General features: G+C 35.2%; 112 protein-coding genes, 1 tRNA gene, 1 pseudogene and 1 riboswitch (1 of these 115 cut by a window edge). Of the genes and pseudogenes, 45 read left to right on the top strand and 69 right to left on the bottom strand.

Annotated elements, in window-relative coordinates:
• The first annotated feature begins 133 nt into the window (after positions 1 to 133).
• Positions 134 to 886: an isoprenylcysteine carboxylmethyltransferase family protein gene (locus AAC601_RS10965; protein WP_340153282.1), complete on the top strand. Its 753-nt coding sequence runs from the start codon at positions 134 to 136 to the stop codon at positions 884 to 886.
• Between the two features lie 53 nt (positions 887 to 939).
• Here AAC601_RS10965 and AAC601_RS10960 read toward each other — a convergent pair whose 3' ends face one another.
• A complete protein-coding gene (locus AAC601_RS10960) occupies positions 940 to 1,605 on the bottom strand; it encodes a hypothetical protein (protein WP_340153281.1) in 666 nt (221 codons plus the stop codon).
• 2 nt (positions 1,606 to 1,607) lie between these two features.
• Positions 1,608 to 2,231 (bottom strand): SGNH/GDSL hydrolase family protein, encoded by a 624-nt coding sequence (locus AAC601_RS10955; RefSeq protein ID WP_340153280.1) that lies wholly within the window; start codon positions 2,229 to 2,231, stop codon positions 1,608 to 1,610.
• A 414-nt stretch (positions 2,232 to 2,645) separates the two neighbouring features.
• Here AAC601_RS10955 and AAC601_RS10950 point away from each other — a divergent pair, with 414 nt between their 5' ends.
• Positions 2,646 to 4,211, top strand: coding sequence for an OmpA family protein (locus tag AAC601_RS10950; protein WP_340153279.1), 1,566 nt, complete (start codon positions 2,646 to 2,648; stop codon positions 4,209 to 4,211).
• Here AAC601_RS10950 and AAC601_RS10945 read toward each other — a convergent pair.
• From AAC601_RS10945 to ispG, 3 genes are read right to left on the bottom strand one after another with little or no spacing between them, the layout of a single operon-like run.
• Positions 4,199 to 4,555, bottom strand: coding sequence for an MmcQ/YjbR family DNA-binding protein (locus AAC601_RS10945; RefSeq protein ID WP_340153278.1), 357 nt, complete (start codon positions 4,553 to 4,555; stop codon positions 4,199 to 4,201). The genes AAC601_RS10950 and AAC601_RS10945 overlap by 13 nt on opposite strands.
• Before the next feature lie 42 nt (positions 4,556 to 4,597).
• Positions 4,598 to 4,831 carry a DUF6728 family protein gene (locus AAC601_RS10940; protein ID WP_303269942.1) on the bottom strand — a complete coding sequence of 78 codons (234 nt, stop codon included), beginning with the start codon at positions 4,829 to 4,831 and terminating at the stop codon, positions 4,598 to 4,600.
• 33 nt (positions 4,832 to 4,864) lie between these two features.
• Complete coding sequence (gene ispG / locus AAC601_RS10935) at positions 4,865 to 6,820, bottom strand: (E)-4-hydroxy-3-methylbut-2-enyl-diphosphate synthase (protein WP_340153277.1); 1,956 nt, start codon at positions 6,818 to 6,820, stop codon at positions 4,865 to 4,867.
• Positions 6,821 to 7,145: 325 nt separating this feature from the next.
• Between ispG and AAC601_RS10930 the strand changes: the two genes are divergently transcribed.
• Positions 7,146 to 7,976, top strand: coding sequence for a hypothetical protein (locus AAC601_RS10930; RefSeq protein ID WP_340153276.1), 831 nt, complete (start codon positions 7,146 to 7,148; stop codon positions 7,974 to 7,976).
• Between the two features lie 52 nt (positions 7,977 to 8,028).
• On the opposite strand, the gene AAC601_RS10925 is transcribed toward AAC601_RS10930, so the two are convergent.
• The 4 genes from AAC601_RS10925 to AAC601_RS10910 all read right to left on the bottom strand — a co-directional run bounded on the left by AAC601_RS10925 (position 8,029) and on the right by AAC601_RS10910 (position 12,190).
• Positions 8,029 to 8,769, bottom strand: coding sequence for a metallophosphoesterase family protein (locus AAC601_RS10925; RefSeq protein WP_340153275.1), 741 nt, complete (start codon positions 8,767 to 8,769; stop codon positions 8,029 to 8,031).
• A 211-nt stretch (positions 8,770 to 8,980) separates the two neighbouring features.
• Positions 8,981 to 9,565 (bottom strand): 3'-5' exonuclease, encoded by a 585-nt coding sequence (locus tag AAC601_RS10920; RefSeq protein WP_303269952.1) that lies wholly within the window; start codon positions 9,563 to 9,565, stop codon positions 8,981 to 8,983.
• Entirely contained in the window at positions 9,562 to 11,004 is a 1,443-nt protein-coding gene (gene nhaC, locus AAC601_RS10915) for a Na+/H+ antiporter NhaC (protein ID WP_303269953.1), read from the bottom strand. Before nhaC ends, AAC601_RS10920 begins: the two co-directional genes overlap by 4 nt.
• Before the next feature lie 58 nt (positions 11,005 to 11,062).
• Positions 11,063 to 12,190 (bottom strand): FAD-dependent oxidoreductase, encoded by a 1,128-nt coding sequence (locus tag AAC601_RS10910; RefSeq protein ID WP_340153274.1) that lies wholly within the window; start codon positions 12,188 to 12,190, stop codon positions 11,063 to 11,065.
• Between the two features lie 124 nt (positions 12,191 to 12,314).
• On the opposite strand from AAC601_RS10910, the gene AAC601_RS10905 reads away from it, so the two are divergent.
• A complete protein-coding gene (locus tag AAC601_RS10905; RefSeq protein WP_340153273.1) occupies positions 12,315 to 12,821 on the top strand; it encodes a DUF4442 domain-containing protein in 507 nt (168 codons plus the stop codon).
• A 65-nt stretch (positions 12,822 to 12,886) separates the two neighbouring features.
• Here AAC601_RS10905 and AAC601_RS10900 read toward each other — a convergent pair whose 3' ends face one another.
• The 3 genes from AAC601_RS10900 to rpoN form a co-directional block, all read right to left on the bottom strand.
• On the bottom strand, positions 12,887 to 13,666 hold the full coding sequence (locus AAC601_RS10900) for an enoyl-CoA hydratase-related protein (protein ID WP_340153272.1): 780 nt from the start codon (positions 13,664 to 13,666) through the stop codon (positions 12,887 to 12,889).
• A 455-nt stretch (positions 13,667 to 14,121) separates the two neighbouring features.
• Complete coding sequence (locus AAC601_RS10895; RefSeq protein ID WP_340153271.1) at positions 14,122 to 14,739, bottom strand: PA-phosphatase; 618 nt, start codon at positions 14,737 to 14,739, stop codon at positions 14,122 to 14,124.
• Entirely contained in the window at positions 14,739 to 16,169 is a 1,431-nt protein-coding gene (gene rpoN / locus AAC601_RS10890) for an RNA polymerase factor sigma-54 (protein ID WP_303269958.1), read from the bottom strand. The genes AAC601_RS10895 and rpoN overlap by 1 nt, the downstream gene beginning before the upstream one ends.
• Before the next feature lie 168 nt (positions 16,170 to 16,337).
• Between rpoN and asnS the strand changes: the two genes are divergently transcribed.
• The 4 genes from asnS (at position 16,338) to AAC601_RS10870 (ending at position 20,613) form a co-directional block, all read left to right on the top strand.
• Positions 16,338 to 17,789, top strand: coding sequence for an asparagine--tRNA ligase (asnS, locus tag AAC601_RS10885; protein WP_303269959.1), 1,452 nt, complete (start codon positions 16,338 to 16,340; stop codon positions 17,787 to 17,789).
• A 157-nt stretch (positions 17,790 to 17,946) separates the two neighbouring features.
• On the top strand, positions 17,947 to 18,300 hold the full coding sequence (locus tag AAC601_RS10880) for a four helix bundle protein (protein WP_303269960.1): 354 nt from the start codon (positions 17,947 to 17,949) through the stop codon (positions 18,298 to 18,300).
• Positions 18,301 to 18,337: 37 nt separating this feature from the next.
• On the top strand, positions 18,338 to 19,630 hold the full coding sequence (gene hutI / locus AAC601_RS10875; protein ID WP_340153270.1) for an imidazolonepropionase: 1,293 nt from the start codon (positions 18,338 to 18,340) through the stop codon (positions 19,628 to 19,630).
• A complete protein-coding gene (locus tag AAC601_RS10870) occupies positions 19,621 to 20,613 on the top strand; it encodes a formimidoylglutamase (protein WP_303269962.1) in 993 nt (330 codons plus the stop codon). Before hutI ends, AAC601_RS10870 begins: the two co-directional genes overlap by 10 nt.
• A 9-nt stretch (positions 20,614 to 20,622) precedes the next feature.
• On the opposite strand, the gene AAC601_RS10865 is transcribed toward AAC601_RS10870, so the two are convergent.
• From AAC601_RS10865 to AAC601_RS10850, 4 genes are all read right to left on the bottom strand, one after another.
• On the bottom strand, positions 20,623 to 20,955 hold the full coding sequence (locus tag AAC601_RS10865; RefSeq protein ID WP_340153269.1) for a type II toxin-antitoxin system PemK/MazF family toxin: 333 nt from the start codon (positions 20,953 to 20,955) through the stop codon (positions 20,623 to 20,625).
• Positions 20,952 to 21,194 carry a CopG family transcriptional regulator gene (locus tag AAC601_RS10860; protein WP_303269964.1) on the bottom strand — a complete coding sequence of 81 codons (243 nt, stop codon included), beginning with the start codon at positions 21,192 to 21,194 and terminating at the stop codon, positions 20,952 to 20,954. The genes AAC601_RS10865 and AAC601_RS10860 overlap by 4 nt, the downstream gene beginning before the upstream one ends.
• Before the next feature lie 75 nt (positions 21,195 to 21,269).
• Entirely contained in the window at positions 21,270 to 23,063 is a 1,794-nt protein-coding gene (locus AAC601_RS10855) for a 4Fe-4S dicluster domain-containing protein (RefSeq protein WP_340153268.1), read from the bottom strand.
• Between the two features lie 8 nt (positions 23,064 to 23,071).
• The gene (locus tag AAC601_RS10850) at positions 23,072 to 24,403 is read right to left on the bottom strand and encodes an FAD-dependent oxidoreductase (RefSeq protein ID WP_340153267.1); all 1,332 of its coding nucleotides are present in this window, start codon (positions 24,401 to 24,403) and stop codon (positions 23,072 to 23,074) included.
• A gap of 135 nt (positions 24,404 to 24,538) precedes the next feature.
• Between AAC601_RS10850 and AAC601_RS10845 the strand changes: the two genes are divergently transcribed.
• Positions 24,539 to 25,264: a DUF547 domain-containing protein gene (locus AAC601_RS10845; RefSeq protein ID WP_340153266.1), complete on the top strand. Its 726-nt coding sequence runs from the start codon at positions 24,539 to 24,541 to the stop codon at positions 25,262 to 25,264.
• Positions 25,265 to 25,313: 49 nt separating this feature from the next.
• Here the strand turns inward: AAC601_RS10845 and AAC601_RS10840 are convergent, their stop codons facing one another.
• Positions 25,314 to 25,796: a DUF4494 domain-containing protein gene (locus tag AAC601_RS10840; protein ID WP_303269968.1), complete on the bottom strand. Its 483-nt coding sequence runs from the start codon at positions 25,794 to 25,796 to the stop codon at positions 25,314 to 25,316.
• 86 nt (positions 25,797 to 25,882) lie between these two features.
• Between AAC601_RS10840 and AAC601_RS10835 the strand changes: the two genes are divergently transcribed.
• Both AAC601_RS10835 and AAC601_RS10830 read left to right on the top strand, forming a co-directional pair.
• Entirely contained in the window at positions 25,883 to 27,034 is a 1,152-nt protein-coding gene (locus AAC601_RS10835) for a class I SAM-dependent RNA methyltransferase (RefSeq protein ID WP_303269969.1), read from the top strand.
• A gap of 42 nt (positions 27,035 to 27,076) precedes the next feature.
• A complete protein-coding gene (locus tag AAC601_RS10830) occupies positions 27,077 to 28,105 on the top strand; it encodes a hypothetical protein (RefSeq protein WP_303269970.1) in 1,029 nt (342 codons plus the stop codon).
• A gap of 5 nt (positions 28,106 to 28,110) precedes the next feature.
• On the opposite strand, the gene AAC601_RS10825 is transcribed toward AAC601_RS10830, so the two are convergent.
• The 6 genes from AAC601_RS10825 to AAC601_RS10800 all read right to left on the bottom strand — a co-directional run bounded on the left by AAC601_RS10825 (position 28,111) and on the right by AAC601_RS10800 (position 36,865).
• Positions 28,111 to 31,521 (bottom strand): two-component regulator propeller domain-containing protein, encoded by a 3,411-nt coding sequence (locus AAC601_RS10825; RefSeq protein ID WP_340153265.1) that lies wholly within the window; start codon positions 31,519 to 31,521, stop codon positions 28,111 to 28,113.
• A gap of 108 nt (positions 31,522 to 31,629) precedes the next feature.
• Positions 31,630 to 32,499 (bottom strand): nucleoside phosphorylase, encoded by an 870-nt coding sequence (locus AAC601_RS10820; protein ID WP_303269972.1) that lies wholly within the window; start codon positions 32,497 to 32,499, stop codon positions 31,630 to 31,632.
• A gap of 121 nt (positions 32,500 to 32,620) precedes the next feature.
• Positions 32,621 to 33,592 carry a rhodanese-related sulfurtransferase gene (locus tag AAC601_RS10815; RefSeq protein ID WP_340153264.1) on the bottom strand — a complete coding sequence of 324 codons (972 nt, stop codon included), beginning with the start codon at positions 33,590 to 33,592 and terminating at the stop codon, positions 32,621 to 32,623.
• A 46-nt stretch (positions 33,593 to 33,638) separates the two neighbouring features.
• Entirely contained in the window at positions 33,639 to 34,280 is a 642-nt protein-coding gene (locus tag AAC601_RS10810; protein WP_340153263.1) for an acetyltransferase, read from the bottom strand.
• Positions 34,281 to 34,340: 60 nt separating this feature from the next.
• Positions 34,341 to 35,630, bottom strand: a complete 1,290-nt coding sequence (locus AAC601_RS10805) for a hypothetical protein (protein ID WP_340153262.1) — start codon at positions 35,628 to 35,630, stop codon at positions 34,341 to 34,343.
• Positions 35,588 to 36,865 carry a DUF2851 family protein gene (locus AAC601_RS10800; RefSeq protein ID WP_340153261.1) on the bottom strand — a complete coding sequence of 426 codons (1,278 nt, stop codon included), beginning with the start codon at positions 36,863 to 36,865 and terminating at the stop codon, positions 35,588 to 35,590. The genes AAC601_RS10805 and AAC601_RS10800 overlap by 43 nt, the downstream gene beginning before the upstream one ends.
• Before the next feature lie 342 nt (positions 36,866 to 37,207).
• On the opposite strand from AAC601_RS10800, the gene AAC601_RS10795 reads away from it, so the two are divergent.
• Together AAC601_RS10795 and AAC601_RS10790 are read left to right on the top strand one after the other, a co-directional pair.
• A complete protein-coding gene (locus tag AAC601_RS10795; protein ID WP_303269977.1) occupies positions 37,208 to 38,440 on the top strand; it encodes a spore maturation protein in 1,233 nt (410 codons plus the stop codon).
• A 113-nt stretch (positions 38,441 to 38,553) separates the two neighbouring features.
• On the top strand, positions 38,554 to 38,832 hold the full coding sequence (locus AAC601_RS10790; protein WP_303269978.1) for a TIGR03643 family protein: 279 nt from the start codon (positions 38,554 to 38,556) through the stop codon (positions 38,830 to 38,832).
• Positions 38,833 to 38,870: 38 nt separating this feature from the next.
• On the opposite strand, the gene AAC601_RS10785 is transcribed toward AAC601_RS10790, so the two are convergent.
• The 3 genes from AAC601_RS10785 to lpxK are packed head-to-tail and all read right to left on the bottom strand — an operon-like array spanning position 38,871 to position 42,375.
• The gene (locus AAC601_RS10785; protein ID WP_303269979.1) at positions 38,871 to 39,470 is read right to left on the bottom strand and encodes a tRNA-(ms[2]io[6]A)-hydroxylase; all 600 of its coding nucleotides are present in this window, start codon (positions 39,468 to 39,470) and stop codon (positions 38,871 to 38,873) included.
• Between the two features lie 9 nt (positions 39,471 to 39,479).
• Complete coding sequence (locus AAC601_RS10780) at positions 39,480 to 41,321, bottom strand: putative porin (RefSeq protein ID WP_340153260.1); 1,842 nt, start codon at positions 41,319 to 41,321, stop codon at positions 39,480 to 39,482.
• 31 nt (positions 41,322 to 41,352) lie between these two features.
• Entirely contained in the window at positions 41,353 to 42,375 is a 1,023-nt protein-coding gene (gene lpxK / locus AAC601_RS10775) for a tetraacyldisaccharide 4'-kinase (protein ID WP_303269981.1), read from the bottom strand.
• An 83-nt stretch (positions 42,376 to 42,458) separates the two neighbouring features.
• Here lpxK and AAC601_RS10770 point away from each other — a divergent pair, with 83 nt between their 5' ends.
• From AAC601_RS10770 to AAC601_RS10745, 6 genes are all read left to right on the top strand, one after another.
• Entirely contained in the window at positions 42,459 to 43,556 is a 1,098-nt protein-coding gene (locus AAC601_RS10770; protein WP_340153259.1) for a Nif3-like dinuclear metal center hexameric protein, read from the top strand.
• A 4-nt stretch (positions 43,557 to 43,560) separates the two neighbouring features.
• On the top strand, positions 43,561 to 44,355 hold the full coding sequence (locus AAC601_RS10765; protein WP_303269983.1) for a C4-type zinc ribbon domain-containing protein: 795 nt from the start codon (positions 43,561 to 43,563) through the stop codon (positions 44,353 to 44,355).
• Positions 44,356 to 44,553: 198 nt separating this feature from the next.
• Positions 44,554 to 44,808, top strand: a complete 255-nt coding sequence (locus AAC601_RS10760) for a (2Fe-2S) ferredoxin domain-containing protein (RefSeq protein WP_340153258.1) — start codon at positions 44,554 to 44,556, stop codon at positions 44,806 to 44,808.
• Between the two features lie 111 nt (positions 44,809 to 44,919).
• Positions 44,920 to 46,107 carry an MFS transporter gene (locus AAC601_RS10755; protein ID WP_340153257.1) on the top strand — a complete coding sequence of 396 codons (1,188 nt, stop codon included), beginning with the start codon at positions 44,920 to 44,922 and terminating at the stop codon, positions 46,105 to 46,107.
• Positions 46,100 to 47,182 carry an aminotransferase class V-fold PLP-dependent enzyme gene (locus AAC601_RS10750; RefSeq protein WP_340153256.1) on the top strand — a complete coding sequence of 361 codons (1,083 nt, stop codon included), beginning with the start codon at positions 46,100 to 46,102 and terminating at the stop codon, positions 47,180 to 47,182. The genes AAC601_RS10755 and AAC601_RS10750 overlap by 8 nt, the downstream gene beginning before the upstream one ends.
• 33 nt (positions 47,183 to 47,215) lie before the next feature.
• Positions 47,216 to 47,689 carry a hypothetical protein gene (locus AAC601_RS10745; RefSeq protein WP_340153255.1) on the top strand — a complete coding sequence of 158 codons (474 nt, stop codon included), beginning with the start codon at positions 47,216 to 47,218 and terminating at the stop codon, positions 47,687 to 47,689.
• A 25-nt stretch (positions 47,690 to 47,714) separates the two neighbouring features.
• Here AAC601_RS10745 and AAC601_RS10740 read toward each other — a convergent pair whose 3' ends face one another.
• Both AAC601_RS10740 and folK read right to left on the bottom strand, forming a co-directional pair.
• Complete coding sequence (locus AAC601_RS10740) at positions 47,715 to 48,314, bottom strand: MCP four helix bundle domain-containing protein (RefSeq protein ID WP_340153254.1); 600 nt, start codon at positions 48,312 to 48,314, stop codon at positions 47,715 to 47,717.
• A gap of 236 nt (positions 48,315 to 48,550) precedes the next feature.
• On the bottom strand, positions 48,551 to 49,039 hold the full coding sequence (gene folK, locus AAC601_RS10735) for a 2-amino-4-hydroxy-6-hydroxymethyldihydropteridine diphosphokinase (protein WP_340153253.1): 489 nt from the start codon (positions 49,037 to 49,039) through the stop codon (positions 48,551 to 48,553).
• A 132-nt stretch (positions 49,040 to 49,171) separates the two neighbouring features.
• Between folK and sppA the strand changes: the two genes are divergently transcribed.
• The 3 genes from sppA to AAC601_RS10720 all read left to right on the top strand — a co-directional run bounded on the left by sppA (position 49,172) and on the right by AAC601_RS10720 (position 53,905).
• On the top strand, positions 49,172 to 50,923 hold the full coding sequence (gene sppA / locus AAC601_RS10730; protein ID WP_340153252.1) for a signal peptide peptidase SppA: 1,752 nt from the start codon (positions 49,172 to 49,174) through the stop codon (positions 50,921 to 50,923).
• Between the two features lie 64 nt (positions 50,924 to 50,987).
• Entirely contained in the window at positions 50,988 to 51,992 is a 1,005-nt protein-coding gene (gene bioB, locus AAC601_RS10725) for a biotin synthase BioB (protein WP_340153251.1), read from the top strand.
• Between the two features lie 248 nt (positions 51,993 to 52,240).
• On the top strand, positions 52,241 to 53,905 hold the full coding sequence (locus tag AAC601_RS10720; RefSeq protein ID WP_340153250.1) for an alpha-amylase family glycosyl hydrolase: 1,665 nt from the start codon (positions 52,241 to 52,243) through the stop codon (positions 53,903 to 53,905).
• A 63-nt stretch (positions 53,906 to 53,968) separates the two neighbouring features.
• Here AAC601_RS10720 and AAC601_RS10715 read toward each other — a convergent pair whose 3' ends face one another.
• Positions 53,969 to 54,319 (bottom strand): 4Fe-4S binding protein, encoded by a 351-nt coding sequence (locus tag AAC601_RS10715; RefSeq protein ID WP_303269993.1) that lies wholly within the window; start codon positions 54,317 to 54,319, stop codon positions 53,969 to 53,971.
• Positions 54,320 to 54,604: 285 nt separating this feature from the next.
• On the opposite strand from AAC601_RS10715, the gene AAC601_RS10710 reads away from it, so the two are divergent.
• The gene (locus AAC601_RS10710) at positions 54,605 to 56,863 is read left to right on the top strand and encodes an FUSC family membrane protein (RefSeq protein ID WP_340153249.1); all 2,259 of its coding nucleotides are present in this window, start codon (positions 54,605 to 54,607) and stop codon (positions 56,861 to 56,863) included.
• 28 nt (positions 56,864 to 56,891) lie between these two features.
• On the opposite strand, the gene AAC601_RS10705 is transcribed toward AAC601_RS10710, so the two are convergent.
• Positions 56,892 to 57,455, bottom strand: coding sequence for a DUF1801 domain-containing protein (locus AAC601_RS10705; RefSeq protein WP_340153248.1), 564 nt, complete (start codon positions 57,453 to 57,455; stop codon positions 56,892 to 56,894).
• Between the two features lie 113 nt (positions 57,456 to 57,568).
• Between AAC601_RS10705 and AAC601_RS10700 the strand changes: the two genes are divergently transcribed.
• Complete coding sequence (locus AAC601_RS10700; RefSeq protein ID WP_340153247.1) at positions 57,569 to 58,039, top strand: OsmC family protein; 471 nt, start codon at positions 57,569 to 57,571, stop codon at positions 58,037 to 58,039.
• A gap of 13 nt (positions 58,040 to 58,052) precedes the next feature.
• On the opposite strand, the gene AAC601_RS10695 is transcribed toward AAC601_RS10700, so the two are convergent.
• Both AAC601_RS10695 and sucD read right to left on the bottom strand, forming a co-directional pair.
• Positions 58,053 to 58,517, bottom strand: coding sequence for a DUF1456 family protein (locus tag AAC601_RS10695; protein ID WP_340153246.1), 465 nt, complete (start codon positions 58,515 to 58,517; stop codon positions 58,053 to 58,055).
• A 133-nt stretch (positions 58,518 to 58,650) separates the two neighbouring features.
• Positions 58,651 to 59,523, bottom strand: a complete 873-nt coding sequence (gene sucD, locus AAC601_RS10690; protein ID WP_340153245.1) for a succinate--CoA ligase subunit alpha — start codon at positions 59,521 to 59,523, stop codon at positions 58,651 to 58,653.
• A gap of 149 nt (positions 59,524 to 59,672) precedes the next feature.
• On the opposite strand from sucD, the gene AAC601_RS10685 reads away from it, so the two are divergent.
• From AAC601_RS10685 to rimK, 8 genes are all read left to right on the top strand, one after another.
• Positions 59,673 to 59,816 carry a DUF2256 domain-containing protein gene (locus AAC601_RS10685; RefSeq protein WP_340153244.1) on the top strand — a complete coding sequence of 48 codons (144 nt, stop codon included), beginning with the start codon at positions 59,673 to 59,675 and terminating at the stop codon, positions 59,814 to 59,816.
• A 128-nt stretch (positions 59,817 to 59,944) separates the two neighbouring features.
• Positions 59,945 to 61,438: an NAD(P)H-hydrate dehydratase gene (locus AAC601_RS10680; RefSeq protein WP_340153243.1), complete on the top strand. Its 1,494-nt coding sequence runs from the start codon at positions 59,945 to 59,947 to the stop codon at positions 61,436 to 61,438.
• 44 nt (positions 61,439 to 61,482) lie between these two features.
• Positions 61,483 to 61,848, top strand: coding sequence for a T9SS type A sorting domain-containing protein (locus AAC601_RS10675; protein WP_340153242.1), 366 nt, complete (start codon positions 61,483 to 61,485; stop codon positions 61,846 to 61,848).
• Positions 61,849 to 61,948: 100 nt separating this feature from the next.
• Positions 61,949 to 62,638 carry a lysoplasmalogenase gene (locus AAC601_RS10670; protein WP_340153241.1) on the top strand — a complete coding sequence of 230 codons (690 nt, stop codon included), beginning with the start codon at positions 61,949 to 61,951 and terminating at the stop codon, positions 62,636 to 62,638.
• A gap of 128 nt (positions 62,639 to 62,766) precedes the next feature.
• Positions 62,767 to 62,859: riboswitch (SAM riboswitch) on the top strand.
• Between the two features lie 353 nt (positions 62,860 to 63,212).
• On the top strand, positions 63,213 to 64,541 hold the full coding sequence (locus tag AAC601_RS10665) for an O-acetylhomoserine aminocarboxypropyltransferase/cysteine synthase (RefSeq protein ID WP_340153240.1): 1,329 nt from the start codon (positions 63,213 to 63,215) through the stop codon (positions 64,539 to 64,541).
• Complete coding sequence (gene metX, locus AAC601_RS10660; protein WP_340153239.1) at positions 64,516 to 65,544, top strand: homoserine O-acetyltransferase; 1,029 nt, start codon at positions 64,516 to 64,518, stop codon at positions 65,542 to 65,544. The genes AAC601_RS10665 and metX overlap by 26 nt, the downstream gene beginning before the upstream one ends.
• On the top strand, positions 65,531 to 66,724 hold the full coding sequence (locus AAC601_RS10655) for a homoserine dehydrogenase (RefSeq protein ID WP_340153238.1): 1,194 nt from the start codon (positions 65,531 to 65,533) through the stop codon (positions 66,722 to 66,724). The genes metX and AAC601_RS10655 overlap by 14 nt, the downstream gene beginning before the upstream one ends.
• Before the next feature lie 50 nt (positions 66,725 to 66,774).
• A complete protein-coding gene (gene rimK, locus AAC601_RS10650; RefSeq protein WP_340153237.1) occupies positions 66,775 to 67,686 on the top strand; it encodes a 30S ribosomal protein S6--L-glutamate ligase in 912 nt (303 codons plus the stop codon).
• A gap of 137 nt (positions 67,687 to 67,823) precedes the next feature.
• Here the strand turns inward: rimK and clpX are convergent, their stop codons facing one another.
• The 4 genes from clpX to AAC601_RS10630 form a co-directional block, all read right to left on the bottom strand.
• Complete coding sequence (gene clpX, locus AAC601_RS10645) at positions 67,824 to 69,062, bottom strand: ATP-dependent Clp protease ATP-binding subunit ClpX (RefSeq protein WP_303270006.1); 1,239 nt, start codon at positions 69,060 to 69,062, stop codon at positions 67,824 to 67,826.
• A complete protein-coding gene (locus tag AAC601_RS10640) occupies positions 69,062 to 69,730 on the bottom strand; it encodes an ATP-dependent Clp protease proteolytic subunit (RefSeq protein ID WP_303270007.1) in 669 nt (222 codons plus the stop codon). Before AAC601_RS10640 ends, clpX begins: the two co-directional genes overlap by 1 nt.
• 81 nt (positions 69,731 to 69,811) lie before the next feature.
• A complete protein-coding gene (tig, locus tag AAC601_RS10635) occupies positions 69,812 to 71,155 on the bottom strand; it encodes a trigger factor (protein WP_340153236.1) in 1,344 nt (447 codons plus the stop codon).
• Between the two features lie 86 nt (positions 71,156 to 71,241).
• Positions 71,242 to 71,323, bottom strand: a tRNA-Leu gene (locus AAC601_RS10630).
• 102 nt (positions 71,324 to 71,425) lie between these two features.
• Between AAC601_RS10630 and AAC601_RS10625 the strand changes: the two genes are divergently transcribed.
• From AAC601_RS10625 to AAC601_RS10610, 4 genes are all read left to right on the top strand, one after another.
• Positions 71,426 to 73,639: a bifunctional (p)ppGpp synthetase/guanosine-3',5'-bis(diphosphate) 3'-pyrophosphohydrolase gene (locus AAC601_RS10625; RefSeq protein WP_340153235.1), complete on the top strand. Its 2,214-nt coding sequence runs from the start codon at positions 71,426 to 71,428 to the stop codon at positions 73,637 to 73,639.
• Positions 73,640 to 73,686: 47 nt separating this feature from the next.
• Complete coding sequence (locus AAC601_RS10620) at positions 73,687 to 74,160, top strand: transcriptional repressor (protein ID WP_303272125.1); 474 nt, start codon at positions 73,687 to 73,689, stop codon at positions 74,158 to 74,160.
• Positions 74,161 to 74,179: 19 nt separating this feature from the next.
• Complete coding sequence (locus AAC601_RS10615; protein ID WP_303270010.1) at positions 74,180 to 74,518, top strand: STAS domain-containing protein; 339 nt, start codon at positions 74,180 to 74,182, stop codon at positions 74,516 to 74,518.
• 83 nt (positions 74,519 to 74,601) lie between these two features.
• A complete protein-coding gene (locus tag AAC601_RS10610; RefSeq protein WP_303270011.1) occupies positions 74,602 to 75,873 on the top strand; it encodes an adenylosuccinate synthase in 1,272 nt (423 codons plus the stop codon).
• 403 nt (positions 75,874 to 76,276) lie between these two features.
• On the opposite strand, the gene AAC601_RS10605 is transcribed toward AAC601_RS10610, so the two are convergent.
• From AAC601_RS10605 to AAC601_RS10575, 7 genes are all read right to left on the bottom strand, one after another.
• Complete coding sequence (locus AAC601_RS10605; RefSeq protein WP_340153234.1) at positions 76,277 to 76,627, bottom strand: hypothetical protein; 351 nt, start codon at positions 76,625 to 76,627, stop codon at positions 76,277 to 76,279.
• A gap of 15 nt (positions 76,628 to 76,642) precedes the next feature.
• Positions 76,643 to 76,945, bottom strand: a complete 303-nt coding sequence (locus AAC601_RS10600) for a hypothetical protein (RefSeq protein ID WP_340153233.1) — start codon at positions 76,943 to 76,945, stop codon at positions 76,643 to 76,645.
• A 13-nt stretch (positions 76,946 to 76,958) separates the two neighbouring features.
• Complete coding sequence (locus AAC601_RS10595; protein WP_340153232.1) at positions 76,959 to 77,546, bottom strand: DUF6624 domain-containing protein; 588 nt, start codon at positions 77,544 to 77,546, stop codon at positions 76,959 to 76,961.
• 82 nt (positions 77,547 to 77,628) lie between these two features.
• Positions 77,629 to 78,636 (bottom strand): ligase-associated DNA damage response exonuclease, encoded by a 1,008-nt coding sequence (locus AAC601_RS10590; protein ID WP_340153231.1) that lies wholly within the window; start codon positions 78,634 to 78,636, stop codon positions 77,629 to 77,631.
• Positions 78,637 to 78,655: 19 nt separating this feature from the next.
• Positions 78,656 to 79,111 carry a MarR family transcriptional regulator gene (locus AAC601_RS10585; RefSeq protein WP_303270015.1) on the bottom strand — a complete coding sequence of 152 codons (456 nt, stop codon included), beginning with the start codon at positions 79,109 to 79,111 and terminating at the stop codon, positions 78,656 to 78,658.
• Positions 79,112 to 79,172: 61 nt separating this feature from the next.
• The gene (locus tag AAC601_RS10580; protein ID WP_340153230.1) at positions 79,173 to 80,390 is read right to left on the bottom strand and encodes a chorismate-binding protein; all 1,218 of its coding nucleotides are present in this window, start codon (positions 80,388 to 80,390) and stop codon (positions 79,173 to 79,175) included.
• 2 nt (positions 80,391 to 80,392) lie between these two features.
• Positions 80,393 to 80,908: a hotdog fold thioesterase gene (locus AAC601_RS10575; protein ID WP_303270017.1), complete on the bottom strand. Its 516-nt coding sequence runs from the start codon at positions 80,906 to 80,908 to the stop codon at positions 80,393 to 80,395.
• Positions 80,909 to 80,923: 15 nt separating this feature from the next.
• Here AAC601_RS10575 and AAC601_RS10570 point away from each other — a divergent pair, with 15 nt between their 5' ends.
• On the top strand, positions 80,924 to 81,544 hold the full coding sequence (locus AAC601_RS10570; RefSeq protein ID WP_340153229.1) for a histidine phosphatase family protein: 621 nt from the start codon (positions 80,924 to 80,926) through the stop codon (positions 81,542 to 81,544).
• A gap of 506 nt (positions 81,545 to 82,050) precedes the next feature.
• Here the strand turns inward: AAC601_RS10570 and AAC601_RS10565 are convergent.
• The gene (locus AAC601_RS10565; RefSeq protein WP_340153228.1) at positions 82,051 to 83,391 is read right to left on the bottom strand and encodes a TIGR00366 family protein; all 1,341 of its coding nucleotides are present in this window, start codon (positions 83,389 to 83,391) and stop codon (positions 82,051 to 82,053) included.
• Between the two features lie 60 nt (positions 83,392 to 83,451).
• Positions 83,452 to 84,456, bottom strand: a complete 1,005-nt coding sequence (locus tag AAC601_RS10560; protein ID WP_340153227.1) for an acyl-CoA reductase — start codon at positions 84,454 to 84,456, stop codon at positions 83,452 to 83,454.
• A 216-nt stretch (positions 84,457 to 84,672) separates the two neighbouring features.
• Here AAC601_RS10560 and AAC601_RS10555 point away from each other — a divergent pair, with 216 nt between their 5' ends.
• The gene (locus AAC601_RS10555) at positions 84,673 to 85,116 is read left to right on the top strand and encodes an OsmC family protein (RefSeq protein ID WP_303270021.1); all 444 of its coding nucleotides are present in this window, start codon (positions 84,673 to 84,675) and stop codon (positions 85,114 to 85,116) included.
• A 38-nt stretch (positions 85,117 to 85,154) separates the two neighbouring features.
• On the opposite strand, the gene AAC601_RS10550 is transcribed toward AAC601_RS10555, so the two are convergent.
• From AAC601_RS10550 to AAC601_RS10520, 7 genes are all read right to left on the bottom strand, one after another.
• Positions 85,155 to 85,826 (bottom strand): HAD-IIIA family hydrolase, encoded by a 672-nt coding sequence (locus AAC601_RS10550; RefSeq protein ID WP_340153226.1) that lies wholly within the window; start codon positions 85,824 to 85,826, stop codon positions 85,155 to 85,157.
• Between the two features lie 78 nt (positions 85,827 to 85,904).
• Positions 85,905 to 86,738, bottom strand: a complete 834-nt coding sequence (locus AAC601_RS10545) for a shikimate dehydrogenase (RefSeq protein ID WP_340153225.1) — start codon at positions 86,736 to 86,738, stop codon at positions 85,905 to 85,907.
• A 10-nt stretch (positions 86,739 to 86,748) separates the two neighbouring features.
• Positions 86,749 to 87,570 (bottom strand): hypothetical protein, encoded by an 822-nt coding sequence (locus AAC601_RS10540; RefSeq protein ID WP_340153224.1) that lies wholly within the window; start codon positions 87,568 to 87,570, stop codon positions 86,749 to 86,751.
• A gap of 64 nt (positions 87,571 to 87,634) precedes the next feature.
• The gene (locus AAC601_RS10535) at positions 87,635 to 90,142 is read right to left on the bottom strand and encodes a DUF5686 and carboxypeptidase regulatory-like domain-containing protein (RefSeq protein WP_340153223.1); all 2,508 of its coding nucleotides are present in this window, start codon (positions 90,140 to 90,142) and stop codon (positions 87,635 to 87,637) included.
• A gap of 138 nt (positions 90,143 to 90,280) precedes the next feature.
• Complete coding sequence (locus AAC601_RS10530) at positions 90,281 to 91,537, bottom strand: hypothetical protein (RefSeq protein WP_340153222.1); 1,257 nt, start codon at positions 91,535 to 91,537, stop codon at positions 90,281 to 90,283.
• Positions 91,538 to 91,607: 70 nt separating this feature from the next.
• Entirely contained in the window at positions 91,608 to 92,381 is a 774-nt protein-coding gene (locus AAC601_RS10525) for a hypothetical protein (RefSeq protein ID WP_340153221.1), read from the bottom strand.
• Positions 92,371 to 92,982 (bottom strand): RNA polymerase sigma factor, encoded by a 612-nt coding sequence (locus AAC601_RS10520; protein WP_340153382.1) that lies wholly within the window; start codon positions 92,980 to 92,982, stop codon positions 92,371 to 92,373. Before AAC601_RS10520 ends, AAC601_RS10525 begins: the two co-directional genes overlap by 11 nt.
• Positions 92,983 to 93,193: 211 nt before the next feature.
• Between AAC601_RS10520 and AAC601_RS10515 the strand changes: the two genes are divergently transcribed.
• On the top strand, positions 93,194 to 95,149 hold the full coding sequence (locus AAC601_RS10515; protein WP_340153220.1) for a fructose-1,6-bisphosphatase: 1,956 nt from the start codon (positions 93,194 to 93,196) through the stop codon (positions 95,147 to 95,149).
• Positions 95,150 to 95,296: 147 nt separating this feature from the next.
• Positions 95,297 to 95,581 (top strand): hypothetical protein, encoded by a 285-nt coding sequence (locus AAC601_RS10510; protein ID WP_303270030.1) that lies wholly within the window; start codon positions 95,297 to 95,299, stop codon positions 95,579 to 95,581.
• 6 nt (positions 95,582 to 95,587) lie between these two features.
• Here AAC601_RS10510 and AAC601_RS10505 read toward each other — a convergent pair whose 3' ends face one another.
• From AAC601_RS10505 to AAC601_RS10430, 16 genes and pseudogenes are all read right to left on the bottom strand, one after another.
• Positions 95,588 to 96,925: an MBL fold metallo-hydrolase gene (locus AAC601_RS10505; RefSeq protein ID WP_340153219.1), complete on the bottom strand. Its 1,338-nt coding sequence runs from the start codon at positions 96,923 to 96,925 to the stop codon at positions 95,588 to 95,590.
• A 204-nt stretch (positions 96,926 to 97,129) separates the two neighbouring features.
• Positions 97,130 to 97,945 (bottom strand): sulfite exporter TauE/SafE family protein, encoded by an 816-nt coding sequence (locus AAC601_RS10500; RefSeq protein WP_340153218.1) that lies wholly within the window; start codon positions 97,943 to 97,945, stop codon positions 97,130 to 97,132.
• A 137-nt stretch (positions 97,946 to 98,082) separates the two neighbouring features.
• A complete protein-coding gene (locus tag AAC601_RS10495) occupies positions 98,083 to 99,036 on the bottom strand; it encodes a TlpA disulfide reductase family protein (RefSeq protein WP_340153217.1) in 954 nt (317 codons plus the stop codon).
• A gap of 77 nt (positions 99,037 to 99,113) precedes the next feature.
• The gene (yjjX, locus tag AAC601_RS10490; RefSeq protein ID WP_303270034.1) at positions 99,114 to 99,641 is read right to left on the bottom strand and encodes an inosine/xanthosine triphosphatase; all 528 of its coding nucleotides are present in this window, start codon (positions 99,639 to 99,641) and stop codon (positions 99,114 to 99,116) included.
• A 198-nt stretch (positions 99,642 to 99,839) separates the two neighbouring features.
• Positions 99,840 to 100,334, bottom strand: coding sequence for a hypothetical protein (locus tag AAC601_RS10485; protein ID WP_340153216.1), 495 nt, complete (start codon positions 100,332 to 100,334; stop codon positions 99,840 to 99,842).
• Between the two features lie 183 nt (positions 100,335 to 100,517).
• A pseudogene (gene katG, locus AAC601_RS10480) lies at positions 100,518 to 102,658 on the bottom strand (catalase/peroxidase HPI).
• A gap of 423 nt (positions 102,659 to 103,081) precedes the next feature.
• Entirely contained in the window at positions 103,082 to 104,119 is a 1,038-nt protein-coding gene (cydB, locus tag AAC601_RS10475; RefSeq protein WP_340153215.1) for a cytochrome d ubiquinol oxidase subunit II, read from the bottom strand.
• A 48-nt stretch (positions 104,120 to 104,167) separates the two neighbouring features.
• On the bottom strand, positions 104,168 to 105,541 hold the full coding sequence (locus tag AAC601_RS10470) for a cytochrome ubiquinol oxidase subunit I (RefSeq protein ID WP_303270039.1): 1,374 nt from the start codon (positions 105,539 to 105,541) through the stop codon (positions 104,168 to 104,170).
• A gap of 19 nt (positions 105,542 to 105,560) precedes the next feature.
• The gene (locus AAC601_RS10465; RefSeq protein ID WP_303270040.1) at positions 105,561 to 106,154 is read right to left on the bottom strand and encodes a class I SAM-dependent methyltransferase; all 594 of its coding nucleotides are present in this window, start codon (positions 106,152 to 106,154) and stop codon (positions 105,561 to 105,563) included.
• Between the two features lie 51 nt (positions 106,155 to 106,205).
• Positions 106,206 to 106,412 (bottom strand): hypothetical protein, encoded by a 207-nt coding sequence (locus tag AAC601_RS10460; RefSeq protein ID WP_303270041.1) that lies wholly within the window; start codon positions 106,410 to 106,412, stop codon positions 106,206 to 106,208.
• Positions 106,409 to 106,723, bottom strand: a complete 315-nt coding sequence (locus tag AAC601_RS10455; RefSeq protein WP_303270042.1) for a rhodanese-like domain-containing protein — start codon at positions 106,721 to 106,723, stop codon at positions 106,409 to 106,411. The genes AAC601_RS10460 and AAC601_RS10455 overlap by 4 nt, the downstream gene beginning before the upstream one ends.
• A complete protein-coding gene (locus AAC601_RS10450; protein ID WP_303270043.1) occupies positions 106,720 to 106,983 on the bottom strand; it encodes a rhodanese-like domain-containing protein in 264 nt (87 codons plus the stop codon). The genes AAC601_RS10455 and AAC601_RS10450 overlap by 4 nt, the downstream gene beginning before the upstream one ends.
• Before the next feature lie 390 nt (positions 106,984 to 107,373).
• Positions 107,374 to 108,018 carry an FMN-binding negative transcriptional regulator gene (locus AAC601_RS10445; RefSeq protein ID WP_303270044.1) on the bottom strand — a complete coding sequence of 215 codons (645 nt, stop codon included), beginning with the start codon at positions 108,016 to 108,018 and terminating at the stop codon, positions 107,374 to 107,376.
• A 14-nt stretch (positions 108,019 to 108,032) separates the two neighbouring features.
• A complete protein-coding gene (locus tag AAC601_RS10440; RefSeq protein WP_340153214.1) occupies positions 108,033 to 108,509 on the bottom strand; it encodes a GNAT family N-acetyltransferase in 477 nt (158 codons plus the stop codon).
• Positions 108,510 to 108,642: 133 nt separating this feature from the next.
• The gene (locus AAC601_RS10435; protein ID WP_303270046.1) at positions 108,643 to 108,849 is read right to left on the bottom strand and encodes a helix-turn-helix transcriptional regulator; all 207 of its coding nucleotides are present in this window, start codon (positions 108,847 to 108,849) and stop codon (positions 108,643 to 108,645) included.
• 3 nt (positions 108,850 to 108,852) lie between these two features.
• The gene (locus AAC601_RS10430) at positions 108,853 to 109,392 is read right to left on the bottom strand and encodes a DUF2975 domain-containing protein (protein WP_340153213.1); all 540 of its coding nucleotides are present in this window, start codon (positions 109,390 to 109,392) and stop codon (positions 108,853 to 108,855) included.
• Between the two features lie 228 nt (positions 109,393 to 109,620).
• On the opposite strand from AAC601_RS10430, the gene AAC601_RS10425 reads away from it, so the two are divergent.
• The 4 genes from AAC601_RS10425 (at position 109,621) to AAC601_RS10410 (ending at position 113,937) form a co-directional block, all read left to right on the top strand.
• Positions 109,621 to 110,103: a DUF4293 domain-containing protein gene (locus AAC601_RS10425; protein ID WP_303270048.1), complete on the top strand. Its 483-nt coding sequence runs from the start codon at positions 109,621 to 109,623 to the stop codon at positions 110,101 to 110,103.
• A 182-nt stretch (positions 110,104 to 110,285) separates the two neighbouring features.
• On the top strand, positions 110,286 to 112,259 hold the full coding sequence (locus AAC601_RS10420; protein ID WP_340153212.1) for a hypothetical protein: 1,974 nt from the start codon (positions 110,286 to 110,288) through the stop codon (positions 112,257 to 112,259).
• A gap of 4 nt (positions 112,260 to 112,263) precedes the next feature.
• A complete protein-coding gene (locus AAC601_RS10415) occupies positions 112,264 to 113,061 on the top strand; it encodes a DUF2490 domain-containing protein (protein ID WP_340153211.1) in 798 nt (265 codons plus the stop codon).
• A 6-nt stretch (positions 113,062 to 113,067) separates the two neighbouring features.
• Entirely contained in the window at positions 113,068 to 113,937 is an 870-nt protein-coding gene (locus AAC601_RS10410; protein ID WP_340153210.1) for a hypothetical protein, read from the top strand.
• A 31-nt stretch (positions 113,938 to 113,968) separates the two neighbouring features.
• Here AAC601_RS10410 and AAC601_RS10405 read toward each other — a convergent pair whose 3' ends face one another.
• On the bottom strand, positions 113,969 to 114,607 hold the full coding sequence (locus tag AAC601_RS10405; RefSeq protein ID WP_340153209.1) for an outer membrane beta-barrel protein: 639 nt from the start codon (positions 114,605 to 114,607) through the stop codon (positions 113,969 to 113,971).
• A 256-nt stretch (positions 114,608 to 114,863) separates the two neighbouring features.
• Between AAC601_RS10405 and htpG the strand changes: the two genes are divergently transcribed.
• Positions 114,864 to 115,343, top strand: the 5' end (the start) of a protein-coding gene (gene htpG / locus AAC601_RS10400) for a molecular chaperone HtpG (RefSeq protein WP_340153208.1). Its footprint extends 1,407 nt past the window's final position; the window shows 480 of its 1,887 coding nt (coding positions 1-480); the start codon lies at positions 114,864 to 114,866; its stop codon lies beyond the right edge, outside the window.

Raw genomic sequence — 115,343 nt, 5'->3', positions numbered from 1 at the left:
AATGAATTTAAACTTTGTCATTTACAAATTAAGCATGAGATTTTATTCGAACTACATATTTTATAAGGATTAGCTTAATATATTGGTTATATAATGGTTAATTTGCAACTTTTTAAATTGAACATCAAAATTAATGGCATTACAGGAAGAATTTGAACAACAAGGTGTGTGGCTTTTCAAATACAGGGGGACTTTACCCGTATTAATTTTATTGATAGGCATGGGTATTTATGCTTACGCTGCTTTACATCCGGAGCTTTTCCTCATACAAGATCCGGAAATCAAAAATTACTTTCTCTTATTTTGTATCGCTATAAGTTTATTTGGACAATACATCCGAGCATATACAGTAGGTCACACTCCAAAAAACACTTCTGGTAGAAATACAGGAAAGCAGCTAGCAGATACGCTTAATACAACCGGAATCTATTCAACTGTTCGGCATCCTCTTTATGTTGGGAATTTTTTTATGTGGCTTGGGCCAGCCTTATTAACCGAAAATACATGGTTTATTGTCGCTTTTGTTCTATTCTACTGGGTATATTATGAAAGAATAATGTTTGCTGAGGAACAATTTCTGAGAAGAAAATTTGGTGATGTATATACAAGCTGGGCCGAAAAAACACCAGCATTTATTCCATCATTTAAGAATTTTGTTAAACCTAAATTATCTTTCAGTTGGAAAAAAGTTTTCAAAAAAGAGAAAAATGGTTTTGCCGCCATCTTTATCATTTTTTGTGCTTTTGACGTGATAGCAGAATTTTTAAAAGGAACTCGAGATTTTAATATTTACTTAATAGTTGCAGCTGCAATATCAATTGTTTTGTACTTAATACTCAAAGCTTTGAAGAAGTCTTCACTATTAAAGCTCAAAGAAGATAGATAAGATAAAAAATTCATCGAACAGAAACTTAGCCTTGTTAAATTAACGAGGCTTTTTTATTTCTGAGATTCTGGCTTTTGTTCTGCAACATCCTCGATGGGAGCTTCCTCATTTCTATTTTTACCACCAAATAAACTCTTAAAAAATCCTTTCTTTTCATTTGAGGTAGAATCGGAAACTTGCTCTGTCTCTTTTCTTTCTGCTCTAGCCTTTGTTGAATCTCTTTGAGCAGCTTGTTCTTTCAAGACATCATTACCAACTAATAACATATAGTTTACAAAATCTACGTTATATTTAAACCTTTTAGTATTATCCCATGCATCCGCTCCTTGAGCCATCTGCGCAGAATCTAATTCTGGTGTAAATGGCGACTTCACATTAATATCCCCTCCTTCTGCCATCTCTTGTACACCATTTTCCCTAACATTCAATATAGAATCTACTTCTTCGCTATACACATCTTTTTGCTTCACCTTCAACAAAGACTGTTCCCTCCAATAACCATATTTCTTCTCAGAGATCCCGTAAATATTCGTCTTATAATTACTTGTTGAAGCAGACGCAGTCAAAACTAAGGAGTCCCCTTCAAATAAGGAGAATCTCTTTTTTTGTTGCTCTTCATCCAATATATAACTACTTTGAAAGGCAGCACAGACCATTTTATCTTTGCATGCCGTAAAGAAAAGTAAAATAACGATATATATATGGAGATGCTTTAACATTCTTATTTCAGTAACTGATAAACGCCAGGTGCAATATATTCACTCCATCCAACATACATTTTTTCAGAAGGATGAAGTTTATCCTTTGCAATCAGGTCCTCATCCCAAATAGCACTTAAAGAAATAGGCGTAATATCAAAAAACTTAACGCCATACCTATCTGAGATATTTCTTGCTATACTGTTGTATTCATACAACTCTTTGGCTATTAAAGCCTCATTCTTATTATTTTCTTTTGCAAAAGTTGTGACTCCATAATCTGGGATACTTACAACAAATACTCTACTCACCTTTTTACCAGCCAAGGAAATAGCTCTTTGTAATAGCAATTCGAATTCTTCCTTATATTGTTCAATGCCATAACCTCTGTACTGATTATTAACACCTATTAAAAGACTTACCAAATCATACTTGGCCGTATCTAATCCTTCATCCTCATTTACAGCTATTAGTAATTCATCTGTCGTCCAACCCGTTTTTGCAACTATTTTTTCTAATTCAATATTGATGCCTTCTTTCTTAAGTGTACTCGTCAGAACATTTGGCCAGGTTTGGTCAATATCAACAGCTTCACCAATTGTATAGGAATCACCTAAAGCCAAATATGAAATTTTATCTTGAGCCATTAAATTAATATTTAATAAAAGGAAATATAAAAATAAAATGCTTTTGAAATTGTTCATTGAAATTTATAAATAAAATGCAATTTAAAATATATTAATTAGAATAAAAAAAATAGGTAAGAATGACTAGCAAATTCAACAAATATAATTATAATTCATTGCAATAAAACAGGCTATTGCAATGAAATAGTATGAAAATGGAGCTTCAAGAAAGTTCATTCAAAACCCAAAGCAAAAATATTTTGAATGTTACTCTCATATCAAAAATGTACAACAGTCTATGATACAAAAAATATTATTCATAAATTCATATAAAATAAAGGGGCATTAGTCGAAAAAACTTATAGATAACCGTATATTTTCGCTTTTTTTAACATTAAAATTAAATTTTATTTGAATTTAACTAAGATTTAAATATTGAGACTTCTTATAATCATTTTATATATTTCACTTCCATTATTTTCAATTGCGCAAGATGAAATCACCATTGAAGGTATACCAGGAAATGTAAATAGCCAATATCAAGACGTGCGACCTATTATATCCGATGATGGCAAAAAGCTTTACATAAACAGACGGTTTCATCCAGAGAATATCAGAGGTGATAAAGATTTCCAAGACGTTTGGGTTAGTACTTACGATTCTAGAGGTATTTGGACCAAGCCTAAAAACTTGGGAAAAGATTACAATGATAAGAAAGCTAATGACTTGGTTAGGGCTAGTAAAAATGATGATTCACTCATATTTGTAAATTCAAGATATAGAGGAGTAAACTCAGAACTAGCACTATTCACTAAGGGCAGTACCGAACCTAAGGAATTTCCTATAGATGGATATTATAATAACAGTTCTTATGTTGATTTTGATTATAACTTCAAACATAATGTAATTTTAATGGCTGTAGAGAGGAAAGATTCCGAAGGTGATCAAGACTTTTATTACAGCGTATATCAAGAAGGTTCGAAAAGATTTAGCACACCTATGACTATGGGTAGTGTTATCAATAGTGATAAAGCAGATTTTGCCCCCTTTCTAACTAATGACGGGAATACCTTGTTTTTTGCAAGTTATGGCCACAATGGGAATGGCGCTGCAGATCTATTTATGTCCCACAGAACGGGTAATGGCTGGGATGAATGGACTGAGCCCGAGAATTTAGGAAACGTTATTAACACTAAATTTGAAGAAACTTTTGTATCTATTGACCCGAATTTCGAGTACTTATACTATGATTCTTATCCTTCGGGGGCTCAAAATCGAAATATATGGCGAGCGACATTGTCAAACGATATTAAAGATAAAATTATTCAGGCCAGGGATCGTAACAAACAACAAGAGATTTTAGTCCAGCAAGAGCCAATTATTGTTGCGAGTGAACAGTCTCTGGATGTAATTACCGAAAATAATGATGCTGAGGAAGTGCAAACGACTAACGAGGAAGATATTCAAGCAGAAGAGGTAGTACCCAAAGCCAATGAACCTGAAGTTTTTGAGAACGCTCAACCACCTGCTGCAACTATAGATCAGGAAATGGATTATGAAAAAGAGCAAGAAAGGAATAACAGAGGGTTTTTATCTAGTTTAGGTAGTAAACTGGGTTTTGGGGAAGAAGAAAACATTGAGTTGATTGAAGCTGGTTCCAAGGGCATGAAAATCAATAAAAATATTTACTACAAATTTGACTCAGACAGACTTCAGGCAAAATTCAGCGGAGTTTTAGATCTAATAGCTCAAGAACTAGAAAAAAATCCTCAACTCAAATTACTTATTGAAGGACATACGGATGCTATAGGAGGTGAAGACATTAATATTGATTTGTCCTGTAAGCGAGCAAATGGAGTCAAAGATGCCTTATTATCGAAAGGGATTAGTAAATATCGCATTGAAATAAGCTGCGAGGGAAAAGAAAGACCCATTGCAACAAATGATGATGAATTTGAAGGGAGAGAACTTAATAGAAGAGTAGAATTTTATTTATTCTGATTAATTTCTTCACGATATTTTTTTGGTAGCTTAGCCACCACAAGTTCATAGCTATGATTCACCCAATGAAATATTTCCTGATCTGACAGGCTGCCGTCAAATTCAATAGTGTTCCAATGCTTCTTATTCATATGGAATCCTGCTGTTACGGCATCGTATTTTTCACGTAATTTGATTGCTTTCTCCGGGTCACATTTTAGATTTACGCTTTCAAACAAATCAACGTCAACCAAGGCAAACATTTTACCCATAACTTTAAATACCAAAGTATTTTCATCGAAGGGTAGTTCTTCAGTAACTCCATATTTCTGAATACAGAAATCTCTAAATTCTTCAATATTCATACCTATTGCACTAGCACGAAAACAAATAAAAGATAAGCAAATTTAGGACCTCATAATTGCTCTTGTCACCATAACAATTACTGCTATAAGGAATAATAAGATGGAAATTTTGTTGATTCCATGCATCATTTTCAAATTGAAATTGCTAGGTGCATTTGGATCCTTTTTACCGAACAGTCTTCCAAAGTAAGAAACAACATCACCTAACTGAAAATAGGTTTTCCAATTTGATGATGACTGTCTATTTAAATTTTCTAAATCTCTTTGCTCTTTCATATAACAGTTATAAAATTCTAGTACTTAACCAACTTAAACAGCTTCTGGTTCGAGCCAATTCCCATCTTTTCTAATAATCTCTATGAGTTCGTCAACTGCCTTTTCTGATGGAACCCCTCTTTTCATTACTTCCTGCCCTTTATACAATGTGATTTTGCCTTTTCCTGAGCCTACATAGCCATAATCTGCATCAGCCATTTCGCCCGGACCATTTACAATACAGCCCATAATTCCGATTTTAACCCCTTTCAAATGATTAGTCCTATTTCTGATCATAGCAGTTGTTTCTTGTAGGTCAAAAAGTGTTCGTCCACAAGAAGGGCACGAGATATATTCCGTCTTAGAGATTCTCGTTCTGCTAGCCTGTAAAATATTGAATGCTGTCTCATTAATCGCTTTATCACCTCCACAGTTTTCAGCAGCAATGAAAACACCATCTCCAAAACCATCAATCAACAAACCACCCATATCAGTAGCAGCATATAACTGCAATTTTTCTAAGGATAAATTTTGATAAGCCCTACCAATCACTACCGGCACATTACAGTCCTTCTGCATCAACTGCATGAACAACCTGCGTTGCTCTGCCACCCCATGCTTATTGTATGTATCAATTAATAAAACAGCAGAATTATCATTTTTAAGTTTATTGATAAATTCACCACTTAAATCTGATAATAAAGCATAAATGAAATTCAATTTTGGATGTTGCTCAACGCCCTTCAAATAATCTTTAGGATTAATAAAAGGATATCTTCTCTCCTTATCTTTTTCTTTCAACCATGTTTTATAGGAATGAACAATTCCTAAAGTGCCAGGGATTTCAAAATCAACCGTTTTATCATTGGTGAAAATATAATCACATGCAAAATCAGAGATCGACCATTTGTCTAAAGGAACAGAATAATTATAACCTACACCAAAAAACGAAGCTGGGGTAATATCCTTTTTCAGAGAAAAATCTGCCATCACAATGGGCACTTCCTTCCCTCCTATATTAGTGATTTGTCTACTGCTTCTCTTCTCATATTCATAAGGATTAAAAATGCAATTATCAATCAAAGGGATTTCCTCATGATCTGATCTATCATTGTATCGCTCAGCCAAAACCTTTGCAACAGGAATCTCCTCTTCTGGTTCTTCGGTCAAAGATACTCTAATAGTATCTCCAAGTCCGTCCTCTAATAATGTTCCGATTCCAACGGAGCTCTTAATTCGGCCATCTTCTGCCTCTCCCGCTTCAGTAACTCCCAAATGCAACGGATATGGCTTTAAACCTTCTTCATCTAGCTTTTGTACCAATAGTCGATAAGCTTGTACCATTACTTGAGGATTACTAGATTTCATGGAAACTACTATGTTATAGAATTCCATTTCTTCACAAATACGGATAAATTCCAAGGCTGATTCGACCATGCCAAATGGCGTATCACCATAGCGGCTCATAATTCTATCAGAAAGTGAACCATGATTTGTCCCTATTCTAATGGCAGTACCATGATCCTTGCAGATTTTAACCAAGGGCTTAAACCTCTTTTTAATCCGGTCTAGTTCAGCTTGATAACTTTCGTCTGTATATTCAATATTCTCAAATTTCTTCTTATCTGCATAATTACCGGGATTCACGCGTACTTTCTCTACAATCTTTGCCGCTAATTCTGCAGCATTAGGAGTAAAATGAATATCAGCAACCAGAGGAGTACTATAGCCTCTTTCTTTCAAACCAGCCTTAATAGCTCTTAGATTTTCCGCTTCTTTAATTGATGGCGCAGTAATTCTAACCAATTGACAACCAGCGTCAATCATTCGAATGGATTGCTCAATTGACCCCTCTGTGTCCATGGTATCGACAGTTGTCATGGATTGAAGAACAATAGGATTATCTCCTCCGATAACAACATCTCCAACCTTTACAGGGATAGTTTTCCTACGCTTATAAGCGACTAGACTGTTGCAATACTGTTGAAAATTTTTAGTTGAGATTTCCATATTTTATTTTCTTCCACCAATTTAACTACAAAGTAAACAAATTGTTAGTATAACAACTATTGTTAATTGCTTTAATTGTACTGCTTTTATTGAACTAGATTTTCAAACCATTACATATCAAACCTTGAATATTGGAAATATTGACTTTCATCCTCTGAAAGAATGATATTATTTTAAAGCTACCATTTCAATCCATTTTGAAGTCATTTTTGTGAAAAGGTAAAGCACCAGTTTACAAATAAAAGATCTGAGTACTTATTTTTGTCTTATGCCTGACAGTTTTACATGTAAAGATTTTTTATAATGCTTAATAAATTCATAAGCAGTGAAAAACAGGATAATTATTTGTATAGCTCTCATGGTTTTAGGTGAGCCTTTGCTCGGGCAATCTCCTTCCTTAAATACAAGAGATTCCATCAATGTCTTTACCCAAGGCTTATTTATGCAGAAAGGTGAGTGGGAAGTCAAACTTTACAACAACCTATACACCCAAATAGAGCCTCAATTTGATAATACAACAAGGAGAAGCAGTTTTAACAGCAGTTTTCTGCAGCTGACAATCGGAAGCAACAAAAACATTAACTATGGCATAATTTTAATTTATAAATCCAATGTCATTAACGATAGAGGTTCGAGTTCTCCATTTGTAGTCTTTGAACTGATGAATAAAAGTCTTCAAAATATTTATATGGGGAATGAGTTTAATACTAACTTCCAGCATGGCCTAACACATGTTGGAGGAAGAGTAAGAGTAAAACCCTTTAAAAATAAGCGCTTTACTTTTCAGCAGGCGATCTATGTTCCTACAGGAGAGTTAGATGAGGGCTATATTATCAATTCCGACCTTTTTTACGAGAGAATTATACAAAACCGATATATGCTATTTGGAAATATAGGTGCTTGGTATCCCCTTTCCGGCGACATTTTTCCTTATGCAAGGGTGTTTGCTGGTACGTTATTGGCCAAGCGTCTTGGCCCCTTTGTCATGATTAATCTACCGTATGAGGTTGGGGCTGGAACAAAAATATTTATCACCCGGAAGATTGAACTGGAATTTATGTACACCTATTGGCTACCGATTGAAGCTTTAGTCGAAAATCGAAGACCAACTTCCATCAATTTTGGGGTACGGATAACTAACTTTAATAATTTTTGAAAACTATTTCAAGTTCTTAGATGAAATATACCAAGTGGTTGAACCACTACTTTCATTTCGTATTTTGAACAAAAGTTTCTTGCTCCTCTATCCATGCGGTTAATCTCCCATTTATTTTACAACCTTGATCCAAGTTCAATACATTCCCCATTTTTACAGGTTCGGTGATACCAAATTTTACTGTTGGGGTATGGCCAATGTAAATCGTATCAAATTCAACATTTGCGAGATCAAACCTTTTATCAATTCTGCCCTTTCTTTGGGACCATTTGGCATAAGCACTTTCAAAAAGACTTCTATTCCATAAAAATTCCTGCTGGTTCTGATTTTTAGTTATTCTAAATCCTACATCAGGATCAAATCCAGCATGAACATATAACTTCTTACCAATAATGTGAAAATATTTTAACAGATCGTAAAATTTACTTTTGTGTTTGAGAATTTCATCGTCACTTAATTTAAGATATGACAAATAGGTTGACCAACCATCATTCCTAAGCCATGACGAATACTTGGATTCTATAAATTCATGATTTCTAAACTGTTCTAGTCCTTCATTTAGGGCTTCTATCATCCAAGAATCATGATTTCCCATTATAAAGATATTCTCAAAAGAAGAGTTTTCGTTTATATCAATTAAATGTTCCACTACTTCTACAGACTGCTCAAAGCCGTCAATGTAATCGCCTAAAAATATTAATCGGTCATTATCTATATCAAAATTTGCTTTAAGGAGGACCGCTTTAAGTGATTGATAATTCCCGTGTATATCTCCTATCACTAATGTTCTCATGGAATTGATCTTACGAAAACTCCGTATAAAACGATACAATCCAAAATAGTCGCAAGTCGTAATCTTCTACAATTATTCAATGAAACTCTCTATCCATTGGTTTACTATTACATAAATCATCAAAATTATGATTATAGAAATGGGAAGAATCGATCGGACCGAAGCATAAGAACTGAAATAAAGACCCTGAATAGCCTTTAAATGCGATTATTTAAACCCAGCCAATCCTTTCGTAAACCTCATAGACTTTCAAGCCCAAATAGGCATCAGTAGCCGCATAATCAATTTGAGCCTGGGTCAGTTCTGTTTTTTCCCAATTGGAGGTTTGCTGCGCTTTTGAAATTCTTTTCTCCAGAAAAATGGCGGTCAGGTTTTTAGCCCCGCTCTGTAACATCCCGTTTTCTCTCGCAATAGAGCCTATATCTTCAAAACTCTCTGGCCTAAACTTCCTTAATTTTTGAAGGTCTTTTAAATCATCGTGAATCGCTGCACCTGTTTTAATAATAGAAGGATCTTCAAATATTCTGACTAATTCTCCATGGAAACCACACATTAAGTTTCGAATTAGAAAAACCTCCTCTTCAGTAGCCAATTGAATCAGAGAAACAGGATTGTATTGTCCTTTTTTGAATACAGGTTTTGCTTCTGTATCGAAGCCCAAAACGTCAGCTCTCCATAATTTCGGAATCACTTCTTCCCAATCTTCGTCCTTTTCTACCAATGTGATTTCCCCTTCAAATTTCCAAAGTGGCAAATCATTGATTTCTTCTTTTGAAATCTCTTTTACAAAATTCATTTATCCGTAAATCTTCTAATTTTAATGTTAAGGTATGCGAATAGTATCGTCATAAAAGGACTTATAATATTGAAAAACGCATAAGGTGCATAAGTCCAGGTTGAAACGCCCAAAACTGATGATTGCGTAGCTCCACAAGTATTCCAAGGGATCAACACACTGGTAACAGTTCCTGAATCCTCTAAAGTTCTACTTAATACTTCCGGTTTTAAACCTCGCTCTTTATAAGTTTCTGCAAACATTCGTCCCGGCACCACTATCGCCAAATATTGATCGGAAGCTGTTACATTAAAGAAAACACAAGTTCCGGCAGTTGAGGCTACTAAAGAGCCTGTTGAATTCGCTAATTTAATAATAGAAGCAGTAATTACTTGTAACATTTTGGTCGATTCCATAACTCCGCCAAAAACCATAGCACAAACAATCAACCAAATAGTATTTAGCATTCCAGCCATACCCCCGGTCGACAACAATTCATTAACCATTTGATTATTGGTAGTGATGCTTATATCTCCATACATGGATAGCATTACCGCTTTATACGATTGCTCGAAGAAATTCGCCCCTCCCCCTGAGATGATTTCAATAATCTCGGGCTGAAAAATAATGGCAAACACTCCTCCTAGCAAAGAACCGATCAATAAAGCAGGAATTGCAGAAATTTTCTTCACAATCATAAAAATGACAACAGCTGGCACTAAAAATAACCACAGATTGATGTTAAATTTATCTAAAATGGCAGCTTGAACTAATCCTACCTGCTCTATATCTGCTTCAGAACTATTTAAAAAACCGAGAACTAAGAATATGATTAAAGCAATTACTATTGATGGAATTGTGGTATAAGCCATATATCGAATATGGGTAAATAAGTCAGTACCTGCCATAGCAGGCGCCAAGTTAGTTGTATCGCTTAATGGAGACATTTTATCTCCAAAATAAGCACCAGAAATAATGGCACCTGCAACAACGCCCTCGCTCAAACCTAAGGTTTGTCCAATCCCTAATAATGCCAATCCTAATGTCGCAATTGTACTCCAAGAACTTCCTGTAGCAACCGAAACTATTGCACTCACAATACATGCAGCAAAAAGGAAGATGGTTGGATTCAAAATATTCAATCCATAATAAATCATAGCGGGTACAATTCCGCTTAATAACCACGTTCCTGCCAATGATCCAATCAACAGTAGAATTAGTATGGAAGACATAGCTGAGCTTATACTGCTCACTATGCCGTCAAGCATTGTTGTCCATTTAAAACCCACTTTCAAGGCAATAATTGCAGCGACCCCAGCGGATAAGATTAAAGCAATTTGATTGGATCCGTCTAAAGTTCCATCGCCAAAAAAGTAAACATTTAAGCTTAACAGTGAAATTAAAAAAACTATCGGAATTAATGCTTGGAGTAATTTTGGCTTGGGCTGCTTGTCAGTCATGTAAGTTAAATCAAAATATTAATTTAAAATGAATTCGAAATATAATAAAAATAAGTTATCAGTCAGCAAGCAATTCGTGTAATTCCTGCCCAACTTGAGTACCAATGGCTACTCCCATTCCACCCAATCTAACTCCAATTGCTATTTTATCAGATACTTTTTTGATAATTGGTGATTTCGTTTTACCAAATGCCATTATTCCTGACCACTCCATATCAATCGAAAATTCCTGATCAGGCAAAATCAACTCCTTCATATCGGAAATAATTGCGGACCTAATTTTCGGATTGATACCAAAATCAGTGGTGTCTTCAACTGATTTGTCCAAATTTCTTCCTCCACCAATCAGCACTCTTTTTCCTACATTTCTGAAATAAAAGTAGCCTTCATCATAATGAAAGACACCTTTAAATTTTAAATCCTTTATGGGGTGAGTAATCATTACCATTCCTCTGCCTGGATTAATATCTTCCTTTCCAAACCATTTTTGTGCAAAGGCATTGGTACAAATTGCCATTTGATTAGCCTTAAGTTGCACTGATTGATTTCCTGACTTGGTATTGAGGATAATAAAATCATACTGCTCTTCAAAGTCTACGACTTCACAACCGGTAATAATTTTAATTCCCATTTCACTGCATAGATTCCACCAACTATTAATCATCTTACCCGTATCTATTTGACCTTCAAATGGATTCGATACTATAGTCTCTAACGAATTCTTATTGAAGCCATATTCCTGAATCAGTCTAGGCTCTAATCTGTAAACATCTTCTTCAAATATACTTTTTAACAATTGATTGTAATGATCCAAATACTCCAAAGCTGGCATTTCGGCTTTTCTAATCAATTCGAAACCACCATTAGCCTCATACCCTACGTTATGTTCTCCCAAAATATTTTTCAGTAAATCCAGTCCCTTCCATCTCTTTTCAACTAGTGCCAATTGCTGTTCCTCACTTAAACCATTTCTATCATCTACCAATTCAGTCAAACTTCCAAAACAAGCGAAGCCAGCATTTTTAGAACTGGCACCACTAGGAAACACACCTCGCTCAATAATAGCAATTTCAGCTCTTGGATATTTTTTTTTCAAATGATAGGCTGTAGAACAACCGACTATCCCTCCTCCTACTATAATGTAGTCATATCTCGACAAACTTTCTCTTTCCCAAAAACTCAGCATGCATAATAAATTTTTATCAACAGTTGAAAAGTAGGGCTAATTCTACGAGATTGCTTCATAAAGTGAAAAGTATTTTTAAAAAATCATTTTCAAATTCAATTCAATCTACTAAACACTCAATTTCATGAACTTGACTACCATCGTTAATAAAGCACAACATTCGAGATTTTATTTATGGTTATTAAATCAAGGATTAAATAGAATGATACCGTTTAACAAGCCTCATGGATTTATGATCATTAAAATTTCAAAAGATAAAATCCTCACCAAATTACCCTATAAAAAAAGGAATCTAAATCATATTAAAGGGATTCATGCTTGTGCCATGGCTACCATTTCAGAATACACTACAGGCTTAATGATTCTATATAAGTTGGATGTAAAAAAATATCGCATCATCATGCAAAAACTTGAAATGGAATATCATTTCCAAGCTAAAATGGATGCCTTTGCTGAATTTTCTATAGATGAAGATTGGGTAAAAAAAGAGGTGGAAAAACCCTTGGAAAATGATGATGCTGTGGTCATCCCATGTGAAATCAAACTATATGATAAAAATAATAATCACTTAAGCACCGGTAAAATATATTGGCAGATCAAAGACTGGGGAAAAGTAAAGACTAAACTATAAAAAACGAAAAGCCTGCAATTTTAAAAAATCTGCAGGCTTTTAATAATATCTTAATAAACTATATTCTAATTTCCTTTAAACTCAGGCTTTCTTTTATCCAAAAAGGCCTGCTTTCCTTCCTTATAATCGGCTGAACTACCAGCTATTTGTTGTGAATATTTTTCATATTCCAACATATCATCCAAAGAAGATGTGGCTGCCTTGTTCAACATTTTTTTAATCATTCCAATAGATTTGGTAGGTGCTTTAGCGAAATAATCTGTATAGGATTTAACTGCAGCGTCCAAATCCTCATCTTTTACAACTTTATTGACAATTCCTAACTCATGGGCTTCATGTGCAGTAATTTTGGTACCCATAGCACATAATTCGAATGCTTTTTGATAACCTACCAAATTGGGTAAGAAAAAAGACGAACCTGAATCAGGAACCAATCCAATATTGATAAAGACCTCAATCATCTTAGAAGATTCTGCTGCAATAATCATATCAGCAGCCAAAGCCAAAGAACAGCCAGCACCTGCTGCCACACCGTTCAATCGGGCAATAATAGGCTTTGGTAATTTTCGCATTGCTCTGATTATGGGGTTATATCTCTTCTCTAAAGAGTTATAAAACATTTTATCATCCTCATCTCTGGCAGATTTTAAATCTTGTCCAGAACTAAAAGCCTTACCCTCTCCTGTTATTACAACTACCCTCACGTCTGGGTCTTTGCCAGCGTCTTTTAGAGCTTTTTGAAACTCATAACTAATGCCATCATTAAAAGCATTATAGAAGTCTGGACGATTAAAAGTGATGGTACAGACCCCATCTTGAAGTTCATATTTTAAAAACTCGTACATTATTTACATTCTTTAAATTGATTCTAATAATTACAATATTAAATATTCATTATTACTTTACAATAATATTTAATTTCACTAGCAGACACTTAGGTAACCTCGATAAATATCCCCTAAAATCTCCTAGTATGCTATTACCATAAAAATATTTAACTACAAGTTTTTCGCTAAAGCGAAAAAACTAGTGCATTCTTTAGTCTCTTTTGTGGTAAAGAGTATTATTAGCTTTTTCTATTACTACCTGTAAATTTTCACCACAAAAGTAACAAAAGAACATAAAAGAAAATAACCAAGATTATTTTCCAAGATTTTATTAAAAGATGAGATTTTCAAGCTGAACTTTATAACATTGAAGTCCCTTTATGGGCAATCTCACAGATTTGCACCAGCAGAAAATAATAAAATTATAACTATTTCCCTATTTAGCAAAAAACCTGTCATCTAAAAGGCAATAATTAATTAAAAATCAAAATTGTAAGGAAATTTACAAAAAACCCAATTAAGAAACCAAACCATACTTGTTTACTATCATGAGCAGATAGTTTCAATCGAGCACTCCCCACCAAACCACAAAATAAAAAACATAAGACAACTGCATAATACAAATTCGAAGGCTCTGATTTAATCAATAAAGCCAAATAAATCCCTGTAGCACCTGCAATAGCTATTGCATGCGCACTAATTTTCCACCATATAGTAATAATGGTCAAAAGAACGATACTTATTGTTATCGAAAGTAAAATGATGGTAACTAAATTAGGAAATCTAAATTTCTCCCAAAAAAGATAAGTTGTGGCCCCATAGAAAATGGCATTAAACAAAAAGGGAAAGACACGCTCCTTTCGGTCTTCCATATTGAGATTAGTAATATTTCGAGTGAATTTTAAAAGCAACATTCCCATTAATGGGATTAGGAAAGTGGTCATAAAAACCATGGATAAGAACCTCCATGCTAAGTCGCCTGTCATATTCAAACTGAAAGGCAGAAAAAACAAAATCCCTACAAATATATAGCTTGGAATAAGCAAGGGTTGAAAAACAATTGATATGAAATGTGCCCAGAATCTTCCCACTACAACTCTTTTCTTAACCTAGCAACTGGAATATTCAATTGCTCTCTATACTTTGCTACTGTCCTTCGGGCAATTTTATAGCCTTTTTCTTTTAATAATTTTTCTAGTTTATCATCCGATAAAGGTTTGCTTTTATCTTCTTTATCGATAAAGCCTCTTAAAGTGTTTTTCACTTCTCTAGAGCTTACATCTTCTCCTGATTCCGTAGCGATTCCTTCTGAGAAGAAGTATTTCAGTGGATATATGCCAAATTCTGTTTGTACAGATTTACTATTGGCCACCCTGGAAACAGTAGATATATCCATATCAATTTTCTCAGCGATATCTTTCAAAATCATTGGGCGCAACTTACTTTCATCTCCCTCTTTGAAAAACTCGTATTGATATTCCAAAATGGCTTGCATGGTATTCAATAAAGTAAACTGTCTTTGTTTGATCGCATCAATAAACCATTTTGCAGCGTCCAGTTTCTGCTTGACAAATCCAACAGTTTCTTTTAGCTTTTTATCTTTTTTATCTCCTTTATCATAGGCCTTCAACATTTCTGAATAAGAAGGACTCACTCTTAAATCAGGTGCATTTCTGGAATTCAAAGTAATGACTAAATCTCCGTTCTGATGAGTGAGAATAAAGTCGGGCATTAAAAACTGTGTCCTAACTGCTCCTGAGCCGGAACCACCCGGTTTCGGGTTCAAACGTTTAATAGTATCTATTGCATCTTTAAATAAATTCTCATCTTCTATATCAAGCTTTTTAACGATTTTCTCGTAGTGCTTTTTTGAAAATTCTTCAAAGCATTCATCTATAATTCGGTAAGCTAGCTCAACTGCTTTTGATTGATCAATTTTCCTCTCCAATTGAAGTAATAAACATTCCTCTAAATTACGCGCAGCAATTCCAGCTGGGTCAAAATCTTGAATTTTAGACAAAATGCTTTCCACTTCATCCTCGTCCGTATTTACATTTTGAGAAAAAGCTAAGTCATTCACTATAGCACCTATATCCCTTCGAATGTAGCCATCACTTTCAATGCTACCTATCAATTGCTTCCCTATTTTATACTGATTCTTGTCAAGTCCTATAAAGCCTAATTGGGTCATCAATTGGTCATTCAATGTGGTACCCATAGCAATTGGCATTTCCTTTTCTTCCTCTTGTCCATTTCCGTCACCCTGCATTTTATATCCAGCTTCATCGTCATGAAGGTAATCTTCTATATCAAAATCATCTGTTGCCTCCTCCTCGTAATCCTCTTCATAATTATCCTCCTCTGGCTCTTCCTTCCCTTCCTCAAGAGCCGGGTTGATCTCCAACTCTTCTTCAATTCTCGTATCCAGCTCAGCAGTAGGTACTTGCAGCAGTTTAATAAACTGAATTTGCTGTGGAGACAAACGTTGTCCTAAAGATTGTGAGAGTACTAATTTTTGCATAAATCTATTTCACTAAAAACTGTGCCAGTTATCCTAACTCAAATTTATTTTAAATTATCGAATTAAGCATTAAAAAATTGATTATAACCTCATAAAATCTTTGATAAAAAGCCAATAATATCGAATTTTGACGAACTAAATTCTAATATAAATAAACGCAATAATTATATGACTGTTCCGGCAAGAGTTAAAATCAAAAAACTATTAGCTAGTGAAGCTACTGAACAACAGGCAAATGTGAAAGGATGGGTAAGGACAAAACGAGGTGGTAAACCTGTTTTTTTTATTGCGCTTAATGATGGTTCGACCATTAATAACATTCAAATTGTTGCTGATCCAGCAGCTATTTCTGAAAATATTATAAAAGATATCACAACTGGAGCTGCAATAAGCGTAATCGGAAAGGTTGTTGCTTCTCAAGGAGCAGGCCAGTCTGTGGAAATTGTTGCGGAACAGATAGAGGTTTTAGGAAAAGCAGATCCTGAAAAATATCCGTTGCAACCCAAAAAGCACTCTATGGAGTTCATGAGGGAAAAAGCACACCTCAGAATGCGAAGCAGCACATTTAGTGCTGTTTTCAGAATTCGACATGCGATGGCTTTTGCCATTCACCAATTTTTCCATGAAAAAGGATTTTATAATTTACATACTCCAATCATTACAGCCAACGATGCGGAAGGTGCTGGTGAAACTTTCCATGTCACTAACTTCGACTTAGATAAAATCCCGATGACGGATGATGGAAAAGTAGATTACAAACAAGATTTCTTCGGAAAAGAAACTAATCTTACGGTCTCTGGTCAACTGGAAGGCGAATTAAGTGCCATGGCCTTAGGAGAAATATATACTTTCGGCCCAACATTCCGTGCGGAGAACTCCAACACCACCCGTCACTTAGCTGAATTCTGGATGGTGGAGCCTGAAATGGCTTTCTATGATTTGAATGATAATATGAATCTTGCCGAGGAAATGTTAAAGTATGTGGTGAAATATGCTTTAAATAACTGCAAAGAAGATTTAGATTTTCTAGCTGCAAGAGCTGACGATGAGGATAAGCAAAAACCTCAAAATGAGCGTCAGGAAATGGGCTTATTGGAAAGATTACAATTCATCTTAGACAATGACTTTGAAAAAGTTAGTTATACGGATGCAATAGAAATATTGAGAAACAGCAAGCCAAACAAAAAGAAGAAATTTAATTACATCATTGAAGGTTGGGGAGCAGATTTACAATCGGAGCATGAGCGTTTTCTTGTAGAAAAGCATTTCAAAAAACCAGTTATTCTATTTGATTATCCTAAAGATATCAAAGCATTCTATATGCGTCAAAATGATGATGATAAAACCGTAGGTGCTATGGATATTTTATTTCCAGGCATTGGAGAAATTGTTGGCGGTTCTCAGAGAGAAGAAAGACTAGAAAAACTCACTGAAAGAATGAGAGAAATGGAGATCCCAGAGGACGAATTGTGGTGGTATTTAGATACTCGTAAGTTCGGTACAGCTCCTCACAGTGGCTTCGGTTTAGGTTTCGAACGATTGATGCTTTTTGTAACCGGAATGGGAAATATTAGGGATGTGATTCCGTTTCCACGGACACCGGATAACGCGGAGTTTTAAGTAGTGTTGGATGTGGGGTGATGGATGATGGGTGTAAAAGTGCAATTCGATAGTTTGGCAACCCAGATTGAAATGGTTTTGATGATTCATGGAAATTTTATTACTTCATAAAGTATTTAAAAATGTAGAATTATTTCGAAAACCAAAATCCTACAAAATGAGCTTTAAATTTGAAAATTTAAGAATTTGGCAGCTTTCAATGGATTATGCTGAAGGGATTTATAATATCTCAGAAAAATTTCCTAAATCTGAAATTTATAACCTAACTTCTCAAATCAGGCGAGCTGTTGACTCAATTGCCTTAAATATTGCAGAAGGTTCTATCCTTCAATCATCACTTGAAAACAAAAGGTTTTTAGGATATTCGATTCGGTCCTTGGCAGAAGTAGTAACATGTTTATATAAAGCCGATAGAAGAAAGTATATAGATAATGAATGCTTCAAAATCAATTATGACCAAGCTTATCTATTAATGAATATGATGATAAGCTATAGATCAAAAATTAAATAAAATTCAAAAACAATGGGTTCCGGTAGTGAAAATTAAAGTGAAGGAAATTCAACATCCTACACCCAACATCCATCACCCCACACCCATCATCCAACTTTTACCCATGCTCATAACAAACATAAAATCACTTTTTGGCAACAGAGAAAAATCAGAATTACTGAGAGGTAAAGCTTTAGGAGAAATGCCTTCTCTTCATAATGCCTTTATTGAAGTAAAAGACGGAATTATTCATGATTATGGCAAAATGGAGGATTTGAATGTCGAACCTCAGGGCGAAATATTCGATGCCAAAGGAAAATCTATTTTACCTGCTTTTTGTGATTCACATACTCATATTGTTTTTGCAGGTAGCCGTGAAGACGAATTTGTTCACAAAATAAAAGGCTTAAGCTACGCTGAAATTGCAGCTAAAGGAGGTGGAATTTTGAATTCAGCTAAAAGATTGGCTGATACTTCCGAAGATGAGCTATTTGAACAAGCCATGGTTCGAGTCAATGAAGTAATGCAGCTTGGAACAGGTGCTTTAGAAATCAAAAGTGGTTATGGATTAAGTCTGGAAGCTGAGCTCAAAATGCTTCGAGTAATCAGAAGAATAAAAGAAACAGTCCATATTCCTGTTAAATCTACATTTTTAGGTGCACACGCTTTTCCAGAGCCCTATAAAGAAAATAAAGAAGCTTATATAAAGCTGATTATCGATGAAATGTTGCCCGCAATAGCAGATGAAAAATTAGCAGATTATATCGATGTATTTCGTGAAACAGGCTTTTTTGATGAGACTTTAAGTGAGCAAGTTTTAAATGCGGGTGCAAAATACGGCTTGAAAGCAAAAATTCATGCCAATCAATTGAATAATAGTGGCGGTGTTCAGTTGGGAATAAAAACAAATGCTATTAGTGTTGACCATTTAGAGACTTTAGGAAAAGAAGAAATCAAATTGCTTGGTGAAAATGATATTATTTCCACTTTGCTTCCATCAGCTGCTTTCTTTTTAAGAATGGGATATCCGCCAGCTCGTGAATTAATTGATGCAGGAGCTGCTATTGCTTTAGCTACGGACTATAATCCAGGATCTTCACCAAGTGGAAATATTCCCTTATTGATTTCTCTTGCTTGTATTCAAATGAAAATAACACCTGAGGAAGCTTTTAATGCAGCTACTTTAAATGGAGCCTTTGCGATGGAAGTTGAAAATGAAGTCGGTTCCATTTCTAAAGGAAAAAGAGCTAACTTGATACTGACAAAGGATATTCCTTCTTTAGCCTACATGCCTTATGCTTTTGGCTCTCAGAACATTGAAAAGGTCATGATAAAAGGAGAATGGATATAAAGCACTTTCATTTTTTTGACGAACAAGATTTACATAGCTACCTAAAGCCAAGAGAAGGAGAAACTAAAATTGGTGAGAAAATCGCTTATGGAAATGATTTTAAAAATTCTACTGCGAAATTTGTCCTATTAGGAATTGAAGAATCGATTGGTGTAAAAGGAAATTTGGGAGTAAGTGGCACCCATACCGCTTGGAATTCTTTTTTGACAGCGTTCCTTAATAGTCAGCATACCTACAAATTGAATGGAGAAAGCATTCACCTTTTGGGAAATTTCAATTTTCAGCAAATGGCAGATAATGCTAAATTTGTTGATGATTTTAGAAAACTAGTTCCTATTGTTGATGTAGCAGTATACCCACTTATTCAAGAAATTTCCGCAGCTGGAAAAATTCCGATTGTTATAGGAGGCAGTCATGCCAATGCTTTCCCAATTATTAAAGCCGTTAGCTTAGCAAAGAATAAGGCCATAAATGTGATTAATTTAGACGCACATGCTGATTTCAGAGCTTTGGAAGGCAGACATAGCGGCAATCCATTTAGCAACGCAAAGGCTAAAGGATATATGGCAGACTATAGTATTTTAGGTCTTCATGAAAACTACAATAGCCAAAATATGCTGGATGAGATGGCTAAGCATAAAGGCATTCGCTACTTTTTTTGGGAGGATATTTATTTAAGAAAAAAAATCACTTTTGAAGAGGCATTACTTGATTTCATTCAGCTCAATCAAAATAAAACATGCGGTATTGAACTAGACACGGACAGCATTGAAGGAGTGTTAAGTTCGGCCATGACACCCTCTGGTTTTAGCACCACAAATGCAAGATATTATGTCTATCAAACTAGTCATAATTTACATCCATCCTATTTCCATATTTGTGAAGCAGCTACCGAATTAGAAACTGGATTAAAAGATAATAGCACTGGAAAACTACTATCTTATTTAGTAAGTGATTTTGTTAAAGGATTTCTAGAGAGCTAGAAAAAAGAATTAATACTTCAAAATATCTCCTAAAGTCTTCTTCATTTGTTCCATGTGGTCTGTCGAAACCTCCCCTAATTTATTAATAAATCGGTCTTTTGAAATGGAGCGAATATGAAAAACCAAAATCTCTGACTTTTCCTTCAATCCATTTCTAATATCAGGTTCTAAAACAGGATTACCTTTATAGCCTTTCACTTTTGTTGTGAGTGGACAAACTATTATGGTTCGTAAAAATTCATTAGCCAAATTTCCACTCAAAATGACAACAGGCCGGAAACCTGCTTGCTCACTTCCTTTCACAGGATTTAGGTTCACATTCCAAATTTCAGCCTGCTTCATTCTTCGTTCGTATCTTTGAGTTGCTTCCAGTAATCTTGCATACCTTCTTCTGCAACCATCATAACATCTAAGTCATCTCCTGCCATTTGGTAGGATTTGGCATATTCTGCCTTTTCTATATTTTCTAAATAGACAGTTAAGGCCTTTTCTATCAATTTATTCTTAGGCATATTGAGTTCATTAGCCTTTTTGGCCAATAAATCAACAAGGTGTTTGGGAAGCGTTGTTGTTATATTCATGGCTATTTTATATTTGTAAATCACAAATATAATACAAAAATATAGAATTAAAAGTTCTAGAGAACTCTTATTGTATTAACTCTGCACCCCAAAACTATCATTCCCAACTAAAGAAGGTTGATTAAATCTTCCGTTTTCATCTCTATTTTCAAGATTTAAAACACCTCTTGGACAAACGGAAGAGCAAACTCCACAACCAACGCAAGAAGAACGGATAATATTTTGACCTCTTTGAGCATACCATCTAACATCAATACCCATTTCACAATAAGTAGAGCAATTGCCACAAGAAATACATTGACCACCGTTTGTGGTAATTCTAAATCGAGACTTGAATCGCTGAACTAACCCTAAATAAGCTGCTAAAGGACAGCCAAATCTACACCATACTCTGTTTCCCATGAATGGATAAAAGCCAGTACCTATTACACCAGAAAATACAGATCCAATTCCGAAACCATAGACCGCTCTTATATTATAAGTATTCATCCCCAAAAGCTCCGAGCTACCTGTGAAATATGTATATAAAACAGCAGCTGTCATCACCACCGCAAAAACTAAGACACCATGGATTAGCCACCTTTCGATTTTCCAAGCTCCTAGTGATTTATCTGATAGTTGTCTGTATGGATCGCCCAAGGTTTCAGCTAATCCCCCACATCCGCAAACCCAACTGCAATACCATCTCTTCCCGTACAGATAAGTGAAAATTGGCACACCTAAAGTAAATAATGCTATTCCCCACCCTAACATAAAAAGTCCGATGGTTCCTGCTTCTACCATTTCGTTCAATCTATAATCAAAAAAGAAGCTGTAATCTAGCGGCCACATATTCTTTAAATCCATATAAGGCTGATTTAAGCGAACCAATATCTCAGGAATAACAAAAGCAAAAGCTAATTGAAAGAACATGACAGAGACGGTTCTAACCATTTGATAAGGACTATGTCTATACTTAATGATCATCCGAATTCCCATCACTAAAATAGCAAGAGTATAAAGGAAACCATACATAAACCATTGACTGGCGGGGTTACCACTTAGCATCTTACTTACAGGATCAACCATAACAATCCATGAGGTCATATACTCTGGAAACCAATAAAGAAATACATAAAAGCTAATGAGAAACGTCCCTAAAAGAATACCAATCCAACCTCTGTTTTTTAGGGCACTGTGAAATATTCCATCATTCTTGATTCCGGCATGCTGTATCTTTAATCGCGGCAATAAATACATAATGGCACCAATGATTGGAACTCCAATGGTTAAAAACAGCCACAGCCATGGATTTTGTGCTACTGGTCCTACTTCAGATTTTTTGGCGACCGTAAATGCTTTACTATTAATATTATCTTTACTAAAACCCTTCTGTGATATAATTGAATTATTGACATCCCCAATCACTTTTTGCAACTGTACAGCTAATTCTTCCGATGAATTATATTCCTTACCTTCCATCCAGCCGGTATAATCCCTTAATTGTTTGATTTGCCATTTTTCAACTTCACTTGAAGGCTCTCCTATTGCCTCCTCAATTGAAGATTTTTGAAAAGACTTGAGGTCGGCTGACTTAGAAATTTTTTCCGCCAAACTGACATTGATTTCAAATGTTGATTTGATTTCAGTATTTGCTGCCTTCAAAGTTGATTTCAAATCACCTACGAAAGCGAACTGATTATCATATTTCTTTCCGTAGACATCTTCTGCAAACTTATTGACAACTGCAAATGATTGCTCCCCTACTGCATCTTGCAAGTCTTTTTTATCCAGTTTATATTGCCCCAAAAAGAATAAGGACAAATAGGTTAAAAAACCTAAAGTGAAAACAACTAGTCCTAGTTTATGTATTAATTTCAAGCTTTTCATATATCTATTTAAAATATTCCTAACACCTTTTTTCTACCTACCTTAACCTGCTCATTGGGATATCTTTCATTGTACATCCCGACCAGCTCGTTTTCATACTTTTTGAAAAATTCCGGATCAAAATTGGCTTCTTTTAAATTTTGAAAGACCTTTTTCATTGGCCATTTATCTCTCATCATTTTATCACAAACCTCGTGTCGATATCTTACGCCCATCAAGTTTACTCCTTTTAGCGTATTATCGCTTTTGCTGAACACCAATCTTATAGATTTCTCTCCCTTTTCATGCTCCCAATAAAAATGCTCCTCTGTTTCATCATCAGGTTGATTGGATACTTGACCATAGGTTTGATATTCAATATCCAAAAACTTAGCCGAATTAAACCAAATCCCAGGTTGATAAGCAGTTTTAGTTCCACAAATAGTCTGAGCTAAGGTTTCTCCATGCATTCTTCCCGTGTACCAAACTTGTTCAATCGGTCTCCTGTCATCTGCAGGAGCTTTTTCAAACTCAGCGCAATCACCTATGGCATAAACATCTGGTTGATTGGTTTCGAAATACTCATTGACTTTAATGCCCTTTCCTGTTTCTAACTCAGAATTCTTCAGAAAATCAATATTAGGAGAAACTCCTACTGTTAGTCCAACAAACTGTGCATCCAATTCTCCACCTTCCTTCAATTGAACCCCTTTTGCTCTGCCACTTCCGTCATCAAGAATTTCATCTATCTCCGTACTCAACATTAACTTGAACCCATGCTTGCGAATGTGTCGATTTATCATTTCCGATTCTTCAGGCGGTAATACATTATTCCAAAAACTGCTCTCACGAACAACAAAAGTGACATCAATCCCGCGAGTATGGAACATCTCTCCCATTTCTATGCCGATTAATCCACCACCTACAATAACGGCATTTTGTGTGGTTGGAGAATACCTCTCCATACCTTCTAAATCCTGATAACTGTAAAGTCCTTGTACTGCTTCTAGATCTTGCCCTGGCCAACCGAACTTATTGGATTTAGAACCTACTGCTAATACTAGAACATCATATGATAAACTTTCAGATTTTCTTAATTGTAGAGACTTGCTCTTAAAATCAATCTTCTCTACGAAATCGTAGACTAATTCAATTCTATTTTTCTTCCAGAAAAAATCCTCATAAGGCTTAGTGCTTTCATATTTCATATGCCCCATGTAAATATACATCAAAGCTGTTCTGGAAAAGAAATGTTCAGTTTCTGCAGAAATAATAGTGATATGATCTTCACTATGTTTGCGGATATGTCTTGCAGTCGTTACTCCTGAAATGCCATTTCCAATGATTATGATGTTCCTCATAAGGTTTGTTTTCAAATCTTTTAGTTTCTTAATTCAATATTAATGCTAATAAATCTAAACAATTGTCAAGTCGGAGACAATAAAAAGCAATCCAAAATTGAATTGTCTTCGTTTCTTATTAAAAACTTAAACACAATGAAAACATTTAAATTTACAATTATCGCCATATTATACTTTGGAATAAGTGTGATGGCCTCCGGACAAGCGATTACAAAATTCAATGCTGAAGTCGATGCCTTCTTGAAAAATTACGTCCTAAATGGAAAAGTCGATTATAAGAGATTGAAAAATAACTTTCAAGATGTTGAAAAATTATATAATTCCATAGCAACACTTAAAATAAACGACTTAAGTAAAAACGAGACCAAGGCGCTTTATATAAATGCTTACAATATTATAGTAATTAGACAAATTACTGAGTATTTTCCTCTAAAATCAGCCATTGATAAAAACGGATTCTTTGATAAAGTGAAACACAATGTTGGTGGAGAAATGTTGACTTTAGATCAAATTGAAAAAGGAAAAGTGATCATTCCATTTCAGGACCCAAGAGTACATTTTGCTTTCTCATGCGCTGCAGCAAGTTGTCCTGAATTAGCCGACTTTGCATATACCGCTAATAATCTTGAAGCTCAACTGAATGAGCGAACCACCAATGCGGTAAACAATCCAGATTTTACTAAAGTCCAACCCAATAATAACTTAGTAGAAATTTCTAAAATATTTAAGTGGTATGAAAGAGATTTTAAAATGGAGTCCAATGATGCTTTGTCCTACATTAATAAATATAGGACAAATAAAATCCCTGAAAATTATAAAGTTGAATTCTACGAATATGACTGGAGTTTAAACATTCAATAGCTATAAAGCTTTTCCAAAGTTCTTAAACTTTGGAAAAGCAACTCATCATTTATTGGGCTTCTTCCTCTGAAACCTCCTCTTGCAATTCAGAAGACTCTGGAGATATGTCACCGGTATAATTGAATACTTCAATAATTGGGCTTTCAATTACTTCGGGCACCTGGAAAGAAACCAACATATTATTCAAACTCAAATATATTCTATCGTAAGCTTCCTTTACGTTTTTAGCAGTTACAATCATTTGATTGACAATCTTCTTCTCTTTCCCACTTTCCTCCGCTACATAGTAAACCACTTTACACTTATACCACACATCTGCATCTTCGTAATGAAAAACATCAACTATTTTGCTTTTGCTGATTCCGGTTATCATGAATTCACCTCTAACGCGTTCTCCCATCTCTTCATAAATGCGAGTTTCCGCTTCCGTAAATGAAACGGCATCCACCAAATACGGCTCTGTAACGGATTTTAATCTTCCGTTCTCATCTTCTTTTTGATACTTTACTTTGCACAAAAACCACTGCTTCATAATCTTTATTTTCAAATTGGATTGCGAATATACAGGAAATCAAAATTGAATGGAAATGGGTCACGAATTTGTTTTAACTTTGCTCAATGGAAAAAAGTAAAATCGTTCTCCCTTGCCCCCCTTTTATTGCACCTATCTTAAGACAGGAAATAGAATCTATAGGATACAAAATAACTCATGAAGGTCCTTTAGATGTTGCTTTGGAAGGTACCAGGAATGATTGTATGAAATTAAATCTACATTTAAGGACTGCTAATAAAGTACTTTTCTTGATCAAATCGTTCAAAGCCAACCATCCGGACAAATTATATCAACAACTCTATCAAATAAAATGGGAAGATTATTTAGATGAGAACGGTTATTTATGTATCACTTCTTATGTAAATAATGAAAAGATATTGAATACGCAATTTGCTAATGTGAGAGTTAAAGATGCCATAGTTGATCGCTTAAAAGATAAGACTGGAGTGAGACCAGATTCTGGACCTTTAAGAAATCAAATGGTAGTATTCTTACATTGGATGGAAGATCAAGTCTCGATCTATTTGGATACTTCTGGAGAAACTATTGCCAAGCATGGTTATAGAAAAATTCCAGGAAAAGCACCGATGATGGAATCTTTGGCAGCTGCTACGATTTTGGCATCCAATTGGACACCAAAACAAGCTTTTATTAATCCTATGTGTGGGTCAGGAACTTTAGCTATTGAGGCAGCTTGCATTGCCGCCAACAAAGCACCAGGACAAAGTCGTGAGAAATTTGGTTTTCATCATTTGAAAGGCTTTGACTTAGATTACTGGGAGAAGCTTAAAGAAGAGGCCGTTGCCAATGAAAAAACAATTTCTTGTGAAATTATTGCAGGTGACAACAGCAGAATGGCTATTCAAGCCGCCAAGCAAAATGCAGAAGAGGCTGGAGTAGCTGATGCTATCAATTTCGAGAAAAAAGATTTTAGGGACAGTACTATACCAGAAGGTGAGGGAGTAGTATTTCTCAATCCTGAATATGGAGAAAGACTAGGTGATGAACAGGACTTAGCAAATGTATATGCTCAAATCGGTGACTTTTTTAAGCGAGATTGCAAAGGTAAAACGGGCTATGTTTTTACAGGCAACCTGACTTTAGCCAAGAAAATCGGATTAAGAACAAAGAGAAGAATACCGTTTATGAATGCTAAAATCGAGTGTAGACTATTAGAGTATGAACTCTATGCGGGCACCAAAAAGGATAAAGGCTAAAAATATTTTTTCTAATCTAAATCCTAACTTCTATATTTAATAATGCAAATCAGCAAAAAGGAAAAAGATACCATCAATAAAGCAATTATTTATTGGAAGTCAAGCGGTTTGATAGACGAACCAAAGGCCCAAGAACTTGATAAAAGTATAAAAATAAAAGCTTTCAATTGGCAATCATTGGCTTACTATTCATTTCTTTTTGCTGTGGTCAGTTTGTTAATCGCTGTTGTTAGCGTCTTTGCTGATAAAGCTTTACTGGATTTAATCGACTCTTTAATTTCTACTTCTTACGTAACCAAATCGATTACTTTTCTGCTTTTAAGTGTTCTATGTTTTTGGTTTGATTACCGATACAACTTAAAGAAGGTACGAAAAAAATATAGTAAAGAGATTTTTGCATTTTTTGGGTGCATTTTTTTAGCCATAGCTACGGGATTGATAAGTTTCATATTTGGGATGGAGGAAAATCCTGGAATTTTTATTTTAGGCTTATCTTCCGTTTACTTTATTTTGGCGGTGATTAGAAGTAAAGAATTACTTTGGCTATTTGGAATTACAGCCCTTGTTCTTGCCTTTGGAGCCATCACTCATAATCTAGGAAAAGATAATTATTTGTTTATCGGAATGAATTTCCCCATGCGTTTTACAATTTTGGGTGCACTAATTTTAATTGTTACATACTTCATTAAACTTTCAGAAAAACTGAAACCATTTTTAGAACCTACTTACTGGAGTGGACTAATAATTTTCTTTTTGGCACTATGGTTTTTGACGATTTTCGGAAATTACAGCAGCTATGATAAATGGTTAGAAATTAGACAGTTTCATTTGTGGTGGTACAGCTTAGTTCTTTTATTAGCCAGTTTTGGAGCAATTATAATAGGAATCAAGAGAGAGGACAGCCTACTTAAAAATATAGGAATTTCGTTTATCTTCCTAAATCTATATACACGTTATTTCGAATACTTCTGGGATGAATTACATAAGGCATTATTCTTTGGAATAATAGCTATATCATTTTGGTTGATAGGGAAAAAGGCAGAAAAAATATGGGATAAGGAAGTTAAATAATTTATCTACTCTGTCAAGATTCTCTGATAATGGGGGATAGGTAATTCAATTCTGAAACTAGCTGGCTTGTCATCTTCTAGATGTATCTCCCCTCCTAATTTAGAAACCGCCAGCTTTACACTATACAGGCCAAGACCAATTCCTCGCTTGTGCTCAGTAGCCACAAAAAACATATTGAAAATTTGATCCTTCAGTTCTGGGTCAATACCTAAACCGGAATCTTTAAATACGATTTGATAAGCATTTTCTTTTGAGTTTTTAGTAAACTCAATTGATATTTTAGGCTTTTCTCCCCTCTTAGTAAACTTAATGGAGTTATTAATCAAGTTCGAAAAGACCACCTTTATATGCGTTGAGTCTGTTAAAATTTCATAATCATCAGTTTTCAACTCAATGTCAATGAATTGTTGCCATTCCTCATTGTCAGGTATATTCTCTTTAGATGCTTCAATAATTAAATCGCGGATATTGTAAACTTGCACTTCAACTTTTTGCAGCTTCAGTTTATTAATTTTTTGAAGGTTAAATAAAATATTATTCATCCTTTCTGCAGTTTCGTTTACTTTGTTAAAATAAAACTTGGAAGCTTCTTCATCAGTCTCTTTCATAGCCAAGTAGCAAAGTCCTAAAATTGTTGAAACTGGACCTTTTAGATCATGGGCTGCTCGATAGAAGAACGTATCAAACTCATGTTTAGCTATTTTCAAATCATTATTAGCTTCCCTGAGTTCCTTAGTTCTCTCGTCAACCATTTCTTCTAGTTGAAGATTACTTAATTTCAAATCATCATTTTGCTTTTGAATAATAGCATTTTTATATTCTATTTCTTTATTCTGTTCTGAAATTTCTTCTTTTTGGTGAATCACTAATGACTGATTCTCTATTAGACTTTTATTTGCATCCTCTAGTTCTAAAGTTCTTTCTTCTACTTTAGATTGTAACTTTCTCCTTTGGCTTTTCAAAAACCGAATTCGCAATTGTATATAAGTTAATAGAAGAATTAAGACTGCTATAATAGTAAGCACTCTAAACCAGGTAGTGGACCAGAATGGAGGGTCAACCTTGATATAAATTTCCTTTACTTTACTAGACCATTTACCATCTGCATTGGTCCCTCTAATCTTTAAATTGTACTCTCCATCTGGTAAATTTGTAAAGGAAAAATGTCTTCTGTTTTTATTATAGATCCAGTCCTTATCAAACCCCTCCAAAAAATAAGCATATTCATTTTTATCATCGGAACTTAGATCCGTTGTGGCAATTTCCATTGACAACAAATAATCTTGGTGATCTAATAATAAAGAATCAACTGTAAAGTCTGTGATAGTCTTTTTACCATTTTCACTTACTATATCAATTTCGACAATATTAATGCCAGGCTGAAAGTAACTACTTTTTATTTCACTTGGATCAAAAACATTCAGACCATTGAATCCGCCAGCAAAAATCCTTCCGTCCTTAAGAGTGGTTATAGATCTTCGGACAAATTCCTCTCCCTGCAACCCATCCGAAACATCGTAATTTTTAAATTCTTCTGTTCTTGGATTAAAAAAGGAAATACCCTTATAGGTCGTGATCCAAAGATTTCCCTGTAGGTCTTCGGTAATACCTGTTATATTGTTATTCACTAATCCATCTTCTTTCGTATAGGATTTAAAAATAATGCTTTCATTAGATTCTATCATCTTCGCAAAACCACCACCACCAGTACCAATCCAGATATCTTGATTACTGTCTTCTTCAATAGTTCTTATAACATTATAATTAATACTATTAGTATCATTTTTATTATATCTGAAATGTTGAAAATCATCAGTATTTGGTCTGTATAGATCTAATCCAAAATCAGTTGCAAGCCAAATTCGCTCTTTACTATCAACTAATATTTTATGAACTCTATTATTCGAGAGAGAATTTGATTGATTTGAATCATGAAGGTAATTTTTAAAGTTCTCAGTTTCTTTGTCAAAAACAGCTAGCCCACCATCTCCCAGTAAACCTATCCAAAGTTTACCATCAGGCGCCTCGGCAATACTTTCAATAAAATTTGTAGTGATTGAATTTGTATCTTCTTCGATATGCATATATGATTTCAATTCCCCTGTATCTCTGTTATACTTCGATAAGCCAAAATTCCATAATCCTACCCATAAAAGACTTTCAGAATCTTCGAAGACTACCCAACCCCTGTCATCAGGAAGTCCCGAATTACTACTGATGATTTGCTGGAATTTGAGTTGTCCCTCTTCTTCAATTACAACATCGATACCGGCATCGTTTGCTACATAAATATCTCCTTCACTATCCTCGAAAATATAATTTACTGCATCATCCGAAATACTATATGGATCTTTTTCATTCGGTTGATACAAGTCAAACTTCTTTTGATTCAAATTGAATGACGATATTCCCCCTCCATGAGTACCCAGCCAATAATTTGAAGAATTGTCCTGAAATATTTCAACGACATTGTTAGAGGGTAATGCTTTAAGATTGTACTTTTCTTCTTGAAAGTGATATTTTGTTTCGAAGTTTTGATCTACATAAAAAAGACCAGAACCGAAGGTACCTAACCACACTCCTCCTTCCTCATTGGGGTAAATTTTTCGTGCATAAACTGAATTTTCACCTTTGAATTTCAAGTCAATTGATTCGAATTGCTGGGAATTTTCAGTTCTATAAAATAATCCTCCAAATTTAGTAGCTACCCAAAGCGTGCCATTGGAATCAAAAAACAAATCCCTAATATCATCATCCGAAAGCCCATTATCTCCTTTCAAAAATTGCTGAACTTCAAAGGTCTTCACATTGACTTTGTGTAAGCCTTCCCGAGTACCCACCCAAATTTCTTCATCATTTTTAGCTCTTGAAATGCAGTAAACAACAGGATTATGAAGTTTAGGAAATGTTTTTGAAGTAGTTTTAAGATTCGTGAATTCCTCAGTAATGATGTTAAATTTATTCAAACCCTTTTTTGTACCTATCCAAAAGATGGAATCAGATAACTGACAAATAGTATAGATTACATTATCACTAATGGAGTTTCTAGAATTATCATAAGTAAAATGCTCAAATGAAGACTTTTTATCAAATTTATTTAATCCACCACCATAAGTAGCAATCCATAAATTTCCCTTATTGTCCTCTATTATATCCTTTACATAATTATTACTTAAGCTTGTGGAATCATCAATTTTATAGTTATACGATACAAAATTCTGTCCATCAAACCTATTAAGACCGTCTTGAGTTCCAAGCCATAAAAAACCACTATTCCCTTGATAAATGGCTTCAACAATATTTTGCGACAGTCCATCATTTACCGTTAAAGTTCTAAAATCTGTATTTTTTAGCTGATTCTGTGCAAATAGCTGGAAGGTTAAAAATTGTACTATTAACAGATATAAAAATTTCATAATTGGTTCATTCAGATATTAAAGTAGTATAATATCTGCATAAAATCAATCATTTTCGATTAACAGTTGCTTCAGCTCTACAAAGTTAGATTGTATTATTTCGGAATTCTACAATTCTGAGGCTTTATCCAAAACCTTCTTAATCAATTCGTCTATAGTTTTATCGGAATTTTTTGAAAACTGATGTGTCATTCTGTTTGCTACTATTGCATTGCAACTCAAAACCTCGTGGCCAAGCAATCTTCCCATGGCATAATATCCAGCAGTTTCCATTTCGAAATTAGTCAACCATAAATCTCCGTAATGAAACATTGATAACTTGTCTGCTATGTCAGGAAATCGTATCGGAGTACGCAATTGTCTACCTTGAGGAGCGTAGAAACCGGGACAAGTCACAGTATTTCCTATATTCATCTCTTCTGAAAAATGTTTGAGTAAACTGGATGACCCTTCTACGCAATAAGGTCGGAATGGTAAATTAATTTCCAATTGAAAAGCAGACTCAACATTGGATTCTGCCTCCGTCCTTTCCAATGGATAAAAGTGCATCAAAGTATCCAAACCTATTGCAAACTGTGAAGCTAATAATGAGTCAACTGGCAAGTCTTGCTGCAAACCTCCTGATGTCCCAATTCTAATAATTTTTAATGCCTTTTTCTTAGTTTTGTCCACCCTTTTTTTAAGATTGATGTTGGCAAGAGCATCCAATTCGGTCATCATTATTTCTACATTATCAGTGCCCATTCCCGTGGACATTACAGTAAGTTTCCTTCCCTTATAAGTACCTGTATGAGTGATAAACTCTCTTTTGTTCATCTCAAAAGTGATTTTATCAAAATACTGACTCACCTTGTGCACACGGGATGGATCACCAACTGTTAGAATCACATCTGAAATATCCTGAGGCTTTAAACTTAAATGATAAACGGAACCGTCTTTATTCAAAATTAATTCTGACTCAGGATATTTTTTCTCCATGTTAATTTTTATTAATGTGGTAATTCATTCAACTTCTGATTCAAGCATTCAGACTTTTTTTAAAATCTACTGAAGCTTAGATCTTTTAGGTCCAAGAGAAAGTAAGTGACCTTCTCTATAGTTATTTCGTTTTTTCCAATTTTCCTTGAAATCCCTTATATGGATCATATCCATTGGTATTCTTTTGATAATAACCAGTTCCGTTATATTCTCTCTTTTCTGGATGTTCTTTACACTCCTCTGAACAAGCTCCTTCCATTTCCCATCCACATTTCTCACAAATCGGCACATGTACATTACAATCAGGATTAGCACAATTGACCATCCTGTCTGAATGCGTCCCGCAAACAAAGCATTGCGAGACTACTTTTGGATTAATTTTGTTTACATCCACTGAAAGTCTATTATCAAAAACATAACATTTCCCTTCAAAGTCTTCACCATCGGCTTCTAAACCGTATTTTATAATTCCACCATGTAATTGATGAACGTTTTCAAATCCCTGCTCTAGTAAAAATGCACTTGCTTTTTCACATTTAATTCCACCAGTGCAATAAGTGACAATCTTCTTGTCTTTAAATTGCTCTAGTTCATTAATCTTATCAGGAAAGTCTCTAAAATTCTCTATATCTAAAGTTACAGCATTCTTAAATCGCCCTAATTCATGTTCATAATTAGATCGAACATCCAAAATCACCATATCTTCCTGATTTTTAATCATCTCTCTGAACTGTTCGGGCTCAACATAAGCTCCAGTTCTCTTTCGAGGATTGATGTGCGAAAGGCTTGAATGCACTATTTCAGGCTTATGCCTTACATTTAACTTTTTGAAGGTATGCTCAGGATGAAAATCCTCTTTGAAATCAGTATCCGCAAAACGAGAGTCCGCTTTTACCCTTTTCATATACTCGTCTACATTTTCAGTGCTTCCTGATACCGTACCGTTTAATCCTTCCTTTGAGACAATAATTCTCCCTCTTAAGTCCAGCTCCAAACACATCAAATGATGCTCATCTCTAAACAGATCAGGATTCTCAATCTCTGCGTAGCAGTAATAAAGTATTACTTTGTAATTGTTTTCTGTATTGTCCATAATCTCCTCCTTAGTGTAAATAAGGTGATTTTATATTTGTAATTAATTATTTTTCAATCGTTTGAGCAGGATTTCCAAAAACAGTCTCTCCGTCTTTGACATCTCTAATTACTACTGAGCCTGCCCCAATGTTTGCTTTCTTCCCTATTTTTACTCCTGATACAACAGTGACTCCGGAACCGATAAAAGTTTCATCTCCAACTACAACACCACTATTCAACTGTGAACCTGCACCAACTTGTACATAGTCTCCAAGCTCTACATTATACTCAATTAAAACACCTGAGTGTATCAAGCAATGATTTGGTACTTTCGAATACGCCCCCAAAACAGCTCTTGCGTTAACGAAATTTCCATATCCTAAATGCGCTGAATTCGAGACAATTGCCTGGGCATGAATTGCATTTGCGGGCATTGTTTTTCTACGGTCATTTAGCATTTTAGTGATCTTTTTTCGTGCCTTCATATTGTCTTCCGCCACAAAAGCATCACACTTTTTGCCAATGTATTTTAAATAACCATCATCATCTGTTTCTCCTAAAACAGATACGAAATCAATCTCAGTCCCATGCATCTCCTTGTCATCATCCAAAAAGCAATAAATTTCAACATTATTACTTCTAAATATTTCAGCAACAGATGGCCCTATTCCTTTAGCTCCTAAGATTATTACTGGTTTTTTATCCATATTTGATTTTTAGAATTGCAAAGTTAAGGCTAATTAATGCCTTGCGCAATAAAGCGCTTCCTATTTTAAGTTAAGTTTATATTTATTTAAGATCATCAAAACTAATAACCACAAAAACGGCATATATGCCACCTCATACCGAATTAAAGTCCCAAAATTGGGTGTTGCTAAAGATAGGACTGAAGATAAAATTGGCGAATAAATAAGAATAGCTATCCCCCACCATTTTTCAGTTTGATTAAATTTCATTTTAAAAGAAAGGAAACTTGCAATAAGAACTAGAACAGTAAAAACTCCCTTCTCTATAGCCCACAGCATGGAAAAGGCATTGAATGATTCCCAAACCAACGGCCTGAAAACACCAGTGAACCAAGCCAAAGGAAGGTTCTTTATAAAAAATAAAATGTTATTTTCTGTATTTTGAAAATGAATAATAGCGACAGACGAATTTCTAGCTATTACATCGTGACTAATTCGAACCAATTCAAAAAATCGACCGCTATTAAAAACGGGATGCATAAGAGCCATACCTAAACCTCCAATGATCAATAGAGCCAAAAAGAGCGCTATTTTCGTTCGAAATCTGAATTTGCTCAAAAAGTTAGATTGACTAAAAAAAAGTGCTAAACATAATATAGGAATCAATACAATTGGGACATAATATTTTACTTGCCAAAGAACTAAAAGACATACCAAGATTGGCATCGAATAAATCCAGTTCTTGTAATTATTTTTCCACATTAGAACAGCATATCCTAAACCATAAATCGACATAGTCATTAGGCTTTCTTTCAACAAACCTGAACTCCAAAATGTAATGGAGGGAATAAAAAGCAAAGCAACATAAATAGCACGTTTATGCATTCTGCAACATTTCCGCAATTGATAAGCAAAACCCCACGTTGCTAAACCCGAAAAGAAACTTAAGTAAATACTCATAGTGAAATAATTACCTTGTGAAAAAGCATATAAAAAACTAATGCATCTTACAAAGAAGAAAGTTCTTGGCTCATATTGAGCGGAGAATTCGGCTAATGATAAATTCAGAGGGGAGAATCCTACCCATGAAGAAAAGGAAATTCGATCTCCGTGGAAATATTGGAAAAGGACTTCAGCCTGCTCGTAAAAGTAAATAGTATCACCAATCCCCCCGTAAAATGACCAATACAAAAAACCAATTAAGATACCACAACAGATTTTTAGAAGAGAAAAAGTGAAAAATACCATTTTATCATCACCATTCGCTGTTTTTCGATATATCAAAACAAAAATTGTAGATATAAGCAAAATATGAAAGAAAACTGTCATCATGCTTTCAAAATGGATAAGCCGATGCTGCAATCCAGACATTTTTTGGGTTGGCAATAATCATTATGAAGTTGAATCATGGCTTGTGAATCAAATGCTGATGTAATCTCTTCCCCTAAGTCAGAGAATTTTTTGGTAATATAATTCTTTTCAGCCTTTATGCCATTTAAAAGTTGAATGGCTTTATCCATGTATTTTTCTTCTCCAACGCTATTAGCATACAGTGCTAATAGTGGTGGAAGGCAATTTATAATCAGCGTTTTAATAGAATTTTCACCCAATTGCTTTTTACGAAATTTGCTTTCCTTATCGAATTGATAATGGTTCAACCAGTAATCAGATACCTTAACCTTCATTCGTTTTTGGATTGACTTTAAATTCAGATCAATTACAAAAGAATCGAATATTGAAGGGAATATATGTAAAATCTGAGCTAATTCTGCCAATCTGATAGTTGGAAAATTAGCAGGCCTTAATCTGAGAAATCGCCACTCATGCACATTCATTGGGCTTCCTAAAGTTGCATGATGCTTATGCTTTAAAAATTCCCACTCTTTCTTAAGTTGATTTGGATACGAATCTTCAAAACTGCTATTTAGAAATCCAGAACAGCCAAATAATAAGGCTTCTAACTGAAAAACATTTGCCCTATACTTTTTGATTAAACTGTAAGGTAAAATTTCAGCCAAATGCTCGAACGGATGTTGATTAACCTTAAAACCCATGGCCGACAGCAACATAAAATAAGAAGCTTGATCCCAATTCTGTGTCCCGAAGAAATGTGTTTTCGCTTTCTCTGATTTTCGATGAAGTCTTTCCACCAAAACTTTTTCTAGCATTTCAGATTTATGTAAATCGCTAACTTCAAACCAATGTCCGGCACAAGGAATCTCATCTTGCGAGTTCTGCAGCTTCTCAAATTTTTCAATCAAAGTATAATCAACCCTATCCTTCAATTCAATTGTTGGTATTTTACTGCCATCAGGATGCTGAATGGGTTTATCATTTTGCCATACTACATGTAAAACCACATTTTCATAGTTTGGATCATGATGATGATGGTGACGATTCCAGTCTGAAGACTTAATATGAATTTCTACAGCCCCATTCCACTCCATTTCGTCTACTAGAATTTTAGCATGTTGAAAATCAGGCCCAGAATTATGATGTGCAAATCCAGTTTTGATTGTTTTTACCAAACCACCATCGGTAGTTTCTAAATCAATTTTATTAAATTTTTGGTAGCGCCAAACGTAATGTAAAAAATCCTCCTTCATTGGGTCATTAGTAGGTTGAAAATTGAATATCTAAAAACTATGGATTTATTACAAATTAGATCAGTTTTTTAAAGCAATGACAGACGGAACCTTAATAAATAGTCTATTGTCCACTGTTGCGATTTGTTGTGCATGAATTATGGATCGTTTAAAGCTTTGGAACTAACGGTATTTGATATTATAGATCTGCCAAATGGAATATCAGACTTCTTAAACATCACAGAAAAGACCATTGACTCCTTGACTTATTTTAATGATGTTCGAAATATAATTTCACCTTTTCTTTCTACAAATTTCTACTTCAATATTGTAAAATCCTGTATTTAGTGATTAATTGCGCTTATGGTTCTCAATTACATCTGGATTGCATTTTTTCTTATAGCTTTTGTATTTGCCTTGGTCCAATGGATTTTCATGGGCGATATGGAAATCTTTCCTGCCCTGACCCAGGCCACTTTTGATAATGCTAAATTAGGCTTTGAAATTTCTCTTTGGCTAACTGGTGTAATGTCATTGTGGCTAGGTATTATGAAAATTGGTGAAAAAGGTGGAATGGTTTCCATTTTAGCTAAAATCACCTCTCCTCTTTTTTCAAGATTATTTCCTGAAGTGCCAAAAAACCATCCTGCCATGGGTGCAATGCTCATGAATATTTCAGCTAATATGCTGGGATTAGATAACGCTGCCACGCCTTTAGGTCTAAAAGCGATGCATAGTTTACAGGAACTAAATCCAAAAAAAGATACTGCCAGTAATGCACAGATCATGTTTTTGGTATTAAATACTTCTGGCCTGACCATCATCCCCATTAGCATAATGGTTTATAGATCACAACTAGGCGCAGCCGATCCATCAGATGTTTTTATTCCCATTTTATTGACTACCTTCTTTTCAACTTTGAGTGGACTAATAGCTGTTTCAATAGTTCAGAGAATCAATCTATTTCATAAAAATATACTACTTTCCTTAGGTCTATTGAGCTTAATAATAGCTAGTATTATTTATTTCTTCAGCAATCTAAGTCAAGCCGAAATAGGTCCTATTTCATCAAATATTGCTAATTTCATTTTATTCTCAATTATTATAGCGTTTATCGTTTTAGCGGTTCGCAAAAAAGTGAATGTTTATGATTCATTTGTTGAAGGAGCTAAGGAAGGATTCAATTACGCAATTATGATAATTCCGTATCTCATTGCCATATTAGTAGCTGTAGGAGTTTTTAGAGCATCAGGAGCGATGGATTTGCTAAAAGATGGATTGGAGGCAATGGTGGCCTTCGTGGGATTAAATACAGATTTTGTTCCCTCGATCCCTACCGCTTTAATGAAACCTTTGAGTGGCAGTGGCGCAAGAGGAATGATGGTAGATGCCATGGAAGTTCATGGTGCTGATTCCTTCGTTGGGAGATTAGTAAGTGTAATGCAAGGCTCTACAGAAACTACTTTTTATGTATTGGCCGTTTATTTTGGTTCGGTAAATATCCGTAATTCACGATATGCTCTGACTTGTGGTTTAATTGCTGATGCAGTTGGGATTGTTGCTGCAATATTGATAAGCTATATGTTTTTTTATTGATTACCTCTTGGGTACCAAATGTAAACCAGACAAAGACAAAATCTGTCAGGTTTTAAAACTCGGCAAGCCAACTGTTTTACAAAACAATCATCCTAGTCAGCTGTTTTACAAACATGAAAAAAATCAAAGATTTAAAGCCAGAAGAAATTGACAGAATAGTACAAATGGGTTGGGAAGACCGCACCACTTTTGATGCCATTTTCAATCAGTTTGGGATTTCCGAAAAGCAAACTATCAAAATCATGCGTAAGGAAATGAAGCCTTCCAGTTTCAGGATGTGGAGAAAACGCGTACAGGGCAGGAAAACCAAACATGAAGCTTTAAGAAAAGATGAGGTTAAACGCTTTAAATCTACACGTCAAAAGTCCATTAGTTTAAACAAATATAAATAATTGAAACTCTATTTACTTGTTATCGATGCGTACTGCAGTTAATGTAACCTATCCTTTCTAACCTCCAGATTCTTCATGATTTCAGCTTCTGCCTCTAATAGTTCTGCCCATCGCTTTTTTACTTCTTCTTTAGGTTGATAGCTTTCGGCTAGTTTCAGAAAATTTTTATAATGACTTGCTTCGGAAACCATCAGTTCATAATAAAACTTCTTTAGTTCCTCATCTTGAATATGAATATGCAGCTGCTTAAATCTCTCACAACTCCTTGCCTCTATTAAAGCATTGATCAGGAGCTTCTCCATTAACTGATATTTCCTGCTGCCGCCCTTAATTTCAAGCTTCATTAATTGAGAGACATATTCATCTTTTCTCTGGCGACCTAGCTTAAAGCCTCTCTTGTCAAGTTGTTCCAGCACTCTTTCAAAATGTGACCATTCTTCTGCTACAACGGGGGTCATAACTCTTACCATTTCATCCATTTCTGGAAAATTGATAATTAAGCTCATGCATGAACTGGCTGCTTTTTGTTCGCAATAAGCGTGATCAACTAAAATATCTTCAATATTTTTTTCCGCAATATCTACCCACCTTGGGTCAGTTGGTAGTTCTAAACCTAAAGTGAACTTTTCCTTTTCCATTTTCAGCTTTTAATCGAAAAATGACCAAGTAACTCCGAAGTCGAGTATTCTTTGTTGACCGCTGTAATAAGGTGCGGTGAAATATCCCCCGGCCGTTATATCTTGGTTTAAATGTCTGAATTTAATAAATATTTGTGCTGTATTGATTTTTGCAGTGGCATATAAATCCACAAACATATAGCCAGGTACCTCAAAATAGTTTTGTAAGTGAAATTGTTGTGTAACAGGATCGTAATCATCCGCAAAGTAGGTGGATTTATAATGACCTTCGAGGCCAATGCGGGTCTCTAATTTTCCTTCAAAGACTTTATGGTAATAAAAATCTAATGTAAAGAAATGCTCTGGAATTCTAAACAAATCCGCATTTGCTCCTTCTTTTAAAGTATAGATGTAATTTCCTTCAAGATTAAAAGATCGGTATTTTGCCTTTGCTTCAATACCAGGATGCAAAAGTGTTGCTGTGCCCGAGGCTTGTTGCGGCATGGCTAAGGTATCGAAATACATATGGTTGCTGACTATTTTCAGATCTAATTTAGGCTGTATCCTAAAATAATCTTTCCATTTGACATCTAATTTCCCACTCAGCTGTTGTACTTGCTCACTTCCAAAATCGTTTTGCCAAAAGTCATGATTACCTAAATGCTGTTCATAAAAGAAGGGTGAGGCAAACTGCATACTAGAGGCTGACACTGTCAAAAAAGGAATTTTCAAGCTGGCGTCTAATCGGTAATTACCACTTACTTCATATTCCGCATTTGCTTTTAATTGCCAATTTTCTTTAGGAGCAAAGCGAAAATAACCTCCTGCATAATTTTCCACTACGGGGTTTACAGTACTTAGGTATTTACCCGTATATCTAATATCCTTCCTTTTTGCATAAAAACGATAAAATGCTTCACCAATCTCCCCTTTAAAACCAATCTCATTTTGATAATATACGAATCTACTTAAATCTACAGTTGAATCTGTTCTCAAAAGAATATCATCAAAGAAATTTACGTCTGTTTCTGCTGAAGGATTGGAGTTTACAAAAGTATTCATTCGATTTGTCCGATCAAAAACATGATAAAATTGTAAAATCTTTTTCCATTTGAATTGCTGATACAAATGATACTGCTGCCTTAACTCACCACCCTGCGCATTTCTTAAATTGATATCCTCATCATCATAATCAAATAGCTCTTCATAATCTATGACCTCGGATGAATCCTTGATCCCACCTGTTTCATTTACTTTATGGAAAGTTCGAGCAAAATTAAACATTACGTGATATTTTCGATCAGGTGAACGATAATCTGTTTGCAGATCATAAGAGTGGCTCAATACATTCAAATCTCCCCTACTCTGCAATGGTCCTATTTGTTTATCTACTGTCCATCTTCTGAAACTAAATCCTACATTCCAATTTTCATTAACGTTTCGAGAAAAGTCGATTCCTATAAATGCTCTATAATTTCCTCCAAATACCGACCTCATCTGTGTAAATGGAGATTTTGTATCAAAATATTTGAATTTATCTGGTGTTTTGACGTAAGGATCATAAACTCCAAAGCCACTTCTTTTGCCAATCACATTAGGTGCTTCATAAAAAACAGGCCGCATTGCTGTTCCAATTGTTCCCAAATTTTGATAGTAATAATCAGAAATATTTACAGGGTTCCAGTTATGAGTATTATTTAAGCTGGTATCAATCGTTTGATAGGAATCAATATTATTTTTTATGTTTTCCTCTGTAGTAAAAAGTGTGGTTTTAGCTCCGTATACATTTTTGGTAGAATCGTCCGTCACCTGAGCAAAACCAGTGGTAAATCCACAACAAAAAATCGATATGATTAGTGAAAATTTCTTCAAAACAGTCGCAAAATTAACTAAAGTCATGGATTTATATAGTACTAAGTATAGAATCTTCTAAGATTCGATGAAAAGATTCTTCGTCATCCAAAAACTGTACCATGATAGGGACATAAAAAAGCCTGGTTCGAAAAGATGTAGATAGTTCGGGCATAGATATCAATCGTACCCAATCCTTTTCTGTGGTTATAATAGTAGCATTTTCCTGTTCAGCTAGGCTTTCGATTTCTTGAATTTCTTTTACTGAAAAATGATGATGATCTGCAAAATCGAAATGCCTTAAAATTTCAACTCCTTCTCGAAGTAGAAATTCTTTAAAATGATGTGCGTGGGCTATACCTGTTACTAATATTACTTTATTCCCTAGGCCTTTATCACCTACAGATGGAATAGGACGTTCATAATTAATGGAGGTAAAAAACACCTCATTTTTCGTGTAAGAGTTGATTTTAACTCTTATTTCATTTTTCTCTTTAAGGGATATGTCTTTTGGGCATTTAGTTACTACCACAACCTCTGCTCTTTTCACGCCTGACCTTCCTTCTCTGAGTGTCCCAGACGGCAACACATAATCTTTATAAAAAAGTGAACTGTAATCTGTCAATAGTATTGATAAATTTGGCTTCACACTTCTATGTTGAAAAGCATCATCTAAAATGATTATTTCATTTTCTGGAAAATCTTGCAATATACTCGGGATCGCTAAGACTCTATCCTCTCCTACAGTTACATGAGCCTTATTTTCGAATTTCTTATATATTTGAAACGGCTCATCCCCAATTGATTTAGGATCGTCATTCTTATTAGCTATTCTGAAACCTGAAGTTTTTCTTCCATAACCTCTAGATAAAGTTGAAATTTTATTCTCATAGTTTTTCGATATCAAAAATCTTAAAAGATATTCTACAAAAGGAGTTTTACCGGTTCCTCCCATAGACAAATTTCCCACTGAGATCACCCTGGTATCAAATCTGAACACAGGCTTATACTCTATATCATATAAATGATTACGGAATTGCATCACCCATTTATATAGAAAGCTGAACGGTGACATGATTAATTGCCAATACTTATTTTTAAAGACTTGCAAGGGCTGTAAAACTTTATAACTTTGATCGAATAGATTTAAAAGCAAATATGAGCAAAATAAAGGATATCGTCCAACATTTGGAAAGCATTGCGCCCCTAGACTATCAAGAATCGTATGATAATGCCGGTTTAATCGTTGGTGATGCCTCCAAAACCGTGAGTAATATTTTAATCTCATTGGATGTTACCGAAGAGGTAGTAGAAGAAGCCAAGGCAAAAAATTGCGAACTGATTGTGGCCCATCATCCGATTATATTCAAGGGATTAAAAAAACTTACCGGCAGTAATTATGTGGAAAGAACCGTAATTAAAGCTATAAAAAATGATATTGCCATTTATGCCTCTCATACAAATTTAGATAATATCAGCACTGGTGTAAATGCAAAAATAGCGGAGAAACTAAGTCTGCTCAACACTGAAGTACTAAGTCCAAAAAAAGGACAGTTGGGTAAGCTTAGTGTATTCGTTCCACAAGAGAATACAAACGAATTAAAAAAAGCCTTGCATCAGGCTGGCGCTGGCCAAATTGGTGAATACAAGGACTGCGCATTTGAATCATCCGGAAAAGGCAGCTTCCTTCCCACAGAAAAAGCAAATCCAAGTATTGGTAAATCCAATAAGCTCGAAACAGTTGATGAAAATAAAGTGGAGGTCATTTTTCCAATGCACCTAAAAAACAAAGTTTTATCTGCGATGCATAATGCTCATCCTTATGAGGAAGTTGCTTACTATCTGCACCAATTAGAAAATACATATGATGACTTGGGTTCTGGAATGATTGGAGAAATAGCGGAGCCAATGGAGCCAACAGACTTTCTTGATTATTTGAAGGAAAGAATGGGCTTAAAAGTTATAAAACATACTAAAGAGATAAACCGTAAAATTAAAAAGGTTGCAATTTGTGGAGGCGCGGGTTCATTCCTGATTTCACAGGCAAAAAACAAACAAGCTGACATTTATATCTCATCTGACATTAAATATCATGAATTTTTTGATGCCGAAGAAAGGCTGATTATAGCCGACATAGGGCATTATGAGAGTGAACGATTTACAAATGAGATATTTTATGCAGTATTGAAAGAAAATTTTGCTAATATTGCACTCCATTTAGGACAGACTGTCACGAATCCGATAAAATATTATTAACTGCATGGAAAGTACTGTAGCACAAAAGCTTGATGCTTTGAAAAAATTACAAAGCATCGATTCAAAATTAGACGATATTAAAAAAGTGAGGGGAGCCCTACCTGACGAGGTAGCTGATTTAGAAGATGAGATTGCAGGCTATGAAACCCGAATTCAAAAATTTGATGATAGCGTTCAAGCCATCAGAGACGAAATTGATGCCGCTAAGCAAGGTATTAAGGAATCTGAAAAACTGATTGCCAAATATGGTGAGCAACAAATGAGCGTTAGAAATAACCGTGAATATGATGCCATCACCAAAGAGGTCGAACTGCAACAATTGGATATTCAAATCCATGAAAAGAAAATTAAAGAAGCTCAAGCCAAAATAGAAGATAAAGAAAAAGGCATTGAGGAAACTAAAGCTTTGCACGAAGACCGTGTAAAAGATTTGGAGAGTAAAAAATCTGAATTAGGAAACATCGAGTCTGAAACTACTGAAGAAGTAAGCAAACTTGAGAAAGACAGAGAAAAAGCTCTAAAGAAAATTGAAGATAGATTAGTTGCGTCTTACGACAGATTAAGAGGAAATGTTAGGAATGGCCTAGCAGTGGTTCCTGTTAAAAGAGGTGCTTGTGGCGGGTGTTTTAACACTGTTCCTCCTCAAAGACAAGCTGACATCAGAGATAGAAAAAAATTAATCGTTTGTGAGCACTGCGGAAGAATTTTGACGGATGTTGAAGATGAAATCGTGGAAGAGAAGCCAAAAAAGAAACGTACTACGAGGAAAACTACTACAAAGAAAAAGGCTGAGAAATAGCTTGTAGAAATGTATTTAAATTTCTAAAGTCTATCAGATTATCTGGTAGACTTTTTTTTTGATTAATTTTAATGCTAAAGTGTTAATATCGGCTGAAATAACTTTCATCTATAATTCTGGTGAGTTGAAAACAAAGATTGCTATTTTTCGCTATAGTACATTTCATCTTTAGGTATCAAATATAAAATCAATTACTAAGTGAAGCCATCTCAAAATTCAAACGATCACATTTTCATCTGCACTGGAAAAGACTGCAAGAAAAACGGATGTGAGGAACTTAAGTCAGAATTGAAAAAGAATATCAAATTTGGCAAAAAGAAGAGTATTAGATTAGTAAAAACAAAATGCATGGACTATTGCAAAATGGGTCCCAATATAGTTGTAAATGGTAGACTTTTACATGCTTGTCAACCCAAAGATACTCTTGCAATTTTAGAAATACTTAGAGACTAAAAAGTCAATTCAGAATCTTAACAAAGTTTTAACTCAATATAGAAACTTACCCCATTGCTATTCAGTTAGCATTACTTAATTCAATGTAGTTACATTAATTCTGACATAAATATGACCAAATCGCCTCTATACACTAAAGATTTTCTTCTACATTGCTTTAGTTACCTATTGATGGCAGTGTCATTCTATTTTCTCTTACCTACCCTACCCACTTTTGTGACTGATGTTTTGGGTGAAAATGCTGATAAGGTAGGTTACATTATAGGGATATATGCATTATCAGCCTTAATTGTTAGACCTTTAAGCGGTTACGCTTTTGATAAATACGGAAGAAGAAAACTTTTTCTTTTTGCCATGTTTTGTTATGCTATCGTAATGGCAGCATATGGATTAGCAGCATCTTTCATATTTTTACTGTTTTTAAGATTAGTAAACGGTGGCTTTTGGGGCATTGTGACCACGGGTGGGGGAACTATTACTTCTGATTTAGTCCCGGACAGTCGCAGAGGTGAAGGAATCGGTATTTTTGGACTATCTATGACTTTAAGTATGGCGATCGGACCATTAGTTGGCTTGCAGATCTTAAGGGAAACTGGAAGCTATCAGGCACTATTCATTACTTCGGGAATTCTTTGTTCTCTTGCGGTGATTATGTCATTCTTTGTCAACCATCCCAAAATAAGTAACAGAAAAAATAAACTAAGTTGGGAAAATGTTTTTGAACCAAAGGTTTTAAAAGTCTCAATGGTTATGCTATTGCTGGCGTTTCCATTTGCAGGGATCATGTCATTTATCACCTTGTTTGCTAAAGAACTTTCCATTGAAAGTACGGGTATGTTTTTCCTAATTTATGCCATTGGAGTAAGTATCATCAGGCCTTCTACTGGTAAAATGATGGATAAAAAAGGACCTGCTTTCGTAATGCTTCTTAGTTTTGTAGGTACCATATCAGGACTAATACTTTTATCCCAAAGTACAGCCGAACCAAGTTTTCTTGTTGCAGCTTTTGTGTTAGGTTTAGGAAACGGAATTGTGATGCCTACGCTTCAAACTATGGTCATTAATATGGTGAAGGCTGAGAAAAGAGGGGTTGCTACAAGTACTTTCTTTTCATCTATTGATTTGGGGATAGGAATCGGTGCTTTTTTCTTAGGAAACATAGCAGAAATTTTTTCTCTATCTCAGATGTACTTATTTTGCGCTATCGGTATGGTGATTCCTGCTGTTCTATTTTTTGGAATAACACTGTCCGACTATAAAAGAAAGTCCAAAATCAGTATAGAGACCGCCAATGTTTGAATTATTCTTTACTCCAGGCCCGTCAGCTTTATATTTTACTGCTGAAGAACACATTAAAACCGCTTTAAAAAAAGGGGTATGCAGTACCTCCCACAGAGGTCAGCAATTCAAAGATATCTACCGGGAATGCCAGCAGAACTTGAAACATTTGATGGATATTCCTGAGGACTACCATGTACTGATTACCTCTTCGGCAAATGAAGCTTGGGAACGAATCATTGAAAATTGTGTAGAAAATGAAAGCTATCATGTGAGTATGGGAGCATTCTCTCAAAGATTTGCAAAGATCTCAACACAACTTGGAAGAAAAGTTCATGAATTAGTAGTGGAAGATGGGACTGTTCCCGATTTTGATAAGATTGAGGTGCCTAGAGATGCTGAACTTATAACGCTTTGTTTGAACGAGTCTGCATGCGGAACCACCATGCCTCTAGAAACCATCAACGCTATAAGACAAAAATATCCAGACAAATTGATAGCTATTGATGGAGTTTCAGGAGTTCCAGTTATTCCAATTGACTTTAAGAGTATTGATACATTGTATTTCTCTGTTCAGAAAGCTTTTGGTTTACCGGCAGGACTTGGTATCTGGATCGTGAATGACCGATGCTTAGAAAAGGCAATGGCTTTGGAAGCAAAGGGAAAGATGATAGGCTCTTATCATAGGTTGCCAGATATGGTCGAAAAAGCCGCAGTCTATCAAACTGCAGAAACCCCTAATATTCTTGGGATTTATACATTGGCAAAAGTGGCAGCTGATATGTTAGAAAAAGGAATACTTGCTATACGAAGGGAAATTGATTATAAATCTGCTATTCTAAATCAAGTTATTGAAGCTCATCCCCAACTACATCATTTTGTGGCAAATGAAAAACACCGCTCAAAAACGGTGAAAGTCATAAAGTCCGACTTTGAGAGTAATCTATTAATAGACCATCTTAAAAGCAAGAAAATCCATATTGGATCTGGTTATGGGGCTTATAAAAAGGAACAAATAAGAATAGCTAATTTCCCAACTCATTCCAAGGAACAAACTGAAATGCTAGTGGATTTAATTGAGGCGTTTAGGAGCTAAATCATATTTAAAAGAACCAAAAACTATCGACCAATGAAAAATATCCTGATTATTATATTTCTGACCATATCGCAATTAGCATATAGTCAATTTGATGCTCCTTTAATTGAGCGGAAAGGAAACCTAGTCCAGAATCGATACTACATTTTAGGCAAAGAAGTATCTGAGAGACAAGTGCTGAAGAAGATGAGGCCTTACGAAGTTTCTCATAAAATGATGAAATCATCTAGACGATTGGCATTTGCTTCTTCTTTAATAGCTGGATTTGGCGCAGGCACTTTTATACCCACCTTTTTCGACCCTTCTCCTCAAGTTACATTACCATTACTGATAACAGGAGTCAGTTTAATTGCAATTGCAGTTCCAATAAAGCAAAAAGCAAACAGGAAAGCAGATGAAGCGATCGACTTATATAACTCCAGAGAACTGATGGGTGAAAAGGGAACAAAAGCCGAATTCAATTTAACCTTGTCATCAACTGGAATTGGACTAATGATGACTTTCTAAAAAAGATAGCTATCCGATAACATGACTATCTTTCCTTTTTCGGGCTATATATAATCACTATTTGAATGACAATAGCTAGAAAAATCATAATGTAAATTTCAATTTGTGTAAACAAATCTACGGTATCCATAGCTCTCCTACTTTTTTCAAATTGTCTACTTCCCTCTCTAAGTTGAATCTCCGCTAAATTTTTTAAATCTCTTTTAACTACTTGAAATTGATTAAGAAGTGAACCGTCTTTTACATAATTAGATTCTATAAAATTCTTTTCGATCACTTTTAGATCGGCTAAGTTTTTTTGAAAGTCATTTAAAAACTGCGCCTCCTTAACAGTTAATTTTGTTTGAGCATAACTTATTAGATGACCATCAATTTCCTTATTGATTTGTTCATTCATCTTGCTATAAAAGCTAGAATCAGCCTTTATAGCAGCAATCTCTTTTTGATGAATATCTTCAGAGATTTTGAGGATCAAATCTTTAACAACAAGTCGGTCTTCATAAATTGACTCAACAGCTTCACTCATCTGAGAAAAATTACTTTTATCTACCAAGTTAGTAGTTATAACTAGGGTGAAAACTATCAAAATACCTAATATCCACTTTATTTTATCGAATAGATCCATTGAGTTTTTTTTGTAATAATAACAATACGTAGAAATATAAAAAAGGCTATCATTAAAATTGAATAATAGCCCGTCAAATTTCTGTTGCCTTTTGATTAACTTTCTCTTTTCTATTTCTGATGATTAAGAGGCACTTTGCCACAGCAGTAAAAAGATTCAATTTTTGTAACTAACAAAAATATCTACTTGAGCATATATTTAAACAAAATGATCAGGACTTTCCTTTTTCCAAAGATCTAAAAATACCCAAAAATGGAGACCTCTAGATGATCTTGACACTTTTCTAGTAACTGTTTTTGATCTAATTGAAAGACAGGATGAATAAAATCAGGACAAATCTCCACCAACGGAATTAAGGTAAATCTCCTTTCGGGAATTCCAGGATGAGGAACCGCCAGTCCTGCTTGATTAATGACTTGGTCATGATAATACAAAATATCAATATCAATTAAACGCTCGCCCCACTTCACCTTTCTGACCCGTCCTAATTCGAGCTCAATCTGCTGGATTACACCAAGTAATTTTTTAGGGCTATATTCGGTTTTCACCTGCAAAACCTGATTAAGAAATGCCTGTTGATCTGTTTTTCCCCATGCTGCGGTCTCGTAAACTGAAGACTTACTAACTAAGGTAACACCCTTTTTTTCTAAAGCAGCAATTGCCTGATTTAATATCTCTTCCCTATTTCCTAAATTGCTTCCAAGCAGCAAGAATACCCCTTCCATAATTAAGTTTAGCCTTCAGTAGAATTATACTTTTATATCAAATTATTTTATAGCTAATTTGCAATAAATTACAATATTAATGGAATTAGTATTGCATTAAAATTTAAATGATTATCAATCTTAATTATTATTATGAAAAGTTTTTTTAAAATATTCTTCGCTAGTCTACTTGCACTAGTAATTTTCTTTGTTGGTTTCTTTTTTATTTTCGCAGGAATTGCCTCACAAGATAGCGAAGTTAAAATTGCCGACAATTCCTTTTTGGAGATAAAACTTAATAGACCGATTGTAGAGATGACTTCTGACGACCCATTTGCTGAGTTTAGTCAAGCTCTAACAAATGAACCAACACCAATTAGTTTGATGGATATTTTAGAATCTATTGAACAAGCAAAATCGGATGAGAAAATCAAAGGCATTTATTTGGACGCCCCATTTGTAATGGCAGGATTTGCCCAAATCGAAGAAATCAGAAATGCGCTCATCGATTTCAAGGAATCGGGGAAACCAATCTTGGCATATGCAGAGGCATACTCTGAAACTGGTTATTATGTGGCATCAGTAGCTGATAATATTATTTTAAATCCTGCCGGAATGTTGGAAATGAGTGGTCTATCGTCCGAAGTTACTTTCTTTAAAGGAACATTTGAGAAATTAAATATAGAGCCTCAAATATTCAGAGTGGGTACTTTCAAAAGTGCAGTAGAACCATTCATCAGGAAAGATATGAGTGACGCTAGCAAAGAGCAGATAAGTGTTCTTTTAAATTCTGTTTACGGAGTTTTTATCAAAAATATTGCTGATGCTAGAGGAATTGACGCTGCTGAATTAAGATCGATTTCAGATCAGTTGAAAGTAAGAACAACCGAAGATGCTCTCAATTATAAATTAGTTTCTCAATTAGGATATTACGATGAGGTTTTAACGAAAATGAGAGAAATCGCTGGACTTGAAGAGGGTGTGAAAATTCCAGTTACCTCTGTAAAAAAGTATAGCAAATCCTTTGTTGCAGAAAAATACAATACGAATAGAATTGCTGTCATTGTTGCAGAAGGAAACATTGTATCAGGTAAAGGTGGTGAAGGTAGCATTGGATCAGACGTATTTGCTAAAGAAATCAGAAAAGCTAGACTAGATGATAAAATCAAAGCAATTGTATTGAGAATTAATAGCCCAGGAGGAAGTGCTTTAGCTTCTGATGTAATGTGGAGAGAAGTAAAATTAGCTAAGCAAGTAAAACCAGTTATTGCTTCTATGTCAAGTGTAGCTGCATCTGGAGGATACTACATGGCTATGGCCTGCGACACCATAGTTGCTCAACCGAATACCATAACGGGTTCAATAGGAATATTCTCGATTATTCCCGATTTATCGAAATTCATGGACTCCAAATTGGGAATCACATTTGATAGAGTAAGCACAGGTGAGTATTCAGATTTATACACGGTAACTAGAAGCTTAAATGAAGGCGAGAAGAAAATCATACAAAATATGGTAGAAAGTGGATATGAAGACTTTACTTCCAAAGCAGCTGAGGGTAGAAATATGGCTATTGATGAATTATTAAATGTAGCCTCAGGAAGAGTTTGGTCTGGAATTGAAGCTAAAGACAATGGTTTGGTTGACGTTTTAGGTGGATTTAATGATGCCGTAAATATTGCAGCACAATCAGCCGGCCTTGAAGAGGGAGATTTTATGAAAGTTTATTACCCGGAAAAACAGCCATTTATTCAACAACTGCTCCAAGAAATGGGTTCTTCAGCTAAAGTGCTGCATAAAAAGTATACTTATGGAGAAATGGCTCACTACCTTGAAGAGTTGGAATATGTAATGGAAAATAAAGGATTACAAACAAGAATGCCATTTGATTTGGAAATCAAATAATTTGCACCTTTTTTTACATTATAGTTAGAATTTCAGCTTAGCTTACCCAAAAAGAAAAACTAATATGACAGAAATAAGGAACGACTGGACAAAGGAAGAAATAGAAAAGATATATAATCAACCAATTTTAGAACTCATCTATCAAGCGGCTACCGTACACAGGGAGTTCAATGACCCTTCTGAAGTGCAGGTTTGTACATTATTGAGTGTAAAAACAGGTGGTTGCCCCGAGGATTGTGCATATTGCCCGCAAGCTGCTAGATACCATACTGATGTAAAAGTTCATAAGTTACTACCAACTGAAGAAGTGTTGGAAAGCGCAAGAATTGCAAAAGAAAACGGCAGCACACGTTTCTGCATGGGTGCAGCATGGAGAGAAGTACGAGATAATAGAGATTTCGACAGAGTATTGGATATGGTGAAGGGTATTAATGAGTTGGAGATGGAGGTCTGCTGTACCTTAGGTATGCTCACTGAATCTCAAGCTCAAAAATTAAAGGAAGCCGGGCTGTATGCTTATAATCATAATTTAGATACTTCTGAAGAGCATTACGATGACATTATCAGCACTAGAACTTATGATGACAGGCTTGATACAATTGGCAATGTTAGAAAAGCAAAAATATCGGTTTGCTCTGGTGGTATAATCGGATTGGGCGAACAACATGAAGACAGAGTAGGCATGTTGCACACGCTAGCTACCATGGAAGAACATCCAGAATCAGTTCCAGTGAATGCTTTAGTACCAGTACCCGGAACACCTTTAGAGAAACAACCAAAAGTTTCTGTTTGGGAAATGGTACGAATGATTGCAACAGCCCGGATTACAATGCCAAAAGCAATGGTAAGATTATCTGCAGGAAGAGTAAGAATGAATCAGGAAGAGCAAGCATTATGCTTCATGGCGGGAGCTAATTCAATTTTTGCTGGCGATAAGTTATTAACAACTCCAAATCCTGAAGTAAATGAAGATGCAGAATTATTTCAGACATTGAATTTAAAGCCACGAAAAGCTTTCAAGAACGGAGAGCCAGCCGTAGAATTTCAGCAAATACCAGGATCAAATTAAGAATTAGTAATTATATAATTAAGGATTAAAGGGTGGCAAGTAGCTGCCCTTTTGTTTTTTGCTTAGTACTAAATTTATGTATTAATAATTTAATTAGAGATTAAAATAATTAGATTCCTTCCTTCGAAGGAATGAAGGTCCTTTCTGGCTTTTTGCAATAAATTGATTGAATCAAAGCCCTTCAATAATTGCCAAACCCAATTTTTATTAGCAATTTCAACCCTTTATTTTTCAAACCATTTTTAACTATGAAAACCGCACCGCTATTACTTTTGCTTTTATTCATCTTCGGCTGTAATTCACCAGAAGAGTCGAAAACAACTTCCACCAAAGATGCTCCTTTTATGTGGGAAAATGCTACTGTTTATTTTCTGTTAGCAGATAGATTCAATAACGGAAATCCGAACAATGACTACAACTTTGGAAGGGAGAAGGATGGAGCAACACTCAGAAATTTTATGGGAGGCGATATAAAAGGCATTACTCAAAAAATAAAAGACGGCTATTTCAATGACTTGGGTGTGAATGCCATTTGGGTCAATCCATTAGTCGAGCAAATTCACGGATCTGTAGATGAAGGCACTGGTAAAACTTATGGATTTCATGGGTACTGGACTAAAGACTGGACAGCACTGGACCCGAACTTTGGTACTATGGCGAATCTGGGCGAACTGGTAAAAACTGCTCATGAAAATGGTATTAGAATCTTACTAGATGTGGTTATGAATCATACCGGCCCAGTAACTGAACAAGATCCAATTTGGGATGGATGGGTAAGAACTGATCCTAATTGTACCTACCAGGATTGGGAAAGCACTGTGAAATGTACGCTAGTCGACAACTTACCAGATATTTTAACTGAGTCGGAAGAAGAAGTGGAACTACCTCAACATCTACTGGATAAATGGGAGCAAGAAGGTAGACTGGATAAGGAATTAGCAGAATTAGATGAATTTTTTGAGCGTACTGGCTACCCAAGAGCTCCAAAGTATTATCTAATTAAATGGATTACGGATTATATCAAAGAATTTGGTGTAGATGGATTTAGAGTGGATACCGTAAAACATACTGAAGCTGGCATTTGGGGCGAATTATATGCAGAAGCCTTAAAAGCTTTAAGAGACTGGAAAAATGAAAATCCGGAGGAAAAATTAGATGACTTGGATTTCTATATGGTAGGTGAAATCTATAATTATTCAATTTACGATGGTCTAAATTACACCTATGACGGTGATACTGCTGTTAATTTCTTTGACGAAGGTTTTCATAGTATGATTAACTTCTCTTTAAAGTGGGAATTGAAAGACAAACATCCGGATGAGGTATTTTCTACTTATGACATTCTTTTGAATAAAGGCGAATTGAAAAACAAATCAGTATTGAATTATCTATCTTCTCATGATGATGGAAATCCTTATGATGCAGATAGAACTAATGTATTCAATACCGCTACCTATTTAATGATTAGTCCAGGTGCAGCACAAATATATTATGGAGATGAAACCGCTCGTTTATTGAATGCCGAAGCTGAGGGAGATGCCAAATTACGTTCCTTAATGAATTGGGATGAATTAGAATCTGATGCGAAACGAGACGGATACAGTATTAAAGAAATCCATAATCATTGGCAAAAATTAGGACAGTTTAGAAAAAACCATCCTGCTATTGGGGCTGGTACTCATCAAAAAATATCAGATTCCCCTTATACATTTAGCAGGTCATTAAATCACAATGATTTTGACGATAAAGTCGTAGTTGTGATGGAAGAAAACGTGAAGGAAGTCGATGTTCAAGCTATTTTTGAAGAAAATCAGAAAATACGAAATTACTACACGGGAGAAACCGCAAATGTGGAAAATGGCAAATTAAGGTTTAAGAAAGATAGTAGAATACTGCTTTTGGAAAGCGTTTGAAAAGAAAACCCGCAAGTTTGAAAAATCTTGCGGGTTTAATATTATCAACTTAACAAAGTATTTCTACTCGTTGTGCATCCATTCTTTTTTAGACATTAACTCGCCATCTGTCTCTTCATTATCAGGGTCGTCCACACAACAATCTACTGGACAAACAGCGGCACACTGCGGTTCTTCATGGAAACCAGTACACTCTGTACATTTACCAGTCACAATGTAGTAAAACTCATCAGAAACAGGTTCCTGCATTTCTTCTGCATCTACTTCCGTTCCATCTATAAGTTTAGCTTTTCCAGAAAGCGAGGTACCCCCTGCCCAATTCCATTCCACACCACCTTCATATATTGCTGTATTAGGGCACTCAGGTTCACAAGCACCACAATTAATACATTCATCTGTAATCATTATTGCCATAACTGAAAAAATTTGAGCTTTTTAGCTAATTTAGTTAGTATAACAACAAAATTACAAAGAATAAGTTTGAGCAAACAATATTCTATCTAAAATTATTTAAGTTTATAATGAATTTAAACAAGCGGATAGGTCAATAATTTCACTATTGGGATTACTCAAAGCTAAAATTGGAGCAAGAGCAAAAAAAAACAGTCACACTCATAAATCTAGCAAATACTAAAAAACCACATCTAAAAGAAATCAAATTCATCTTTATTGAGTATAATAGTAAAGGCTCAAATATCTATGACAAAAAACCTTCTCCAAAAGATTCAAAATTTTATAGGAAGCTCTGATTTTCTTAAATCTGTTTTGGTCACTTTCGGCATTGTTGTGCCCGTTTTTGTGGGCATTCAGATTAACCAACTCCCCTACTTCCTCAGTATATCTATTGGCGTCTTTTTAACATCCGGAAGTGACGTACCTGGCAGCCGCAAGCATAAAAGCGTTGGGATTTTGATTGCGACTTCTATTGCTATGCTTGCGACCATTGTAACGACTTCAGTTGCGTCAAATATATTATTGCTGTTACCAGTAATGGCTCTGATGATTTTTGGGGTCTCGTATATTTCAGTCTATGGTTTTAGAGCATCTTTGATTTCCTTTGCTGGATTATTAGCCATAGTCCTTAGTTTTGCTCATACGCAAATCGGTTCTGCTGTTTTTATCAATGCTATGTTTATTGGCGTAGGTGGCCTTTGGTATTTAATGTTATCTACCATTTCCCACCGCTTTCTGCAGAAACGTCAGATCAATAACAAATTAACAGAATGCTTTCAACTCACAGCGGAATATATTCGAATAAGAGGGAAATTAGCACTCACTAGTCAATATGGTAAAGAACTCAAAAACAAACTCTTTGATTTACAAGTCAACCTTAATGAAACGCATGAAGTTTTAAGGGAACTCTTACTAACCGAAAGGCAAAGCTCTGGATTTTCTAACTACAAAAGAAAGCAACTACTGATCTTCATCGAACTGATCGATATTCTAGAGCTATCCATGGCAAATCCTGCCAATTATGAACAAATCAATAAGCTTTTTAGAAATCAACTGCAATTCGTTGAACCTTTCATTGAATTGATATTTGAATTGTCCAACAGAATAGACCAAATGGCAGAGGCTATGCAAAAAGGGGATAAGCTACCACACAGAAATGACTTGGAGCCTATGATCGAAAAGTGCAGAGAAAAGATTCAGGCCTATGTAGAGGAAGTAAAACTACCCAACGCAAGAGAAGGCGCCTTGCTACTCCACAATCTGTTAGATTATGAAGAAAATCAACTCCAAAAAATTCAGTCTGTTGAAAGAGTTTTTTATGATTTGGAAAATCAAAGTCAAGTTGGCTTGAAAAATAAGGAGGGTCGGCAGTTTATTAGCCAACAAGATTATGACTTGAACATCTTAAAAGAAAATTTCAGTTTTAAATCACCCATCTTCAAGCATGCTGCTCGTTTGACGGTAGCCATGCTTTTAGGGTATGGGATTGGTACCTATTTTTCATTGCAAAATACCTATTGGATTTTATTGACTATAGTAGTTATCATGCGGCCAGGATATACTTTGACCAAAGAACGCTCTAAGCATCGATTGTACGGTACATTTATTGGTGCTGGAATAGCAACAGTTATTGTTTTGTTAACACAGAATGTATATATTTATACTGTCCTATCTATTCTATCGCTGACATTGGCACTAAGTTTTATCCAGAAAAATTATAGAACTTCCTCAATTTTCGTAACCACCAGTATTGTCTTTATTTATGCTCTAATCAATCCTGATGCATTTGAAGTCATTCAATTTCGAATTATCGACACTATCATTGGAGCATCCATCGCTTTCTTGGCTGGTGCATTGCTTTGGCCCGCATGGGAATCCGCCAGTATTAATAATACTATCATTCAAACGCTACGAGCAAACCGTAAATATCTTTCTGAAATCGATCGATATTATCACGAGTCAGGTGGGCTAACCAGCTATAAATTAGCCCGGAAGGAAGCCTTTTTAGAGATGGGTAATCTAAATGCGGCCTTTCAACGAATGAGTCAAGAGCCGAAATCACAACAAGAAAATTTAGGTAAAATAAATGAATTAGTGGGTCTAAATCACACCTTTTTGACTGCGATGGCTGCTTTAGGAACTTTCATTGTAAATCATAAAAATGATGAGGTTTCGAAAGACGTTGAGGTTATCATAAAAACTGTGGAGACTAATTTAAGACAAGTCCTGCAAAACTTACTGCGTAAAATTCAAACTAAAAATACGAGTCAAGAAGTACTGGAAGCAGCCTACCAACATTTGGAACAGAAATTTGAAAACCTTGTTGCTATCCGTACTGCGGAACTTGAAAGCGAGAATTTTAAACCTATCGATCCCGAATTTAGAAAAAATTTACAAGCAACTAGATTAATAACAGATCAGCTGAAGTGGTTGGTTACTATTTCTGGGAATTTAAAAAAGGTGGTCAAAACTATAAATCAAGAAACTGAAGAACAAAATCATTAAAAGACATTAATCCTAAATTTGCATGTGATCACTTTCTATATTTATCATTCAGTCCTTGCCCTTCCAGTACCATAGGCTTGATTTTTTCTAATCTAACGATTTGAGTAGCCTCCCGCTTTGCTGTAGAAAGATGCTCCACATATTCTTTTTGTTTAAATGGAGGAAGCGAATCAAAAGCATTTTTAAATTTATGGTCTTTAGTAAAAGCTTGGACCAAAATATCTGGTATTTCTAACTCTTCTGATTTCTCTGGTTTCCAACGTAAATCATTCTTTTCGTTTTCAATTGCCTCCTCAATATACACTGAAATCCGACTTTCATTCATTTCATCGGCAGAGGAAAACCTCCAGTGACGCATGGCTTTAGTTTTACCTTCTTGTGCATTTTCCAAAACTTGGTAAGGATCCTTTAGAAATACACCATTAAAAAACCACAGACTAACGTAATTTTTAAATGCTCTTATTAAGAGTACATTTCCATTATTTACAGTATAAACATCACTTCCCCATTTAGTTGTTTTTACCAATTCAGTTTTATCAATAATGGCTTTCAAAAATTCAAGCTCTTTTTGCCATATTTCAGAATTTTTCATTTCTCAAATATTAAAAAGTTTTTTCAATATACTAAAATACTGAAAGTCTAGAAATGAATTAATACTAAATTAGATTTTACTAATTTCACAGTTCTTTAAGCGCAAATGTAGTTATGAAATCACACCGCTATCACTCTTTCATAAAATGGACAGGTAATTATGGAAAAGGGACAAAGTCTTATTCTTCCTATGACAGATCATATGACATCATAATAAGTAATAAACCAACTTTAAAAGGAAGTGCAGACTCTGCTTTTAGAGGAGACGCTAGCATGCATAATCCTGAAGACTTATTTCTAGTATCCCTGTCCTCATGCCACATGCTTTGGTATCTCCATTTATGTGCTGACGCTAATATAACTGTGGTCAACTACTGCGATAAAGCTTCTGCTAAAATGAATATATCTGAGGGAGGAAAAGGCTTTTTTGAAGAAGCCACCTTAAGGCCTCAAGTGATAATTCTAGAAAAAGATAAATTTCAATTAGCCAAATCCCTTCATCAACAAGCCAATGAGTACTGCTTTATTGCAAATTCCTGCAATTTTCCAATACACCATAAGCCAATTATTAGCATTTTAGACTAGTCACAAGTTGGACTTACTTCCCCTCCCTATGTTTTAATTGAAGGCCATTAAGAAAATTTCTTAAATACTGATCTAAGAAGGGTCTATACTGGTTCTGTTTTGGGTTCCTTAAAAAAGCTGTAACCTCATGAGAACTAACTGGTTTTCCAGCTAATTTAAAGGCTACTAATATATCTTCTGTCTTTAAATTAAGTGCAATTTTAAGTTTCTTTAGGATATCGTTATTTTCAAGTATTTTCTCGGGCTTTGGTTGCACGCCTTCCCTTTTACCTCTTTTGGTGTTGATCAATCCATTTAAGAATGAAGCCAATTGATCATCATGAATATCTTTATAGTCCTCGTGATCTTCACTTTTCAGCCAATCAGTTACCAATGACCTCGATACTTTATAATCTGCACTATCGAAAATAGTAATCATTTCTTCATCACTATAATCAAAAATATAGCGAACTCTCTTCAAGATATCGTTATTGGTCATCAGTTATGTGGTTTTTATAATTAAAAAAAGACTGTTTTAAAAGCCTAGAAACCATTATTTAATCATGATTTTTTTAAGCTGTCAAAACAGTCTTTATAATAAAGTTGAATCCTAAATTCAGATTCCTATATCTTTAAGATAATGCTTTTTTCATGGTTTCTCCTATGTCAGCTGGTGACTGAACAACAAAGATTCCACATTCATCCATGATTTTCATTTTAGCTTCCGCTGTATCATCTTTTCCTCCGATAATGGCACCGGCATGTCCCATTCTTCTTCCTGCTGGAGCAGTTTTCCCTGCGATGAAACCAACAACTGGCTTTTTATTCCCATTCTCTTTTATCCAACGAGCTGCTTCTGCTTCATAGTTTCCACCAATTTCACCGATCATTACAATCGCATCAGTATCATCATCTTCCATCAACATTTGTACAGCCTCTTTTGTAGGAGTACCGATGATTGGGTCACCACCGATTCCGATAGCAGTAGAAATCCCCAAACCTGCTTTCACAATTTGGTCAGCTGCTTCATACGTTAAAGTACCTGATTTAGAAACAATCCCAATTTTACCTTTTTTGAAAACAAAACCAGGCATAATACCAACTTTCGCTTCACCTGGAGTGATCAATCCCGGACAATTTGGACCAATCAAGGTTAAATCTTTATCTTGAATATAAGTTTTTGCTTTAAGCATGTCTTTAACAGGAATTCCTTCGGTGATGGTTATAATCACTTTAATACCCGCATCAGCAGCTTCCATAATAGCGTCTGCAGCAAATGCAGGTGGAACAAAAATAATGGATACATTAGCACCTGCTTCTTTCACGGCATCTTCAACCGTATTAAAAACTGGTTTACCCAAATGTTTTTGACCTCCTTTGCCTGGGGTAACACCACCAACTACATTGGTGCCATATTCTATCATTTGCTCAGCATGGAATGTTCCCTCTGAACCTGTGAAACCTTGTACAATTACTTTAGAATCTTTATTGACTAAAACGCTCATTATGCTCTGTTTAAAGTTTTTGCAAAAATAGAAGAAAAGGCTTCATTCACAAAGTAATTTCAAGCTTGTTTCTGAATTAGTTGTCAAATGGTATTCTAAACAATCTATAAAAATATTGATTTAGAAAAAATAGAAAACAAAAATTGACTATGGTTAAAATGACCAAAAAGAGCAACCTTCCTTCAAAAATCTGTCCTACTTGCGGGAAGCCATTTAGTTGGAGAAAAAAATGGGAGAAAAATTGGCCAAACGTAAAATACTGTAGTAAAAAATGTAGAGCTAATTTCAACTAAAGATATTGAAAATAATCCTGCTTTGTTAAGTTAATTAGGGAGGTAAAACCTGTCAGGTTTGTTTGAAATTATTAATTAAACAAAGTAGGGATAAATAAAATATTCACAATTTTCCTATCTTAAGCATTATGAAGATTTTGAATGTTAAACAAATTAGAGAAGCAGATTTATATTCAATTGAAAATGAACCCATTGCTAGTATTGATTTAATGGAAAGAGCCAGTAAGAAAGTAGTGGACTGGATTACTGATAATTTCTCAAATCAAAATAAAGTGGTCGTTCTTGCAGGCTCAGGTAATAATGGCGGTGATGGTTTGGCCATTGCCAGAATATTGTCTGGACAAAAATATATTGTAAAAGTAGTTTTGGTAATGGGTGATAAAGGCTCAGAAGATTTTGAAATAAATCTTTCGAGATTAACATCAATAGATGAGGTTGATATTTCTTCAGCACTCAGTTCTGATGAAAATGTCAAAGATATTATTTTCATAGATGCCATTTTTGGCTCTGGATTATCTCGCCCAATTGAGGGTAAAATTGCAGAATACATCCATAAAGTAAACGAATTAGAAGGTATAAAAATAGCGGTGGACATTCCTTCCGGTATTTTTGCAGATGAACCAAGCGCGGGAGATACAATTCTCAAAGCTGACTATACCTTAAGTTTCCAGGTACCTAAATTAGCCTTTATGATGGCTGAGAACCAGAAGTATATTGGCCAATTTGAAATACTAGACATCGGCTTATCCCGTGATTTCATTGAGAATTGCATAAGCGATTACTCAATTTATAAACCAACAGATAAAAATAAAGCATCAATAAAAGTAGGGTCTACAGCTCATAAAGGCGATAGAGGCAGAGCGTGCATTATTGGTGGTGGCCATGCCAAAATGGGGGCAGTTATCTTAGCTGCTCAAGGCGCTTTACACTCTGGAATCGGATTATTGACCGTACAAGCATGTCCACATTGTATTCAAATCGTACAAATTCAAATCCCAGAGGCATTGATTTTAGAAGATGAAAATGAATATGTACTTGGCAGTTTCATGAATTATGAAAAGTATGATTCTCTGGTTTTTGGTCCTGCAGTTGGTTTCGCAAATAAAACAGTTACTCTACTTAAGGAAATCCTAAAATCATATAATGGCCAATTAATTTTAGATGCTGATGCTATTACAATTCTTGCTGAAAACAGAGAAATGCTCGAAATGCTACCTAAGGGCACCATTCTGACTCCCCATCACGGGGAGTTCAAGAGGCTAGTTGGAGATTATTCCAATAATTTTGAAGCTTTGATGCAACTAAAGTCATTCTGTATGCATCATAAAGTTGTAGTAATATTAAAAGGCAAATATTCTGCAGTTTGCAACAGCAATGGAAATATCAGTTTCAATAGTACAGGAAATCCTGGAATGGCAAAAGGCGGAAGTGGCGATTTATTATGTGGGATTTTAGCGGGACTTGCACCACGCATTAAAAAACCATACGAAATAGCAAAGTTGGCAGTATTTTTGCACGGTCTAGCTGGTGACATTAGCCTTCAGGAATACGGAGAGAATTATATGACTCCTTCAACTATGGTATTGAATTTGAAAAATGCATTTAAATTAATTGAAAATTAAATCAACAGTAAAACTATAAGCGGCAATGGCCGTAAAAAACTAAAATGAAATTCTCTAAGAACATATTGCTTATCTTCTTTATCAGCTTTAGCATATCCTTTGCAAATGCTGAAAAAGATTCATTAAAAGAAAAAGCAGTTGATATCGAAATCATAAAGATATTGAAGGAAGCTGAGGTCTACCCTAACCCAGCAGAGGATTTCATTTACTTAAAAATTAATGAGGGTTCCATTACTTCAGAAATTAGTATTGAAGTAATGAGCATCATTGGCAATAAAATGAGCATCACTCACGAAAAGATTAATCCTGGTCTTTACAAGATTAACCTCAAAAACATCCCTAGTGGCCATTATTATGTGATGTTAACCGTTGATACCGACAAAAGCTTAAAAAAGTTCATAAAGAAATAAGACTTTTGCATTTCACATTTCCGTTGTTTAGCGTAATTTCTTCACATAAATCTCTTTTATAATAGCTTTTTAATAAGTACTTTTCGATAAACATTGTTAGATGAGCTTTAAAGCATATTTCTATTGGATAGTTGCAGTACTTGAAATAATCTCTTTGTCTTTTGAGGTTAACATCTTACACCAAATTTGTAAACCACTATTGATGATAGCTCTTTTGATTTATTTTTGGGATAAATCAGATAGTAGAAAAGATGAAAAATGGGTAAGTTTTGTCACTTTAGCATTAGCTTTTAGTTGGATCGGTGACATAATGCTGCTATTCGCTTTTAAACACTTTATGTTCTTTTTTGCTGGCATCTCAGCATTTTTAGTAGCTCATATCGCCTATATCATAGCCTACAGAAGAGCAACTTTTCAAGACAAGCTAAACTTTAGTTGGTCTTTTTTCCCAGTAATTGTAGTAGCTTATTTAGCTTTAATGGCATATTTGATTTTACCATACATAGATAGTGTAATCCAAGTCCCAATTACTCTTTATGCAATAGTTTTAGCATTAATGATAGTGGTGGCATGGTTTCGTAAAAATCAAACTACCGATGATAGCTTCCAATTAGTGGTATTGGGCGCAGCATTATTCACTATTTCCGACTCTGTTCTTGCCATCAATCGTTTTTCTCACACCATACCCTATGCTGGAGTTGCAGTAATGAGTACCTACATTATTGCTCAGTGGCTTATAGTAAACGGATTGTTAAAGCATAAGAAAACCCCAAGTGATAACACAATATAATCTTCTTAAAATTCATATAAAATCAATAGTTTATTCTGTAAAAAAATTATTTTTAAAATAAGTAATTTTTATTTGGAATGATGTTTGTTTATTTCAAAAAGCTTTTCCTACATTTGAATTATTAAATCAATTTATAACGAAGAGGTAAGAGACAGGCTCTATGATCCTCTGGCAACCTGATTCAAGGTGCCAAATCCTGCCCGATAAGGGAAATATAAATATGAAAGCATTACACAACTCAAGTCAAAGCGTTCAATTCGCAGTTCAACAATCAACTGGATTCAATTCTCGAATCAAGTTCAGTATTTCAATTAATCACAACGATATTTTTTTAGCTCCCATGCGAATGTGCATGTGCTGTAGTTGTTAATCAACAATTCAACTCTTTTGGATTCATCCCAATAATCTGAACTGGAAAGGGCTGTCCTTTTCGATCTAATTACTTTCTGGAAACATATATAATCCATTCAAAACCAATTAATTAAAATTTTTATTATCGCGTCCATCATGCTGATGGGCTTTATTATTTCTCAATTATTATTCTAAAAAATTATACATCTTAAATTTTAAAATTATGTCAACTACACAAAAATTCGAAACATTACAGTTACATGCAGGTCAGGAAATTGACCCAACAACCAATTCAAGAGCGGTGCCTATTTATCAAACCACAAGCTATGCTTTTAATAACTCAGACCATGGTGCCAATTTATTCGGTCTGAAAGAATTTGGCAATATCTATTCAAGAATCATGAACCCGACCAATGATGTTTTTGAGAAAAGAATTGCGGCTTTAGAAGGTGGGGTTGCAGCAGTTTCAGTTGCATCAGGACAAGCGGCACAATTTATTGCCTTGAATAATATCTTGGAAGCTGGCGATAATTTCATCACTACCAAATATTTATACGGAGGCACCTACAATCAATTCAAAGTATCCTTCAAGAGACTAGGTATAGAAGCACGATTTTCTCCTGATGAGGAAGTAGAATCTTATGAAGCATTGATTGATGAAAATACTAAAGCCATTTATTTGGAAACCATTGGTAACCCGACTTTCAATATCCCTGATTTCGAGACTATTTCCGCATTAGCTAAAAAGTATGACTTACCATTAATTGTAGATAATACATTTGGTGCGGGCGGTTATTTGTTCAGACCTATTGAACATGGTGCTAATGTGGTTGTAGAATCTGCAACCAAGTGGATTGGCGGTCATGGGACTTCAGTAGGCGGTGTATTAGTAGATGCAGGTAACTATAATTGGGGCAATGGTAAATTCCCGCAGTTTTCGGAGCCTTCGGAAGGCTATCACGGACTAAATTTCTGGGAAACTTTTGGAGAAGGAAACCCGCTGGGTCTACCCAATATTGCTTATGCCATCAGAGCAAGAGTAGAAGGTTTACGGGATTTTGGCCCAGCTTTAAGTCCATTCAACAGCTTCTTGTTGCTTCAAGGATTAGAAACGCTTTCACTAAGGGTACAAAGAACAGTCGATAACGCTTTAAAATTAGCTTATTGGTTAGAGAAACACCCTTTAGTGGACAAAGTGAATTACCCAGGATTAGAGAGCAGTAAATATTATCAACTGGCTAAAAAATATCTTCATAATGGCTATGGTGGAGTTTTATCATTTACCGTAAAAGGAGATAAAGAAGAAACAAAAGCCTTTGTGGATAATCTTAAATTAGTTAGCCATTTGGCAAATGTGGGAGATGCTAAAACATTGATTATTCAGCCATCAGCTACTACTCACCAACAATTATCTGATCAAGAGCAACTGTCAGCAGGTATTTCTCCTAACTTATTAAGAGTATCTGTTGGTATTGAGCATATTGACGATATCATTGCAGATTTTACTCAGTCATTTCAAAAAATACATGAAGAAAACTATGCCACAGCATAATTTACCTAATTCTTTTCAATTAGAAAGCGGTCAAAGCTTGCTCGGGGCTTCTCTTTATTATGAGATTCTAGGTGAAATTTCAGAAAATAAAGAAGTGGTTTGGGTTTGTCATGCTTTTACTGGAAGCGCCACCGTCAAAGATTGGTGGGCTTCACTTTTTGTTGAAAATGGTGGGTTTATAGATCTCAATCAGCATGTTGTAATATGTGCTAACTTATTGGGCTCGTGTTACGGAAGCACGGGGCCAGAATCGCTAAATCCTCATACTGCAGAAATTTACGGTGATGAGTTTCCCATAATTACCAACAGAGATGCAGTCAGAGCTTTTATAGAATTAAGGATAGCATTGAATATCCCTAAAATTCATTTCTTAATTGGAGGATCATTAGGTGGTCAGCAAGCGTTGGAATGGTCAATCATGGAACCCGAAGTAATTGTAAACCAGATTTTAGTAGCTTCAAATGCCAAACATTCTGCTTGGGGAATAGCCTTTAATGAATTACAAAGACAAGCTATTGAATTAGGGGAAAAGAGCGATGTTGAAGACCAACAAAAATCTCTTTCATTGGCGAGAAGCATAGCTATGCTAAGTTATAGAAGCTATTCGGACTTTGAACGTAACCAAAATGGAAAAGCTGAAAACGGTGATTGGAGAGTGTCTTCCTATTTAAAATATCAAGGAAAGAAATTCAATGGGAGATTTAGCATTAAAAGCTATAATATTCTATCCAAAATGATGGATTCTCATAATGTGGCAGACGGAAGAGGAGGTAAATTAGCTGAAGTACTGAAATCCGTCAAAGTCAAAACTTTATGCATAGGGATTGACAGTGATAATCTATTTCCACTTGATGAGCAAATATTTATCAGCGAGCATATTCCCAATGCAAAATTAGAGGTAATTAAATCGTCCAAAGGACATGATGCATTTCTAATAGAAGGAAACCTGATTTCTAAATTCATCAACAAACAATTAAGCAATACTTTATATGAAGAAACTTAAAGCGGGATTATTCGGATTAGGAGTAGTAGGCTCTGGAGTTTATACTATGCTAAAGCAAAATGAAAAATATGGCATTTCGATAGAGAAAATTGCCGTGAAGAACATTGATAAAGCAAGAGAAATAAATTTACCTGATGAAATTCTTACTTCAAAACCGGAGGAAATCTTAGAAAATAACGATGTAGATGTCATCATCGAATTAATTAACGAGCCTGAAGAGGCATTTGATATCGTTAAAAAGGCATTCGAAAAAGGAAAATCAGTAGTGAGTGCTAATAAAAAAATGGTAGCACTTCATCATCAAGAATTGTTGCAACTAAGCGAAAAGTATGGAGTCAAATTCTTTTACGAAGGTGCAGTATGCGGTAGCGTGCCAATTTTAAGATTGCTTGACCAACATTACAAGTCAGATTCAATAAAATCTGTAAAAGCCATCGCTAATGGGACTTGCAATTTTATTCTCTCAAAAATGACAGCTGAAAATCAGGATTACGACTCAGCATTGCAGGATGCCCAAGATTTGGGCTTCGCGGAATTAGATCCTTATTCGGATGTAAGTGGTGAGGACACCCGTTTTAAATTGGCCATTATGATTTATCATGCATTTGGAATTTTTGTACATCCCAATGCAATCTCTTTGGAGGGAATTAATTATTTGGATGAAACACTTGTGCAATTTGCTCAAAAGAATAAGTTAAAAATCAAATTAATTGGACAGGCTCAAAAGATCAATGGTGAAATAAAAGCTAAAGTAGAACCGCAATTGGTCAGTGAAAAGCAAGACTTCTATAACATTGAAAATGAATACAATGGAATATTAGTGGATGCTGAATTTACTGGAGAGCAGTTTGTAAAAGGTAAAGGAGCAGGAAGCTTTCCTACAGCATTAGCTGTTTTATCTAATTTAAAGGATTTGAAATATGACTTAGCAATAGCCAAGTCTTCAGTAAAAAAGGAATTTGAATATTCGTTTAATGCTGCAAAGGAGATTTACTTTATTGGTGGTTTTGAGAATGAATTATCAGGCCTAGATATATTGGAACAAGAAGAAAACTACTATTTAGTAAAAGCGGAATTTATACAGTTAGAGAAATTCAAACAGCAGCAACCCAATCTCTATTGGGTACAAATATCTCAAGATATTTACGATAAAATCAAAAAACATGAGGTTGTGATTTAGGTTAGCCATCTTTTTTAGTTTACTTTGGCTGTACAAAAAATGAAGTAAAAATGAAAATTGCAGTTCTATCAAGAAATCCAAACTTATACTCTACAAGAAGACTAATTGAAGCAATTGAGCAAAAAGGACATGAACCACTTCGTCTTGACCATATGCATTGCGACATAATCATGGATGAAGCAGGGCCATCTATATACTATCATGGTGAAAAATTAGAAAAAATTGATGCTATTATCCCTAGAATTGGGGCGTCAGTCACATTTTACGGAACTGCAGTTGTCCGTCAATTTGAAATGATGAAGACATTTAGCGCAGTGGATTCATTAGCCATAACTCGTTCAAGAGATAAGTTAAGAAGTTTGCAAATTCTATCTCGTTCGGGATTAGCCATGCCTCGCACTGCATTTACAAATCGATCCGAAAATGCTGGTGATTACATATTAGAGCATCTTGGAAAAGCTCCTGTCGTTTTAAAACTATTGGAAGGAACCCAAGGATTAGGTGTTGTTTTAGCAGAAACCAGAAAAGCAGCTGTTTCTGTAATAGAGGCTTTTGAAGGACTGAAAGCGCGGATCATCATGCAAGAATTTATAAAAGAAGCTGGAGGTGCAGATATCCGTGTTTTTGTAGTAGATGGAGAAGTTGTTGGAGCAATGAAACGTCAAGGAAAGGAAGGTGAATTTCGTTCTAATTTACACAGAGGGGGGTCTGCTAATGTCATTAAATTGAGCAGGTCTGAAAAAGCAGCAGCATTAAAAGCGGCTAAAGCAATGGGGCTAGCCATTGCGGGTGTTGATATGTTGCAGTCTTCCAGAGGGCCGTTAATATTGGAAGTAAATTCTTCTCCGGGTTTGGAAGGAATTGAAAAGGCTACTGGAAAAGATATTGCATTAAGAATTGTGGAGTATATAGAAAGGGGCTTGGATAAAAAACGACTACCAAAGGATAAGGTGAAAGCGTAAGTAAGAACCTAGACAGTAACTATTAATCCATCAACTTACCCAAAATTTCTTAAACATTTCAAAAAATAAAAGGGCCGTTTTCATGCGAAAACAGCCCCATTTTTGTCTAAATCCTAGACTCGTGGTTCTAAAGTCTATTACGCTACTCTAAGATTTTTATATTTCGACTTATCAAATTTTGAAGCTGCGTATTTTTTATCAATCAGAAGTTCGGTTCCAGATGATTCTCCATCAAATTCGAACATCGCATCGGTCATTATTACTTCGCAAATTGAACGTAATCCTCGCGCTCCTAATTTGAACTCCACTGCCTTATCCACAATGTAATCCAATGCTGAATCCTCAAATTTTAATTTAATACCTTCCATATCAAACAATTTAGAGTATTGCTTCACTAAAGCGTTTTTAGGCTCCGTTAAGATCGATTTCAATATATCTTTACTTAAAGGATCTAAATGAGTCAATACTGGCAATCGGCCAATCAACTCAGGTATCAATCCGAAATTTTTCAAATCCTGTGCAGTAATATATTGCAGGAGATTTTCCTTATCGATTTCTTCTTCTCTGGTTTCCGATTTAGCAAAGCCTAAGGGAGTAGTATTCAACCTCGAGGCTATTCCTCTGCTTATTCCATCAAAAGCGCCACCGCAAATGAAAAGGATGTTTTCAGTATCGACATTGATCATTTTCTGATCAGGGTGCTTTCTTCCACCTTGAGGTGGCACATTCACTGAAGTCCCTTCCAATAATTTCAACATGGCCTGTTGAACACCTTCACCGCTTACATCTCTGGTGATAGAAGGATTATCCGATTTACGGGCAATTTTATCTATCTCATCAATATAAACGATTCCTCTTTGGGCCGCTTCAACATTATAATCTGCAGATTGTAATAATCTGGTCAAAATACTTTCGACATCTTCACCCACGTAACCTGCTTCGGTTAAAACTGTAGCATCAGCAATACAAAAGGGAACTTGTAAAATTTTAGCCAAAGTTTTTGCTAAATAGGTCTTACCTGTACCCGTCTCCCCTACCATAATGATATTAGACTTTTCAATCGTTACGTCATCCTTGGTAGCTTTTTGCATCAATCGTTTATAATGATTATAAACCGCCACTGATATCACTTTTTTAGCCTCATCTTGGCCGACCACATATTGATCCAAATGTTTTTTCATTTCAATTGGACGAATCAAATTGAATTTTGGGTCTTTTGAAGATGATTTTGTTTTAACTTCTTCTTGTAGAATTTGTTGAGCCTGCGCAATACACTTATCACAAATGTGCGCGTGTATGCCCGATATCATCAAATCAACATCTTTTTTGTTTCTCCCACAAAAAGAACAGCTTACTTGTGTTTTGTCTTCTGCCATTACTTTCTCACTAATACTTCATCAATCAATCCATAATCCTTGGCTTCCTCTGCACGCATCCAGAAGTCCCTATCAGAATCTTTTTCTACTTGTTTGTATGATTTACCACTGTGTTTAGACAAGATATTATATAAATCCTCCTTAACAGAAAGAGTTTGTTTCAAAGAGATCTCCATATCTGAAGCTTGACCTTGCATTCCACTCATCGGTTGGTGTATCATAATTCTGGCATGTGGTAATGCAGACCTTTTTTTCTCAGCTCCACCGGCTAATAATACCGCTCCCATACTTGCTGCCAATCCTGTACAAATTGTTCCTACATCAGGAGATATATAGTGCATCGTATCATATATACCTAAACCAGCATAAACCGAACCACCCGGACTATTAATATAAAGACTAATGTCTTTCTTAGCATCTACAGATTGCAAAAACAATAGTTGAGCGGTAATTACGTTTGCGATATTATCATCCACTTGCATGCCCAAGAAAATTATTCTATCCATGATTAAGCGGGAAAATACATCTATTTCCCTAAAATTGGTGGGACGTTCCTCAATGACAGCTCTGGTCATATTTTCTACCTGCTGTACATATGAATCGACCATACTACCTGATAAACCTTCGCCTTTAACGGCAAATTTCCTAAATTCCTCTTTATTAATCATTTAAGTATTTTGTTATAAGTACAAATTTAAAAAAAAAGTCCTTCTTTAAAAGGACTTTTCAATTAACGGTAAAATTTGCTATTAGTTTGCGTCTACAGCCTTTTTAAAGCCATCGAGGTCAACTTTCTTATCTTTTATGGATATCTTCTCCTTAATAAAGTCCAAAACTCGCTTGTTAAGCATCTCTTCGTAGACTTTACGGTAGTTTTCACCATTTTCGCCTTGAAGGTAATTTTGAGCAAAACTGTCCATATTCTCACCTAACTGGTCAGCCATTCCATAAGCTCCAAATTGCTCAGCAATCATTTTCTTAGTGTAATCCATGACATCAGCATGCTCTACTTTAATATCATCTTGATTAGCATCAGCAATTTTGTTTTTGATCAAATTCCAACGCAAATCTTTAGTATATAAATCATATTCCTTGTCAATTTGCTCTTGGGTAATCTTACCTTCGTTACTTAACAATAACCAGTTTTTCAAGAAATCATCTGGTAAATCGAACTTTGTCTTCTCCACCAAATTATCTACCAAATCTCTATTTAAAAGGTTTTCAGTTTCCCGATCGTAGTTCTCGGCAATGGTTTCTTTTATCTTTTTATCAAATTCTTCTCTGGTTTTCACAGCATCTTTGCCAAATACCTTATCGAACAATTCTTGATTTACCTCAGCAGGTTTAGTTCTTTTGATATCAGAAACAGTTAGGATATATTCGCCAGAAGCGGCCTGAGCGTCAGTTTCATTTTGACCCAACAATCTTGATTTTGCTTCTGCAGATTTAAAAGTCTTTTCGATATCAAATTTGATTTTATCACCTTTCTTAACCCCTACGAATTGTTTCTGAGCTTTCTTTTCTGCATCCTCAATAGGCAAAACAACTTTTTCCTGAACTTCTCCGTCTGCGGTACTTAATTTCCCTTCAAGGCTATCCTCGGCTTTGCTTTCATCAACTGATTCAGTATCACCATGTTGCTTGGTTAAATTATCCATGGTTTCTTTCATCACTTTATCAGTCACCTCGATGGTGTGCTTTTCAACTTTAAATTTATCATTTAAAGGAATATCAAACTCCTCAACCAAGCCCAAAGTATATTCAAACTCAAAATCTTTTTGATTATCCCAATCTATTTTAGCAGCATCCTCTTGATTGGGTAGAGGTTCACCTAAGATTTTCAAATCGTTTTCTTTGATGTAGTCTGTCAAAGATTTTGATAACATGCTGTTGATCTCTTCAACCAAAATGCTCTTCCCGTATAGCTTCTTTACATAGGATGTAGGCACTTTTCCAGGACGAAAACCTTTGATATTGGCTTTTTTCCTGTACTCTTTGATTTTTTGTTCAACATTAGGTTGATAATCAGCTTCATTTAGTATAATTTTAATAGAAGCATTGGTGTTGTCCTTTTTGTTGAGTGTAATGTCCAAAACAATTAATTTTTATAGTGTTATCGATATACAAAAAAACCCTTCATTCCCAAGTAATACTACTGGAACTAAGGGTTTGAGTTATGTGCGGATGAAGGGACTCGAACCCCCATGCCGTGAGGCGCTAGATCCTAAGTCTAGTGCGTCTACCAATTTCGCCACATCCGCATTCATTAATTTGAAGTGCAAAGGTACGCAAAAATATTTTCGTTGCAAGTCGGGGAAATGTTTTTTTATTGGTTATTTTGAACTTTAGTTTTTAAAGCATTTATGCAGAATATAGATTTAGAAGAAGAACGTAAGATTATTCTTAGAGAGTACAGGAAACTTTTAAGGAAGTCAAAACCATTTCTCAAGGACGGAGATGCGAAATTGATAAAAAAGGCATTCACAACCTCTATGGAAGCCCATAAGGAGATGAGAAGGAAATCAGGTGAGCCCTATATTCTTCATCCTATTGCTGTGGCTACAATTTGTGTAGAAGAAATTGGACTAGGCACCACCTCCATTATCTCTGCTTTGCTGCATGATGTAGTGGAAGATACAGACTGGGAATTAGAAGATATTGAGCGAGAGTTTGGCCCAAAAGTATCTCCTATCATAGATGGATTGACCAAAATATCGGGCGTTTTTGAATACGGGACTTCCCAACAAGCAGAGAATTTTCGAAAAATGTTGCTAACGCTCTCGAAAGATGTTAGGGTTATTCTCATAAAATTAGCGGATCGATTGCATAATATGCGGACCTTGGAAAGCATGCCAAGAAATAAGCAATTAAAGATAGCTTCTGAAACCATTTTTCTTTACGCCCCTTTGGCTCATCGCCTAGGCTTATACGCCATCAAGTCAGAATTGGAAGACCTGCATCTAAAATATACAGAGTCGGAGATCTATAGAGACATTGCCAATAAAATCAATAATACAAAAGCTGCTAGAAAGAGGTTTATCAATAATTTCATTTCCCCTATTGAGGGTGAATTAAATAAATTGAAATGGAATTATTATATAAAAGGAAGGCCAAAATCAATTTACTCTATTTGGAGTAAAATGAAAAAACAAAATATTCCATTTGAGCAAGTTTACGATTTATTTGCCATTAGAATAATCATTGATGCGCCAGATGAGCATGAAAAAGCGGCATGTTGGGAGGTTTATTCAATTGTCACAGATTTTTACAAACCCAATCCTGATAGGTTAAGAGACTGGATTTCAACTCCCAAAGCTAATGGTTATGAGTCGTTACATACTACTGTTATGAGTGACAACGGAAGTTGGGTAGAAGTTCAAATTAGAACTGCGAGAATGGATGAAATTGCCGAAAAAGGATACGCAGCGCACTGGAAGTATAAAGATCATTATACAAAACCTGAAGAAACCCGATTAGAACAATGGATTGCTAGAGTAAGGGAAATGTTGGAATCCAATGATACTAATGCTATTGAATTCTTGGATGATTTTCGGTCTAACCTTTTTTCAGACGAAGTCTTCGTTTTTACACCAAAGGGTGAATTAAAAACTTTGCCAAATGGCGCCACAGCATTAGACTTTGCCTTTGATATCCATACAGAAATTGGTGCGAAATGCTTGGGTGCAAAAGTCAACAATAAATTGGTACCGTTGAATTATGAGTTGAAAAACGGAGATCAAGTGGAAATCCTGACTTCAAATAAACAAAAACCAAGTGAAGATTGGTTGCGATTTGTAGTCAGTTCCAAGGCGAAATCTAAAATAAAGGATGTTTTAAAAGAGGATAAAAAATTTGCAGCCATTGAAGGCAAAGAAATAGTGTATAGAAAATTGAAACAGATGAAAATCGCACCATCTGATGAAGTAATCAATAAGATTAGAGCATATTTTGATGAAAAAACTCCTTTAGAATTGTATTATGGCATAGCTACAGGAAAGCACGATCCGAAAAACATCAAAAAGTTTCAGGATGAAGTATTAGATGCTCCAAATAAAAATAACAATAAGAGAATACGCTCCTCCACAGATGCAAAATCATTTGAGCAAGAATTGAAAAAAGCTAAAGGAGAGGATATGCTGCTGATTGGTGAAGACATGGACGTGGTGGATTATGTAATTGCTAAATGTTGCAACCCCATTCCCGGAGATGAGGTTTTTGGATTTGTGACGGTAAATGAAGGGATTAAAATTCACAGGACTTCATGTCCTAATGCACCGGAATTATTATCTAATCATGGCAATAGAGTAGTAAAGGCAAGATGGACATCGCAACAAGAGATTGCCTTTTTGGCTGGCTTGCAGATTATTGGAACAGACAGAGTGGGTCTTATTAGTGACGTGACACAAATTATATCCAGTGAACTGGAAGTCAACATGCAATCAATTTCCGTTGATACCAAGGACGGAATTTTTGAAGGGAAAATTCACCTTTTTGTTCAGAACACTAAGCATTTAGACCAACTTATCGGAAAATTGAAAGCCGTTCGAGGGATTGTCAAGGTGAACCGCTATGATTAATTGTAGATTTCCTATATTTGCCAAATCAGAAGGGAGTTGATTATATTATGGCATTGAACGAAAAGGTTTATAAAGAAGTAAAACAAATTTTCACGGCTTATTTAGAAAATAAAGGATTAAGAAAAACGCCTGAGCGTTATGCTATCCTTGAAGAAATATATACCCGAACCGGACATTTTGATGTAGAATCTCTCTATATCAGTATGAAAAATAAAAACTATAGGGTCAGCCGTGCAACTGTTTACAATACGTTGGATTTATTGGTAGAATGTGATTTAGTAAGCAAGCATCAATTTGGTAGAAATTTAGCTCAGTACGAAAAATCATATGGATACAAACAGCACGATCACGTAATCTGTGCTGAATGTCACAAAGTAGTAGAGTTTTGCGATCCGAGAATCCAAAATATTAAAACCATGATTGGCGACTTATTGAATTTCAAAATCATGCATCATTCTTTAAATCTTTACGGAATATGTGGAGATTGTCAAGCAAAATTAAAAACAGAAGAAAAAGAGTAATTTTTTAATCATATATAAAATGGACTACAAAAAAGAAGTCATAAATAATATTTTGAATTTAGAAATTTCTGGTGACTTGATAGGCGAAAATAATGGGCCCGGATTAGTAGAAATGTTGAATGATCACATCAATAAAGGTATCAATAAGTGTATCATTGATATTTCGGGAGTCCGCTATATGAACAGCAGCGGAATTGGAGTATTGATCACAATCTTAACTAAGCTTAGAAATAAAGATGGCGAGGTGGTATTAATAAATCCTTCTGAGCAGGTAAAAAAGTTATTAGTGATCACTAAACTCAATAATATCTTCTCAATTTACGATACCAAAGAAGAAGCTTTAGAAAGCTTAAAATGAAAAATCACATTTCTAAAAATAATTAGTATTTCATCAAATGCAGCTTTAATTGTCTATAGCTGTCAAATTTAAAATCATAAAAAATGAAAATGGATGTTTTGTTGGGTCTTCAATGGGGGGATGAAGGAAAAGGAAAAGTAGTGGATGTTTTAGCGCCCAAATACCATACAGTGGCTAGATTTCAGGGTGGACCCAATGCGGGGCATACTTTAGAATTCGATGGCAATAAGCATGTTCTTCACCAAATTCCCAGCGGTATTTTTCGAAGTACTATAAAAAACGTAATTGGGAATGGGGTGGTATTAGATCCTGTTATTTTCAAAAAAGAGATTGAGAAATTAGACCCATTTAATATCAATTTCAAGGAGAGTTTGTGGATTTCCAATAAGGCACAGTTGATTTTACCTACACATAGACTTTTAGATGCCGCTTACGAAAAGTCTAAAGGCAACAAAAAAATCGGCTCAACTTTGAAAGGGATAGGACCAACTTACCAAGATAAAGTTGCTAGATTAGGGTTACGAGTTGGAGACATTTTCTATCCAAGCTTCCCTGAGAAGTATAAGAAATTAGTCGACATTCATAAAATGACACTTGATTTCTATCAATATGATTATGCTGAATTAGAAGAAGCCGAGAAAACTTTCTTTGAGGCACTCGAATATTTAAAAACATTTAATGTCAGTTCTACAGAATACCTCATCAATAAAGAATTGAAAGAAGGGAAGTCAGTTTTGGCTGAAGGTGCTCAAGGATCATTGTTAGATGTAGATTTCGGGAGTTATCCTTTCGTGACCAGTTCCAATACCATGACTGCGGGTGTATGTACAGGTTTAGGCGTGGCTCCTAATAGCATTCAAAAAGTATATGGAATCTTCAAAGCTTATTGTACTAGAGTAGGCGGAGGCCCCTTCCCTACTGAGCTTTTTGACGAAGATGGAAAAGAATTACAGAAAGTAGGAAATGAATTTGGTGCTACCACAGGTCGCCCGAGGAGATGTGGATGGTTGGATATCCCAGCCTTGAAATATGTGGTCATGATCAACGGAGTAACGGAATTATTTATGATGAAAGCAGATGTTCTTTCAGGTTTCGAAAAAATAAAAGTCTGTACTCAATATGAGTTGGAAGATGGTACCAAGACTGAGGAATTTCCTTATGATATTGTAGATTCAGAAGTAAAACCTATTTACGAAGAATTAGACGGCTGGAATTGCAGTTTGGACAAAATCAATTCCTTTGACGATATGCCTCAGGCACTGACAAATTACATTACTTATATAGAAGATAAAATCGGTGTTCCAATTAATTTGGTTTCAGTAGGGCCAGACAGGACTCAGACGATTTTGAGATAAACCGAGAGATTTAAGAATAGAAAAGGGAGTCCAGCGATTGGCTTCCTTTTTTTTGGGCCTCATAAAAAATGCCACAAAGCCCTAAATCCAAATAAAATCTTGATCTGTGAGTGTAGGCAAGAGGACAAACCTGCCTGCCGGCAGGAAGGAATGCGGGCCAGACGAGGATGTGCGTTGAAGCATATTTTTGTCTTGATTTTTTCTTTCTTTTTCATCAAGGAAAAAGGAAGGTGAAAAACTACAAAGTATAATTTGGCATTCTATCATTTGATCAAGCCCTAAAACCCCCAATTTTAATTAAAGCATTATATTATGAGGTTATGAACATAATTGAGTCATAAAAAAGACTCTTTATATTTGTTTAGACCTATTTTATCATCCATTTTCATTTATCAAGAGAAATCTAATTTTCGAGTAAATGCAGTATTTTTTCTATTTCTTCTTCTGAATAATCAGATTCAGTGATTGATTCTAACTCAAAATGCGTAATGGTCTTTGAACCTTCTTTGGTTAACTTACAAAATATTATTCCCGAATGGTACAAGGGCCATAATGAGCTTTTCCCACCATAAATTTCACTAATGATTTTATATTGATTAGGGAGCTCCAAATCCAGAAAGAAAAAGACATCAGAAGTTAAAGGCATACTTCCAAACTCATTGTTTTTTGTGGTTAAAAAATACTGATAGCTTTCTCCATTAATAGAACTGTCTTTTCGGTTAATAATTGAATTTGGTTCAGAATTGAATTGCACCGGAGGAGTTGTGTCTTATATTTTCCGTGATTCTGGCCTATATTCGTATCGAGATTGGTCTCTTATATCTAGGATTTGAATGACAGGTTCACCTAAAACTTTATTTAGACGAGGGCCAAAAAATTGATTGACCATAAAATCCCCTGCAAAATCGAATGTTATACTATCAATATAACCATCATCTATTAAAGATTTATAAACCAACTTAAAATTGCTACTATCCTTTATTTCGAATTGTGCTTTAGCAAAGTTTAAATTGCTTATAGTTAGAAATGTAACTAAAATTGAGATTTGCAAAAGTGTCTTTTTAAGAATCATAGTTGTTGTTTTATTAATCTAAAGCTATTTTATTCTGCTTAGCATACTTTTCAATTCTTTTCAACCCCACTTTCCTTCGTCTTTTATTTACATTTTCAAAATCTTCAATTTTATTAAATCGGAAAGAAGAAGATTCTTCATCATAGTAATATTGCGTCCCATAGATTTGTGGCATCTTATTTCTGACTCTAAGTCTATCAATATAAAGTGCGTATTTACTTTTTTCAATTTTATTAGTGTAGTAGGCTTGCTCTAGTATTTCTTTAAAGCTTTCCATTTCTTCTGTTGAGGAATGCTGAATAGCTAAGAACAAGCCCATATTAGCCAGTTCTCCTATTTCTTTTTTGCTTTTCCAGCCATATTCATTCAGAAAAATGGGCACTTTATGTAAAAGTGTTGAATCAAGATATTTCATTTCTTTGATCAACTCTTGATCCTCTGATTCAGGATTTACTTGCTGCCTAATTTTTAGGGATTTGATTGCGAGTTCCTCTATGGTTTTTGCTTCTTCTTTGAAATTGTTGTTAGATTGATTTTGAGAATAAGACGGGATTGAAATTATATAGAAAATAGAAATGGCAAGGAATAGATGGTTTTTCATTTATATATAGATTAATAGTTTAGTGACTTTAAAACGAACATAGGGCAAAATTAATTATGCTTAAAGTAAATTATTGCGAACTTCACAACTCACTATCCAAGCTCTCCCCCTCAATTTGACTATTTAAACTAATCGCATTTAGCCCTTTTTCCTCTTTCAGATATTTAGTGAATACATTGGAGTATCCATGCGTAGAATATACCGTTTGAGCTTCTGATAACTTTACAGCTTCCAACAATCCATTCCAGTCCGCATGGTCTGAAAGTACAAAACCTCTATCTGCAGCTTTTCTTCTTCTAGTCCCTCTCAACATCATCCAACCTGAAGCAATTCCTGTACTGTAAGGCGCTAATTTTTTCATCCAGGGGGTTCCAATTGAAGCGGGAGTTGCAATCACTAAATTTCCTGCATAGTTTTTCTTGGGAATATCATTTGTGATTTTTATAGTTTCAGGTAAATCTAATCCTGTTACTCTAAGAGCTTCGGTAGCATTTTCTACTGCTCCATGAGTATAAATTTCGCCAATCTTAGTGTCTACATTTTTCATAATTCTTTGAGCCTTGCCCAAAGCATATGCAAAAATTACAGAGGTCTTGCCTTCCTCCTTATTCTTCCTCCACCAAGTATTTATTTCTCCGAAAGTCTCATTTTGGGGTTTCCATTGGTAAATAGGTAAGCCAAAAGTAGTTTCCGTTACAAATTCGTGACATTTTACCGAGTCAAAAGGAGTTGATAATCCATCATCTTCCAATTTGTAATCACCCGAAACAACTGCAACTTTACCCTTAAACTCTAGTCTGATCTGAGCGGAACCTGGGATATGTCCTGCTGGGTGAAAACTAACTTTGACACCATTAATTAAAATATTGCTATTGTAGTCAATTGTTTCAATTTGAATATCATGCCCTAATCTTTGTTGCATGATATGCTTAGACTGTGGATGCGCTAAATAATAACGATGTCCCGGTCGAGAGTGATCTGCATGTCCGTGGGTGATTAAAGCCTTTTTGACTGGGCGCCAGGGATCAATATAGAATTCTCCCTTTGCACAATAGATTCCCTTATTAGTAAATTGAAGAAGTGAACTCATTCCTATTTAACACCGCCAATCAGTCTTTGTTTTTGTTTACTTTAGCAACAATCCGAAACAATTCATGGATCTCTTCTAGATCTAAAGGCGCAAAAAATGTTGCCATTTTATCGTTAATTACTGGTTCAATATTTTGTATCAAGGTGGTGCCTTTAATATTTATGGATATCGCTGAATTTCTTTTATCAAATGATTGCCTAGCTCTATTAATTAAACCCTTATCTACCAGTCTTTGTACTATTCTAGAGATATCTGGGACATTTTCTTTTAATTGAATTTTTACTTCATTAAGGTTCATCGCTTTATCCGATTGCCCTTTTAATATTTTCAATACCTCGAACTGTTGTCGAGTGATGTCAAAAGCCTTTAACTCTCTAGCAATATTGTAGGATAACTTCTGTTGACAGCTTAATAATGTCGAAAAGGTTTGACTAATTAATTTTTGAGAATTTACATTTTCTGGCCAAGCTGACATCCTTTGCTTCGATAAATTGTAATGATTAACCGACTAATAAACTAAAATTAAGGATTAAACTTTAATTTCCGAAAATAATATCGGATAAAACTTGACATTTCATTTCTGTTTCCTCCCATTCTTTTTCTGGCTTTGAATCTTCAGTTATCCCTGCCCCAGCATAAAAAGTGACAGAATGATTACTAATTTGGCAACACCGCAAGTTGACAAATAAATGACTTAAACCCTCTGAATGTACAGGACCTAAAAACCCACTAAAATAACTTCTATTGTGCTTTTCTTGCTTAGTCAAGAAGTCTAACGCAGCCTCTTTTGGCATTCCACAAACTGCTGATGTCGGATGCAGTAATTTTAACATTACAGATCCCAATTCTGGAAAGTTGGTAGTGGAGGTATTAACTTTGAAAGTGGTTTTTAAATGGAGAAGATTTCCCGCTTGAATGGTTTTTGGCCCAATTTCATCAAATTCTCTTAATCTAATTTTCTTGAAGCAATTGATAATATAGCGAGAGACAAATGCTTGTTCTTCAATTTCTTTCTGTGTCCAAGTCGTGTCTGCTATGCTTTTTACCGATTTCGACTGCGTCCCTGCCAAAGCCATGGTTTTAAAATATCCCCCCTTTTGTTCTTCAATTAAAGTTTCTGGGCTAGCTCCAAACCAGAGACCTGTTTTGGCTGAAAATGTCAAGTTTACAAATGCATTAGGATACTTACGACAAGCCTCTACAAAAGCCTGACCTATATTAATATCGTTCTTATGATCAATGCTTTTAACTTTTGAAGGCACCACTTTATAAAATTTTTCCCTCTTTATGTGCTCTATACTTTGCTCCACCATTTTGATATAATCAGATGATGAAGTTGACAGAGTGAATTGGTCTCTGCTTAACAAGGTGAAATCAAATCGGCTGGCTTTATCGATTTTTTCTTCAATTTCTTCTGTGGGTGATTTTCTCCATTCAACAGAGACAAGTTTATCAGTACTGGTTGTAGAAATCTCTAAATCAATTTGTGCTAAAATATCGGCATTGAAATGAACAATTTTATCTATATTGATTTGAAATGGATGCATCAAGAAACCGGAAGAAAGGTCCTCTAGATTTAGATCATTAATATTTTTGGCTCCCGATAAATCACACAAAATCTGAATCTTTGATTCATTAGGAAGTCTATAAATAGCTACTGCAGCATTTAATTGCTGAGCGAATGCCAAAAACTTATGTAGATGTGCGGCTGCTGTCAGCCTTTTTTGCTTTATGCTTAAAATCTCTCTTTCCAATATTATTTTTTAACCACTGCCATTGTAATACGACTAACACATATCAATTGTTCACGCTCATTCATTATTTCAATATGCCAAACCTGTGTAGTTCGACCAATGTGGACTGGCGTTGTTTTACCATATACCCACCCTTCTTTAATGCCACGTATATGATTGGCGTTTATGTCTAGCCCCACACAATAGAATTTTGCTGGATCAACCATCAGCATTGCAGCCACACTGCCCAAAGTTTCAGCTAAGACCACAGATGCACCACCATGCAATAAGCCATAAGGCTGGTGGGTTCTTTTGTCAACTGGCATTTTGGCCACTAAATAATTATCACCTATTTCAGTAAAACTCATCCCTAATACTTCAGAGATGGTGTTTTTACCTAATTTATTGAGTTCTTCCACACTAGGCTTTTGAAGAAATTTTCTATCCATAGCTATTACACTAAATCTGTTTTGTATTTTCGAGCCGAAAATTACGGATTCAGATTCAATAATGAACAATATTTCCTGAATTTGATTCATTCAGAAATCACAATTATGATTAAAGATATCTATATAGTTCGCCACGGACAAACTGACTTCAATTTAAAAGGAATAGTTCAGGGCAGTGGTGTTGACGCTTCGCTAAATGATACAGGCAGAAAACAAGCTGCGGAATTTTTTAAAGCTTATGGCCATTTCCCTTTTGATAAATTATATATCTCGAATTTGAAAAGGACTTATGAATCGGTAAAAGAATTTATCGATCAAGGACTTTCTTTTGAAAAGCTTTCGGGCTTAAATGAAATCAGTTGGGGCACTCGTGAAGGACAGCCTTTTACGCCTGAGGAAAATAAATATTATTACGCCATGTTGGATAGATGGAAAAATGGAGAAACATCCTTGCCTGTTGAAGGCGGAGAGTCTCCAGATCAGGTGGCGATGCGTCAATTGGATTCAATAAAATATATTATGAGCAAAAAGGATGAACATAAAGTGTTGATTTGTATGCATGGAAGGGCAATGCGAATTCTTTTGGCTCAGCTATTCAATTATCCACTTTCTGATATGGACATCTTTCAACATTCGAATTTAGCTTTATATCATATCAGAGCAACAAAGAATATGTTTCAGATGGTGAAGTATAATGATAAAGGGCATTTGAGTGCTGGTATTTAAAGAATGATAAAACAAGTTTATAAAGGCAAGGAGAAACTAAACTTCTATTCTTTTTACTTCTTCTCAATTTCTTTTCTCCTATAATGAGCAATGGTAGCTAATTAATTAAATGATATCCTCGGTGGGTGGCTTACCGACCAAAAGCACCTAGCTGGAATAGGTGGTCGGTTTGCCACCGACCTTGGAAACTGGAATGCTATTTATTTAAGATATAAGCCATATCTTTTACTGAAATCCTAAAAAATAACCAAGGTTATTTTTCTTTGTGTTCTCTTGTCTCTTTTATGGTGGAAATATGCTGCCGATTGTACCTGCTCACAAGCATTATTATTTAATCACAAAAGATTCAAAAGAAAACAAAGGTTTTTCGCTAAAGCGAAAATCGCATTTAGGAAATTTCCTTAACGTAATAACAATCAGGGGGCTACAAGGGGGTGATGCGATCTGCATTTAAAAAAAAGTTATACGTCTTAATGTTCGATTTTCAAACCATAAATACTTGAAAACTAAAAAACCAACAATCCTCCAATAAAAATCAAACTACCTAAAATCAAAGAAAATAGACTGTAAGGCAGGATATCTTTAGCTTTCAGTTGTGTTATCCCCAATAGAGGCAAGGCCCAAAATGGCTGCAGCATATTGGTAATCTGGTCGCCATAAGACAGTGCCATTACTATTTTGGGAATGGGAATGTTTAAAGCTTGCGCAGCTTCTACCACAATTGGACCTTGCACAGCCCATTGTCCGCCACCAGAAGGGACGAAAAAATTCACTAAGCCAGCACTGAAAAAAGTTAAAATTGGAAATGATGTAGCTGTAGATATAGAAACAAAAAAATCGGATATTAAAATCACCAAGCCGGAATATTTCATGATTCCCATTATTCCAGAGTAAAGAGGAAACTGAATTACGATTCCACTCACTCCTTGAATACCAGAATTCACAGCTGACATAAATTTTGCTAGGCTGCCATGAAGTAAAATCCCAAAAGTAAGGAATAGAAAATTGACAAAATTCAAATCCATAAATGCCTGATTGGATTGCAATTTGTCTACAGCAAATAATAGAGCACTTATGAGCATCACTCCACCTAAAGCATAAGCTATCCAAGCCTTGTTTTCACTGTCATTTGATTGGCTCTCTTTAACTTTTTCTTCTTTATAAGTTAGTATTGATTGATAATCAGAGTTTGACTTAAAATATTTCCCTAATAGGTAGAACAAAGCTGGCACGGCAATCAAAATCACAAAACTTATGATAATATTCATAGTAGAAAACAGCGTTTCGGAAATACTGATGACCCCTATTTTATCTACTAAAAAATGCTTTGCTTCTGCTACTTTCAAGGGTGCAGAAGCTGACAATCCACCATGCCAAACCATCATTCCTGAATAACCCGCAGCACCTAATATTCCATAGTTGAAGGATTTATTTTGCGCTGTGAAATTCTCGCCAATTCTTCTACTCAATATGGCACCAAAAACCAGGCATAGCCCCCAGTTTAGAAAACTCATGATAATGGTGAAAAAACTAATTAAAAATCCTGCCTGTGCAGTGTTTTTGGGAATAGAAGCAATTCTGTGAATAATTCTGGAAAAGAAAGGTGTCAGGGCAAGCGTATGGCCTAAAAGTAGAATGAGTACCATTTGCATGGTAAAAGCCAATAACTCCCAAAATCCTGTTTGCCAATAACCTAAAATGCTTTGCGATTGCTCCAGTACGTTCCCCTCTTGAGCTGTAAATAACAAAGCAAGAAAAAATGTAATTCCGCTTAATAGAATTGCTATCACAAAGGGTGAAGGAAGAAATCGTTCTACTAGCTTAATATAGGATGTGGAAAAAGACATTTAGCAGTTTTCTTGAAAATTACACGCCTAGATCTAATTGTCCAAAAATGTAGCCTTGAATTAATTTAACTCTGAAAGAAATTCTAAAGTATCCACTCCATCCGCATAGTCCCATAGCTCTGGCTGTTGTGCTTTTCCTGGTTCTATTTCAGCGCCCTGTTGTACTACGCATTGGATTTGCTCTTTTTGTTTTGAGAGCTTTTCTTCTAATTCCTTATCGCTCTTGTAAAATTCATAAAACAGTACTGATATGGGAGAAACTAAAGCTTCGTCCTCTTTCATCAGGAAAAAACCTGAGTCTAAATGGGGCTCGTCATTTACTAAATAGATTGATTTATTGTAATCATAATTATTTACCCATTTATGGTGATCTGCCACCCATTTGAAACCTTCTAAGGCCTTGATGAAGGGAGAAAAGTCAAATCCCTCTGGTACTAAAAGTTTGCTTACATTTCGGCATCCTAAACCGTAATATTGAAATATATCTTTACCCAAAGCTTGAATTTCTTCTTCTGATTCCTTTCCTGTTAAAACGGCTACTGAGCTTCTGTTTTTGCGGATTATATTAGGATATTTTCCAAAATACTGTTCAAAATATCTCGCAGAATTATTGCTACCTGTTGCTATCACGGCATCAAAACCACCAATAGTCTCTTGAGTCAGTTCGATCTTATTTTCAAATTCAGGATTGATAGCTACCAACTTCGCTACTATTTCTTTTAATAAATATGGATCCTGAGAACTTAATTTCGCTATTACACTATTGCCTGAAATAAGAACCGACAAGAAATCGTGAAAGCCAACTAGCGGAATATTTCCTGCCATGATTACGGCAATTTTTTTTGAGCTTTCTTCGGGTAAATCATACTTTTCTACCCATTGCTCCAATTTTTCAGCATCTAACATCTCACCTAAAGCCTTTACTGCATGCACCACATTTTCACGCGTAAACCAATTATTGTGAGCTGTGGCACGGAAATACCATTGATCCAACTCGGATTCACTCATATTTCGTAATTGTTCTCCTAAGGTCTTAAAGGCTTCTATTCGCGCTGATAAATTCATGGATATCTAAAGATTTGAATATTGAAATGCGAAATTACAGGTTTTGCATTAGAATTGAAATATTAAGTTGGAAGTATGAAGCGGGAAGTATAAAGTCAGAAGCTTGAAGTTTTCTATATACTAAATACCAGACACCATCATATGAAAGAATCTACAATGTAACCTATAAGTGTAAGGGAGGTTAAATCATATGAACTAAAACGTAAAAATACAACTATGGCAATTAAAAGAAAAGTAACAGCAAATTGGAAAGGTACTGCAACAGATGGAAAAGGACATTTAAGCAGTTCCAATAAGTTTTTTGACAATACGCCTTATTCCTTTAAAGGTAGATTTGAAAATGAAGATGGAACTTTAGGAACAAACCCTGAAGAATTGATAGCAGCTGCGCATTCGGGCTGTTATGCTATGGCATTAAGTGTGGCTATTTCACAAGCAGGTCATACACCTGATGAAATTGACGCTCAGGCAGAAGTGGTTTTAGATAAAGAAGGAGAGGGCTTTGCCATTAAAGAGATTAAATTGACCGTAAAAGGTAAAGTTAGTGGTTTGTCCGAAAAAGAATTTTTAGAAATGGCAGAAGGCGCTAAAGAAGGATGCCCTATTTCAAAAGCATTAAGTGCTGTGCCTATTTCATTGAATGCAAGCTTTGAATCATAATTCAAAAGGCATGGCTTAAGGTCATGCCTTCTTTTTTATTACCCGACTGGTTCATCTAATAAATAGAAGTCAATAAATTCTCTTACACAACCTTTTCCGCCCTTGGTATCTAGAACTAAATCCACGGTTTCTTTCACTCTTAAAACTGCATCAGCAGGACAAGCAGAAAAACCTACTGCTTTCATGACCGCTAAGTCGTTGATGTCATCGCCTATAATGGCGACTTCAGATAGTTTAATGTCTAGTTTTTCGCACCAATCTAAAAGGATATCAATTTTAGGCTCGCTTCCCACATAAAGGTTTTTGATATTCAGCATTTCAGCACGGACTTTCACCATCTTGATTTTATGAGCGGAAGAAATAATACCCGTTTGAATGCCAAACTTCTCCAGGGCTTTTATAGCCATTCCATCTTTGGCATTGTATTTTTTGAACTGATCGCCATTTTCAGTAAAGAACATTCCCGCATCAGTCATAACACCGTCCACATCCAAAATCAAAAGTTTAATGTCCTTAATTTTAGATTTATCAACAAACATTGGTCTACAGAGCATATTAGCATAATCTAATTCATTTTCAGCACAAAAAAGTTTAAAATCACCTAGAGAAAGTTGATCCAATCTTTGAATGTTAAAACCATCTAAAAAATCAGCCATTGACTTTTTTTCTCTGGCTAGATACGCTTCAATATTTCTTTTCAGTAAATCCATTGGTGTTATTTATTCAAGTCCGTAAAAGTACTAATTCTTATTGGGTTTCTATTTTAGATGTTAAATAGAATGAAAATGTTAGTCCGTAAGATTCCAGTTCTCTATTATTACTTCTGCTGATATATCTCCAATAAAAAGTTGATACTGTCGAACCAATTGTGCTTTATACATGGCACTGCCGGGAATGAATTCAATATTATTTTCTTCACAATAGCTCTTTAAGAAATTGGGTTTGTTATCCTTTTGGGGCATATTGTGACAGAAAAGCATTTTACAATTGTTTAGCAATTCGGAAAAGCCTTTTGCGTCTAAGAAATTAGGCTGTGATGAGATAGGAGTCGCATCTACTATCAGATCATAAGGTGCTGATATTTCATCATCTTTAATTCCTAAGTCCTCTTTCTTAGCATTCACTTTTTCAGGACTTCTTCCCGTCAACACTACCCTCAAGCCCAAGTCTTTCAAGATGTGGTAAGCTACACCCGATACTCCGCCATTTCCATATATCGCTGCTGTTTTAATGGAATGCGCAGTTGATTTTAAAGCATTTTCTAAAGCCGTTTTCAATCCGATCGCATCCGTATTGTATCCATAGAGTTTGCCATTTTCATTCACTACGGTGTTAACGGCTAAGGTTTTTTTCGCAATTGGCTCTACTTCATCCAAAAAGGGAATAATCTTGGATTTAAGTCCGTCTTTACCAGTGACTGCGCCACCTCTTGAGATCGGTGAACGCAAGAGGTCAGCATAGTCTTTTGCTGCGATTTCGTGAGGAAAAGTGAAATACAACAGATTAAGTTCTAATTTCTGAAGTGCTGAATTATGTCTTTCAATAGAGCTGGCACTTCCTGATGTAGAGAAAATGAATTTTGAATGGGGCGTTAATGATACTTTAAATCTTTGTTCTGACATGCTGTTTTACTTAAAAAGTGATTTCCTTCATTGCTGATACAAATTTGTTAATGAATCCACTTTTTGTTTTTTCACTTAACAGATCTAAAGATAAGAATGGATTTAAATCTTCTAATTCTACCAATAATAGGCGTCCATCCCTCACTTTGCAGGCATCTACCCTTTGAATTCCTCTTTCCATATTATTCCAATCGATGAAACTCTGAGCAAATTCTAAATCCCCATTTGAAGGCTCATAGACTTTTAATTCCCATCTTTTACTTTTATCTGGTGCGTATAAGGCATATTGAAATTCATTATTGATGAAATAAAAGGAAACCTCATATTCAAAATTAATAAACGGCTGGATAAGCTTACTATTCAAATCGGCTTTACTTAATTCCTCTTGAGTCACTTTTTCCATACCAATAGAATCTGCTCCATTTTTAAGCTTGATGATATACTGTGGAGATGGTGGAAGTAAATTCAAATCAGCGATCTTGTCAACGGTAGGAATAACTGGGAAATCTAGTGAAAATAAATCAAGCAAATATTGCTTCCCTTTCATATCAGCTTTTCCATCAAATGAATTGAAAGTTGGAATTCCTTTTTCCTTTACGGCTTCCACAAATTCATTGAAATAGTCTTGATAGTAGGCCACTGGTCCTGTATTTCTGAACACGATAAAATCAGCTTTAGCCAAAAAGGCTAATGCCTGCTGCGGATTACCAATTAAGATATTGAAATGTGCTTGCAGTTGAGAAGTGATGTATAGATCTTCTTCATAGTAATTTCTGCCTTTGGCTGGGTAGTAAAGGTCTGAGAGATATAATAAGGTCGATTTTTTGGACATCTTGTTTGAACTTCACATTACTACTTTAATCTACCTTTAAATTTATTAAAAAATCGGATCATAATTAAAAAGAGGAAGTAAGAATAAAACCATGCTGCAAAAAGCGTTCATTTTCATACCCAAAATAATAATTAAGTCGAATTGGTAAAAAGGAAGATGTTAATCCGACACCTAGCTCAAGCAGTCTAGGGCTCTCTGCTGTTTGTAAATAATTAGCCATAAAATAAGACTTAAGTCCAATTTTCTTCAAGAGAGGTACGCGTCCCAAAATAGCACCATCAAAATCATGCTCGAAATTGGCTCCTACAAAATACTCTGAGGTACTATGTTGATAATAGTCAAGTAATTGGAATGCTAAGCCAAATTGCCGTTGATTTTGAGAAATGAAAATTTGGTTACCCATAAAATGGAAAAAGTCGATAGGAGTCAAATTACTTCCTGTTAAATACTGTCCGTAACTGACGCTGATTTTGCTAAAACCTACAGAATTCAAACTCCATCCATCTGACATATTTCCCCAGAATCTGCTATACTCGGTATCCAGCACTCCTACATCAAGACCAATTGTGAAAACTGGATATTTAGACGACAGAGGGAGTTTCCTGCCATTTACTAAATCAAATTTCCTTTTTGGTTGATAAGAGAGCAAAAGACTACTTTTTAATAAATCATTTTGTTCAAAGGAGCGATATTGTCCTTGAATGAGCGCTTGGTTTGGACTGAATTCCCTAGCTTCTTCCTCTTCATCATACCAATTGAAATCAGAATTATTTTCTAAAGGCTGCCTTTTATTAAATGAAGTTCCAAGTGTTATATCTAATCCATTTACAATCTCCCTTCTCCATTCCAAGGAAATAAAATCATTCCTGTAAAGCTTTTGGAAATTTTGCTTTTCAAATACAGTATATAACATGTTCAAATAATCGGTTATCAAAGGCCTTCCTGATATTTGATTTATATAGCTTCCGCCTTCCAATTCAATAAAACTGATATTTGCAGGATTCAATTCATATGAAAAAGCCCCCTTGGCATAGAAATCATGACTTGCAAAGCCATAACGTAATGATGCAGAAGCTGAATATTTATGTTCATTCTTAAACTGATCTTGGAAAGTTAAGCTAGGCTTTATTACACCACCCTCCACAGTATTAAAAGTAAAAATACCTACATCCAATCCTAGTTTTTCGCTGAGATTCCATTCACCTTCTGCCATGGCCTTTCTATAGAATTGCAAGGGATTTGGTTTCTTTTCTTTTGCGATGAGGCTTTGGTATAAGCTGTCATTATCACTTTTTTCAAGTTCAAAAGAATTTCCTTTGGTAGCCCTGTCCATTTGGTAGGCTCGTTGCTCTTCCTCTGTCAATTCAACTTGCCTCGTAGATTCCCACCATGAGGCAGGCTTTGAGTAGTCAGATTTATCAATTAGCTTATTAAGTTGCTCCGATTGCTCAGGCTTTGTAGCGCTAAAATCGTAATCATATGCTACATTATGATAGTATACTTCCAGATTACTTCCAGTCTTCTCCAAAAACAAATTAGATGAAAATGGTAGGAAAGTCCCGGTTTCATCATTTTTAATTGTTTGAGTTCTGATTTCTATATCCCCAGCCATACTCTTTAAAAAGATGTGAGACTGGTAAATTCTCCAACTGCCATCAATAATATAAATTTCTCCAGTAAACGTATTCCTATCGTTTCCTTTAGGAATTAGCTTGATTTTATGAGTAGTAAAACCAGCCTCTTCAAAGGATCCCAGAAAATCGTAATCATAAAAGCTAAATGCATCAGTAGCAATTGGAGATGCAATTCTTATTTGTGCCATTTGAGACCCTACCGAGAATGGTCTGTTTTGATACAAATCTATAAATACAGGATTATTTTTGCTCGCACTCAAATCATCTCCCAGAACCAAGGATGCTTTTAATTCCTGTAATTTCTTATCTTGTTCATATTGATAAACCCTATTGACAGATTCAGACAGATAGAATATCCCATTTTTAGGTGTAAGCATCGTTCCAAAAAAGTTAATCATATTATCTGAATTAGTCTCGGCCTTGCCAAAAAGCTTAGTATAAATACTATAACTTATGTTTTTATTTTCGCTTAAGTACTTCTCTCGACTTTTTTGGGCATTTCGTATGATTTCATAAGCCGGATTTTCTGCTTTTGCACTTACCTCAACAGCATTTAAAAACACCTTCTCAACACTTAAGACTGGATTAATTTCAGTTTTATCATTGGCATTTAGAGAAATATCACGCACTTCACTTTTATAACCAATGAATTGAAAGCTGATTTTATAATCGCCTGGCTTTAGTTTTAGGGAATATTCACCATCATAATTGGTGGAAGTGCCAATTGCTTGACCTAATATCACCACATTGGTGTAAGGCATTGGTTCATCATTTTCTGATTTTACAATCCCGTATATTTCGCCATTTTGAGCCAATGTTGACTGATTGCAAAAAGTCAATAGTAGTAGAGTAAGTACTAAAAAGGTGGTTTTAAATTGAAATTGAGAAGAATTGTTTCTCATGACGGTTTGGTTCCAACCAATGAAAAAATTAATCATTTCGATAGTTTATTAAAATTGAAGCCATCATGATGGCCAGATCTCGGTTCTTGTTGCAATAATACTCTGAAAACGGCATAAAAAAAACCATCTTCAATTTTGTTTGAAGATGGTTTCACTTGTGGTTTATAGGAGGGCTTACTGCATATCGCCCTTCGATAGTTTGATTTCTTTTTTTGCTTGATTCTCATTGATCTTTCCAGATTTTAGATCTTTTAATGTTGTAGATTTTAATTGCAGTTCAAGGGTTTCTGGAATTCCGCAGCCTTCACATTTGGTAACGCTGACTTTAAAAATTAACTGCTCGCCTTCTGGCAGACTATTGACGTTTTGTGCATACTCAACAATGTTGTTTCTAAGATCCTCTTCAAATTTCGGGTATAGATCTTTGATCAGCTCATCTCTTTCCTCTTGTGAAAGATTTTTCTGTTCTTGAGTGGGTACATTCCAACCATCTGAACCAGATTTAGTAGAAGAAACCATATCCATATAAAAAATCACGCCTAAGCCTTCGATTTGTTCTGCAGGCATTCCACCGTTGATATAGTAAGTCTCTGACAAATCGCGAGCATATAGTCTTTTGATGATAGTTTGGAATAAAGTCAAATCTTTAGCCAAAGGTTTTTCTTCCTTCACTGTGTTTACAATAATTCGGCTTTTAGCTTCCTTCCTGTCAATTTTTCCAGCCTGAAAAGCTCTAATGTCTTTTACGTTGGCCTCTACAGAAAGTCTGTTCGATTTCAATTTTTCTACTCGTCCTGCATCTCTGTAAAATCTTACATCATGTCCTTTTTCCATCACCAAAATTTTGTCAGAATCTTTTAATTGACTGATAAGATGACCGTAATCTAACAGAAAATCAACAATATTTTCTCTGTTTTCCACTGCCTTTTCTTCTCTCATGCTATCCATTTGGTGGATTTTGACTTGAGCTCTTTCCATAGCAACAGCTGCTCTTTTTTCCAATTCCGCTTGTCTTACTGCCAATTCCTTTCTTCTTTCGGCTCTTTCTTTTTCAAGTTCTGCCCGAACCTCAGCCTCCATTTCTTCTTCATCTTCCATATCAATTTGTATGTCTTCTATTACTTCAAAACTTTTAGCAATAGCATTGGAGATATCAGGCATTGGAGGCATTGGCGGCATATCAGATGTAAAACCGAAACCGAAAACATTGCTTTTTGGTAAAGATAAAATCACACCATATCCTTCGATGTATTGGGTTTGCTTATCTCGGCTATCATTGCTCCAATGGATAGATCTATTTTCATTAACCAAACTGTTTAAAACGGTTTGGGCTACTTTTAAGTCTTTGTCCATTGTTTGGCTGTCAATTTCTTGCGCCAAAGTTGTGGCTACAAAAAGGCATAATGCTACTATTAAACTATATTTTTTCATCTTTCTAGTATTTAATGTTTTAAAATCTTTCTTTGCTTGAGCGAGCTTTCAAGCTCGTGCTTTATTTTTCTCAATAAGCCTGTTCTTCTTGTTGATTACTAGCTAGACTATTGATCATCTGGCCGGTCTCTATTTTGAATAAATCTTTGTCTGATTCCATCAACTCCATTTTTGCAAATAGGTAGTCCATGTCTTCTTTTCTTTGCTCTTCTATGTAGTCAGCAAAATTTGTAAGTAATTCTTGAGTGTAAAGCTGTTGTTGTTCAGTACCTTCCTTCCAATAGGTTTGCATCATTTGCATATTACTTTCTTGTAATCCAGTGAGGTAATTATTGATTAGCTTTTTATTTTGTTGGCTTTGCAGAGATAAATACTTCTCTAACTCCTGTTTATCTTCTTTTCGTTCTGCATCCAATTTATCTTCATAGTTGGCCAAAGCAACATTTACCATTTGTTGGATTTCTGTTTTATCAAGTTGTGGATTGGATTGATTTTCATGTGTAAATGCAATTTGAAATCCACTGGTTTGCTTACTTATTTGCAGACCTGTGAATTTTCCTGCAATCATTAATAGTAGCAGGGAAGCTGCAATGGATAAAAACCATTTAAGAGCAGTTTGACCATGCTGTTTTTCAGTGCTTTTTTGTACATTAAAAAATGGAGGTGCACTTACTTTTTCATCTTCCCAGTTTCCCAATACATTTTTACCACTCTGAAAAGCTTTTAATTCTTCTTTTAGCTCATGGTTCTGAGCCAACTCCTTTTCAAATGCTTCCTTTTCTATTGAACTCATCTCATCATAGAGATAGTCCATCATTTTCGCTTTCCAATCTTCAGTTTTCATATCTTAAACTTTTTTCTGTAATGTTTTCTTTTGCTAATAATTTCCTCATATGGGAAAATGCATAGTACAATCTTGATTTAACTGTGTTTTCAGAAGTATTCAATGCCTCCGCTATTTCCCTAAATTTCAAGCCTTCATATTCTTTCATAATCAATACTTCCCTTTGATCTTTGCTAAGTTGCTGAAGACATTTCGTCAAAATATCTCCCAGCTCTCCTTGCAAATAGCTTTGCTCAGGATTGCTTTCTCGTGGTTTTGAAACTTCCCATGCTGGGCTACTATCTTCCTCTTGTTTGGGCAACAACTGATCAAAACTTAGCCATCGGTGTCTTTTTCCTTTTCTACTTTCTTGCCTACAAATATTCGTGACAATAGTGTAAATCCAGGGTTTGAACTTATCGCATTCTTTTAATTGCCCAATCTTATGATGCATGGCAATGAAAGTCTGCTGTGTTGCTTCTGAGGCTAAATCAGCATCGCCAAAATATTTGAAAGCATAATTATAAATACGCGGATACCACTCCCTTACCAATTCACTCTGGGCGTAAGTGTCTCCTGTTTGAGCTTGTGATATTAAATCTTCGTTTTGCACCGCGTACATCTTGTTCAATTCAATTTATGACTTATTTGAATCTATGATGAAGGGTAAGAAGAAAAAGTTTTAACTCGGTTAAATTATTTTTAAAGTATAGAGCATTTTCCATCCATTAGTTCAACCAATAAGGCAATCGGTTTAGAAAAACAGTTTGAATAAAATGATTGGTTAGTTATGATAGAAACCGTATCTTCAAGTAAGTAAGTAGCCGTAACTAATGCCATTGGACAAAAAATACCTCAAACTCCTTTCTGAAAAGTACCCAAATAAATTATCGGTTTCTACAAAAATAGTTTCATTAAGTTCAATCTTGAATTTAACCAAAGGGGCTGAGATATTCATTAGTGATGTTCATGGTGAACATGAAGCGTTTCAACATCTAATGCGCAATGGATCAGGCGTTATTAAACAGAAAATTGAGGAGCTTTTTACCTGTGAACTTTCAGCAAATGATTTGGCGCAATTGGCGACACTCATCTACTATCCTAAGGAAAAGCTAGAGTTAATCAAGGAAAATTCCGAAAATCTAAAAGCGTTTTATCTCAAAACAATTGTCAGATTAATCCAATTAACAAGAGATTTTGCTTCTATCTATGCAAGCAAAAAACTGAAGAGCTTATTACCAGAGGGCTTTAATGAAATTATTACTGAATTAGTGGCAGAACGAGATTTGGGTGATGAGAATGATTATTATGAGCATCTTATCAATAGTATTATCGAAATTGATCAAGCTGATGAATTAATTATCCAATTGTCATTTTTCATTCAAAAATTAGCCATACATAAAGTCCATATTATTGGTGATGTTTATGACAGAGGCCCAGGTGCAGAAATAATTATGGATGAGCTAATGAATCATTATTCGGTTGATTTTCAGTGGGGCAATCATGATATTGTGTGGATGGGTGCAGCATGTGGTTCAGAAGCCTGCATAGCCAATGTCCTTCGATTATCTTTAAGGTATGCCAATACCAACACTCTGGAGCGAGGCTATGGAATCAACCTATTGCCTTTGGCATCCTTTGCGCTAGAGTACTATAAAAATGATAAAGGTATTATTTTCAATCCAAAAGCAGCTCCTGATGAAATCCACAGCAGCTCAGAAGAATGGTTAAATCGGCTGATGCACAAGGCCATATCTATTATTCAATTCAAGTTGGAGCATCAGCTCGTAAAACGCAGACCTGAATTCGGTATGAATGACAGACTATTTATGTCTGAAATAGATTTAAGAAATGGGAAAGTAAAAATAGAAGGAAAATCTTATCCCTTAAAAGATCGGTATTTTCCAACTCTAGAAAATGGTAACCTTACCAAATTGCATCCTGAGGAAAGATTTTTAATGGATCAATTAGTAGAATCATTTCAAAAGAGCACTAAACTTCAAGCCCATGCTAAGTTTCTTTTTGAGAAAGGCAGCATGTATAAAGTTACCAATAAGAACTTATTGTATCATGGCTGTATTCCCTTGAATTCAAATGGTCTCTTAAAAGCAGTTCGAATCGACCACAGATCTTATAAGGGTAAAGCATTAATGGATTATTTTGATAAGCAAGTTCAATTAGCTTTTGCAGCCCGAAACGAATCCGAAGAAGAACTTAAAGGCGTAGATATTCTTTGGTACTTATGGGCTGGTCCAGACTCCCCAATTTTTGGGAAACATAAAATGGCAACATTTGAACGTTATTTCATAGAAGACAAAAGTATTCAGATCGAAAATAAGAACTACTATTACAACTACCGTGATAATGCGGAGACTTGTAAAATGATTTTGGAAGATTTTGGCCTCGGGTCTGAAGCTGTGATTCTAAATGGTCACGTTCCGGTTTCTGTAAAAGAAGGAGAAAGTCCTATAAAGGGAGCGGGAAGGCTAGTCGTTATTGACGGTGGATTTTCAAAGGCCTATCAAGATCAAACAGGAATAGCGGGATTTACTTTGATGCATAATTGCTACGGTAGACAGTTAATTGCACACGAAACTTTTGAAAGCCAGAAGATCGCAATAGCCGATGAAAAAGATATTGCTTATAGCGAAGTTTTTCTTGATCAATCAGAAAGCAAACAACGGATCAGAGACGTAGATGATGGGAAAAATATAAAAGAACGAATCGCTGATTTGAAGGAATTATTACTTGCATACAGGACTGGAGAACTAAAAGAGAAGACTATTTAAAGACTATCTTTTGGGATAAAATATACTCACAAACTACATATCATCAATATTTTATATGACCAATATTTAAAATTTCAATAAATAATTAGATAAATACATACGATCAAGGCCAAGTCGTTTCCGTTTGAAAGATTAAAACGATTGGAGATGGAAAATCAAATTTTAAAAAAAGAAGATTTGGCTAATGTTCATTTTACAGTTAATGAAGCATTCAGCGATGTCACCAAGAAAAAACATTTAATGTCAGATTTAATTAGGGCCCAGTCTTTAGGAAACCTTGAAAAAACTAAAGTTAAAATCACTTTTCATTTACAAGACGGAGGAAAAGGAGAAGTTGAAACCACTGTTTGGGGAGTTGGTGAACACCACCTTATGCTGAAGGGTGGTATTCACATCCCAATTAGAGCAATAGAAAGTGTTAATACGATTTAAAAATCTTCATTTAAACTCATTAACCTCATCGCTTAAATCGTACACTTTAGCCGTGGGTAATTTACTTTTAATAATGCTAAAACCAGCTGCTGAACGGTACCCACCCGCACAGTGCACAATAACGGGTTTCTGAGTATCAATTTCATTTACTCTTTCTCGTAATTCTGGTAGTGGGATATTAAGAGCTGAATCAAAAAACTTTCCATCAGCAACTTCCGATTTATTTCTGATATCAATTATGGTGTAAGCATCTGGGTTATTTTTGAAATCCTCAAGATTTACTGATGCATCTGTTACTATTTCCCCTTTTGGATTAATTACTCCTGCTACGAGATTAGACTCATACCCTATTTTAGCAGCTCTATAAATTGCAAACTCCAATTCATTTTCGTTTTCTGCTATAAAATAATACTCCTCCTCTGGACCAACAATCGAACCCAACCATGTTTCAAATTTATCAGCCTCCTGATTCTGAATATTAATGGCACCTTTTAAATGACCTTTCTTAAAAGCCTCTTTGGCTCTTGAATCTATAATAATTGATCCCTTTGGAATCTCTATTGCCTCTTTTCTACTGGCATTCTTAACGGACGTTTCAAGTTCCGCTGCTCCTTTTCGGTTAACTTCAACACTATTCGGAAAATATTTTGGAATAAAGGATTGTCCTTCTAAAAAAGCATCAACAAACTTATCTTTATCCTCTATCTGGAAAGCCCAATTATTAGCCTTTTCATTAGCTATAGTACTGCTCAACTCACTACTCATGTTTTTACCACAAAGTGATCCCGCCCCGTGAGCAGGATATACAATTGTTTCATCTGATAATTCTGAGAAGACATTGTTTATTGTATCGTACATCATGCCCGCCAAATCTTTCCTGCTTACCTGAATATTCCCAGCTCCTTCTCTCAGGTCGGGACGGCCTACATCACCCACAAATAAGGAATCACCTGTGAACACAGCCTTTTGCTTTCCATTTTCATCTAGCAATAAATATGAATTATGATCAGGTGAATGTCCAGGTGTAAATAGTGCTTTAAAGGTAACATTACCAATTTTCACATGATTTCCGTGACCCATATGTTTGAAGTCATAATTCACGCCCACTTTTTCATTTATAAATATATCTGCTCCGAACTTTTTCTGCAGCTCTAAATGGCTACTGATAAAATCAGCATGCGGATGGGTTTCAAACACCGCTACAATCTTTGCATCATGTTGATCGGCAAAATCTAAATAAGGCTTTATATCTCTCGATGGATCAATTAATGCCACCTTACCTTCACTTTCAATTGCAAATGAACCCTGAGCTAAAGCCTCGTCATAAAAATGTTTAATATTCATAATCACTCTTTTTCTTTAATATTTCGAACGGAAATAAGCTGACAGGGATAGTAACTTTGGTTACAAACAAAATAGCTTGCTTTTAAATTAACAAGTATCTATTTGAAAGGATTTCAGTTAGAGAAATATATTAATGTAAAATAAAAAGAATTCAAAATATAGCCTAGAATAAGCAACCCTAGCATGCTATGGATTTTTGTTCACCTACAAAAACAATTCTTTCACGATCATGAAAGATCCCATTATTAAGACAAACCATCCAAAACCTTTTTTCAGCTTCTGTCCATCAACTAGGTTAGATAAGTATGAACCAATATAAATACCCGAGCCAGCAATCGCAGTGAAAATCCCTAAAAATATCCAGTTAATATCACTGCCTGATTGAATATCTCCTATAAACCCAATTAGTGATTTTGCGGCTATAATTAAGAGGGAAGTACCAACAGCTTGCTTCATTGGCAATTTTGCTAACACAACTAAAGCAGGAATAATTAAGAAACCTCCTCCAGCTCCAACTAAGCCAGTTAAAGCCCCTACTACTAATCCTTCGATAATTATTAGTGGATAATTATATTTTTTTGGTGCATCTACATCCTTCAACTCTTTTTTTAATGCTTTTTTGTCTTTGATCATTGAGTAGGAAGCAGCGATCATCAACAAGGCAAAAAGTACCATTATCCCAATTGATTTGGTGAATTCAAAACCATTGATTGAAAAGAAGGTATCAGGCAATGCAGGTACCAATAACAAGCGAGTAAGATATACCGAAATAAAAGCGGGAATCGTGAAAACGATCCCTGTTTTGTAATCAACTAATCCTTTTCTAGCATAATTTACTCCACCTAAAAGTGAGCTAAAACCTACAATAAAAAGTGAATAAGCCGTAGCCGTGACAGGATTAACTCCTAATAAATATACTAAGACTGGAACCGTCAGGATTGATCCTCCTCCACCAATCAGTCCTAAAGAAATGCCGATAATTGCTGCACTTAAAAATCCTATTATCTCTATCAATGTCATAATATAAATTAAATTTTTGACAAAAGTAGAGGCTGATGCATCCTAAAGGCGTAACAAATGTTACCGCAAAAATTGAAATGTCTGATAAAAGTTCTGTTTTTCGAAATTTTGTAATAAGGTATTAGTAAACATACAATTTACATTTTTTTCAAATATTTTTTTAGCTTCAGCGAAAATACTTTCTCGCTAGAAAAACTCCATCTTTCAACAACCTTACCGTCTGGATCCACTAGAATATAGGTAGGAAAAGAATCGATCTTATATTGGTGAAGAAGCTTCTCTTTCCCTGTTTCTACTTCCCACAATACTGGCCACGTAATATCTAGTTTTCTTTCACTAGCCATTGCAAGCCATCTCTCAGTACGATTATCTTCATTTAGAGTCAAAAACTGAATGTTTTGATATTCATTCAGACTTTTTATCATATATGGAAAAGCAGTCCAGCAAGGTCTGCACCAAGTAGCTGCAACATCTATCAACAAATACTTCCCTCTGAAATCTGCAGAATTAAAAGCCTTACCGTCTTTATCAAAACCGACAAAATCTATAAACTGACTATTTTTCTCTAGCTTTTCTTTATCCATAACTTCAATATACGCATTGAATCTGGGCGTTAAATCCCGACTATCTGAAGCAATTAGTTCATGTATTTCTTGAAATTCATTGGCACTAAAATCTAGAAATTTGTATTTACTTTCAATATAGTTTAAAGCAACAGCCGATTGATTATTTTCATGAAACACTGACTTAAAATCACTGAATTTTGAGGCTTCGTCTAAACTTTTATATATTATATGACTAGTCGAGCCATCAACTAATAGTTCGTCTTTCATTAAGCTCTGCTGGAAATTCAGTTTTACTTCCCCCTCTTCGTACCAAAACATATATGTTTTACCTTTGGGAGAGACTAAGAAACCATATTCAGGCCCTTCTACTGTAATTGATAATTCATGTGATTCTTTTTCAGGATTAAATCCATAATCTTGATCTTGAACATTTAAATAAAATCCCTGTGGGATTGCTTTATTGCTTGTCAGAATAATTGTTGAGGGTTTTTGCGCAAGAATAGTGGTAATGGCTATTACATTCACAATTAAGGTTAAAAAAAGGCTTCATAGTTTTTTTTATCGGAAAATATTAACGCAAATGGAAAAATACAAGAAACTAATCATTTAATTTTATTAGCAAACGGAATTAAAGCCATCACCATAGCATGCTCATAATATGTTTTTCTATCGATTTCTCCATTGGTCAATATTCCCACAGCCCCCTCTTTTTGTTTCGAATTTGATCGACCGAAATAGAGATCATCTGCATCTCCTAGTTCTACTCCTTCCCTTACCATTTTAGCTATGGGTTCGGGCAGATAAAATACAGCGGTTTGTGCTTGACTTGCAGCATTTTTTGAAAGGACAACAATCCAAGCAAAAGCTTGCATTCCGAATTCGTCATCATGAATACCACCTTCTATTCCTATCCAAAAATCTGCATTGGGTATTTCGCGCTGAGCATTCAAAGCTCTTTTTTCTGCTCCAGCAAGCGTTTCTTGCTGGGACATGGGCTGATCTCGCACTTCTGATGAAACAGAAACACCTTCGCATCTAATCTCCCGTTCAGGAAACATTTTTTTAAAAGCTGCTTTGGTTGCTTCTATTTTAACTGGATTTTTAGAGGCTACAATTGATTTAAATAACATTATTTATACTTTTAATACGTGATTTACATCTCTTTACATAAGAGTACAGCAGACAAATTTACGGCAATAAGGTGCAAAATCTTTATATTGAAAAAGCAAGTACTAACCCTAGGACTTAGTTCTTATGTCAATTCAATTATGATGGAAGATGTGAGAACAGATTTATTTTATATTCAATTGACTGTTGTCTATTAAAAATCAGTTCAATAAAATTTGAATTCTATCATATGTTAGATTCAGAAAATCATGAAGCTCCTCTGGCACATTACTTTTTCTAGTATCAATTAACCAATTTGATTGAAATTCTTTAGTACTATATTCAATTATAAACCCTCCCCAATCACTGCAATCTGGACAGCCGATATATTGATCTTCAATCTCCAAAAGCTCAGAAGGAATTTCATCAGTAATGTCTGAAACCAATGACAGTTTTTCATTACCTATAAATTCAAACTCTCCCGAATACAAGCTATCTCTTGGGTATGTGTTATCAGATTTAAACAAACTGTCATTTTGGATTTTAAAAATTTCTATACAATCCTGTGGAAAACAATTTCCAAAAAACATTCCAAATATTATATATTCAGGATAAACGGATTTCTCTTCTATCTCTGGTTTTATTTTCTCTCCTTCTATGCAGCTTGTGAAAACCAATGATAGCAAAAGTAAAAAGGCATATTGAAGTATCTTCATTAGCAAAAATTATGAGCATTTAAAACAAGGTCCAATATAATATATTTCAATAGTGCAAACCAAATTTGATTTTAATCGACTAGTAAGAAAAGTAGCTAACTATTATGATAAAGTAAATTGATTAACAAAAAAAAGCCAGAATCAAAATGATCTGGCTTTTCAATCTGCAATTCATACCCTCACTTACTGATAGACTAAATCGAATCTATCCAACTTCATCACTTTATCCCAAGCGGCTACAAAATCATTTACAAACATTTCCTTCGAATCAGCTTGTGCGTAAACTTCCGCTAAAGCTCTTAATTCAGAATGAGAACCAAAAACCAGGTCTGCTCTAGTAGCTGTATATTTTTGTTCGCTTGAATTTCTATCTTTTCCAATGAACTGCTCTTTAGTATCATCGGTAGCTTCCCACTCCGTACTCATATCTAATAGATTTACGAAAAAATCGTTGGTCAATTGCTCATTTTTATCAGAAAAAACTCCATGTTTTGAGCTATTGTAATTCGCTCCTAAAGCTCTCATACCACCAAGTAAAACTGTCATTTCTGGTGGTGTTAAAGTCAATAATTGAGCCTTATCGATTAGCAATTCTTCTGTGGAAACAGAATATCGTGTTTTTAAATAATTTCTAAAACCATCTGCCATTGGCTCAAGCAAGTTCATAGACTCTATATCCACCTGCTCTTGTTTAGCATCCATCCGACCGGGTGTAAATGGTACATTAACAACATAGCCAGCATTTTGTGCTGCTTCTTCAATACCTGCTGCACCAGCCAATACAATCAAATCAGCCAACGAAACCTTCTTGGCTCCTGACTTTTTATGGAACTCCTCTTGAATCCCTTTTAAAGTGCTCAAGACCTTTTGCAATTGCTCCGGATTGTTCACTTCCCAATCTTTCATTGGTGCCAATTGAATATGCGCTCCATTTGCACCACCTCTCCTATCAGAATTCCTGTAGGTTGAAGCGGATGCCCAAGCTGTTGACACCATTTCACTGATAGTTAAATTAGAATTTAAAATTTGGGTCTTTAACTTAGCAATATCTTGATCATTGATTACTGGATGATCCACCTCAGGAATTGGATCTTGCCAAATAAAATTTTCCTGAGGGTATTCGGGACCTAAATATGTAGTATTTGGACCCATATCTCTGTGTGTTAATTTGAACCAAGCCCTTGCAAATGCATCATTGAAAAGTGCGGGGTTTTCCAAAAACTTTCGAGATATTTTAGCATAGGCAGGATCTTCTCTCAAAGATAAGTCAGTGGTAAACATAGTCGGTTTCAGCTTTTTCGTTGAGTCGAAAGCATCTGGAACCATCACTTTCGGATCTTTTGCTACCCACTGATGTGCTCCAGCTGGACTTTTAGTTAATTCCCATTCATTTTCAAATAGACTCATCAAATACCCATGACTCCATTTTGCTGGAGTATTAGTCCATGTCACCTCTAAACCAGAAGTTATTGCATCAGTTCCTTTTCCTGATTTGTAAGTGCTTTTCCAACCAAAACCCTGCTCTTCCATATCTGCGGCAGCTGGAGCAGCACCTACATTATCCGCTGGTCCGGCCCATGAGCTTTTCCTAGCGTATGTCCGCCCGCTATAAGAGCAACGGTTTCTTCATCATTCATTCCCATTCTGCCAAAAGTTTCACGGATGTCATGCGCTGCTGCTATTGGATCAGGATTCCCATTAGGACCCTCAGGGTTTACATATATCAATCCCATTTGAACTGCTGCCAAGGGATCTTCTAGTTCTCTGTCTCCAGAATAACGGTCTTCATCACTTAACCATTTCTGCTCAGAACCCCAATAAACATCTAACTCCGGTTCATAAACATCTTCTCGACCACCAGCAAACCCAATGGTTTTGAAACCCATATCTTCTAAGGCCACATTTCCTGTTAAAATCATCAAATCAGCCCAAGAGATTTTATTACCGTACTTTTGTTTTACAGGCCACATTAATCTTCTTGCTTTATCAAGATTTCCATTATCTGGCCAGCTATTTAAAGGTGCAAATCTCTGTTGACCTGATCTTGAACCTCCTCGACCATCGCCAGTTCTATAAGTACCAGCACTGTGCCAAGCCATGCGAATCATAAATGGCCCATAATGTCCATAATCTGCAGGCCACCAGTCTTTTGAGTCTTTTAGAGTTTTGGCGATATCTTCTTTTAGAGCATAGTAATCAAGACTAGCGAATGCTTCTTTATAGTCAAAATCCTCATTCATAGGAGTCGACATATTAGAATTCTGTCTTAATATACTTAAATCTAATCTGTTGGGCCACCAATCATTTAATTGACTGGCTTTCATTGCCGTTTCGCTCTTTTTCGTTGCACCGGAATATCCGTCTGCCTCAGCAGTAGTGTCTTCACCATTCTGACATGCTGTAAACATGAATCCTATGATGAATAATGGGAGTATTGGAATTAGTTTTTTCATATATAAGTGATTAAAAAATTAAACTTAAAGCAATATTAAACTAATAATTTGATGTGCATACAATAAATTACAATGATTATATAAATATCAATATAGATAAAATCAATTGTTACTAATAAATTAGTCTTAAATAATGGACTGTTGTACTATGTAATTAGAAATACTGAAAATGAGAGCTCTCAAATGAAGATTATTAAAACAGATAATAAGTTTGAACCCGTCATTTCAACACTATAAAGAACTTCTTAATTAAAACGCATTTTTAATCTCTTTGGTGCTTGTTAAAGGCCATGATTAATAACTATTCTCATCAATTTTTACCTTACCCCTAAAGGTCCAGAAAACAAAGCCCGTATAAATACCGACAAGAGGTACCGCTATAAATGCTATATTCAACATATAGCCCAATGACTTTTCCGAAGCTGAAGCATTATAGAGTGTTAAACTGTAACTAGGGTCTATGGTCGAATGCAACATATTAGGGAATAAACCCACAGCTCCTATTACTAAAAGCGCAGATATAACTCCTGTTGATGAGATAAATGCGAGGCCATAGTTCTGCTTACTTACTTGCCTTGGAATATTTGCCATCAAAAGCACCAAAACTACTGGGAGAAAAAACAACCATTCCTGTGCTTTGATATGCTCTGTAAGGTGAGGGACATATAACAAAGTATAAAAACTTAATAAAAGTGCTGATAGAATAAAAAAGACTGTGATATTCTTGATGATTGTGGTTAATTGCTGATACAGTAGTCCTTCAGTCTTCATTCCCAGATACAAAGCCCCATGCAACATAAAAAGCGCCAAGGCTGTAACTCCGGTCAACAAGGAAAATGGGTTTATAAAATTGAAATCTGTACTATGAGTAAATTCACCGGTTGCATCAATGGGTAAACCTTGTAGCACATTTCCTAAGACCATTCCTAAAGCAACAGCCATTATAATACTGGAAACAGAGAAGGCTATATCCCAAGTTTGACGCCACCAGTTCATTTCTTCTTTACCCCTAAATTCTATTGAAATGGCTCGAAAAATAATCATCACCAAAAACAATATTAAAGGAATGTACAAACCAGAAAAAAGTGTTGCATAAACCGGAGGAAAAGCAGCAAAAAGGACCCCTCCTGTTATGACAAGCCATACCTCATTTCCATCCCATACAGGACCAATAGCATTCAGTGCAATTTTCCGGTTTTCTTTTTTTCCAAGGAAAAGATGAATAGCTCCTACTCCCATATCAAAACCATCTAAAATAGCATAGCCAGTCACAACTGCTCCTAGAAGTAAAAACCACCAAATATTGTATTCTATACCTATAAAAGTTTCCATGATATATAGTTCGTTTTATATGGTTATGTTAACCTTCATTTAAAAATCCTAAGTAAAATCAGGCACAGAAGAAGACTGCTGTGGTCTCTGATCTTCCATTTTTTCATCATAGGGTCCATGTTGAATCTTCTTATTTAATAAATAGATAAACAATAGAAACAGCAACAGATAGACAAAGAAAAATAATATCAGTGAGAACCAAATTTGATTAGCTGTTACTGCCTGAGAGAGCGCATCGGATGTTTTTAGTAGTCCATAAACTACCCAAGGCTGACGCCCCATCTCTGCTGCAAACCAGCCTACCTGGTTGGCAATCTGAGGTAAGAATACTGCCCAAACAAATACCCACATCAACCATCGATACTCAAAAAGTTTTCCTCTCCACCAGAGAAATCCTGCAAATAGACTTAAGCCTATCAAGATCATCCCAATTGCAACCATGATATGGTAAAACTGAAATACAGCATTCACTTGAGTGGGAATTTCATCTTCTGGAAAAGCATCCAATCCCTTCACGGGTGTGGTTAAGTCTTGATGAATTAGAAAGGTTAAGCCTTTCGGGATTTTTAAGCCTACCACTTCTTTACTTTTGTGATCTACCCAACCAAAAAGATACAGATCAGCTACTTCATTTTCAGGATAATGTCCTTCGAAAGCCGCTAATTTTGCCGGTTGATTAACTGCCACCCCATCTGCTGACTGATGGCCAGTCAATAATTGCCCAATTGAAGAAACCATTGCTAAGACTAAGGCAATTTTGAAGGCTGGTTTCGCAATTTCTAAAAATTTCCCTTTCAGAATGTAATAAGCATTTACAGAAAGTACCAAAAATGCACCCGCTAAAAAGGCTCCAATAATAACATGAGAAAGCCTGTCAACCGAAGAAGGGTTAAACACCATTGCCCAGAAATCTGTGATCTCTGCTTTTTGGTTTAGACCCTCTCCTACAATCTTATACCCTGCAGGCGTTTGCTGCCAGCTGTTGGCTACAACTATCCATACTGCAGAGAACATAGATCCTAAAGCAACTCCTATAGTCGAAATAAAGTGAACAACTGGTTTTACTCTATTCCAACCAAACAGAAGAACTCCAAGAAATCCTGATTCTAATGCAAATGCAAATAAGCCTTCAGCAGCTAAAGCAGAACCAAAAATATCACCAACATAGCGGGAGTAAGTAGCCCAATTTGTACCAAATTCAAATTCCATTACGATCCCTGTAGCTACTCCAATTCCAAAAATAAGTGCAAATATCTTGACCCAGAAACGAGTCATTTTATGATAAATCTCATTTTTCGTTCTCAGATACATCCCTTCCATAATAACCAAAATCACCCCTAAACCTATACTTAAAGGCGGGTAGATATAATGGAAGGCAATTGTAAAAGCAAACTGGACGCGAGCTAGAATTTCGGTTTCCATAATTGATAGTATTAATTTATTACTTTTCGGCTATAAGTCTGATAACATCAGCTTTTCCCTGGTGAAAATTACCTTCTGACAAATTTATCTCTAAAACCTCTAGTTTTTCAATGTTCAAATCTTCGAAGTCTTTAGAAAGCATCTCTTCAGTATAAAGCATGTCAATATTTTTAGGTCCACCTGATGCATTTTCCATTTGCTTGGGATTAAAGGCTTCCAATATCAACTTCCCTCCTGGCTTCAACCATTTAACCGCTTTCTGATGAGCAATTTTTCTTAATTCGGCTGGGAAATGTGCATAAATCAAAGCTACCACATCAGCAGAATCTTCTTTAAAATCTTTTTCTCGCATGTCCGCTACCTCAAAAACAGGATACACCATTTCTTGTTTAGCAAGAGCTCTTGCTTTCTCTTTTGCTGAAGGACTAAAATCAAAAGCGTTGACTTCCCAGCCTTTTTTAGCTGCGTAAACTGCATTTCTTCCTTCCCCATCGCAGGGCAAAATGATTTTACCTATTGGTAAAACCGCTAAAACATCACGAAAAAATTCATTGGGCTCAGTGCCATAGATGAATTCCTCTTTCGCATATCGTTCATTCCAAAATTCTTTCATTCTTTAAATCTGAATTAAAAAAAGCCGGCTTTAACCGGCTTTATCATCTTTCTATTTATTTTGAACATCGCAACTTCCACTGGCACAACTTCCGCCTCCACAGCCTTGATTAAGCAAAGCTAAAAAAGTGAACAATACACCTACTGAGCCTGCGAATATTTCTGACTCCGTGATGCCCACAAAAACTAAATAGAGACCTATTGCTAAACGAAGCCAGCGCATAAAACCCCATGGAGTACGAATTATAGCTTTAATCATTCTATTTTTCGATTGAGGGAGGTCCAAGCACCACCGTTGTAGACTTTTTCGTACCCTTTTGATTTCAAAATATTCTTGGCAGTTCCACTTCGCATACCTGAAGCACAACAGGTGATAATTGTCTTATCTTTATTTTTCAATTTCGATAAATTTGAGCCAATACTATCAACCGGAATATTCATTGCATTTTTAATATGCCCTTGTTGAAATTCACCTTTGGTTCTCACATCTACTATGATCGCACCTTCGTCTACCAATGCTTTCATGTCAACTGCAGGCCCTAATCCGAATAATCTTCTTAAGAAACTCATAGGCTCATCGCATAATTTTCTGCTGCAAACCAAGACCCACCATTGTGACATTCAATTCCTTTTGATTGCAACATTTGTTGTGCCATTCCGCTTCTGTTTCCTGAAGCACAACACAGAATAATTTCACCCTCCATTTTTTCAATCTCTTGAACTCTGGATTCGACCTCATTTAAAGGGATATTCATTGCTCCCTCTGCATGTCCCATTGCGAACTCTCCCTCTGACCTCACGTCAATAATCGTTTTATTTGAATTACTCATTTCCTTCCTTACGTTTTGAATTAAAGTGCTAATTAACAGACTTTCTGAGTATAGAATAGTAACAGAAGTTACATTAACCCTTGACGTAAAACACAAAATAAATTTACAACCATAAAGTAAGTAGTTGCAGAGTTGAAGGCTGTTGGCTTGAAACCTGTTTTCATAATTCTTTTCCTATTTAAGTTTCGTTCTTTTTATAGTTTTTAACAAGGTCTGCTGTTTTACCGGTCCTCTCTTCTTTACATGATGCCATATTGTATTTTATTTCTATGTTTCAAAATCACCCCTTAGTTAAACTGTTCTTGTGTGCATATTTTTGCGTAAAATTAAAAAATAAATTGCAATGTGTATTTCACATTAATGTTAGCTGTAAGTTGGGCTGTGAGAATTTCACTCTGTATGCTTTGGGAACAATAATTCTGTACGTTTTTCCATTTCTGATGCAATCGTACGTCCATCTTCGTCCAGTTCTTTTAGCTTTCTAATAATATTATGGTAGCTATCAACATCGTTGTCTTGGCTTAATTTAAACACCGCATCAATTTCTTCCACTTCAATTTCAAAACCTGCTATTAATTGGAGGGTCCTACGTTTGAAATCTTCTGGTAAATTGTCATAAACTGTGGCCGAACGCTGGTTTTGACCTTCAAAATGAAGAGAGGTCATCTGAAGAATCTCTGCGAGTTCGTCCTCATTCACGAATCTTAAGACTCCCTTTACATGCACACTCATATAATTCCATGTTGATGCCGTGTTGGGATTCTGGTACCAAGTCGCGCTAACATAAGTGTGCCGGCCTGTAAAAACAGCAAGGACATTTTCATTATGTAAAAATGCCTTATGGTGATCAGTACCTTTCATTAAATGTCCTCTTAGTACTTCCTTTCCATTGCTATTTTCAAGAAATAGTGGCAGTTGAGTTGCAGTAGGTCGGCCATCTAAATCACAACCCGACAAAAATGCAAAAGGGTACGCACTAATAAAATCTTTAATTACTTTCTTGTCTTTTTCTCGATAGCGTGGAAGATTATACATTTTTTCTTTTCTGGTTACCTTTTTAGTTCATATACAAAGCATGGCACCTCATCAAATTCCCTTTCCTCAATGAATTCGAAACCAAGCTTTAGATAAAATTTATGTGCTCTGACATTAGATTTTAATGGATCGATAAGAATACCGGTAACAGTAGGGTCAGCAAAACATCTCTCAATGGCAAGCTTCATCATTTTTGTTCCGTAACCTTTGCCTAAGTCATTTTCCTCTCCAATCCAGATATCAATTGCTCTTTTATTCCTTGCTACTTCTCCCCAATAGCGAGTTTCTTCAAGAAACGGATCAATAATCTGAACAAAACCGATGGGCTGATGATCTTTCTCAGCTACCAGTTGTTCTCTCCAAACAGGATTGCGATTTAATTCAATTTCCCAATTCCAATCATCTTCAGGATCAGAATCAACAACATGTTGCTTTGCATCCCAATACTTGAGTAATTTTAGATCCTGTATACTAGCTAATCTTAATTTCATTTTAAAATAGATAGTTCCTCTCAAAAAATAAGATTACACCATTTAGAACTCTCCAATTATTAATACTTCTGGATGTCAGTTGAATCCTGTGTTGGCACCTTCGCAAGACAATGTAACTAAATGTTCTTTAATATTACTCATCCACATATTCTAAAATATCTCCAGGTTGGCAATCCAACACACGGCAAATGGTAGCCAAAGTGCTAAATCTAATAGCCTTAGCTTTGCCTGTTTTTAGAATTGATAGATTTGATAATGTCAAACCCACTTTTTCCGAAAGTTCATTAAGAGACATTTTTCTTTTGGCCATTTCAACATCTAAATTTATTATTATTGCCATATATTAAACCGTCAACTCATTTTCGTTTTGGATTTCTACTCCTTTCTTGAAAATTGTAGCAATAATATAAATTACAGCACCCATTAAAATAAAGGCTTGACTATCAGCCCAAAAATCATTTAAATTATCGATTGCCAATCCATAATGCATTAGATTTCTAGCAAGTTGCCTTCCAATGTGACTAATAAACCCAATCGAGAGCGTGTAATAACTAATTTTTAAAATTTGTCTGGAAACAAAAGAATTAAATGGCTTCGACAAATCCATTTTATGCATAAGCCTGATAACAACGTAAAAAAGGTGGGCTTTTAAAATGGCAATGACTAGAATGAAGCTATAGAGACCGAAAAAATTCCATTGACTACGCTCATACATTTCAACTATATTGAGCTTTTGATACAGATTTTCAACCATTTCAGGCTTATATAAGCTAAATACAAAATTCACTAATAATCCGCCCGCTTCAATGCAAAGGCCTATAAAAATGATATAAGCCACTACATGAAGGGCTTTGAATACGAAGTTATTTGAAATTGACATCATAATTATGAGTTAAACAGATGGATAAAGATATTAATAATTTATTGTTAAACAACAATTATATATTGCTTTTCAAATTATTTTTATTAATTAATATGTATTTATCACTGATTCACTACTTTTCCCCGTAGACAGCTGAATATTTTACTGCCTGTGGAATTTTATCTTCTCTTCCATTTATCCAAACTGATTTTTACTGTATATTTGCAAAATACAAAAAAGCACTTTTAGATGATTCAAAGAATTCAAACTATATTTTTATTGATTGTAGGCTTGGCTATGTTGATGTTTTTATTTGCTCCAATTTGGCAAAAAGTAGATTCCAGCTCTGGCGCTTCTTACACCTTGACCGCTTTTTATCTCGAAATGGTTAGTGCTCCTGAAGACGGAGTTAAAAATGAATTTATGCCTTATGTGGTGCCAGGTATTTTGGGTCTCCTCGCTGTTTGTATTGCCTTCATTGCTATTGGAGTGTATAAAAAGCGCATGAGGCAAATCATGCTTTCTTCCTTAAATTCTATTCTAATTGGTACTGCATTAGGGCTTTCTGCTTACTGGGCAACTCAAGCTGAAGGGGAATTTCTACCAGGTATACAAGGAAATTATAGTTATGGTCTGTTCTTACCAGCTATCGCCTTGGTTTTTAATTCGCTTGCAGTTCGTTTTATTAGAAAGGATGAAAGACTGGTACGATCAATGGACAGATTGAGATAGATTCAATTGTGTTGATTATTTAGGCCTCTGTATATTGGTTTATTTCAATACAGATTCGACCTTATTTTACACAACTATTAGTATTCTGTTTCTTGCACGCATTTATCAAGTCACAGATAACTTTAGCTGACAATAGCAATCAAACATATTTCATATCTTTGCCTTCTATATCTATTAGATTTATGATGAAAATCAACAATCCAATATTACTAAGCATTTCCATTTTCCTTATATCTGCCATTTGGTCAAATGTTGTGGGGCAAAACATTCAAGCCTACGACAGCACTTACAAGATTGACGGTAAAATCTATTTGGCAAGCTACGAATATTACGTAAATGATGGAGACACCATTTATGATGGAAAATTCGAACTTTCTCAACAATTTGAAAATCAGGAAGATATTTATGAATACTTAGCTGTTGCGGGTAGTTTCATTGAAAACCGAGCGGACGAAGACTGGAAATTAACTAAAGGCTCCTTTGAGACTACGGGCGATGGTTATTATAAAGACTACACCTACTCCTATGATGTCAATGGTCATGAATTTATGGCTATCGGCAAGTTTCTAGCTGGGAAGAAAACAGGTGTCTGGAAGCTTTACGATTGGGAAATCCGAGATTCTAAAATTATGGATACCACCTTAATTGCTAATATCAATTTTGAAGAGGATAAAGCAAAAGGGTTTTTCAGTTTACGTATTCAAAACGATATTTTAGAGGGGCAACTTGGAGAGAAAGAATTAACGCAGGATGTTTGGGCATTCTATAGAGTAATTGAAGGAGATAGGATTTTATTAAAAGAATGGGTGTTTGAAGGAAATACTTTATCGTTTATGCGACTATACCGTAGCGATTCAGTTCAGGAAATTACTATTGAATTCCCCTACAGCGCAGAACTATCTGAAGAAATTATCCCCTTAGATGATGAGTTTTTAGAGATTATCGAACTCAAAGCCAAAATTTTTAATGAGGAATTACTGGCAAAATATCAAAATGAAGATAAAATTAGTGAGCTGTATTTTACATTAACTGATAACTTTGATTTAGTCGATAAAACCTTCTCGCCTATAACCAAAACAGGAATCCACCCTAATATCATGACCAAATTAATGTCTTCTCCTTTAAATGAGAATGAGCAACAAAATTTGGAAAATATTCGAAAGAATAACGAGGACAATCAAACTAAAATAAATAAAATTTTAAGTAATCCACAGCTTAATATCTCAAGTATTTCATCAATTAAGCTTGCTCAGTTAAAAAATGTTCTCCAGAAAATTAACCAACATTTTATTTTACCCACTTCCGACATTATTACTTTATATGAAAATCAAAAACTAAGATTCTTCAATAGAGATCAACTAATAAACCACAAAATAAAACTAAATAGCAACTCTTCAATTAATAGTGTTTTCAAAAAAGATACGCTCTCTAACGATTATAAATTTATAAATGATTTAAGCTTTTTATCGAATGAAAAGAGAAGTAACTTATCTAAATTATCAAGTTTAGCAACGGTCTTAGAGAAGGAAATTGAGTATCTGGAAGAGAATATTCAAGAGTATCTAAGTGAAGTGCAGCAGGAAGAAAAATTAGTAGAATTAGAGGAAGCACTTTTGTCTAAATATGAGGAGACTAAATATTTAGCTGATTCACTAATAACAGGTGAGCATGATAATTTTGCTGGAATAGATGTGGCAGATGCCATTATTGATTTTGTTGATGCAGAACTTGCTGTTTATTCCAACTTGCCAACACCAGAAGAAAAAATCAAAGCTATAGAAGTATTGATCAATTGTTTTATCCAGACAGAAGACTTGATTTATACCATCCACAATGCTCCGGAAAGCATTTATAAGATTAATGATGCTTACACCAAAGAAGTCTTTAATCCTTATACTTTCACAAACATGGAGGAAAAAGCAAAGCCTCCAATTTATAAAGCATTTAATAGGATGTTACTGCCTGGAATTTTTCAAAACATGGAAAAACTAAATTGCAATAACATGAGCGCTTTTCAAGCAAATTTCAAGATACTGTATGAAGCAATGATTAAAGTATTAAATGAGGACAACACCAATAGGATGGAAAGGAAAGTGAAGCGTGCAAAAACTGCCGAAAAAGCAGCAGAAATCTTAAATATGGAATTAAGCTTTTAATGGCATGAGAAAATTATTTTTAATCATATTTCTAAGTTCTTGCTTTCATATTAATGCCCAAGAACTAGAGCCTGAATTTGAAGCCATGGGAACAAATCTATGGCTTAGTTCCTACAACAAATTCAGGATCGGTGATAAATTGTATTGGGCAGGTGAAATGCATTACAGAAGAATAGGCAGTTCGACCACTCCCTATGTGGATAGAATGGCTCAAATTTATAATAGACACGGACTCAACTACGTAGTATCTCCCAATTTCAATTTTACTGTGGGGGGAGTATTTCGATTAAATTTTACACCGCAACCAGGCAATCCTGAGTATGATCCATTGTACGTAGAGCCGCGGATTTGGCACCAGTATTTGTTTGTTTTGCCCTTTCCTAGGTTTATGTTATATAATAGAATTAGAATTGAGCATAGATGGAAAAGAGGAAGCAGAACAACGCAAGATGAATTCAAATTCGGAAATCGCTGGCGTTATAATTTTTACATGAAAATACCAATAAATAATGACCAACTAAAACCTGGTACTTTTTACGTCTCTCCTAGCATGGAACTTATTATGCAAAGCGGTAAAAATGTAGTGGGGAGTTTCGTGGAAGATTTAAGACTCTACGGAAATGTTGGTTATATTGCAAGCCCTCGAGTATCTAGTTCTTTAGGATTAATGTACACTACTGGTCAAAACTTGAATGATCCTACGCTTTATAGAAGAAGACTAATTGTTAGATTAAGCACCTATATTTCTTTAGATTTCAGAAAAGAAGAACAACAAATTCCGACTATAAAACTTTCAGATTAATCGATCATGGAAAAAGTGAAAAAAATAGCGCTAATCGCATTACCCATAATCATTATCGGGTGTTTAGTGGCAATCTTCTTTATCAGCAAAAGAACAAATCATTTTCAGAGGCAAACACAAGCGAAGGAAGAACAGCTAGAAAACCTGCAAAAACAAAATGAGTTGTACAGGCAGAAATCCATGGCTGACGAGCTTTTCATCGCAGGTGAATATCAGGAAGCACTGCAAATCTATTTGCAGATAGAAGACTCAATTCAGGATAATAGCTTTATGAAGAGTCGTAAAGCAACTATTGCCAAATTCAATTCTTTGCGTTCTGAATTGGACAGTACTCAAAATATGAGTAGCTCTCAATTAGTTAGTATGGAACGTGAAATGGATAAGAGAGTAAGCGAAGTAGAAAAAGAATATGAAGAAAAGATAGCTAACCTAAAAAGTAAATATAATCAGGAAGTAAAGTCTTTAAATGTCACAATTGACCAAAAAGAAAGACAAATTCAAAATAAGGCAGAACTGGGTCGTTTAACCTTCTATAATGCAAATGGGACCAAAATAGCCTACTTTGGCGAAATGAAATTTGGAAAGGCAAATGGTGAAGGAGTAGGTCACTATAGTTCTAATAGCGTATATGATGGTGATTGGAAAAATAACATGAAACATGGTAAAGGGACGTATAAATGGGTAGATGGCCACAAATATGTAGGTGAGTATCAGAATGACAAAAGAGAAGGAGAAGGCACCTACTTCTGGAATACAGGTGAAAAATACCAAGGTGATTGGAAAAATGACAAAAGATATGGTCAAGGAACACTTTATGACAAAGACGGTAACGTAAAGCTAGAGGGTGAATGGAAAAACGATCAGTTCGTGCAGTAAAGCAGAATAAATATTAATTCGTAGTTATTAATTAATCATCTGTTGTGATCATATTCAATACTTTATCCATTTTCAATTTGGCATATAGTTGAAGTACCATGGAATAAGGAAGATCTCCACTTTCCGAGAATATGTTATTATAAGATTGTAGGGGAACAAAACTATAATTAAATCTTCCTCCCAGTGTGAAATCATCATTTAAATCATATTCCAATCCAAATAAAGTGGCATAATCCATAGCACTAACTTCCCCATATAAGCTCATATTTCGGTCTAGTCCATCTTCAAAGTATTTATAATTACCTCCTACAAAAACTGATGGTTGAATACCTAAATTAATGGTGAACTTTTCACCTACAATAATTCCAAACATCAAAGCAAAATCGAAGTAATACAAATTGATATTATTATGATTTTGCTTATCCCAATTCCAAGAGCCTTTTTGAGTAAACAATGCTTCCATTTGCACAAAAAGTCTTTCAGTAGCACCAAATTTTTTAAAGGCACCGACTTGCAAACCAGGTCTTAAACTTGTATTTCCTTGTCCGTTTATTGTAGAAATCACCACCCCCCCTTTAAGCCCATAGTCTTGAGCAAATATTTCACATGGGCTAAAAATAAGCCAAAAGGAAAGCAATGAAACAAATGTTAAAACTCCTTTCATCATCATAAAAAAATCTAATAGGTATATTCAAGTCTGAACTCAATGTAGGTGCAAATCTATCAATTATTATTGAGCAAATCTTTCTTCCATTTCCAATAATTGTGCGAAAACTGAAAATTATAGCAGTATAAATCTGTTAATTTTTCAGCACATCTTTCACAATACCCCTTTTCTCTGCCAAGCTGACAGCAAATTAATAAGAATATTTAAATGGAATAAGAATTGACACGTTGGAAATAGTTAAATCAAAACAGTAAACAAAATGCAAGAAAAAGGTAGTATTTCGATCCATTCGGAAAATATTTTTCCAATAATTAAGAAGTTTTTGTACTCGGACCATGAAGTATTTCTTCGCGAATTGGTATCCAATGCAGTAGACGCCACCCAAAAAATCAAGAGCCTCGGTACACTTGGTGAGTATGATGGTGATTTAGGAGACTTAAGCATCGAAATAAAAATAGATAAAAAGAAAAAAACTTTACATGTCATCGATAAGGGTATCGGAATGACAGGTGAAGAAATCAAAAAATATATTAACCAAATTGCCTTTTCCGGTGCTACTGAATTCGTTGAGAAATACAAAGAAAAAGGCGAAGGATCAGGCATCATCGGCCACTTTGGTTTAGGATTTTATTCAGCTTTCATGGTAGCTGATAAGGTAGAGATTAATTCTCTTTCCAGAGAAAAAGATGCTACTCCTGCAAATTGGGTTTGTGATGGAAGTACTGAATTTGAGCTTAAA

This window comes from uncultured Marivirga sp., from assembly GCF_963974845.1.
In the GTDB taxonomy this organism is placed as follows: domain Bacteria; phylum Bacteroidota; class Bacteroidia; order Cytophagales; family Cyclobacteriaceae; genus Marivirga; species Marivirga harenae.
The sequence above is the reverse complement of the archived record's forward strand: the minus strand, read 5'-3'. Positions and strand labels throughout refer to the sequence as shown.

What these genes read in the sequence shown, in the direction of transcription:
- AAC601_RS10795 (WP_303269977.1), top strand. Translation starts at nt 37,208, where the DNA reads ATGGTTCTCAATTACATCTGGATTGCATTTTTTCTTATAGCTTTTGTA.
- AAC601_RS10535 (WP_340153223.1), bottom strand. Translation starts at nt 90,142, where the DNA reads ATGATTAATTTTTTCATTGGTTGGAACCAAACCGTCATGAGAAACAAT.
- AAC601_RS10610 (WP_303270011.1), top strand. Translation starts at nt 74,602, where the DNA reads ATGAAAATGGATGTTTTGTTGGGTCTTCAATGGGGGGATGAAGGAAAA.
- AAC601_RS10410 (WP_340153210.1), top strand. Translation starts at nt 113,068, where the DNA reads ATGGAAAAAGTGAAAAAAATAGCGCTAATCGCATTACCCATAATCATT.
- AAC601_RS10810 (WP_340153263.1), bottom strand. Translation starts at nt 34,280, where the DNA reads ATGGATAAAAAACCAGTAATAATCTTAGGAGCTAAAGGAATAGGGCCA.
- AAC601_RS10845 (WP_340153266.1), top strand. Translation starts at nt 24,539, where the DNA reads ATGAAAACATTTAAATTTACAATTATCGCCATATTATACTTTGGAATA.
- AAC601_RS10530 (WP_340153222.1), bottom strand. Translation starts at nt 91,537, where the DNA reads ATGAAAAAATATAGTTTAATAGTAGCATTATGCCTTTTTGTAGCCACA.
- asnS (WP_303269959.1), top strand. Translation starts at nt 16,338, where the DNA reads ATGACTGTTCCGGCAAGAGTTAAAATCAAAAAACTATTAGCTAGTGAA.
- AAC601_RS10695 (WP_340153246.1), bottom strand. Translation starts at nt 58,517, where the DNA reads ATGACCAATAACGATATCTTGAAGAGAGTTCGCTATATTTTTGATTAT.
- AAC601_RS10800 (WP_340153261.1), bottom strand. Translation starts at nt 36,865, where the DNA reads ATGAAGGAGGATTTTTTACATTACGTTTGGCGCTACCAAAAATTTAAT.
- AAC601_RS10510 (WP_303270030.1), top strand. Translation starts at nt 95,297, where the DNA reads ATGGAAAATCAAATTTTAAAAAAAGAAGATTTGGCTAATGTTCATTTT.
- AAC601_RS10640 (WP_303270007.1), bottom strand. Translation starts at nt 69,730, where the DNA reads ATGATTAATAAAGAGGAATTTAGGAAATTTGCCGTTAAAGGCGAAGGT.
- AAC601_RS10925 (WP_340153275.1), bottom strand. Translation starts at nt 8,769, where the DNA reads ATGAGAACATTAGTGATAGGAGATATACACGGGAATTATCAATCACTT.
- AAC601_RS10460 (WP_303270041.1), bottom strand. Translation starts at nt 106,412, where the DNA reads ATGATTAAAGCTATAATTCGTACTCCATGGGGTTTTATGCGCTGGCTT.
- AAC601_RS10655 (WP_340153238.1), top strand. Translation starts at nt 65,531, where the DNA reads ATGAAGAAACTTAAAGCGGGATTATTCGGATTAGGAGTAGTAGGCTCT.
- yjjX (WP_303270034.1), bottom strand. Translation starts at nt 99,641, where the DNA reads ATGTTATTTAAATCAATTGTAGCCTCTAAAAATCCAGTTAAAATAGAA.
- AAC601_RS10940 (WP_303269942.1), bottom strand. Translation starts at nt 4,831, where the DNA reads ATGAAAGAGCAAAGAGATTTAGAAAATTTAAATAGACAGTCATCATCA.
- AAC601_RS10835 (WP_303269969.1), top strand. Translation starts at nt 25,883, where the DNA reads ATGGAAAAAAGTAAAATCGTTCTCCCTTGCCCCCCTTTTATTGCACCT.
- AAC601_RS10425 (WP_303270048.1), top strand. Translation starts at nt 109,621, where the DNA reads ATGATTCAAAGAATTCAAACTATATTTTTATTGATTGTAGGCTTGGCT.
- AAC601_RS10720 (WP_340153250.1), top strand. Translation starts at nt 52,241, where the DNA reads ATGAAAACCGCACCGCTATTACTTTTGCTTTTATTCATCTTCGGCTGT.
- AAC601_RS10805 (WP_340153262.1), bottom strand. Translation starts at nt 35,630, where the DNA reads ATGTCTGGATTGCAGCATCGGCTTATCCATTTTGAAAGCATGATGACA.
- AAC601_RS10685 (WP_340153244.1), top strand. Translation starts at nt 59,673, where the DNA reads ATGGTTAAAATGACCAAAAAGAGCAACCTTCCTTCAAAAATCTGTCCT.
- AAC601_RS10520 (WP_340153382.1), bottom strand. Translation starts at nt 92,982, where the DNA reads ATGTACGCGGTGCAAAACGAAGATTTAATATCACAAGCTCAAACAGGA.
- AAC601_RS10955 (WP_340153280.1), bottom strand. Translation starts at nt 2,231, where the DNA reads ATGGCTCAAGATAAAATTTCATATTTGGCTTTAGGTGATTCCTATACA.
- AAC601_RS10900 (WP_340153272.1), bottom strand. Translation starts at nt 13,666, where the DNA reads ATGTACGAGTTTTTAAAATATGAACTTCAAGATGGGGTCTGTACCATC.
- clpX (WP_303270006.1), bottom strand. Translation starts at nt 69,062, where the DNA reads ATGGCAGAAGACAAAACACAAGTAAGCTGTTCTTTTTGTGGGAGAAAC.
- ispG (WP_340153277.1), bottom strand. Translation starts at nt 6,820, where the DNA reads ATGGAAATCTCAACTAAAAATTTTCAACAGTATTGCAACAGTCTAGTC.
- metX (WP_340153239.1), top strand. Translation starts at nt 64,516, where the DNA reads ATGAAGAAAACTATGCCACAGCATAATTTACCTAATTCTTTTCAATTA.
- AAC601_RS10455 (WP_303270042.1), bottom strand. Translation starts at nt 106,723, where the DNA reads ATGAGTTTCTTAAGAAGATTATTCGGATTAGGGCCTGCAGTTGACATG.
- AAC601_RS10420 (WP_340153212.1), top strand. Translation starts at nt 110,286, where the DNA reads ATGATGAAAATCAACAATCCAATATTACTAAGCATTTCCATTTTCCTT.
- AAC601_RS10700 (WP_340153247.1), top strand. Translation starts at nt 57,569, where the DNA reads ATGAAATCACACCGCTATCACTCTTTCATAAAATGGACAGGTAATTAT.
- AAC601_RS10525 (WP_340153221.1), bottom strand. Translation starts at nt 92,381, where the DNA reads ATGAAAACTGAAGATTGGAAAGCGAAAATGATGGACTATCTCTATGAT.
- AAC601_RS10755 (WP_340153257.1), top strand. Translation starts at nt 44,920, where the DNA reads ATGACCAAATCGCCTCTATACACTAAAGATTTTCTTCTACATTGCTTT.
- rpoN (WP_303269958.1), bottom strand. Translation starts at nt 16,169, where the DNA reads ATGCAAAAATTAGTACTCTCACAATCTTTAGGACAACGTTTGTCTCCA.
- sucD (WP_340153245.1), bottom strand. Translation starts at nt 59,523, where the DNA reads ATGAGCGTTTTAGTCAATAAAGATTCTAAAGTAATTGTACAAGGTTTC.
- AAC601_RS10830 (WP_303269970.1), top strand. Translation starts at nt 27,077, where the DNA reads ATGCAAATCAGCAAAAAGGAAAAAGATACCATCAATAAAGCAATTATT.
- AAC601_RS10625 (WP_340153235.1), top strand. Translation starts at nt 71,426, where the DNA reads ATGCAGAATATAGATTTAGAAGAAGAACGTAAGATTATTCTTAGAGAG.
- AAC601_RS10820 (WP_303269972.1), bottom strand. Translation starts at nt 32,499, where the DNA reads ATGGAGAAAAAATATCCTGAGTCAGAATTAATTTTGAATAAAGACGGT.
- sppA (WP_340153252.1), top strand. Translation starts at nt 49,172, where the DNA reads ATGAAAAGTTTTTTTAAAATATTCTTCGCTAGTCTACTTGCACTAGTA.
- AAC601_RS10815 (WP_340153264.1), bottom strand. Translation starts at nt 33,592, where the DNA reads ATGGACAATACAGAAAACAATTACAAAGTAATACTTTATTACTGCTAC.
- AAC601_RS10920 (WP_303269952.1), bottom strand. Translation starts at nt 9,565, where the DNA reads ATGAATTTTGTAAAAGAGATTTCAAAAGAAGAAATCAATGATTTGCCA.
- folK (WP_340153253.1), bottom strand. Translation starts at nt 49,039, where the DNA reads ATGGAAGGGGTATTCTTGCTGCTTGGAAGCAATTTAGGAAATAGGGAA.
- AAC601_RS10905 (WP_340153273.1), top strand. Translation starts at nt 12,315, where the DNA reads ATGAACTTGACTACCATCGTTAATAAAGCACAACATTCGAGATTTTAT.
- AAC601_RS10585 (WP_303270015.1), bottom strand. Translation starts at nt 79,111, where the DNA reads ATGTCAGCTTGGCCAGAAAATGTAAATTCTCAAAAATTAATTAGTCAA.
- bioB (WP_340153251.1), top strand. Translation starts at nt 50,988, where the DNA reads ATGACAGAAATAAGGAACGACTGGACAAAGGAAGAAATAGAAAAGATA.
- AAC601_RS10560 (WP_340153227.1), bottom strand. Translation starts at nt 84,456, where the DNA reads ATGAATTTATCAGCGCGAATAGAAGCCTTTAAGACCTTAGGAGAACAA.
- AAC601_RS10415 (WP_340153211.1), top strand. Translation starts at nt 112,264, where the DNA reads ATGAGAAAATTATTTTTAATCATATTTCTAAGTTCTTGCTTTCATATT.
- AAC601_RS10570 (WP_340153229.1), top strand. Translation starts at nt 80,924, where the DNA reads ATGATTAAAGATATCTATATAGTTCGCCACGGACAAACTGACTTCAAT.
- AAC601_RS10515 (WP_340153220.1), top strand. Translation starts at nt 93,194, where the DNA reads ATGCCATTGGACAAAAAATACCTCAAACTCCTTTCTGAAAAGTACCCA.
- AAC601_RS10615 (WP_303270010.1), top strand. Translation starts at nt 74,180, where the DNA reads ATGGACTACAAAAAAGAAGTCATAAATAATATTTTGAATTTAGAAATT.
- AAC601_RS10435 (WP_303270046.1), bottom strand. Translation starts at nt 108,849, where the DNA reads ATGGCAATAATAATAAATTTAGATGTTGAAATGGCCAAAAGAAAAATG.
- AAC601_RS10665 (WP_340153240.1), top strand. Translation starts at nt 63,213, where the DNA reads ATGTCAACTACACAAAAATTCGAAACATTACAGTTACATGCAGGTCAG.
- AAC601_RS10860 (WP_303269964.1), bottom strand. Translation starts at nt 21,194, where the DNA reads ATGAATATAACAACAACGCTTCCCAAACACCTTGTTGATTTATTGGCC.
- AAC601_RS10785 (WP_303269979.1), bottom strand. Translation starts at nt 39,470, where the DNA reads ATGGAAAAGGAAAAGTTCACTTTAGGTTTAGAACTACCAACTGACCCA.
- AAC601_RS10825 (WP_340153265.1), bottom strand. Translation starts at nt 31,521, where the DNA reads ATGAAATTTTTATATCTGTTAATAGTACAATTTTTAACCTTCCAGCTA.
- AAC601_RS10430 (WP_340153213.1), bottom strand. Translation starts at nt 109,392, where the DNA reads ATGATGTCAATTTCAAATAACTTCGTATTCAAAGCCCTTCATGTAGTG.
- AAC601_RS10505 (WP_340153219.1), bottom strand. Translation starts at nt 96,925, where the DNA reads ATGAATATTAAACATTTTTATGACGAGGCTTTAGCTCAGGGTTCATTT.
- AAC601_RS10565 (WP_340153228.1), bottom strand. Translation starts at nt 83,391, where the DNA reads ATGTCTTTTTCCACATCCTATATTAAGCTAGTAGAACGATTTCTTCCT.
- AAC601_RS10840 (WP_303269968.1), bottom strand. Translation starts at nt 25,796, where the DNA reads ATGAAGCAGTGGTTTTTGTGCAAAGTAAAGTATCAAAAAGAAGATGAG.
- AAC601_RS10555 (WP_303270021.1), top strand. Translation starts at nt 84,673, where the DNA reads ATGGCAATTAAAAGAAAAGTAACAGCAAATTGGAAAGGTACTGCAACA.
- AAC601_RS10600 (WP_340153233.1), bottom strand. Translation starts at nt 76,945, where the DNA reads ATGATTCTTAAAAAGACACTTTTGCAAATCTCAATTTTAGTTACATTT.
- AAC601_RS10705 (WP_340153248.1), bottom strand. Translation starts at nt 57,455, where the DNA reads ATGAAAAATTCTGAAATATGGCAAAAAGAGCTTGAATTTTTGAAAGCC.
- AAC601_RS10710 (WP_340153249.1), top strand. Translation starts at nt 54,605, where the DNA reads ATGACAAAAAACCTTCTCCAAAAGATTCAAAATTTTATAGGAAGCTCT.
- AAC601_RS10465 (WP_303270040.1), bottom strand. Translation starts at nt 106,154, where the DNA reads ATGAAAGAATTTTGGAATGAACGATATGCGAAAGAGGAATTCATCTAT.
- AAC601_RS10575 (WP_303270017.1), bottom strand. Translation starts at nt 80,908, where the DNA reads ATGAATCAAATTCAGGAAATATTGTTCATTATTGAATCTGAATCCGTA.
- AAC601_RS10485 (WP_340153216.1), bottom strand. Translation starts at nt 100,334, where the DNA reads ATGAAGATACTTCAATATGCCTTTTTACTTTTGCTATCATTGGTTTTC.
- AAC601_RS10405 (WP_340153209.1), bottom strand. Translation starts at nt 114,607, where the DNA reads ATGATGATGAAAGGAGTTTTAACATTTGTTTCATTGCTTTCCTTTTGG.
- AAC601_RS10595 (WP_340153232.1), bottom strand. Translation starts at nt 77,546, where the DNA reads ATGAAAAACCATCTATTCCTTGCCATTTCTATTTTCTATATAATTTCA.
- AAC601_RS10745 (WP_340153255.1), top strand. Translation starts at nt 47,216, where the DNA reads ATGAAAAATATCCTGATTATTATATTTCTGACCATATCGCAATTAGCA.
- cydB (WP_340153215.1), bottom strand. Translation starts at nt 104,119, where the DNA reads ATGGAAACTTTTATAGGTATAGAATACAATATTTGGTGGTTTTTACTT.
- AAC601_RS10550 (WP_340153226.1), bottom strand. Translation starts at nt 85,826, where the DNA reads ATGGATTTACTGAAAAGAAATATTGAAGCGTATCTAGCCAGAGAAAAA.
- AAC601_RS10680 (WP_340153243.1), top strand. Translation starts at nt 59,945, where the DNA reads ATGAAGATTTTGAATGTTAAACAAATTAGAGAAGCAGATTTATATTCA.
- AAC601_RS10675 (WP_340153242.1), top strand. Translation starts at nt 61,483, where the DNA reads ATGAAATTCTCTAAGAACATATTGCTTATCTTCTTTATCAGCTTTAGC.
- rimK (WP_340153237.1), top strand. Translation starts at nt 66,775, where the DNA reads ATGAAAATTGCAGTTCTATCAAGAAATCCAAACTTATACTCTACAAGA.
- AAC601_RS10540 (WP_340153224.1), bottom strand. Translation starts at nt 87,570, where the DNA reads ATGTCCAAAAAATCGACCTTATTATATCTCTCAGACCTTTACTACCCA.
- AAC601_RS10770 (WP_340153259.1), top strand. Translation starts at nt 42,459, where the DNA reads ATGAGCAAAATAAAGGATATCGTCCAACATTTGGAAAGCATTGCGCCC.
- AAC601_RS10960 (WP_340153281.1), bottom strand. Translation starts at nt 1,605, where the DNA reads ATGTTAAAGCATCTCCATATATATATCGTTATTTTACTTTTCTTTACG.
- AAC601_RS10620 (WP_303272125.1), top strand. Translation starts at nt 73,687, where the DNA reads ATGGCATTGAACGAAAAGGTTTATAAAGAAGTAAAACAAATTTTCACG.
- AAC601_RS10965 (WP_340153282.1), top strand. Translation starts at nt 134, where the DNA reads ATGGCATTACAGGAAGAATTTGAACAACAAGGTGTGTGGCTTTTCAAA.
- AAC601_RS10590 (WP_340153231.1), bottom strand. Translation starts at nt 78,636, where the DNA reads ATGAGTTCACTTCTTCAATTTACTAATAAGGGAATCTATTGTGCAAAG.
- AAC601_RS10870 (WP_303269962.1), top strand. Translation starts at nt 19,621, where the DNA reads ATGGATATAAAGCACTTTCATTTTTTTGACGAACAAGATTTACATAGC.
- AAC601_RS10545 (WP_340153225.1), bottom strand. Translation starts at nt 86,738, where the DNA reads ATGTCAGAACAAAGATTTAAAGTATCATTAACGCCCCATTCAAAATTC.
- AAC601_RS10715 (WP_303269993.1), bottom strand. Translation starts at nt 54,319, where the DNA reads ATGGCAATAATGATTACAGATGAATGTATTAATTGTGGTGCTTGTGAA.
- AAC601_RS10855 (WP_340153268.1), bottom strand. Translation starts at nt 23,063, where the DNA reads ATGAAAAGCTTGAAATTAATACATAAACTAGGACTAGTTGTTTTCACT.
- AAC601_RS10850 (WP_340153267.1), bottom strand. Translation starts at nt 24,403, where the DNA reads ATGAGGAACATCATAATCATTGGAAATGGCATTTCAGGAGTAACGACT.
- nhaC (WP_303269953.1), bottom strand. Translation starts at nt 11,004, where the DNA reads ATGACTGACAAGCAGCCCAAGCCAAAATTACTCCAAGCATTAATTCCG.
- AAC601_RS10440 (WP_340153214.1), bottom strand. Translation starts at nt 108,509, where the DNA reads ATGAAATTAAGATTAGCTAGTATACAGGATCTAAAATTACTCAAGTAT.
- lpxK (WP_303269981.1), bottom strand. Translation starts at nt 42,375, where the DNA reads ATGTCACCGTTCAGCTTTCTATATAAATGGGTGATGCAATTCCGTAAT.
- AAC601_RS10500 (WP_340153218.1), bottom strand. Translation starts at nt 97,945, where the DNA reads ATGACATTGATAGAGATAATAGGATTTTTAAGTGCAGCAATTATCGGC.
- AAC601_RS10470 (WP_303270039.1), bottom strand. Translation starts at nt 105,541, where the DNA reads ATGGAAACCGAAATTCTAGCTCGCGTCCAGTTTGCTTTTACAATTGCC.
- AAC601_RS10750 (WP_340153256.1), top strand. Translation starts at nt 46,100, where the DNA reads ATGTTTGAATTATTCTTTACTCCAGGCCCGTCAGCTTTATATTTTACT.
- AAC601_RS10945 (WP_340153278.1), bottom strand. Translation starts at nt 4,555, where the DNA reads ATGAATATTGAAGAATTTAGAGATTTCTGTATTCAGAAATATGGAGTT.
- AAC601_RS10790 (WP_303269978.1), top strand. Translation starts at nt 38,554, where the DNA reads ATGAAAAAAATCAAAGATTTAAAGCCAGAAGAAATTGACAGAATAGTA.
- AAC601_RS10670 (WP_340153241.1), top strand. Translation starts at nt 61,949, where the DNA reads ATGAGCTTTAAAGCATATTTCTATTGGATAGTTGCAGTACTTGAAATA.
- AAC601_RS10450 (WP_303270043.1), bottom strand. Translation starts at nt 106,983, where the DNA reads ATGAGTAATTCAAATAAAACGATTATTGACGTGAGGTCAGAGGGAGAG.
- AAC601_RS10910 (WP_340153274.1), bottom strand. Translation starts at nt 12,190, where the DNA reads ATGCTGAGTTTTTGGGAAAGAGAAAGTTTGTCGAGATATGACTACATT.
- AAC601_RS10740 (WP_340153254.1), bottom strand. Translation starts at nt 48,314, where the DNA reads ATGGATCTATTCGATAAAATAAAGTGGATATTAGGTATTTTGATAGTT.
- AAC601_RS10865 (WP_340153269.1), bottom strand. Translation starts at nt 20,955, where the DNA reads ATGAAGCAGGCTGAAATTTGGAATGTGAACCTAAATCCTGTGAAAGGA.
- AAC601_RS10445 (WP_303270044.1), bottom strand. Translation starts at nt 108,018, where the DNA reads ATGTATAATCTTCCACGCTATCGAGAAAAAGACAAGAAAGTAATTAAA.
- AAC601_RS10880 (WP_303269960.1), top strand. Translation starts at nt 17,947, where the DNA reads ATGAGCTTTAAATTTGAAAATTTAAGAATTTGGCAGCTTTCAATGGAT.
- AAC601_RS10765 (WP_303269983.1), top strand. Translation starts at nt 43,561, where the DNA reads ATGGAAAGTACTGTAGCACAAAAGCTTGATGCTTTGAAAAAATTACAA.